This window comes from Mucilaginibacter terrenus, from assembly GCF_003432065.1.
In the GTDB taxonomy this organism is placed as follows: domain Bacteria; phylum Bacteroidota; class Bacteroidia; order Sphingobacteriales; family Sphingobacteriaceae; genus Mucilaginibacter; species Mucilaginibacter terrenus.
This window is the reverse complement of sequence record NZ_QWDE01000001.1, coordinates 461,371-576,713: the sequence shown is the minus strand read 5'-3', so window position 1 is coordinate 576,713 and position 115,343 is coordinate 461,371. Positions and strand designations below refer to the sequence as shown.

84 protein-coding genes and 3 tRNA genes (2 of these 87 only partly in view) are annotated in these 115,343 nt (G+C 43.7%); 39 read left to right on the top strand and 48 right to left on the bottom strand.

All coding sequences use genetic code 11. The features are described from left to right. The 12 genes from DYU05_RS02355 to DYU05_RS02300 form a co-directional block, all read right to left on the bottom strand. Nucleotides 1-942: the beginning of an ABC transporter permease gene (locus tag DYU05_RS02355; protein WP_117381369.1), read on the bottom strand. It extends 1,467 nt beyond the left edge of the window; 942 of the gene's 2,409 nt are visible here — the first part of the coding sequence; it begins with the start codon at nt 940-942; its stop codon lies off the left edge, out of view. A gap of 270 nt (nt 943-1,212) precedes the next feature. Further along, nucleotides 1,213-3,582, bottom strand: coding sequence for an ABC transporter permease (locus tag DYU05_RS02350; RefSeq protein WP_117381368.1), 2,370 nt, complete (start codon nt 3,580-3,582; stop codon nt 1,213-1,215). A gap of 147 nt (nt 3,583-3,729) precedes the next feature. Next, nucleotides 3,730-4,755, bottom strand: coding sequence for a DUF4097 family beta strand repeat-containing protein (locus tag DYU05_RS02345; protein ID WP_117382925.1), 1,026 nt, complete (start codon nt 4,753-4,755; stop codon nt 3,730-3,732). 68 nt (nt 4,756-4,823) lie between these two features. Beyond that, entirely contained in the window at nt 4,824-7,211 is a 2,388-nt protein-coding gene (locus DYU05_RS02340) for an ABC transporter permease (protein ID WP_117381367.1), read from the bottom strand. Nucleotides 7,212-7,404: 193 nt separating this feature from the next. Further along, on the bottom strand, nt 7,405-9,810 hold the full coding sequence (locus tag DYU05_RS02335; protein WP_117381366.1) for an ABC transporter permease: 2,406 nt from the start codon (nt 9,808-9,810) through the stop codon (nt 7,405-7,407). A gap of 64 nt (nt 9,811-9,874) precedes the next feature. Then, a complete protein-coding gene (locus DYU05_RS02330; RefSeq protein WP_117381365.1) occupies nt 9,875-12,268 on the bottom strand; it encodes an ABC transporter permease in 2,394 nt (797 codons plus the stop codon). 52 nt (nt 12,269-12,320) lie between these two features. Beyond that, the gene (locus DYU05_RS02325; protein ID WP_117381364.1) at nt 12,321-14,678 is read right to left on the bottom strand and encodes an ABC transporter permease; all 2,358 of its coding nucleotides are present in this window, start codon (nt 14,676-14,678) and stop codon (nt 12,321-12,323) included. 62 nt (nt 14,679-14,740) lie between these two features. Further along, entirely contained in the window at nt 14,741-17,134 is a 2,394-nt protein-coding gene (locus tag DYU05_RS02320) for an ABC transporter permease (protein WP_117381363.1), read from the bottom strand. Between the two features lie 33 nt (nt 17,135-17,167). Then, nucleotides 17,168-19,534 (bottom strand): ABC transporter permease, encoded by a 2,367-nt coding sequence (locus tag DYU05_RS02315; protein ID WP_117381362.1) that lies wholly within the window; start codon nt 19,532-19,534, stop codon nt 17,168-17,170. 74 nt (nt 19,535-19,608) lie between these two features. Next, nucleotides 19,609-21,969 (bottom strand): ABC transporter permease, encoded by a 2,361-nt coding sequence (locus tag DYU05_RS02310; RefSeq protein ID WP_117382924.1) that lies wholly within the window; start codon nt 21,967-21,969, stop codon nt 19,609-19,611. Between the two features lie 128 nt (nt 21,970-22,097). Then, nucleotides 22,098-22,775 (bottom strand): ABC transporter ATP-binding protein, encoded by a 678-nt coding sequence (locus DYU05_RS02305; RefSeq protein WP_117381361.1) that lies wholly within the window; start codon nt 22,773-22,775, stop codon nt 22,098-22,100. A 159-nt stretch (nt 22,776-22,934) separates the two neighbouring features. Further along, complete coding sequence (locus DYU05_RS02300; protein ID WP_117381360.1) at nt 22,935-24,188, bottom strand: efflux RND transporter periplasmic adaptor subunit; 1,254 nt, start codon at nt 24,186-24,188, stop codon at nt 22,935-22,937. 285 nt (nt 24,189-24,473) lie between these two features. On the opposite strand from DYU05_RS02300, the gene DYU05_RS02295 reads away from it, so the two are divergent. The 8 genes from DYU05_RS02295 (at nt 24,474) to DYU05_RS02260 (ending at nt 32,575) form a co-directional block, all read left to right on the top strand. Then, nucleotides 24,474-25,835, top strand: a complete 1,362-nt coding sequence (locus tag DYU05_RS02295) for a sigma-54-dependent transcriptional regulator (RefSeq protein ID WP_117381359.1) — start codon at nt 24,474-24,476, stop codon at nt 25,833-25,835. Then, entirely contained in the window at nt 25,825-27,234 is a 1,410-nt protein-coding gene (locus DYU05_RS02290; protein WP_117381358.1) for a sensor histidine kinase, read from the top strand. The genes DYU05_RS02295 and DYU05_RS02290 overlap by 11 nt, the downstream gene beginning before the upstream one ends. A 163-nt stretch (nt 27,235-27,397) precedes the next feature. Further along, the gene (gene arr, locus DYU05_RS02285; protein WP_117381357.1) at nt 27,398-27,826 is read left to right on the top strand and encodes an NAD(+)--rifampin ADP-ribosyltransferase; all 429 of its coding nucleotides are present in this window, start codon (nt 27,398-27,400) and stop codon (nt 27,824-27,826) included. A gap of 113 nt (nt 27,827-27,939) precedes the next feature. After that, on the top strand, nt 27,940-28,545 hold the full coding sequence (locus tag DYU05_RS02280; RefSeq protein ID WP_117381356.1) for a thioredoxin family protein: 606 nt from the start codon (nt 27,940-27,942) through the stop codon (nt 28,543-28,545). Nucleotides 28,546-28,656: 111 nt separating this feature from the next. Further along, entirely contained in the window at nt 28,657-29,412 is a 756-nt protein-coding gene (locus tag DYU05_RS02275) for a DUF6882 domain-containing protein (RefSeq protein WP_117381355.1), read from the top strand. A gap of 251 nt (nt 29,413-29,663) precedes the next feature. Beyond that, on the top strand, nt 29,664-31,547 hold the full coding sequence (gene htpG, locus DYU05_RS02270) for a molecular chaperone HtpG (protein ID WP_117381354.1): 1,884 nt from the start codon (nt 29,664-29,666) through the stop codon (nt 31,545-31,547). Nucleotides 31,548-31,793: 246 nt separating this feature from the next. After that, nucleotides 31,794-32,312, top strand: a complete 519-nt coding sequence (locus tag DYU05_RS02265; RefSeq protein WP_165851981.1) for a DUF4251 domain-containing protein — start codon at nt 31,794-31,796, stop codon at nt 32,310-32,312. Between the two features lie 2 nt (nt 32,313-32,314). Continuing rightward, entirely contained in the window at nt 32,315-32,575 is a 261-nt protein-coding gene (locus DYU05_RS02260; protein WP_117381352.1) for a hypothetical protein, read from the top strand. A 27-nt stretch (nt 32,576-32,602) separates the two neighbouring features. Here DYU05_RS02260 and DYU05_RS02255 read toward each other — a convergent pair whose 3' ends face one another. The 13 genes from DYU05_RS02255 to DYU05_RS02195 all read right to left on the bottom strand — a co-directional run bounded on the left by DYU05_RS02255 (nt 32,603) and on the right by DYU05_RS02195 (nt 46,929). Beyond that, complete coding sequence (locus tag DYU05_RS02255; RefSeq protein WP_117381351.1) at nt 32,603-33,532, bottom strand: sugar phosphate isomerase/epimerase family protein; 930 nt, start codon at nt 33,530-33,532, stop codon at nt 32,603-32,605. A 260-nt stretch (nt 33,533-33,792) separates the two neighbouring features. Continuing rightward, nucleotides 33,793-36,390 carry an MGH1-like glycoside hydrolase domain-containing protein gene (locus tag DYU05_RS02250; protein ID WP_117381350.1) on the bottom strand — a complete coding sequence of 866 codons (2,598 nt, stop codon included), beginning with the start codon at nt 36,388-36,390 and terminating at the stop codon, nt 33,793-33,795. A 2-nt stretch (nt 36,391-36,392) separates the two neighbouring features. Continuing rightward, nucleotides 36,393-37,469, bottom strand: a complete 1,077-nt coding sequence (locus DYU05_RS02245; RefSeq protein ID WP_117381349.1) for a dipeptidase — start codon at nt 37,467-37,469, stop codon at nt 36,393-36,395. A 45-nt stretch (nt 37,470-37,514) separates the two neighbouring features. Next, nucleotides 37,515-38,624 carry a D-TA family PLP-dependent enzyme gene (locus DYU05_RS02240; protein WP_117381348.1) on the bottom strand — a complete coding sequence of 370 codons (1,110 nt, stop codon included), beginning with the start codon at nt 38,622-38,624 and terminating at the stop codon, nt 37,515-37,517. 5 nt (nt 38,625-38,629) lie between these two features. Further along, the gene (locus tag DYU05_RS02235) at nt 38,630-39,097 is read right to left on the bottom strand and encodes a RidA family protein (RefSeq protein ID WP_117381347.1); all 468 of its coding nucleotides are present in this window, start codon (nt 39,095-39,097) and stop codon (nt 38,630-38,632) included. A gap of 109 nt (nt 39,098-39,206) precedes the next feature. Beyond that, nucleotides 39,207-40,307, bottom strand: a complete 1,101-nt coding sequence (locus DYU05_RS02230) for a transporter family protein (protein WP_205771772.1) — start codon at nt 40,305-40,307, stop codon at nt 39,207-39,209. Nucleotides 40,308-40,374: 67 nt separating this feature from the next. After that, nucleotides 40,375-41,175 (bottom strand): hypothetical protein, encoded by an 801-nt coding sequence (locus tag DYU05_RS02225; protein ID WP_117381346.1) that lies wholly within the window; start codon nt 41,173-41,175, stop codon nt 40,375-40,377. Nucleotides 41,176-41,200: 25 nt separating this feature from the next. Further along, nucleotides 41,201-42,745 carry a phosphatase PAP2 family protein gene (locus DYU05_RS02220; RefSeq protein ID WP_117381345.1) on the bottom strand — a complete coding sequence of 515 codons (1,545 nt, stop codon included), beginning with the start codon at nt 42,743-42,745 and terminating at the stop codon, nt 41,201-41,203. Nucleotides 42,746-42,756: 11 nt separating this feature from the next. After that, nucleotides 42,757-43,695 carry a hypothetical protein gene (locus tag DYU05_RS02215; protein ID WP_117381344.1) on the bottom strand — a complete coding sequence of 313 codons (939 nt, stop codon included), beginning with the start codon at nt 43,693-43,695 and terminating at the stop codon, nt 42,757-42,759. Nucleotides 43,696-43,871: 176 nt separating this feature from the next. Then, nucleotides 43,872-44,426 (bottom strand): hypothetical protein, encoded by a 555-nt coding sequence (locus DYU05_RS02210; RefSeq protein WP_133300148.1) that lies wholly within the window; start codon nt 44,424-44,426, stop codon nt 43,872-43,874. A 107-nt stretch (nt 44,427-44,533) separates the two neighbouring features. After that, complete coding sequence (locus DYU05_RS02205; RefSeq protein WP_235853938.1) at nt 44,534-45,670, bottom strand: glycoside hydrolase family 130 protein; 1,137 nt, start codon at nt 45,668-45,670, stop codon at nt 44,534-44,536. A gap of 8 nt (nt 45,671-45,678) precedes the next feature. Beyond that, nucleotides 45,679-46,383 (bottom strand): class I SAM-dependent methyltransferase, encoded by a 705-nt coding sequence (locus DYU05_RS02200; RefSeq protein ID WP_117381341.1) that lies wholly within the window; start codon nt 46,381-46,383, stop codon nt 45,679-45,681. Between the two features lie 60 nt (nt 46,384-46,443). Next, nucleotides 46,444-46,929: a DUF421 domain-containing protein gene (locus DYU05_RS02195; RefSeq protein ID WP_117381340.1), complete on the bottom strand. Its 486-nt coding sequence runs from the start codon at nt 46,927-46,929 to the stop codon at nt 46,444-46,446. A gap of 247 nt (nt 46,930-47,176) precedes the next feature. Here DYU05_RS02195 and DYU05_RS02190 point away from each other — a divergent pair, with 247 nt between their 5' ends. The 3 genes from DYU05_RS02190 to DYU05_RS02180 are packed head-to-tail and all read left to right on the top strand — an operon-like array spanning nt 47,177 to nt 50,191. Continuing rightward, the gene (locus DYU05_RS02190) at nt 47,177-48,397 is read left to right on the top strand and encodes a glycosyltransferase family 87 protein (protein WP_165851980.1); all 1,221 of its coding nucleotides are present in this window, start codon (nt 47,177-47,179) and stop codon (nt 48,395-48,397) included. Beyond that, nucleotides 48,397-49,401 carry a glycosyltransferase family 2 protein gene (locus DYU05_RS02185; RefSeq protein ID WP_117381338.1) on the top strand — a complete coding sequence of 335 codons (1,005 nt, stop codon included), beginning with the start codon at nt 48,397-48,399 and terminating at the stop codon, nt 49,399-49,401. The genes DYU05_RS02190 and DYU05_RS02185 overlap by 1 nt, the downstream gene beginning before the upstream one ends. Then, the gene (locus DYU05_RS02180; RefSeq protein WP_117381337.1) at nt 49,382-50,191 is read left to right on the top strand and encodes a polysaccharide deacetylase family protein; all 810 of its coding nucleotides are present in this window, start codon (nt 49,382-49,384) and stop codon (nt 50,189-50,191) included. The genes DYU05_RS02185 and DYU05_RS02180 overlap by 20 nt, the downstream gene beginning before the upstream one ends. A gap of 28 nt (nt 50,192-50,219) precedes the next feature. On the opposite strand, the gene DYU05_RS02175 is transcribed toward DYU05_RS02180, so the two are convergent. The 3 genes from DYU05_RS02175 to DYU05_RS02165 are packed head-to-tail and all read right to left on the bottom strand — an operon-like array spanning nt 50,220 to nt 53,109. Further along, nucleotides 50,220-51,014 (bottom strand): SDR family NAD(P)-dependent oxidoreductase, encoded by a 795-nt coding sequence (locus DYU05_RS02175; RefSeq protein WP_117381336.1) that lies wholly within the window; start codon nt 51,012-51,014, stop codon nt 50,220-50,222. A gap of 25 nt (nt 51,015-51,039) precedes the next feature. Then, complete coding sequence (locus tag DYU05_RS02170) at nt 51,040-51,951, bottom strand: SDR family oxidoreductase (RefSeq protein ID WP_317127847.1); 912 nt, start codon at nt 51,949-51,951, stop codon at nt 51,040-51,042. Then, a complete protein-coding gene (locus tag DYU05_RS02165) occupies nt 51,952-53,109 on the bottom strand; it encodes a zinc-dependent alcohol dehydrogenase (RefSeq protein ID WP_117381335.1) in 1,158 nt (385 codons plus the stop codon). It abuts the gene before it with no gap. Nucleotides 53,110-53,482: 373 nt separating this feature from the next. Between DYU05_RS02165 and DYU05_RS02160 the strand changes: the two genes are divergently transcribed. From DYU05_RS02160 to smc, 6 genes are all read left to right on the top strand, one after another. Further along, nucleotides 53,483-54,322, top strand: a complete 840-nt coding sequence (locus DYU05_RS02160; RefSeq protein WP_117381334.1) for an MBL fold metallo-hydrolase — start codon at nt 53,483-53,485, stop codon at nt 54,320-54,322. A gap of 261 nt (nt 54,323-54,583) precedes the next feature. After that, complete coding sequence (locus DYU05_RS02155) at nt 54,584-55,444, top strand: sigma-70 family RNA polymerase sigma factor (protein ID WP_090466905.1); 861 nt, start codon at nt 54,584-54,586, stop codon at nt 55,442-55,444. A 157-nt stretch (nt 55,445-55,601) separates the two neighbouring features. Continuing rightward, nucleotides 55,602-55,862, top strand: a complete 261-nt coding sequence (locus tag DYU05_RS02150) for a hypothetical protein (protein ID WP_165851979.1) — start codon at nt 55,602-55,604, stop codon at nt 55,860-55,862. After that, on the top strand, nt 55,859-56,515 hold the full coding sequence (locus tag DYU05_RS02145) for an ATP-binding cassette domain-containing protein (protein WP_117381332.1): 657 nt from the start codon (nt 55,859-55,861) through the stop codon (nt 56,513-56,515). The genes DYU05_RS02150 and DYU05_RS02145 overlap by 4 nt, the downstream gene beginning before the upstream one ends. A gap of 9 nt (nt 56,516-56,524) precedes the next feature. Next, entirely contained in the window at nt 56,525-57,370 is an 846-nt protein-coding gene (locus tag DYU05_RS02140) for a PhzF family phenazine biosynthesis protein (RefSeq protein ID WP_117381331.1), read from the top strand. A 45-nt stretch (nt 57,371-57,415) separates the two neighbouring features. Beyond that, complete coding sequence (gene smc / locus DYU05_RS02135) at nt 57,416-60,961, top strand: chromosome segregation protein SMC (protein WP_117381330.1); 3,546 nt, start codon at nt 57,416-57,418, stop codon at nt 60,959-60,961. 53 nt (nt 60,962-61,014) lie between these two features. Here smc and DYU05_RS02130 read toward each other — a convergent pair whose 3' ends face one another. The 4 genes from DYU05_RS02130 to DYU05_RS02115 are packed head-to-tail and all read right to left on the bottom strand — an operon-like array spanning nt 61,015 to nt 64,154. Continuing rightward, nucleotides 61,015-62,544 (bottom strand): S41 family peptidase, encoded by a 1,530-nt coding sequence (locus DYU05_RS02130; protein WP_117381329.1) that lies wholly within the window; start codon nt 62,542-62,544, stop codon nt 61,015-61,017. Between the two features lie 52 nt (nt 62,545-62,596). Next, the gene (locus tag DYU05_RS02125; protein WP_235853937.1) at nt 62,597-63,214 is read right to left on the bottom strand and encodes an HAD family hydrolase; all 618 of its coding nucleotides are present in this window, start codon (nt 63,212-63,214) and stop codon (nt 62,597-62,599) included. Then, the gene (locus tag DYU05_RS02120; RefSeq protein WP_117381328.1) at nt 63,195-63,494 is read right to left on the bottom strand and encodes a hypothetical protein; all 300 of its coding nucleotides are present in this window, start codon (nt 63,492-63,494) and stop codon (nt 63,195-63,197) included. Before DYU05_RS02120 ends, DYU05_RS02125 begins: the two co-directional genes overlap by 20 nt. After that, nucleotides 63,495-64,154, bottom strand: a complete 660-nt coding sequence (locus DYU05_RS02115; RefSeq protein WP_117381327.1) for an ABC transporter ATP-binding protein — start codon at nt 64,152-64,154, stop codon at nt 63,495-63,497. A gap of 157 nt (nt 64,155-64,311) precedes the next feature. On the opposite strand from DYU05_RS02115, the gene sucC reads away from it, so the two are divergent. The 3 genes from sucC (at nt 64,312) to DYU05_RS02100 (ending at nt 67,251) form a co-directional block, all read left to right on the top strand. Beyond that, the gene (gene sucC, locus DYU05_RS02110) at nt 64,312-65,505 is read left to right on the top strand and encodes an ADP-forming succinate--CoA ligase subunit beta (RefSeq protein ID WP_117381326.1); all 1,194 of its coding nucleotides are present in this window, start codon (nt 64,312-64,314) and stop codon (nt 65,503-65,505) included. Nucleotides 65,506-65,946: 441 nt separating this feature from the next. Beyond that, a complete protein-coding gene (locus tag DYU05_RS02105) occupies nt 65,947-66,483 on the top strand; it encodes a YceI family protein (protein ID WP_117381325.1) in 537 nt (178 codons plus the stop codon). 147 nt (nt 66,484-66,630) lie between these two features. Next, entirely contained in the window at nt 66,631-67,251 is a 621-nt protein-coding gene (locus tag DYU05_RS02100; RefSeq protein WP_117381324.1) for an L-threonylcarbamoyladenylate synthase, read from the top strand. 1 nt (nt 67,252) lies between these two features. Here DYU05_RS02100 and trpA read toward each other — a convergent pair whose 3' ends face one another. Continuing rightward, nucleotides 67,253-68,023: a tryptophan synthase subunit alpha gene (gene trpA, locus DYU05_RS02095; RefSeq protein ID WP_117382920.1), complete on the bottom strand. Its 771-nt coding sequence runs from the start codon at nt 68,021-68,023 to the stop codon at nt 67,253-67,255. Between the two features lie 182 nt (nt 68,024-68,205). On the opposite strand from trpA, the gene DYU05_RS02090 reads away from it, so the two are divergent. The 4 genes from DYU05_RS02090 (at nt 68,206) to DYU05_RS02075 (ending at nt 73,437) form a co-directional block, all read left to right on the top strand. Next, a complete protein-coding gene (locus DYU05_RS02090) occupies nt 68,206-69,693 on the top strand; it encodes a sodium:solute symporter (RefSeq protein ID WP_117381323.1) in 1,488 nt (495 codons plus the stop codon). Nucleotides 69,694-69,962: 269 nt separating this feature from the next. Next, a complete protein-coding gene (locus DYU05_RS02085) occupies nt 69,963-70,670 on the top strand; it encodes an LOG family protein (protein WP_117381322.1) in 708 nt (235 codons plus the stop codon). A gap of 178 nt (nt 70,671-70,848) precedes the next feature. After that, nucleotides 70,849-72,111, top strand: a complete 1,263-nt coding sequence (locus tag DYU05_RS02080) for a TCR/Tet family MFS transporter (RefSeq protein WP_117381321.1) — start codon at nt 70,849-70,851, stop codon at nt 72,109-72,111. A 57-nt stretch (nt 72,112-72,168) separates the two neighbouring features. Beyond that, complete coding sequence (locus tag DYU05_RS02075) at nt 72,169-73,437, top strand: TCR/Tet family MFS transporter (protein WP_117381320.1); 1,269 nt, start codon at nt 72,169-72,171, stop codon at nt 73,435-73,437. Here the strand turns inward: DYU05_RS02075 and DYU05_RS02070 are convergent. Further along, nucleotides 73,421-74,014 (bottom strand): DUF502 domain-containing protein, encoded by a 594-nt coding sequence (locus tag DYU05_RS02070; RefSeq protein WP_117381319.1) that lies wholly within the window; start codon nt 74,012-74,014, stop codon nt 73,421-73,423. The two genes, DYU05_RS02075 and DYU05_RS02070, sit on opposite strands and share 17 nt — an antisense overlap. A 14-nt stretch (nt 74,015-74,028) precedes the next feature. Beyond that, on the bottom strand, nt 74,029-76,494 hold the full coding sequence (locus DYU05_RS02065; RefSeq protein ID WP_117381318.1) for a bifunctional UDP-N-acetylmuramoyl-tripeptide:D-alanyl-D-alanine ligase/alanine racemase: 2,466 nt from the start codon (nt 76,492-76,494) through the stop codon (nt 74,029-74,031). A 57-nt stretch (nt 76,495-76,551) separates the two neighbouring features. On the opposite strand from DYU05_RS02065, the gene DYU05_RS02060 reads away from it, so the two are divergent. From DYU05_RS02060 to DYU05_RS02045, 4 genes are all read left to right on the top strand, one after another. Beyond that, the gene (locus tag DYU05_RS02060; RefSeq protein WP_117381317.1) at nt 76,552-77,034 is read left to right on the top strand and encodes a regulatory protein RecX; all 483 of its coding nucleotides are present in this window, start codon (nt 76,552-76,554) and stop codon (nt 77,032-77,034) included. Nucleotides 77,035-77,147: 113 nt separating this feature from the next. Then, nucleotides 77,148-77,223, top strand: a tRNA-Gly gene (locus DYU05_RS02055). A 57-nt stretch (nt 77,224-77,280) separates the two neighbouring features. Further along, nucleotides 77,281-77,365 (top strand) — tRNA-Leu (locus DYU05_RS02050). 283 nt (nt 77,366-77,648) lie between these two features. Further along, nucleotides 77,649-78,734 carry a GAF domain-containing protein gene (locus tag DYU05_RS02045; protein WP_117381316.1) on the top strand — a complete coding sequence of 362 codons (1,086 nt, stop codon included), beginning with the start codon at nt 77,649-77,651 and terminating at the stop codon, nt 78,732-78,734. A gap of 76 nt (nt 78,735-78,810) precedes the next feature. On the opposite strand, the gene DYU05_RS02040 is transcribed toward DYU05_RS02045, so the two are convergent. Then, nucleotides 78,811-79,017, bottom strand: coding sequence for a hypothetical protein (locus tag DYU05_RS02040; RefSeq protein ID WP_133300147.1), 207 nt, complete (start codon nt 79,015-79,017; stop codon nt 78,811-78,813). A 42-nt stretch (nt 79,018-79,059) separates the two neighbouring features. Further along, nucleotides 79,060-79,314: a hypothetical protein gene (locus DYU05_RS02035; protein WP_117381314.1), complete on the bottom strand. Its 255-nt coding sequence runs from the start codon at nt 79,312-79,314 to the stop codon at nt 79,060-79,062. 122 nt (nt 79,315-79,436) lie between these two features. Here DYU05_RS02035 and DYU05_RS02030 point away from each other — a divergent pair, with 122 nt between their 5' ends. Next, nucleotides 79,437-80,447: a hypothetical protein gene (locus DYU05_RS02030; RefSeq protein WP_117381313.1), complete on the top strand. Its 1,011-nt coding sequence runs from the start codon at nt 79,437-79,439 to the stop codon at nt 80,445-80,447. Between the two features lie 345 nt (nt 80,448-80,792). Here the strand turns inward: DYU05_RS02030 and DYU05_RS02025 are convergent, their stop codons facing one another. From DYU05_RS02025 to DYU05_RS02015, 3 genes are all read right to left on the bottom strand, one after another. After that, nucleotides 80,793-81,029, bottom strand: a complete 237-nt coding sequence (locus tag DYU05_RS02025) for a hypothetical protein (RefSeq protein ID WP_117381312.1) — start codon at nt 81,027-81,029, stop codon at nt 80,793-80,795. A 942-nt stretch (nt 81,030-81,971) separates the two neighbouring features. Continuing rightward, complete coding sequence (locus DYU05_RS02020) at nt 81,972-82,736, bottom strand: TIGR03915 family putative DNA repair protein (protein WP_117381311.1); 765 nt, start codon at nt 82,734-82,736, stop codon at nt 81,972-81,974. 2 nt (nt 82,737-82,738) lie between these two features. Then, entirely contained in the window at nt 82,739-83,995 is a 1,257-nt protein-coding gene (locus DYU05_RS02015; protein ID WP_117381310.1) for a putative DNA modification/repair radical SAM protein, read from the bottom strand. Nucleotides 83,996-84,154: 159 nt separating this feature from the next. On the opposite strand from DYU05_RS02015, the gene DYU05_RS02010 reads away from it, so the two are divergent. Beyond that, nucleotides 84,155-84,427 (top strand): UBP-type zinc finger domain-containing protein, encoded by a 273-nt coding sequence (locus DYU05_RS02010; RefSeq protein WP_117381309.1) that lies wholly within the window; start codon nt 84,155-84,157, stop codon nt 84,425-84,427. A gap of 91 nt (nt 84,428-84,518) precedes the next feature. On the opposite strand, the gene DYU05_RS02005 is transcribed toward DYU05_RS02010, so the two are convergent. Next, a complete protein-coding gene (locus DYU05_RS02005) occupies nt 84,519-87,377 on the bottom strand; it encodes a M16 family metallopeptidase (protein WP_235853936.1) in 2,859 nt (952 codons plus the stop codon). A 163-nt stretch (nt 87,378-87,540) separates the two neighbouring features. Continuing rightward, nucleotides 87,541-87,966 carry a DUF1801 domain-containing protein gene (locus DYU05_RS02000; protein ID WP_117381308.1) on the bottom strand — a complete coding sequence of 142 codons (426 nt, stop codon included), beginning with the start codon at nt 87,964-87,966 and terminating at the stop codon, nt 87,541-87,543. A 197-nt stretch (nt 87,967-88,163) separates the two neighbouring features. On the opposite strand from DYU05_RS02000, the gene DYU05_RS01995 reads away from it, so the two are divergent. Beyond that, nucleotides 88,164-89,651 carry a TonB-dependent receptor gene (locus DYU05_RS01995; protein ID WP_205771771.1) on the top strand — a complete coding sequence of 496 codons (1,488 nt, stop codon included), beginning with the start codon at nt 88,164-88,166 and terminating at the stop codon, nt 89,649-89,651. A gap of 150 nt (nt 89,652-89,801) precedes the next feature. After that, nucleotides 89,802-93,470 (top strand): ABC transporter permease, encoded by a 3,669-nt coding sequence (locus DYU05_RS01990; RefSeq protein ID WP_117381307.1) that lies wholly within the window; start codon nt 89,802-89,804, stop codon nt 93,468-93,470. A 553-nt stretch (nt 93,471-94,023) separates the two neighbouring features. Here the strand turns inward: DYU05_RS01990 and DYU05_RS01985 are convergent. Both DYU05_RS01985 and DYU05_RS21485 read right to left on the bottom strand, forming a co-directional pair. Then, nucleotides 94,024-95,121 (bottom strand): S41 family peptidase, encoded by a 1,098-nt coding sequence (locus tag DYU05_RS01985; protein WP_117381306.1) that lies wholly within the window; start codon nt 95,119-95,121, stop codon nt 94,024-94,026. A gap of 525 nt (nt 95,122-95,646) precedes the next feature. Continuing rightward, complete coding sequence (locus DYU05_RS21485) at nt 95,647-95,883, bottom strand: site-specific integrase (protein WP_205771770.1); 237 nt, start codon at nt 95,881-95,883, stop codon at nt 95,647-95,649. A 231-nt stretch (nt 95,884-96,114) separates the two neighbouring features. On the opposite strand from DYU05_RS21485, the gene DYU05_RS21390 reads away from it, so the two are divergent. After that, nucleotides 96,115-96,240 carry a hypothetical protein gene (locus tag DYU05_RS21390; RefSeq protein WP_262511245.1) on the top strand — a complete coding sequence of 42 codons (126 nt, stop codon included), beginning with the start codon at nt 96,115-96,117 and terminating at the stop codon, nt 96,238-96,240. Between the two features lie 488 nt (nt 96,241-96,728). Here the strand turns inward: DYU05_RS21390 and DYU05_RS01975 are convergent. Both DYU05_RS01975 and DYU05_RS01970 read right to left on the bottom strand, forming a co-directional pair. Beyond that, a tRNA-Pro gene (locus tag DYU05_RS01975) sits at nt 96,729-96,802 on the bottom strand. Between the two features lie 99 nt (nt 96,803-96,901). After that, entirely contained in the window at nt 96,902-99,607 is a 2,706-nt protein-coding gene (locus DYU05_RS01970; RefSeq protein ID WP_117381305.1) for a TonB-dependent receptor plug domain-containing protein, read from the bottom strand. Between the two features lie 155 nt (nt 99,608-99,762). Between DYU05_RS01970 and DYU05_RS01965 the strand changes: the two genes are divergently transcribed. From DYU05_RS01965 to DYU05_RS01945, 5 genes are all read left to right on the top strand, one after another. Next, complete coding sequence (locus DYU05_RS01965; protein WP_117381304.1) at nt 99,763-103,884, top strand: hybrid sensor histidine kinase/response regulator transcription factor; 4,122 nt, start codon at nt 99,763-99,765, stop codon at nt 103,882-103,884. Nucleotides 103,885-104,757: 873 nt separating this feature from the next. Continuing rightward, on the top strand, nt 104,758-107,925 hold the full coding sequence (locus DYU05_RS01960; protein WP_117381303.1) for a SusC/RagA family TonB-linked outer membrane protein: 3,168 nt from the start codon (nt 104,758-104,760) through the stop codon (nt 107,923-107,925). 18 nt (nt 107,926-107,943) lie between these two features. Further along, nucleotides 107,944-109,533 (top strand): RagB/SusD family nutrient uptake outer membrane protein, encoded by a 1,590-nt coding sequence (locus tag DYU05_RS01955; RefSeq protein ID WP_117381302.1) that lies wholly within the window; start codon nt 107,944-107,946, stop codon nt 109,531-109,533. 20 nt (nt 109,534-109,553) lie between these two features. Beyond that, the gene (locus DYU05_RS01950; RefSeq protein ID WP_117381301.1) at nt 109,554-110,699 is read left to right on the top strand and encodes an IPT/TIG domain-containing protein; all 1,146 of its coding nucleotides are present in this window, start codon (nt 109,554-109,556) and stop codon (nt 110,697-110,699) included. Nucleotides 110,700-110,775: 76 nt separating this feature from the next. Next, the gene (locus DYU05_RS01945; RefSeq protein ID WP_117381300.1) at nt 110,776-111,651 is read left to right on the top strand and encodes an AraC family transcriptional regulator; all 876 of its coding nucleotides are present in this window, start codon (nt 110,776-110,778) and stop codon (nt 111,649-111,651) included. Between the two features lie 87 nt (nt 111,652-111,738). Here DYU05_RS01945 and DYU05_RS01940 read toward each other — a convergent pair whose 3' ends face one another. After that, nucleotides 111,739-112,296: a GNAT family N-acetyltransferase gene (locus DYU05_RS01940; protein WP_117381299.1), complete on the bottom strand. Its 558-nt coding sequence runs from the start codon at nt 112,294-112,296 to the stop codon at nt 111,739-111,741. Nucleotides 112,297-112,450: 154 nt separating this feature from the next. Then, nucleotides 112,451-114,646, bottom strand: a complete 2,196-nt coding sequence (locus DYU05_RS01935; RefSeq protein ID WP_117381298.1) for a family 1 glycosylhydrolase — start codon at nt 114,644-114,646, stop codon at nt 112,451-112,453. Nucleotides 114,647-115,022: 376 nt separating this feature from the next. Between DYU05_RS01935 and DYU05_RS01930 the strand changes: the two genes are divergently transcribed. Continuing rightward, nucleotides 115,023-115,343: the start of a glycosyltransferase family 1 protein gene (locus DYU05_RS01930; protein WP_117381297.1), read on the top strand. It continues 864 nt past the right edge of the window; the window shows 321 of its 1,185 coding nt (coding positions 1-321); it begins with the start codon at nt 115,023-115,025; its stop codon lies beyond the right edge, outside the window.

Sequence of the window (115,343 nt, the reverse complement as noted above, 5' to 3'; positions counted from 1 at the left end):
AGACAGATTGGTAAAGTTTATACCAGCCAGTACCAGTATAAAGGCAGCCAACGCACCAAATATGTAAACGTATGCTATATCGCCGTTGCCCTCACGTTCGAATTTGGTGTGCGAATGCAGGTGGATATCAGTAACCGGCTCCAGGCTGAACAGGAAGGTATTCACCGCCTTCTGTGCTTCCGCAAGGCTTACGCCCATGTCATGCTGTGTTTCGGGTACTACATATTTAGCTACCAGTTGTGGAAATTTCGCTTCCAGAGATTTAACGTTGGTGCCGGGGCGCAACAATAGGTAAGTGTAGTATCCAATATTGCTCCAGGTTTGCCGCCGCCCTGCGGTGTAGGTGATGTTACTAATAATTGCATCCGCGTGGAAGTGTGTATTATCCGGAATTTTGTTAATGATTCCGGTTACCCTGGTTGGTTTTTTACTAACGAGCAGGGTTTTTCCCAATGCCGGTTCATCTCCAAAATACTTTTTAGCCATTTCCTTTGTCAGCACAATGCTGTTTGGCTCGGAAAGGGCGCGTTTGCTATCGCCCTCTGTTAATGGCAGACCAAACAACTCTGCAAAGTTTGCATCGGCCATAATTAAGCCGCCCTCTTTAAATTGCTTGTTGTTGTATTCAACAAACATGGACGGAAGGCCAGCCATACGGGTAAAATCTTTAACGTCGCCAAAAGCATTTTTCATCCCCTCGCCTACAGCAATATCAACCATGGGGTATTCGTCTGAACCGCCGTTAGACAGGGTTGTGAGGTTTACACGATAGAGCTGTTTGGCGTTGGGCGAATAAGTATCGTAAGTAAGCTCCTGGTAGAGATACCCGGCAATAAGCATGCAGGAGGCCAAACCTACCGCAAGGCCGAAAGTGTTTATAAAAGAGAAAACCTTGTTTTTGGTCAGGCTTCTCCAGGCAATAACTATATAATTTTTTATCATGGTAGTATAGGGTCTCACTTCAACATGTAAAAGCAATACCAAACTTATAAGTTACTGATTTACAATTTTTTATGATAAATATATTACATAGCAGTGTTCGCAAGTGTAACAGCCTATGTACGGTTATGATACAGTGCAAAGGAGGTGGCGCATGCCTATGTTTGTGGGCTGAAACAGTTTCAATTCCACGTACAAAAAAGTCCCGTACAAAACTGCACGGGACCCCTGTTGACATGAACTTTAGAATTTATTTTCCTTACCGAAGGAAAGCTACTCCGAACGTAAGCTCTTCACCGGGTTAGCAAGCGCGGCCTTCACCGCCTGGAAGCTCACGGTACTTATAGCAATAAACACCGTGATAATGCCGGATAGTGCCACCATCCACCAGCTAAGGGTTATGCGGTATTCAAACTTTTGCAGCCAGCCGTGCATTGCCCATACCGATATAGGGCCGGCTAATACTATAGCTATCGCAACCAGTATCATGAAATCTTTAGACAGCAATGTTGTTAAATTAAACACTGATGCACCAAGAACTTTCCTCACTCCTATTTCTTTTACGCGCTGTTCTGCTGCGTAAGCAGCCAGGCCGAAAAGGCCAAGGCAGGAAATAACAATTGCCAAGCCGCCAAACAAGTTAGCTAGTGTGGCCAGCAGTTTCTCATCTGCAAATTTCTTTTCAAAATCTGCATCAACAAAGCGGATATCAGCAGGATAATTAGGGTTCACGGCTTTAAGTCCTTTTGTAACCGCTTCTATATTAGCGGTAATACTCCGAGCCGGGTTCAACCGCAGGTTTATAAAGTTGCCATTGTCTCCCGAGTACTGGGTGATCATCGGTCGGCGTTTATCATAAGGCGAACCCCATACAAAGTCTTTATATACCCCAACTACCGTCATTGGGCTATCTCCCCATTTGATGATAGTCCCTACAGGATTTTTTATATTCATTACAGCAACGGCGCTTTCGTTAATAAGCACTGTTTTACGTGCAGTATCCAGCTGGTTTCCTTCAGAAAACTCCCTACCCTGCAGCAACTTTACCCCGGCTGTTTTTGTAAAATCGTTCCCGGCTGCAAACACATCAAACAAAATGGTTTGGTCGTCGCGTTTGCCCGGCCAGCTTATTCCCCAAGTATTATTTCCGGATTCGGTGATACCGGCTGAAAAAACTGTACCTGCCGTTATTGCTCCGGAATTTTTTAACTGTGTAATAAAAACCCCTGCATTCTTCTTCAGGTCGCCCTCAATAGGTATTTCTACCAGGTTGTTCTTATCAAAACCTGTGGGATTGTTCTGTACATACTTTAATTGCGTATAAATAACTATAGTAGCAGTTATCAGGAACACGGCAAAGCCAAACTGTACCACCACTAAAACTTTACGCAATGGCAGTGCAGCGCTGCCACCTTTAAATATCCCCTTCAATACCTTTATAGGCTCAAAAGAGGAAAGATAAAAAGCAGGGTAACTGCCGGCTAAAAGCCCTGTAACAAGCGCTATACCTAACAGCACAGCCCAGGCAAGCGGCTGCCCGTAAGGTAACTGAAGCTTTATCCCCAAAACATCGTTAAAGAATGGCAAACAAGCGAGCACGATAATAAGCGCCCCAACTGTTGATACAAATGATAGTATGACGGACTCGGTGATGAACTGGCTGATAAGTGAGCCCCTGCCGGAGCCGATTGCTTTGCGGATGCCTACTTCTTTAGCACGTTCTTCAGAACGCGCGGTAGACAAGTTCATGAAATTAACACAGGCAACCAGCAGTATGCAAATGGCCAGGGTAATAAACAGGCGGATGTTCTCTATCATGCCGCCAACTACCTTGCCATCTTCAAATTTTGAATACAAGTGCATTTTAGAGAATGGATACAGGAACAGCTGATTTTTATTGCCATCATTATGACGGCCAACCATACCTGCCATTACGCGGTTAGCGCGATCAGGTGCAACACCATCTTTTAATTGCACAATGGTACGGGCAAAGTTGCTTCCCCAACCGGAGTTTTTTGCCCAGGCATTCGCGTCTTCAAACATAGCCCATGGCAAAACAAACTCAAATTGAAAAGATGCGTTTGCGGGTACATCTTCAATAACGCCGGTAACTTTAAGCGGCAGTTGTCCGTTGCGTTTTACCACCTTGTTCATCGGGTCCTCGTTGCCAAACAGCGTTTTGGCCAGCGATCGTGTAACTATTATAGAATTGGGAAGCTTAAGCGCCTCTCCCGCATTACCCTCGATAAAGTGATAAGTAAATATATTAAAGAAGCCATCATCAGCAAACATGCCTTTCTTTTTAAAGCTGTTGTCTTTGTAAGTGAGCAGTCCTTCGGCCGTATACGTTATCGTCCTTACAGAACGTACAGCATCAGGTACCTCAGACTTTATAGCTGCAGAAAGCTCACCAGGCGTTGAAGCAAAGGTGTATATTTTACCATCGCCTGGCTGGTTGTTCTCAACTATGTAAATGTTATCCAGGTTGTCAAACTGCTTATCATAGTTGAGATGGTAAGTTACATACAGGGTAAGCAGCAAACAGCTGGCAATACCAAGCGCAAGCCCGCCTGCGTTCAACAGTGAAAAACCTTTGTGCTTAACAATGCTTCTCCACGAAATCTTGAGGTAATTTTTTAACATATTGATGAGGGTTGATGTTTATGCCAAAACCGCAGGGCGGTTGCCCTGCGGTGGTTAATATTTTCACGCGAAGCCGAATCGGGGCGCAAAGAACCTGTCATAATGCCTTACGCTTTAGCTTACTTCGCGCGAAAATATTTTAAAGTTTTATTGTGTTACGCTTACGCTGCCGTTACCGCGCACTTCTACAAGTGAGCCGCCACCGTTAACCTTACCTACTACGCGTTCTTTGTCTTTTTCTCCCTGGAAACCGCTGCCATTGTAGCTTACACGATCGCCGCGGACGTCAAGGTCAACACCTTGCGAAGATGGCAAACGCAGGTCTACATGGCCCGAGCTGGCATCTATCTTTACGTATTTGCCCACTTTTACCATGGAAGCATGTATGCTGCCCGCGCTGGTAGACGCATCTAAACTGCCGGACATGTTGTTGATGTTCACACTGCCACCGCTGGTGCCGGTAACCAGTTCACCATCAATGTCGCTGGCGCTTATACTGCCACCGCTGGTACTTGCATTTATGGTTCCCTTAAGGTCGTTAAGCTTTAAAGATCCGCCACTGGTTACCAGTCTTATCCTGCCATCGCAGTTACTTGCGCTGATGCTTCCGCCGCTGGTTACCAATTCAATGTCCTGCTTGGAATTGCTCACGTGAATGCTGCCACCGCTTGTAGTACCTTTTATTGAGCCAACCACGTTATCTACATGCAGGCTGCCACCGCTTGTAGTGAAGTTCTGGCTTCCGCTTAGGTTATCCAGGTGGATACTGCCGCCGCTGGTGGTCAAATTAGTTGCCGACTGCCTGTTAACGTATATGCGGAAGCCGATGCTTAATGATTTACGCCAGTCAATATTGTTGCGCTTGTTTCTGGCAGTTGCATGCAGTTCTCCGTCGTGAACATCTATATCCAGTGTGTAGTTTTCCTCAAGGCGTTTTTGTATTTCGTCTTTACTCAGGTCGTTGTTGCCGTTGTTGCCATTAATATAAACTTCTATCCGGGGTTCTTGCCCGGTAGCACCGCTAACCGTGATGCTGCCGCCGCTTGTGCGTACAAATACATCCTTTACAGCCGAAGCTGATAATGACTTAGTTAAGAATGGTGTTTTATTATCCTGTGCTGAGGCCAGGAAAGCAGGTGTTGCAAGTAACAACAGCAATAAGGTCTTTTTCATAATGTTTAAGTTTATATCTATGAGACGTTCTGATTTTTTAAATAGTTGCATGCCAATGCAATTTCTTTTTATTCGCTTTTGAGGCTTTTTGCAGGGTTTGCCAGCGCTGCTTTGATTGATTGGATGCTAATAGTTGCCAGTGCAATAAGCGCTGCAACAACACCTGCAAGCAGGAATACCCACCAGCTTACGTTTATGCGGTATTCAAAGTCCTGCAGCCATTTGTTCATAGCAAACCACGCCATTGGGATAGCAATAATAGTTGCTATTACAACCAGCTTTATCAGATCTGCCGATAGCAGGCGCACAATGCTGGCCACACTTGCTCCTAAAACCTTGCGGATGCCTATCTCTTTCACCCGCTGCTCGGCTGTGAACGTTACGAGGCCAAACAGGCCCAGGCAAGCTATGCTAATTGCAAGTATGGTGAATATCAGCAATATAGAACCTTGCTTTTCCTCGGTTTGATATTGTGCAGCGAAATTCTGATCAAGAAAATGGAACTCAGGTTTGTCTTCTATATCAAATTTCCGGTAAGTGCGGGCAATAAAATCGAGCGAGGAATTTACGTTGTTCTTGCCAATACGCACATACAGATTATCCTTATCGTTAACGTCTGAAGGCATGGTCATGATCATAGGCATAATCTTATGCTGCAGCGAATAGGTATTAAAATCTTTAACCACACCTATAATAGTGCGCCTTATAGGTTCGCCATTATCGTTTTTACCTATGTAAACGCGACGGCCAACAGCATCCTTCCACCCCATTTTATCTGCCAGAGTTTGGTTTATTACGAGCGCGTCGTTTACGTCGTTGGTTATCTGCTTAGAAAAATTACGACCCTTGTTCATCTTTACTTCCAGCGTAGGCAACAGGTCTTCATCCACCATTAACGACTGAACCAAAATCCCATCCTGTGTTTCGGAACCATCAGGAGCGGTATTGAAACCTCTGCTGCCCATATTATTATTACCGATGGGATTACCTGCGGCGCCAACTGCTTCAATATTCCTGTTCTGCAGCAATTGCTGTTTTAAAGCGTCTATCTTAGGTCTTGCAGATTGGCTTAAGTGGAACGTTAAGGTTTGTTCTTTATTAAATCCGAGGTCGCGTGTCATGGCGTAGCGCAGCTGTTGGTAAATGATGCATGAACCAACTATCATAACAACCGTAACCACAAATTGAAACACCACAAGCGACTTTCGAAACAATATCGTAGAAATCTGATTGCCGAGTTGACCTTTCATAGCACTGATGGTACCAAAGCCAGAGAGGAAGAATGCCGGGTAGGCACCGCTAAGCAGGCCTACCACCAGACCAAATGCTGCAAAAAGCAGAACGGTGGTGACCTTACCGAATTGCAGCAACACCAGTGACTTGCCCGATAACTGATTAAAGTATGGCAAAGCAAATTGTATAATTACGGCAGCCATTAACATGGCTATAAAAGCAAGCAGTACAGATTCCGCAAAGAACATGATCATTAGCTGAGCCCTGTCACTACCGATTACGCGGCGTACCCCTATTTCCTTGAGCCTGATAGACGAGCGGGCTGTTGCCAGGTTTACGTAGTTGATAGCCGCAATTACCAGAATGAGTAGAGCTGTAATACCAAATACATAAATGTAGGTGATATTACCATTGGCCCCCAGCTCGTAACCCAAATTAGAGTGCAGGTGTATAGATGTTACAGGCTGTAACTCCATACTGAATGCCACATTGCTGAAATCTTTTTTGAGGTATTTATTGTAGAATTTGCCCGAAGATGCTTCAATGCCTTTGTTGTCGCCGGCATGTTTTAGCAAAACGTACGTGTATAGGAATGAATTACTCCACGGACCGTTAAAGTCAGCAGGCATTGACCGCAGTGCTTTAAACGAAAAGTGCGTATTCTCAGGAACATCCGCAATTACGCCGGTTACCGCAGTAGCAGTACCGTCAATGTCAATGTTTTGACCCACTGCGTTGCCGGCATTGCCAAAAACAGCCTCGGCTAACGTTTTGGTGAGCACAATGCTTTGCGGCTTGGTTAAAGCGCTCTCAGGATTTCCATAAAGAAAATGATGTGTAAAGATCTTGAAGAAACCAGCATCAGTAAACAACATGCTGCCTTCGTTTACCTGTTTGCTGCCAAACGTTATCTTTCCGCCGCCCTCAGCATCAATCCGCACGGCCTCTTCTACATTGGCAAAGTCGTTCTTTAATGCACCGGCATAGGGGGGCGCTGTAATTACCAGGTCAAACTGGCCGCCGTTCCATTTACCGTGCTGTACCACTCTATAAATGCGGTCGGCCTTGGTGTTGTAGCGGTCGTAACTTAATTCGTTTGTTACGTAGAGAGTTATCAACCAGAAAGCGGCCATGCCCACTGCAAGGCCAAATATATTGATGAAAGAAAAGACCCTGTGTTTCCGGACATTTCTCCAGGCTATTTTGAAGTAGTTTCTCAACATGGTAGTGTAATTTAGTACTTACTATCTAAATTACATACCAAACACACAAAATACTGTTTACAAGCAAGTTATCTATTAAAACAAAGCACCCCGCTGTACGCCTGTGTTACAGCGGGGTGTTCGGTTGCGATACATTTAGTAAGCGGTAGATAACGTCAACAAATATCAAGTGATTATCTGACTACTCCTACTTCTACTCGCTTCTTAAACTCTTTACCGGGTTTATCATGGCAGCCTTGACTGCCTGGAAGCTGATAGTCACAAATGCTATTATTACGGCTATTACGCCGGCTCCAAGGTACATCCACCATTGTATGCTGATGCGGTAGGCAAAATTTTCCAGCCATTTACCCATGAGCCATCCGCCTAGCGGTGCTGCAATCACAAGTGCAACAAGCACCAGCAAAATAAAGTCGCGTGAAAGCAGTGTAACAATGCCCGACACAGATGCACCCAACACCTTGCGGATGCCGATCTCTTTTCCTCTCTGCTCGGCAGTAAATGCTGCCAGGCCAAATAGCCCGAGTGATGAAATAATGATGGCTACAATGGCAAATACCGTCATCAAGCCGGATGTTTTTGCATCGTCATGGTATAACTTGTCGAACTCCTGATCCAGGAAGGTGTATTCAAGCGGCTCTGCGGGAAAATATTGGTCCCAAACTATTTTAAGCTGGGCAGCAATGTCGTTTTGCCGGCCGGGCGAAACTCCCACCAAAAAGGTGCTCGCGTAATCAGAGCGATTCTTGAAGATGGCAGGCCCAATCTTATCATGCATGCTCCGGAAGTTGAAGTCTTTAACTATCCCTATCACCTTACCCGTATCATCTTGTGATATAAAGCGCTGCCCTATGTATGGCTTGTGCAGGCCTAGTTCTTTAGCTGCCGTCTCGTTCAGTATAGAATTGTGTTGATCAGACGGATCATCTTTCCTGAACCATCTTCCCTGCACCAGATTAACTTTAACTATCCTTGCGTAATCTGGGTCGATGTTAAAGTAAGCCAGGGCGGGATCAAAATCCTTTTCGCGGCCATCCCAGTCTGCACCGCCTGATGATTGGTTTTGGTTATCCTGTATAGAACGCGCACCAAGAAGTGATACCGCGTTTATTGCTGGCCTGGTTAGCAGCGATTGTTTAATACTGGCAGCCAGCGCGTCACGTTCCTTATCTTTATACTTATAATACACCTTGATAGGCATGCTGAATGTAAGCACCTGATCGCGCTTGTAACCGGGGTCTTGCGAGTTTATAAAATTAAGCTGCCTGTAAATGGTGATAACACCAATGATGAGGAATATGGAGAAGGTGAACTGAACCACCACCAGGCCTTTTCTTAATGAACTATCCTTTACAAACAACACACTGCTGCCCCTGAAAATGTTCATCGGCTTAAAGGATGATAGCAGCATGGCCGGGTAAATGCTATTCAGAACAACGGCAACCAGCAAAGTGCCAAACAGTATAGACCAGACGTAAAATGATCCCAAAGATAGGACGAAGTTACGGCCGGTGAAGTCATTAAATGCCGGCAAACTTACCCAAATGACGAATACGGTGAGGATAAGCGAGAACAAGCTGATCAGCCCCGATTCGGCAATAAACTGAGCAAATAGCTGGCTGCGCCCTGCTCCTACTATTTTCTTTACGCTTACCTCTTTAGCGCGCAGGCTGGCGCGCGCGGTGGTAAGGTTGACATAGTTTATGCAGGCAATAAGCAGCAGCAGAATACCTAAAGCGACAAATATGTAAGTAACACGCTGGTTTCCATGTGTTAGAGAGGAACTTTGCAGATCATTTTCAAAGTGTAGTGCGGCAAGGTTAGTAAGCCCTATCTGCAGGTCGTCTTTATCTCTGTTCTTACGGATGATGGCTTTTATCTTTTTAGATACTGCCTTAAGGTTAGCACCCGGATTCAGCTTGACAAAAGTTAGGTAGTTAAAGTTTCCCCACTTAAGGTCATTATCCTTTTCGCGTTTGTTGGCTTGTTTTGCAGCAACGGGCATCAGTATGTCAAACGTAAAGCTGCTGCTTGCGGGTATGTCTTTTATAACGCCTTGTACCTGATAATTAAGGGTGTCTACCTTAATCATTTTACCAACGGCGTTGGTTGTATTGAAATATTTTTTGGCCTTGCTTTCTGTAAGAATGATGCTGTAGGGGTTGGCGTTGAAGGCATTTGCATTTCCGCTCACAAACTTATAGTCAAATACTTTAAACCAGTCGCCATCAACGTAAGCAGTTGTTTTTTCGGGAAAGAATTCGCCGTTTACGTTAAAGTAAATTGGCCGCCAGATGTTAGGTGCCATACGCGCAAGCGCAACAATCTCCGGCACATCCTTTTTTGCGTGTTCACCAAGCACATAAGGTGTATGCTCCCATACCCACGTCGTTTTTTTATCAACCGCGAGGTAGCTTTTTATACGAAAAATATTCGCATGGTCAGGCTGCTCTTTGTCGAAGTTAAACTCATTTTGCACCCAGATAAATATCAGCACTGCAGCAGCCATGCCTACTGCCAGCCCGCCAACGTTGATAATAGTTGTTGCCTTGTGGCTGCGCATATTACGCCAAGCGATTTTGAAATAGTTTTTTATCATCCGGACACGTATTATGAAGTTTATTAAATCACTAAATAGTCTTCTCAAATATGCTAATAAGGCACTACTCGCTTCTTAAACTTTTAACCGGGTTTGCGATGGCGGCTTTTATAGCGTGATAACTAATAGTTGCCACAGCAGTAATTACTGCAATCGTTCCCGCGGTAACAAACATCCACCAGGAGATATCTATTCTGTAAGCAAAGTTTTGTAGCCAGCTATGCATGGCCCACCAGGCCACAGGTGAAGCTAAAACTACCGATAGGATAACAAGCTTTACCAGGTCTGCTGAAAGCAGCGATGTAATAGTACTTACACTTGCACCGAGCACCTTACGTATGCTGATCTCTTTGCTACGCTGCTGTATGGTGAATGCCGTAAGACCAAATAAGCCCATTGCTGCAAGTGCAACAGTTATGTAGGTAAAAATGCTGAATATAGATGCCAGCCTGTCTTCTGCCTTGTATTGCTCGTTAAAGGCATCGTCCATGAAAGTGTAGCTAAACGGGGTTTCGCTGTCATATTTTTTATAGATGGACTGCAGACGTTCTAAAAGTGTGGGTAAATTGGTATTGGGTGTAATTTTTGCGAACAACTCACACCTTACCTTTGCCCAAACTTTTGTGGTATCAGGTGCTATGAATAATCCCAAAGGTTGAATAGCAGATTGCATGGAACTGAAGTTGAAGTTCTTCAGTACGCCGGTGACCTCAAATCTTTCCTCGCCTGACTCAATAAAGCTACCAACAGGGTTAGCCTTTAAATGCAACTCATTAATTGCTTGTTCATTTATTACCACCTTGTTTTTTCCCTTAAGCGCAGCTGGTGATATGGGTGGTATTTTCCACTTCAGGTTGAGGGTATTAACGTAATTCTCGTCGACTGTTAAATTTGCCAATGCTACACTCTCCTCCTTAGTCTTTCCGCTTATAAAAAGCATATCATACCCTTTAAACATAGCGTAGTGAGAAGTTGCAGTATTTGCAATTCCTGCTAATGATTGCACATCACGTTTAAATGCCGGGTAATTGCTGCCAAAACTATTAGTTACGGGTATCATCAGTACATTCTCGCGGTCCACACCGGTATCAGTATGCCTGAAAAAGTAAAGCTGCCGGTCGATTATTATTCCACATACAATTAAACCTACTGAAATAGCAAACTGAAAAGTAGTAAACACCTTGCGAACGGTTGCACCGCCGGTTTTCAGGCTCATTTTTCCTTTTAATGTATCAGCCGGTTTAAAGGCAGAAAGCACAAGCGAAGGGTATCCACCCGCTATTACAACAGTAACTACAAACAAAGCTGCTAGTAACGAAAGCACAAGGGGGCTGTACAGGAAACTGCTATCTATCTGTAGTTGCAAAACATTGGTGAACCAGGGCCTTAGGGCATAGCAGAGCACATAACCCAATATGAATGCTATAAGCGTAAATATTGCCGATTCTATATAAAATTGTATCGCAATGGTTTTTCTGCCAGCTCCGGATACCTTGCGTACCCCAACTTCTTTGGCACGCAGTGTAGAACGTGCTGTAGATAAACTCATGTAATTTACCAGTGCAAGCAACAAAATCAGCAGAGCTACCAGCGGGAATATCTTTAGGTATTTAGTATTTGATGAGTCTCCGAAATTACTTTTCAGGTGCATGTCCGGCAGTGCAGTCAAACTAAAGGTTAAGCCTTCAAAAACCTTGTTATTTTTGGCAAGTGTTTCAAGGCCTCTTTTTACACCGGCAGTATCACTAACATTTTTCAGCTTTAGATATACACCGTGAGATCCTGGTCCAACTGCCGAACCCTGAACCGCATTTTTGCCTTCTTTGATTATAGGCAGCGTTTGATTAGACACAATAAAGTTGTACTTAATAGAGGAGTTTGAGGGGCTGTTCTCCGCCACTCCTGTCACCTGGTAAGTGTAAGTGCTATCCGTCTTAATAGTGATGGTTTTACCTACCGGGTTCTCCTTTCCGAAATACTTGTTTGCCATATTCTTTGAGATCACCACAGAAAACGGCTTGATAAGCACATCCTTTTTGCTGCCCGCAAGAAGTTTGTAGGAGAAGAAATCAAAAAATCCGGCATCGGCAAACAGTAAATCCTGCTCAATTATCTTTTGTTGCGGTGACTGCGGCATAGTTACCACAAGCGGCTTATAGTAGAGCATCGTGCGCAGGTAACTTTCCACCCCAGGCTGAGTTTGTTGGGCAACAGGGCCGGTAGCATAGCTCATATAAGCTACGTTCATCTTATTACCACCCATATTAAGCGCGGCCTGCAAACCAAATATACGCTCGCCATCTTTCTGGAACCTGTCATAGGTCATTTCATGCGATACATACATCATTATGGTAATGCAAACACCCAGGCCAATAGCTAGTCCGCCGATATTAATAGCGCTGTACATTTTCTGCCTGATAATGTTTCTGAACGCGATTTTTATATAATTCTTTATCATGTTGTACTATTGACCGGGTTTACTTATTATGACAACTGGGGCACACCTGAGCTTACTCGCTTCTTAAACTTTTCACCGGGTTTGCTAATGCTGCCTTCATGGTGTTGAGGCTCACTACAACAAGTGTTAGCAACAGTATCAGTGCACCTACAGCGGCAAACAGCCAAATGCTGATGCTGATGTGGTAACTATACTTATCCAGCCAATCGCTCATGAACCACCAGGTAAGCGGCACGGCAATAAAAAACGCAATCGCTACCAGCTTCAGGAACTCTGTTGATATCAGCATCAGCAACTGCTGCACGGATGCGCCAAGAACCTTCCGTACCCCAATTTCGCGGAAACGTTTTTCTATGGTGAACGATGCCAACCCTGCCAGGCCAATACAGCAGATGAATATGGCGAGGCCAGCAAAAATGTTGGTGATACGACTAATCAGTTCTTCGGTTACGAACTTTTTGCCAAATTCCTGATCCATGAACTGGTACTCGAATATGCTCTGGGGGTCAAACTTTTTGAAGATACCTTCCATAGCCTCTACAGCCAGCTGAGGCTGAGCAGTGCCCTTGAGGCGTATATTAATCACGTTTGTATTTTGCGGGTTGTAGTATACCATTAGCGGGTCAACCGGATCGAATGGAGATGCCATTACTATATTGTCTATTACCCCCGCAACAGTGTATTTTTTTGGACCGTAACGCATTACCATGCCTACAGGGTTCTTCAGATGCATGGCATCTACAGCCGCCTTATTGAGTAACATTACAGCCGAGTCGCCCGGCATTGCATTAAAGTCGCGGCCCTGTAGTACTTTAGTTCCCACCGTTTTGGTAAAGTCCGCATCTACAGACATCCCGGCGAATATTATACTGGCATCGGCCGGTTTTCCATCGTAATCGGGTGATGGGGATTTCCACCAGATCTCCGTCATTGGTGAGAACGTACGGGTTACTGAACTGATCATGCCTGTATTTAACAGCTCTTGTTTAATAGCAGCGTAGTTTTTGCTCACATCGCCCGAAGAAGGTACCGTAATAAGATTATTAGGATCGTATCCTATTTTGCGGTCTTTAATGTGCTGAATTTGCTGGTAAACGATAATGGTTGCGGAAATTAGCAGTATAGACATCACGAATTGCCCAACCACCAGTATACGCCGTGGCAGCACAGCGCTTTTACCCGCAGCGAACGTTCCTTTCAATACTTTAACAGGATTAAACGACGACAGGTATAAGGCCGGATAACTGCCTGCAACAACACCGGTGAACAGGATGATCAGCAGTGCACCGATAAGGAAGTAAGGCTCGAACAAACTTAAATGAAGCTGTTTATTAACCAACGTATTAAACGACGGCATAAGCAGGAACACGAAACCTATAGCCAACACAAATGCAATAAGCGCTAATATAATAGACTCGAAAAAGAATTGCGTGATAAGCTGCTTTTTGTCGGACCCCAGGGTTTTCCTTATACCAACTTCCTTAGCACGTTTTTCTGAACGCGCGGTGCTCAGGTTCATAAAGTTGACGCAAGCGATCAGCAATATAATAATAGCTATAACAGTAAATAACCGCACATACTCTATCATCCCCCCTACGTTTTTGCCATCTTTAAACTCGCTGTACAAATGCCACTTGCTCATCGGGAATGTGAAGTAGGTACTAATCTGATCGTGTACGTCGTGTTGATGTTTAACGTCATTAATATATTTGTCAACCGCAGATATGTCAGCACCTGGGGTGGTTTGTACAAAAACACTCCATGATGAGTTTGTCCATTCCTTCATTTGATCTTGTGCCTGTTTTGATGAAAAATCATAAGGCAGGATGAAATCAAACTTGAAAGTGGAGTTTGTGGGCATATCTGCTACAACAGCAACTACTGTGTGATTTTCCTGGTTATCCAGTTTAATCACCTTACCTATAGGATCATCGCTCCCAAAAAATGCTTTTGCTGCAGCTTCGGTTATCACCATTGCTTTAGGGTCGCTTAACGAAGTTGCCTTGTTACCTTTAATGAATTTGTAGGTGAATACATTAAAGAATTGATCGCTTACCTGGTATAAATCTTTTTTAAGCTTGGTGTTGTTGTATTGTGCCAGGTGTGATTCCTGGTGTGAGGTTACCACCGTTTTTAAGATCTGCGGATTACCGTTCTCCAGCGCTTTAGCCAGCGGGAACACCATGTTAGGATCTGTAAAAACATTGTTCTTAAAATCCCGTGTGGCCATCACCTGATGAATGTTGTTGTAGTTCTCGTTCGCTTTGTCAAACGAAAGTTCATCCTTTACCCATAAGAAGATGAAGATGGTGCACACCATGCCAATGGTTAAGCCCAAAATGTTGGTGGCGGAGAAACCTTTGTTCCTGATGAGGTTCCTCCAGGCTATTTTAAAATAGTTTTTAATCATGGTTAATTGCGATTTATGATGGTTGGTTTTTTTATTTGTGACGTCGAACGTTTAAATCAGGGTTACTCTTCCTTTAAACTCTTCACCGGGTTTGCCAATGCAGCTTTTACCGATTGTATGCTAATTGTTGTTAAAGCGATTGCTGTTGCTCCAAAGCCGGCTATCAGGAAAGCGCTCCAGCCAATGCTTATCTTATAAGCAAAGTCTTGCAGCCAGTGATTCATCGCGTACCATGCTATTGGTACGGCAATAAGTATGGCGATAGTGATAAGTACCATAAACTCTGTGGCCAGCAAGGCTATAATCCGGCTGATGCTAGCACCCAAAACCTTACGTATACCAATCTCGCGGGTTTTAACTTGCGCCGAGTACGTAGCTAAACCAAATAATCCGAGGCAGGAGATAACAATAGCTATAGCAGAAAATATGTTGAAGAGTTCGCTCTGCCGCTCATCATCGCTATATAGTTTTTTAACGCTATCATCAAGAAATGCGTAGTTAAAAGGTATACCGTTGCTGTGGTAAGTAGTCCACTGTTTTTGTGTGGCCTGCACGGCGCGTTGCGCATTTTTGTTGGTGGTTTTGATGTAAATTCTCCAGCAGCTTTCGGGCTTGTATTGAAAAACCATTGGCTCGATAGTTTGATGCAGGCTGGCGAAATGAAAATCTTTCACAACACCAATTATGGTTCCGTTAACTGTTTGGATACGCAGGCGTTTGCCAACTACAGGCTCGTGTAGGCCCATTTCTTTAACTGCGGTTTCGTTTACAAGGAAATGAGATGAATCTGCTACGGTACCTGTGAAACCAGCACCCTCTTTTATTTTAAGGTTAAAGAATTTAATAAAGTTCTCGTCTGCATGTAACTGGTTAAACCAAAGGTTGTCGCCCTTTGGTTTACCGTCCCAATCATTATCTCCTGTAGAGGGGCCACCGGTAAGTACGCTGCGGCTTGCGCGTGTTACTGCCGTAATGCTTGCATCTTTAAGCAACTCATTTTTGATGCTGTTAAAGTTACTGTGCATATCATCATTCATATTGAAGGTGAGCGTGTTTTCGCGGTTGTAGCCGAGATCTTTATTCAGCATAAAATTTAGCTGCCGCCCAATGATAATTGTGCCGATAATTAGTATTACCGATACGGAAAACTGTATCACCACCAGCACGCGGCGAAAAGCTACATTACCGATACTTGCTGAAATTTTGCCCTTAAGCGCCTTTAGCGGCTCAAATGACGACAGCAGCAAGGCGGGATATATACTGGAAGCCGCCAGTGTACCCGCCAGTGTGGCCGCAATACACAGCCAAACATTATAGTTTGATAAACTGAAGGTAATTTGCTTACCGCTAAAGCTGTTGAACTGCGGCAGCAGTAAATACATCAGGGCAAAGGCAAATACAGCGGCTATAATAAACAGCAAAGCTGTTTCGGCCATAAACTGCATGAATAACTGAAATTTGTTTGCGCCGATGATCTTACGCATGCTTACTTCCTTAGCACGCAGCATAGAACGAGCTGTTGACAGGTTCACGTAGTTGATACAAGCGATGACCAGTATCATTAAAGCTACAATAGCAAACGTGCGTACGGTAGAAAAACCGGCATCGCTGCCATCGGCTTTATACAGGTGCATGGCGGGCAGCTGCTGTGCAAGGTATGGCACCGGAGCATCTTCAGGCTTTTGGCGTTCATGTACTGCCTGCAGCCTCTTTTTTAGAAGTTCAACATTTGTATTAGGCTTTACAAGCAGGTAGGTCTGAAAAGCAAACTGGCTCCAGTCAGCATCCATAGTTGCTACCCGTGTTTTTCCATCGTAACTGGTGCTGTTCTTTATATAGGCGAAGTAATTATACCTTGCCATAGGTAATAACACATCAAATTTAAAGCTGGAGTTTTCAGGATAATCAGGAATGACACCGGTAACTTTTAAAAGTTCATCTTTACCGGCCGTTATCGTCTTCCCTACCGCATCCTCATCACCAAATAGTTTACGGGCCGTTTTTTGGGAGATCACCACTGAGTTGATATCCGGGAAAGGATTATTTTTATTTCCTTGGAGCAACGGAAAATCTAGCATACTGAAATATGATGGATCAGTAAAACATGCATTGTCTTCAACAAAAACCTTGTCCTTGTAGCTTAGGGGAGCCCCACCAAACGTACTAATGCGCATGGCGTCCTTTACCTCAGGTATCTCGTTTTTAGCAAATGGTGCTACCGGTGCTATGATGTTATTGAATATCTGTTTGCTTAAGCCTGTACCGGCTTCGATAGCCACTTTGTAAATGTTATCAGACTGCTTATTGAACCTGTCAAAGCTCAGCTCATCCTGCACCCACAGCAGCATAAACAAGCCGACTACCAACCCTACAGTTAGGCCGGTAACATTAATTGCGGCGTAGAACTTATTGCTAAGAATGTTGCGCCATGCTGTTTTGAAATAGTTACGTATCATAATACTTTGACTTTACAGGTTATTAATATCTTATTACTCACTCCTTAAACTTTTAACCGGGTTGCTGATGGCAGCCTTCACCGACTGGAAGCTTACTGTTATTACAGCTATCAAGATGGATGCCGCGCCAGCCAGCACAAATAGCCACCAGCTTATGGCTATTTTATAGGTATACCCTTGCAACCACCTGCTCATGCCATACCAGGCAAGCGGGGAGGCAATAGCAATGGAAATAATTACAAGCTTTAGGAAGTCTTTTGATAACAGCGCAGCTATACTGGCCGATGACGCGCCGAGCACCTTGCGTACACCAATCTCCTTAATACGGCTTTCGGCCATGTAGGCAGAAAGGCCAAATAAACCCATACACGAAATGATGATAGTTAGCGAGGAGAACAAACCGGCCAGTGTGCGGGTACGCTGCTCGTTAAAGAATTTGTCTTTGTACTCGGCATCTGTAAAGTAATATTCGTATGGATAATCAGGATTGTATTTCTTAAACACAGCTTCAGCCCTTTTTATTGCTTCGGCTGTACTGATGCTTGGGTTTAGCTTAAAATTGATAACGTTGAACCATCCCTTTGGCCCTTGTATAACCATTGGCTGTATGGGCTCATACGGTGATTCCATTATAAAATCTTTCACCACACCTACTACATGCCATACTTGGGGCTTAGCGGGGTCCGGCAGTGTGATGTTCTGACCAATCGCATCCTTAAAGCCCATTGCTTTTGCCGCGGTTTCGTTAATTAGCGCAGCAGTCGAGTCTGACGGGTAGCGGCTTACATCAATATCCCTGCCTTCTGCTATCTTTAGGCCCATGGTTTTTGTAAAGTCGCCTTCGGTGTTAAACATGCGCACTTCCAGCTTGGCCGATGGGTCTTTGCCCTGCCAGGTATAATCGTTGGTGCTGCTCCAGCTTTGTGTCATAGGGGCGCTGGTTTTTGTAACAGCCACAGCCGCGCCGCTGCTTATCAGCTCGGTTTTTATCGGCCCGTAGTTTTTGTCGGTTGTGCCGGTCATACTGGTATACACCAGGTTAGTATTACTGTAACCTAAATTGCGGCTTTGCGCAAAGTTTATCTGCCGTTGCACTATAATGGTGCAAATCACCATTACAATGGCAAAGGTAAACTGGACCACAACCAGTGCTTTACGCGGCGTGATCAAGGCGTTTGCCGATTTAAGTGAGCCCTTCAAAACGCTGACCGGTTTGAAAGAAGACAAAAAGAATGCAGGATAGCTGCCGGCCAAAACACCTGTAAAAACAACGAACGCCGTACAGGCGAGCCAGAACGCTGGTGCGCTGTAAGGTATAAACAGCTGCTTATTGGTTAGCACGTTAAATCCTGGAAGGCTGTAGTTAACTATACAGAGCGCAATGATGCCCGCTCCTGCTGAAATAAGTATCGATTCTATCAGGAACTGCAGCACGAGTGAACCCTTTAACGCGCCGGATACCTTGCGAATGCCAACCTCTTTGGCCCGTTTTTCACTGCGGGCGGTACTCAGGTTCATGAAATTAATACATGCAATAAGCAGTATAAAGCCGGCTATTATAGCAAAAAGTTTTACTGAATCAATGTTGCCGCCGCTTGGTACGCCGTTCTCAAACTTGGCATACAAGTGCCACTGCGATGCCGGGTAAAGGAAGGTTTCGGTATCCTTTCTTTCGACATGTGGGTTTACAATGTTTTTAATTTTGTTGTTGGCTGTTTGCAGCGAAACGCCCGGTTTCAGGAGTACATACGTAAAGCACGAGTTGTTGCCCCAGTTGTTATCATCCTTATTTATCTGTTTCAGGTAACTCCAGGGTAATAGATACTCAAAGCTAAACTTGGTATTGTTTGGCAGATCCTGCAGCACAGCGGTAACCTTAAAGCGGTCTACACTATCAATCCTTACTTCTTGACCTATTGCATTCTCTTTACCAAAAAGCTTTATAGCAAGTTTACGCGTGATAACGATGGTGTGCGGTTCTGTCAACGCGTTATTGCTGTTGCCATACAATGCCGGAAACGTAAATATATTAAGGAAGCCGTTATCGGTAAAGTTACCGTGTACGTTAAGGTGTTTTTCGCCCGAGCTAAGCAAAAAGTTGGCGTCATACGTTCGGGCGCTTTGTTCTATCTCCGGATGCTCGGCACGCAATTCTTCCGCCAGTGGTTTTGATGTTAGTGCCCAGGTATCAATCCTGCCGCCAAATGCCGACCGGTTGTAAACCTCGTATATGCGGTCGGCATTAACATGAAAACGATCAAAGCTTACCTCGTTCTGTATCCACAGCAATATCGACACGGCACTGGCCATACCCACCGCTAAACCGGTGATGTTGATCAAAGAAAAAGTCTTGTTCTTGATCAGATTACGAAAGCCGATCTTAAGGTAGTTGCGTAACATTTATCCTCCTAACTTCCTGTATCTACAGGATTGTTAATATTTAACTGGTAGCTGTCTTTAACTGTACAGGTTCACTATTCACTGCGTAAACTTTTCACTGGGTTGGCCAACGCGGCTTTAACTGCCTGGAAACTAACTGTAATTATAGATAGCAACGTTGTAACGAATGCCGCAGTTGCAAATACCCAGAAACTGATATTGACCCGGTAAGAATAACCTTGTAACCAGGTGTGCATGCCATACCAGGCTAATGGTGTCGCAATTATGAACGCTATGCCAACCAGCTTTAAGAAGTCTTGCGACAGCATAGAGGTTATGCCCGTAACCGTTGCCCCAAGTACTTTACGCACCCCAATTTCTTTAATGCGGTTTTGTGCCATATAAGTGGCGAGGCCAAACAAACCAAGGCAAGATATAAAGATGGTAAGGCCGGCAAAAAGCGTTGCTAAAACGCCGGTACGCTGCTCATCCTGGAACTTTTTGCTGTATTCTTCGTCAACAAAATGGTAATCGAACGGATATTCTGAATTGTATTTCTTGAATATGCCTTCTGCAAGTTTCAGGTTCTGGGCAGTGGTGTTCTTATCGTTAAGCTTGTAATGAACTACGTTAAACCAGGCTTTAGGTCCCTGTATCACCATTGCTTTTACCGGCTCGTAAGGAGATTGCAGGATGAAGTCTTTAACCACCCCAACTACAGTAAGCTTTGCGTTATTACTATTACGCACAATTTGTCCAACCGGGTTCTTGAATCCCATTACTTTAACAGCTGCCTGGTTAAGCATAATGGCCGATGAGTCTGAAGGATATTTATTGATGTCGATATCCCGGCCATCAACAATCTTGAGGCCCATGGTTTTGGTGAATTCACCGTCGGTGTTAAAAACGTTAAAATCAATCTTAGCGCCCTCTTGCTTACCGTCCCAGGTATAATCCCAGGTATCGCTCCAGCCCTCCGTCATGGGCGCGCTGGTTTTAGACACTGCAGAAGCTGCACCACTTGTTAGCAGTTCATTCTTAATGAGTGAGTAATTCTTCTCAATATTACCTGACATAAAGCTGTAAACAAGATTGTTCTTTTTGTAACCTGTATCGCGGTTCTGCGCATATTCCAGTTGCTCCCGAACAATTATAGTGGAGATGATAAGTACAATAGCAAAAGTGAATTGCGTAACAACCAATACTTTTCTCGGAGATAGCGCGGCATTGGCAGCTTTAAAGGTTCCTTTTAAAACCTTTACCGGTGCAAAGGAAGAAAGGTACAAGGCCGGGTAACTGCCCGATAATACACCTGTGAATACTATAAAAGCAATAAATATTAACCAAAATGTACCGCTCTGATAAGGTATAAACAATTGCTTTTCTGTAAGGTGATTAAAGCCCGACATGGAAAGCTGGATGACGATCAGCGCTAGTATGCCCGCGAAAAACGCGATCATGATAGACTCACCCAAAAACTGCGCGATAAGGCTGCTCTTACCTGCGCCGACTACCTTGCGGATACCCACCTCTTTAGCGCGCTTTTCGCTGCGAGCGGTGCTCAGGTTCATGAAGTTTATACAGGCTATTAACAATATAAAACCTGCTATAATGCTAAACAGGTTTACGGTCTCTATCCTGCCGCCCACTATTTTGCCGTTCTCAAATTTGGAATACAACCGCCATTTAAGGGCCGGGTGCATAAACACGTCAATATCTTTTATTTCGGAGTGTGAGCGGGTAATATTCTTTACAAGTTTGTTGGCGTAAGCTTCTGTTACACCTGGTTTAAGCATAGCCCATGTTTGTACAGAGTTATTCCCCCAGTTCTTATCTACAAACTTGTTGGTCTTCTCCAGGTATGACCACGGCATCAGGTACTCAAAATCAAAACGTGTGTTGTTGGGCAGGTCTTTCATTACGCCTGTTACCGTAAAGTAATCAACGCTGTCTATTTTGATGGTTTTGCCCATGGCGTCTTCATCACCAAACAACTTTTTTGCTGTTTTCTCGGTGATAACAACACTTTTCATATCGTTAAGCGCGGTTTTAGGATTACCCTTAACTAATGGAAAGCTGAACATGGTCAGGAAGTCCGGATCAGTAAAGTTACCGGGGAGATTCAGGTGCTTATTGCCGATAGTGAAAAGAAAATTGGCATTAGTGGTGCGCGCAGCTTGTTCTACCTGCGGATACTCCTGTTTCAAGGTTTTCATCATCACTTTAGGCGTAGTACCCCAGCACCAAAGTTTACCATCAAAAACCGACCTGTTGTACATCTGGTAAAGGCGATCTTTATTATCGTGGAAACGATCGTAACTCACCTCGTTTTGTACCCAGAACAATATTAGTGCAGCGCTGGCCATGCCAACTGCCAGTCCGGCAATATTAATTGCTGTAAAACCTTTGCTCTTTAACAGGTTACGCCAGGTTATTTTCAAGTAATTCTTAAACATATTCGCTGTTTTTTTCAATAAGCAGGCTAATCTCAAGCCAACCCTGCCGCCAATTAGGTTGGCGGCAGGTATAGCCGGAGGCACACACTAAACTATATATTAACTGAAGGTCTTTGTCTTGTATATACTTACACCATAATGTTCTCCATTACGGTTTGGCCGTCTAACAGCCTGATAATGCGGTGGCTGTAACGGGCGTCATGCTCAGAGTGGGTTACCATTATAATGGTTGTACCCTGTTCGTTAAGGTCGGTCAGTAACTCCATTACATCGTTACCATTGCTGCTATCCAGGTTACCGGTAGGCTCATCCGCAAGTATTAATTTGGGCTTGTTTACAACGGCACGCGCAATTGCAACACGCTGCTGCTGACCGCCCGATAATTGCTGCGGGTAGTGGTTGCGGCGGTGCATGATCTGCATTTTATCTAACACTTCTTCCACCCTTTTTACGCGGTCGGCACTGCTTACACCGGTGTATATCAGCGGGAGCTCAACGTTCTCAAATACGGTAAGCTCGTCAATAAGGTTAAAGCTTTGGAATACAAATCCAATATTGTGCTTGCGCAGGTCGGCACGTTTGCGCTCATTAAAGTGGGCTATCTCGGTACCGTTGAACACGTAGCTGCCCGCATCCGGATCATCAAGCATGCCTAAAATGTTCAGCAGGGTTGATTTGCCGCAGCCCGAAGGCCCCATTATAGCAACAAACTCCCCGGTGTTAACTTCCATCGACAGCTTGTTTAACGCGATGGTCTCTACCTCTTCAGTACGGTAGAACTTCTCAAGATTAGTAATTTTTATCATTTGGCCTCCTTTAAAGCTCCCAGCCTTTCGGCTTAGGAGCTTGTTTTGATTTAATTGTGATTTGTATATTTTAATTTTTAACTATCTATTTACTGCGCCCATCTCCTGTTCCCCCTTTAGGGGCTAGGGGTTGTCCCCCCCTTCAGGGGGTTAGGGGGACTACTTCTTTAGCACCAGTTCCTGTATGTCCCCGTAGTTCTCGTAGCTGGATGTAATAACCTTGTCGCCGGGTTGCAAACCATTTGTCAGCTCATAATAGTCGGGGCTTTGGCGGTTTATCTGTATGTCTACCCTGTAGGCTGTTTTACCATCTTCACTTACTTTAAATATCCAGTTACCGCCGGTTTGCTGGTAAAAGCCACCTTTTGGTAATAGCAATGCTTTGGTTGGGTCGCTCAGAGCAAGTCTAATCTGTAAGGTTTGCCCTTTGCGGATGCCCTTTGGCACCTGGCCAACAAACTGCATATCTACCTGGAAACGGCCGTTAGTAACCTGCGTATACACCTTTTTGATAACAAGATTATACGTCTTATCAGCAAATTGAAAGTCTCCTTTTAGGCCTGTGTAAATACGTGATAAGTAATGCTCTTCTACATCTACCCTTACCTTAAATCCGCTTTGCGCGTCAATCTGGCCCAGGTGCTCGCCCTTATTCTTGTTCTGGCCAACTTCGGCATCCATTGATGTTAACTGCCCGTCTATAGGTGCACGCACGGTAAGGTCGGCTACTTTTTTGCGCATTAACTCCAGTGTGCTTTTCATGTGCGCGTATTGCTCACGGGCCTGCACACCCTCCTGCTTAGTAAGACTGGTGTCTTGTTTTAATATTTGGGTGGTAAGCTTTTTACGCCTAACCTGGTAATTGTAGTTGTTTTCGGCAGCCTTAAATTCCTGCAGGCCTATGGCTTTCTGATCTAATAGTTTTTTGTCCAGCATGTACACGCGTTCGGCTTCTTTAAAAGCGTTGTCTACATCGGCCATTTGGTTAAGCTTGGTAACTGTATTTTGCTGTGCAGCGTTGTGCGATATCTGCATTTGTGTTTGTGCCGCGTAAACTGCTGTCTCTTGGTTAGCCAGGTTCAGTTCAAGATCGGTGTTTGCCAGCTTTATAATCGGATCACCTTTTTTCAGGTTGGCGCCGTCTTCAACATACTTTTCCTCAACACGGCCACCTTCAACAGCATCAAGGTAAATAGTGGTTAGCGGCATAACTACACCATTAACCGGTATATTCTCCTGAAAATCGCCCTTCTTTATTTCACTAATAGTAATGCGCTCCAGATCAACGTTTAGCTTGCTTTTTCCGGAGGTGAACATCACGCTGCCGGCAACCAGTAATACCACACCTGCTACACCTGCTATGGTCATCAGGCGCTTATTACTCCATTTCTTTTTTTGTATAACTCTGTCCACTGTATTTATCTATGTTTGGTATACCTATACAAAATCACATGCCACAAATTAAATTGCTGTATTTCAGTTAATTAAACCATATTATCGTATTTTCACCGTACGCTATTGTTACATCATGTGTTCGGTATTGATACAATGGTAAAAACGTGTGTAGATAAGGCTATTTATGATGTACAACTGATTATCAAACACATAGCTATTATAATATAAATGGTATGATATTTAGCGATCAAATATTAAATTGCAGGGTATTTTTATACACTAAACCACGACCCATTACACCAGATGATATTAAAGAAAGCTACCGTTTTAATTGTTGATGACGATCCGGATGTGTTAACGGCTGTTAAATTACTGCTGAAACCGGAAACACAGGAAATAATTACCGAAAAAAATCCTGAAAACCTGAACTGGCTGCTGCAACGTAATCAGGTAGATTTGGTGTTGCTGGACATGAACTTTAATAGCGCCATTAACACCGGCAATGAAGGCATTTACTGGCTGCGCAAAATAAAAGAATGGAAGCCGAATGTCTGCGTGATCATGATAACCGCTTACGGTGATATTGACCTGGCGGTGCGTTCGCTAAAAGAAGGTGCTAACGATTTTGTAGTAAAGCCATGGCACAACGAGAAACTGATAGAAACCATTAAAGACCTACTTGATAAAAAAGAAGGCAGCAGCAAAAGCAGCAGGCCATCTGCAAAAGGTGGTGCCGGGCAAACCAATATTCTCGGCGAATCTGAAGTGATGGAAGATATCTTTCATAAAGTGAACAAGATTGCTCCTACAGATGCTAATATTTTGATACTAGGCGAAAACGGCACCGGTAAGGACCTGATGGCAAAAGCTATACACGAGCGGTCATTACGCGCAGATAAGCCATTTGTAAAGGTGGACGTAGGCGCACTTACAGACAGCTTATTCGAGAGTGAGCTGTTTGGTCATAAGAAAGGTGCTTATACCGATGCCCGTGAAGACCGCATGGGCCGCTTTGAGGAAGCGCACGGCGGCACCCTGTTCCTGGACGAAATTGGCAACATCAGCCTGCAGCAGCAAGCCAAACTGCTCACCATATTACAAAACCGGCAAGTGACCCGTCTGGGTACCAACAAAGCAGTAGATGTAGACATCCGGCTGATATGCGCTACCAACGTTCCGCTGAGCGAACTGGCGAATGAAAACCGTTTCCGTAAGGATTTGATCTATCGTATAAACACCGTAGAAATTAACATGCCGCCATTGCGTTGCCGCGCCGAAGACATTGTGTTGCTGGCAAGGCACTTTGCAAAGATGTACGCGGGTAAGTACCTAAAGCCGAGTATGGATTTTGATAATACCGCGGTACAAAAGCTAAAATCATACAACTTCCCGGGTAACGTGCGCGAGCTGCAGTACACCATAGAACGTGCTGTGATTATGGCCGACGATCATGTACTCCGTGCCGATGACCTCATCTTCTCTATACTGGAAGCACCCGGAGAGCAAACTACGGAGAACGACAGCAATATCCCGCTGAGCGCTATGGAAAAAAATGCCATTCTCCGCGTGATAGAAAAACATAACGGCAACATCACCCGTGCCGCTAAAGAACTTGGTTTAACACGTACGGCACTTTACCGCCGCCTGAGCAAGTATGACATTTAACCGTTACGAATGGCGGCTGCTGCTGCGCATATTTCTGCTGTTTATTGCGATAACTGCCACATCTATTGTGGTAGTAGAGGAACGTTACATGTACGGTGTTATTACCGTTCCGCTGGTGATTTATTCTGTGTTGGACCTTATCCGATTTCAGAGGAAGGCCATGGACGAGGTAGACCAGTTTGTTGAATCTATCCACTACCGCGACTTCAGCCGGCACTTTGATGTCCGCCGCGCGCCAAATGAATTGAAGCCGCTGCGAAAAGGTTTTAACGAGATCAACAGCACCTTTAAGCTCATCAGCCGCGAACGCGAAACCCAATACCACTACCTGCAAAAGATACTGGAGCTGGTGGATACCGGCCTGCTCTCCTTCGAACTGGAAACCGGCGAAACCGGCTGGATAAACGAGGCCTTTAAGAACCTCATCGGCGTACCGTATCTGAAAACCATCCATTCGCTCGAAAAACGCGAACCTTTACTTTATGCCGACCTTATGCAACTAAAGCCGGGTGAAGCAAAGGTTATGGCCATCACCCGCAACCAGCAGCAGGTAAAAATGCTGGTAAGTGCCAGCATCATGCGCAGCGACGGCAAAATGTACAAGCTGGTCGCTTTCCAGAACGTAAGCGAGGCGCTGGATGAAACGGAATCAAAAGCGTGGTCGAAACTGCTGAACGTAATGACGCATGAGATCATGAACTCTGTTGCACCGATATCATCTCTTGCAGATACACTGAAGAACCGCCTGAAAAGCCCGGACATTACCGAAAACCTGCACAATGTAGACCTGGAGGATATTGAGCTTGGCGTTGACACTATTAAACGCCGGAGCGAAGGTCTACTCAAATTTACTGAAAGCTACCGCAGCCTCAACAAGATCACAAAGCTTGACCTTGATAAGATGCTGGTGCGCGATATGTTCGAGAACCTGAACAGCCTCATGACACCAACGCTCGAAAAGAAGAACATCGAGCTGGACATCATCCTGCGCGACCCGGCTCTTGCCATTGAGGCCGACGTTAATCTGCTTGACCAGGTAATGATAAACCTGCTGGTGAACGCCATTGAAGCAGTAAAGGACCGCCCCGAACCGCAGATAACTCTGTCTGCTGAGTTGGCCAACAATAAACTGGTGGTAAAAGTAATAGATAACGGTGTGGGCATGCCGCCCGAGTTGCTGGACAAGATCTTTATCCCATTCTTCAGTACGCGTAAAACCGGCAGCGGTATCGGCCTTAGCCTCTGTAAGCAAATTATGCTGCTGCATAAGGGCAATATACAGGTGCAGTCTACCGAGGGTAAAGGCTCTGCATTTATCCTTACACTCAACCCGCCTGCGCCCAAGGCTGATGCAGCTGTTGTTAATGAGGCAAAACAAGCAGTAAGCCAGGCAACTTAGAATTCAACTTTTACTTGCCTTAACCAGAAAATAAGTGCAGTGCTTTTTGTAAGATAACGCCGATTTAAAAACGGTATTGTGTTTAAAAATTTATAGTTAAAAACTTCATTATTATTGCTTTGCTGAACATATTTTTGGTTTTAAACCAATTAAATAATCACGTATGAGCAAGTCTATTGAAACGCAACATGACTCAAAACCACAACAATTTTTCCATGGCACTAAGGCCCAGCTGAAGAAGGGCGATCTTATTTCAGCAGGCTTTAATTCCAATTACGGCAAGCAGAAGAAGGCTCTATTTGTCTACCTGTCTGCTACTTTAGATGCTGCTATCTGGGGAGCCGAACTTGCATTAGGCGACGCACCGGAAAGGATTTACGTAGTAGAGCCAACGGGACCTATTGAGGATGATCCCAACCTTACAGACAAGAAATTTCCGGGAAACCCAACCAAGTCTTACCGTACCCGGGAGCCGCTTTTGATCGTTGACGAAATAAAGCATTGGCAAGGGCACTCCCATGAACAGCTTACAACAATGAAACAGAATATTGCGCGCCTTAAGGAACTCGGCATCGAGGCCATTGAGGATTGATAATATTATAACATCAATAACGAGTCCCAGGTGTCAAAGTAAAGTACTCAAGCCGGCCCTGAACTTGTCTTGGTTGATTAATATTCTTACCTTACAGTATCAAATGCATCATCATGAAAAAAGCGATCTTCATTTTCACCGCTATTATTTTCACAGGCATAACCAACAGTTTCGCGCAGACTACACCCGCAATGCCCGCATCAGAAACCGTATTAAAAGAAGCTTATACCAAAGCTGCTAAAGAGAATAAGAAGGTGATGCTGATATTTCACGCCTCATGGTGCGGGTGGTGCAAAAAGATGGAAGCATCGCTGGCTGATCCAACTGTTAAAAAGAGCATAGACGACAATTATGTGATAGCAACGCTGGATGTACAGGAGCAACCCGCCAAAAAGAACCTGGAGAACCCGGGGGCCATGGAGGTTATGACCAAACTTAAAGGTGATAAAGCCGGCTTGCCATTCTGGGTTGTACTTGACCCGAAAGGAACCGTACTGGCTGACAGTCAGGTGAGGCCTGCCGGCGCATCATTAAACACCTATGGCGAAAACGTTGGCTGCCCGGCCAGTGACAGCGAAGTAGCCTTTTTCACCAATATACTTAAAGCCACCTCAAAAATAAACGATGAGCAGCTCGCCCTTATCAGCAAGCGCTTCGCTATGAACAGGCCTGCTCCCGCCCCGGCGAAAACGGCTGCAGTTCCGGCAGGTACCAATTAACAGGTTTTTATATGTTGCAAATTGTTAGTTTGGAGAGCACCTAAGCCTATCCAGCCAGTCTATGCGTGCTCGAACGCCGGATTTTATTATGATTGTAGAAATTGTTTATAAATGCATTCACAACACCAAAATTTCGAAGAGTTTAAAGACCAATGTCTAGACGATCTAATGTCTTTACAGCCCGAATTTATGAAGTTGTATGACATAGATACTTATGAAGAATGGTTTTATGACCACAGCATTGGTGCTTTCCATTTTAAATCAAGCGACGGTAGAAATTTGTTTTTCAAATATGTTGATGTTGGTTCGTTTTCTACAAAAACGGACACATGGAATTGGGGTTGGGCGAACACGAGTACGCCAAAACACGTTAGCAGGCCTCTTGAGAAAGTAAGACAAATCGGATCAATAAATAATTTTGAAGAATTAACATCCGGTTTATACAAGGGAGATGAATTTACCGGGTGGGCAATGACGGCAATTTCAGCTAATTTATTAAACGCTATAGGCTCTTACCGCATCCCTCACAAACATCTTTTTGTTTACTTTATTTTCACTAACGAACTTACGCTGGAAGAGTATAACCAATTGAAAGATAAATATGTGGATTGCGCCAGTCATATAGCAGACCGTACTGCTTTTGTTTGTCAGCATTTACTTAATGAAAAATCCATTGGTTTTAACGAGCCTTTCGAAACAGACCCTTCAATTGAAAATAATGACGATTGCCAAGCATGGTGCGACGAATGTGAAAAGGTTAGACTTAAGGAGGGCGAATGGACAGATAATGCGGTTGTTTTTGCAAATATTAAGGTAGTTTGCAATCAGTGCTATTTCGATATTAAGGAAAAGAAGTTGAAGGCATAAGAATGAACAAGCTAGATATAAGATCTCTTACAGTACTCCGTTTAATACAGAATTATTTGCATGCAAAGCTTAATTCAATCATAAGATTTGCTAATCACATACAAGCCTAGCCTAATTCTGTTCATTTTTAAATTCTGAAAATCTTGATTCAGACACATATCCTCTGCCAATTTGTCAACGCATTGTTGTTTGGAACGGGCATTGTTCATTGCCCTATTAACGATCACAAAAACTTATAAACTACTATAACAATGCAAGAAAAAGGCACCATCTCGATACACACCGAGAACATTTTTCCGATCATTAAAAAATTCTTATATTCTGATAATGAGATATTTCTGCGCGAGCTGGTATCCAACGCGGTAGATGCTACACAGAAGATAAAGCGCCTTGCCTCTCTTGGCCAGTACAACGGCGAACTGGGCGACCTGCGTGTTGAAGTGGCATTTGATGCCGACAAAAAGACCATTACCATTTCTGATAACGGTATTGGTATGACCGCCGACGAAATAAAGAAATACATCAACCAAATAGCTTTCTCCGGCGCTACCGAGTTTATGGAGAAATTTAAGGAAGCTAAGGATGCAAATGAGATCATTGGCCGCTTTGGTTTGGGCTTCTATTCTGCGTTTATGGTTGCCGACCGTGTTGAAATTGAAACCTTAAGCTACCAGGACGGCGCCGAGCCTGCGCACTGGACCTGCGACGGCAGCACCGAGTTTGAGATCACCGAAGGGTCGCTTGCAGAGCGCGGTACCGAAATTACCCTGCACATTAATGCCGAAAGCGAAGAATTCCTGAGCGAACATAAACTACGCGAGATACTTGATAAGTATTGCAAGTTCCTGCCGGTTCCTATCAAATTCGGTACAAAAACCGAGAGTGAAGAAGATGGGGTTGACGAAGAAGGTAAAACCAAGTATACTTCTTTTGAAGTTGACAACATCATTAACGATACTACCCCTATCTGGACAAAGTCGCCAAATGAACTTACTGATGAGGATTACCTAAAGTTCTACAAAGAGCTTTATCCGTTCAGCGAAGATCCTTTGTTCTGGATCCACCTCAATGTAGATTATCCTTTTAACCTTACGGGTGTATTGTACTTCCCTAAGGTGAAGAACGATTTCGAGTTCCAGAAAAACAAGATCAAGCTTTTCTCGCGCCAGGTATTCATCACCGATGAAGTTAAAGATATTGTTCCCGAGTTCCTGATGTTGCTGCATGGTGTGATTGACTCACCGGATATTCCGTTGAACGTTTCGAGGAGCTTCCTGCAGGCCGACAGCAACGTTAAAAAGATAAACAGCTACATTACCAAAAAAGTGGCTGATAAACTTGCCGAGCTGTTTAAGAACGACCGCAAAGCATATGAAGACAAATGGACAGATATTGGCCTGTTTGTGAAGTACGGTATGATCAGCGAAGATAAGTTCTATGACAAGGCTAAAGACTTTGTTTTGGTGACCAACACCAAAAAGGAGAACTTCACCCTGCCGGAATACAAAGAGAAGATAGAATCTACCCAAACTGACAAGGACGGCCAGCTGGTATACATTTACACCAACAATGCCGAAAAGCAGGACGCTTTCATCCAGTCGGCCAACAAAAAGGGCTATGATGTATTGGTGATGGACTCTCCTATTGATACGCACTTTATCAGCCAGTTAGAGCAGAAGCTGGAGAAAACCTCCCTTAAACGCGTGGATGCGGATGTGGCTGATAAACTGATAAAGAAGGACGACGCCCCGGAACACGTATTGACCGAAGAGCAGTCGACCAAAATAAAAGAGATATTTGATAAGGCCATTAACAAGCCTGCCTACAAAGTGGAGCTGGAAAGCCTTAGCCCGGATGAGTTGCCGGTAACCGTTACCATGGATGAGTTTATGCGCCGTATGAAAGATATGGCCGCTATGGGCGGTGGCATGAGCTTTTATGGCAGCATGCCAGACAACTACAAGGTAATTGTAAATGGCAACCATAAATTAATAAGCCGTATACTGGAGAACGACAATACCGACGCGCAGGCACAGCTTGCCAAACAAGCGTTCGACCTGGCATTGCTGTCGCAAGGCTTGTTAACCGGTGCGGAACTTACCGAATTTGTTAACCGCAGCGTTAGCCTGATATAAGCTTCTAAATATTTGTTATGAAAGCCGCCCTCAAAATGGGCGGCTTTTATGTTTTTGGAGGATTTTTTGCTACTGTTTATGGAAAATTGCTGATGCCGACATCATAGTTGCGAGATAAAAAATAAAGGAGATAAACAAGCCATGAAAACATCAGCAAACGGCAACGTAAATGCACGTTGCATTAAACCATCAGGTAGTTATTTAAGTCTAATAACTACAACAAATGATTTAAACAGTACACTAAAAATGAAAGCTTTAATAAAGTATTTACTCATAATGCTATTTGTTGCCGCGAGTTGGCAAACAACACTGGCACAGAGTTCCAAAGCTGCAAAAAAGGCTGCTAAGGAAGCAGCTGTAAAACAAATGATAGAAGCTAAGGACTTTGTTTTTACCGCACGTTTTATGTACCCCATGGGTGGCGGACAAAGGTATATTGATCCGTATTATGATCTGCGCGTGAATAAAGATACAGTTACATCCTTTTTGCCGTACTGGGGTGTGGCCTACTCAGGCGCTGGTTATAATAACCCGGACGATAACGGCATAAAATTTACCTCTACCAAGTTTAACTATCGCACGGAAGGCGATAAAAAAGGTGGTTGGAAAATTTATTTTAAACCAACTGATGTACGTACCGTTAATCAAATGATACTAACTGTAGCCAGCAATGGCAACGCGGATTTAAGCGTGATCAGCAATAACAGGCAGCAGATACGGTTTGACGGCTATGTAGATGAAAAACCGAAACCAAAACAAAAGTAACCATGCTAAAGATAAGCTTACCTGCTGAGGCAGATGGATCGATATTCGACAGGAATGATATTCCAAAACCGCTTAACGGTACAGACATCGAAGTGAACGGTGACGTAATACTGTTGTTTGATGACGAAGAGCAGGCGGTAAGCTACCTGGACACGCTGGAAGATTTTGCCACTGCTACGGACAACGACGCAGGCAAAAACGCGATAAACCTTATTGTAAGCGCCATAAGCAACGATGAGTTTGTGCAGGCGTACTTACAATAAGGCTTATTACTATTAGTAAGAACGTTATTATACGTTCAAGTTTTTGTTGATAAAAGCAATGCTGCTTGCCATGCTGGCAAAAGCATCTTTAGGCATATCGTGCTCTACAAAAAAGTGCTTCATACCGGAAGACTTAGCAGCCGCGAAGATTGGTTTAAAGTCGATAGTTCCGCTACCTACTGGCAGGATGGTCTCACGTGCCGCGTCAAGGTCTTTAACATGCCATAGCGGGAAACGGCCGGGGTTTTCTTTAAACATCTTCACCGGGTCCTTACCCGCTTTGATGGACCAGGCCAGGTCAAGTTCCATTTTAACATTCTGTGCATCTGTTTCGGTAAGCATTAGGTCGTAAGGCACCTTGCCGTCTATGGCTTTAAATTCCATATCGTGGTTGTGGTAGCAAAACTGCATCCCAGCCTTTTTAGCCGCCTCGCCGGTTTTATTCAGTATAGCAATAGTAGACTTTACTTCGTCCAACGTACCTGTAGGCGCATTGGCACATACCAAGTACTGCACACCGCCTTCGGCAGCTTCGTCTACCAGTTGCTGCATATTGTCGGTAAGGTTAGCCATTGGCGGTATCACCATTGGTTTACCATCAGGTGTAGTTGGCATTTTAGCGCCGGCAGGCAGCTTAAATGGTGCACCCAAAACGTGGTGCGATCTCCAGGTTAAGCCCTCGCCATTCGCTATGGCTTTAAACTCTTTCGGCTTCATGCCATAGTACCCGCCTTTTTTGCTGAAAGCGGATTCGATCTCCTTGTAGCCGGCAGCAGATATTTTAGAAAGGGTGCCTTTTACATCGGCATCAATGGTGTTAAAAAAGGTGAACAGCTGTATCCCTACTGGGTGCTGCGCCATCCCCTCAAATAATGATGCTGCCTTACCCGATAGTGCAACGGCACCAAGCGCCAGCGTACCTGTAGTTCTTAAGAACCCACGTCTGTTTGTATTCATATTCAAATGCTTTAGTTTTAATTGGTTGTAGTAAAGCTAAAATATTGATTTGAATAAACAAACTTTATTGTGTCTTTTAAACGCATTGATGCGACTTTACACTGTAACATGCCACCAAAAGTGTAACATGGTTTTGAAAACTGTAACATGTTGCAACATGTAAAAACCGTAACAAGCTATAATTGAATACCTTAACAAAATTCACCTTAAAAAAAGTGTATCAGGTGTAACACCTTCTCCTGATACAGTGCGTAAGGGTACTAGTGATACAGGCAATTGGCAATGAGCCCGGTCCACCCGGTTTGATGGGAAGCACCCAAACCTTGTCCGGTATCACCATTAAAGTACTCGTAAAATAGGATGTGGTCTTTAAACTCTGTATCGGTCTGCTGCTTTTCGTGATTGCCGAACACGGCACGGCGACCATTCTCATCCTTCAGGAACAGCTTTGATACCCGGCGATATATCTCGTTAGCTACCTCTTTTAGCGTCAGCATATTACCAGACCCTGTGGGGCATTCTACCTTGTAGTCTTCGCCATAGTAGTCGTGGTACATGTTAAGGCTTTCGATAATAAGGTAATTCATTGGGATCCAAACCGGGCCGCGCCAGTTACTGTTGCCCCCAAACAACCCGCTGTCGCTCTCCGCGGGGATGTACTTAATGCTAAAATCGACGCCGTCAACCTTTACGCTGTACGGGTTGTGGAGATGGTATTTGGATAGCGACCGGATGCCGTATTCGCTTAGGAACTCATTCTCATCCAGCATATACTTTAGCAAGGTATTCATGCGGAAACCACGCAATAGGCTTATCAAGTGTGTACCATTGGAGCGCGTTTGATTCCAGCGGGAAACAAGAGCTGCAAGATCTGGCCGGTTGGCCGTAAACCAGTCCATCCGGCCTTTAAAGATGGGGTTCTCTGTAATGGCGCTATCGGCAAGTACCTGTACAGCAAACAGCGGCACTAAGCCAACCATGCTGCGCACCCGCATTTTCTGTATGCTGCCGTCTGCCATTCTCAGCTGGTCGTAGAAGAAACCATCGGCATCGTCCCACAGCCCGGTGTTGTTCTCCCCTCCTGACCCTATCGCGTTGGCTATGTAAATAAAGTGCTCAAAGAATTTACCGGCGATATCGCGGTAAGATTTGTTGGTAACCGCCAGTTCTGTAGCAATCTGTAGCAAGTTAAGCGAGTACATAGCCATCCAACTCGTGCCGTCCACCTGCTCCAGGTGCGTGCCGTTGCTAAAGTGTGTGTTACGATCGAACACACCTATGTTATCTAACCCCAGGAAGCCACCTTCGAATATGTTGTTACCCGCTTCGTCTTTCCGATTAACCCACCAGGTAAAATTGAGCATCAACTTATGGAACACCCTCTCAAGGAAAACAGTGTCACCTTTACCACCGTTTTTATCCTTGTCAAGCGAATATATCTTCCATGTAGCCATGGCATGCACCGGCGGGTTGGCATCACCAAGGTCCCACTCATAAGCTGGGAGCTGGCCATTAGGGTGCATATACCAGTCATGGGTAAGCAGGAGCAGCTGCCGCTTGGCAAAGTCCATATCTAAACTAGCTAAGGGGATGCAGTGAAATGCAAGGTCCCACGCGGCAAACCATGGAAACTCCCACTTATCAGGCATGGAAATGATATCTCCCCTATTGTTGAAATGTTGCCATTTGCTGTTACGCGCAGTTAGCCGCGACGATGGAGGCTGTGGCTCTCCGGGGTCACCGTTTAACCACTGGTGAATATCATAATAATAAAACTGCTTGTTCCATAACATGCCGGCAAATGCCTGCCGCTGAATTAAAGCTTTGTCCTTATTGTCTTTGACGAGCAGATCGCTGTAAAAATCATCAGCCTCGGTTATCCTGGCAGCGCAAACATCGTCAAAATCATCAAAGGAAGCGTTGCTGTTTGGAGACAACCTCAATCTGATCTCGCGGCTGCCATTTGCTGGTATACTGATGTCGTAGTTTACAGCTGCTTTTGTGCCTGTTTTAGCTGGGTTTACCGTGTTGGCTTTATTAACGATATAATCGTTTATACCGTCTTTGTAAAAAGCGCCATCCTTTACTGCACCCGTAAAACGCGTAAGATTAGTTTCATTGTCACAAAACAGCATCTCTGCATTCCCTTCTGCTTTCAGATAAAGCTCGCCGAGCTCGTGATGTTTTATTGAAATTTCCTTTTCAGCTATTGCCGAGAGTGAAGGCTTTGTATTATCATATCCCCAGCTCCAGGTATTTCTAAACCAAAGTGTAGGTAGCACATTTAATTGTGCATCCACGTCGCTTCTGTTGTGAATGGTAATCTTTATGGCAACGTCCTCCTGCCCGGCTTTTGCATACTCTACGCATACATCGAAGTACTCATTGTTATTGAAGATACCTGTATCAAGCAGTTCATACTCCGAGTCGTTGCGGCCCCTGCGCCGGTTTTCAGCTGTTAGCTGATCGTATGGATAAGGCTGCTGGGTATATTTATACAGCATTTTCATATAGCTGTGGGTGGGTGTATTATCCAGATAATAATACAGCTCTTTCACATCCTCGCCATGGTTGCCTTCACTGTTGCTAAGTCCGAAGTACCGTTCTTTAATGATAGGATCGCGCTTGTTCCAAAGGGCTATAGCAAAGCACAAATATTGATTAACATCACATATGCCAGCGATTCCCTCCTCTCCCCATCGGTATGTTTTACTACGGGCAATATCATGTGTGATATAGCCCCAGGCATTTCCATTTGCACTATAATCTTCACGTACCGTACCCCACTGGCGGTCGCTAACATAAGGGCCCCATTTTTTCCAACCTGCTTCCCGGAGGCGTTCCTGTTCTTTACTCATAATTATTGCTTCCAGGCATTCTTTAAAAACCGCAGCCAATTACCATGCATCATATTTTCGATATCCGTTTCACTATACCCACGCTTTTCTAAAAGCTGCGGGACCTTCCGGAGGTCTGCAATAGTTTCCAAGTCATATGGGCACTGCTCTTTACCAAATGCGCCATCAAGGTCTGTTCCTATTCCCACGTGCAGTGTATTGCCGGCAATCTGGCAAATATGATCAATATGATCCACCATTACCTCCAAACTGCAATTCATCCCTCGTGGTGTAGACTTACCCCTTACCCAACCGGGAACCATCATCCAGGCGTCTAAAGCTGCGCCAATCACCGCACCTCGTTCAACAAGCGCCTTTATCATTTCATCGGTGAACTGGCGGTTATGATCAACCAGGGCCCGGCAGTTGTTGTGACTGGCCCAAACATGGCCTCCAAAATTGTCTAACGCTTGCCAAAAGGCATCATCACATAAATGGGTGGCATCCAGGATAATGTTCAGCCGCTCCATCTCTTTAAGCAGTTCCAAACCGTTATCACCCATCTTACCCGTTGCGTCTGTACCGTTGGCATACCTGCCAGGGCCATAATGAGCCGGACCTAAAGCACGCAAGCCGTAGTTATAAGCATGTTCAAGGTAACTTACGTTGACTATAGAATCTGCACCTTCCAGGCTTAAGATATACCCAACCGGTTTTGCCAAGTTGTCGATGTCGTCATTCAGCCAGAGCGCCAAATGTTTATCAAGCGAGGTAAGATCCGTCACTTGCGTCATTTCGCCGGCTGCCTCCACAGCATTATACCAGGCTACCTGCCCTTGCGTTTGCGCCCAAGCCTGTTCCGGTGAATGCCAGCCGGGTAGCTTATTACCCGGTGCTACATAGCGTCCTATTTGGGTTGCCACTACCAAGCCGATGTTTCCTTTACGAAGTTCCGGAAGTGACACCGTACCTAAACCACGATCCGGCTTGTCGGTTAGGCCTTCTTCACGGGCATTTATTTCTGCAACAGGTCGCCGAAGATCTCGGTTCCATTCCAAAGCATTCATGCTAAGATCCAAATGGGCATCTATGGTAAACATACTTCGCTATTGTTTAACTATTTACATTAATGTAAACAGTCGATATTATATGTTGATCTTTCTATCACGGGCGGTATTAAGCCACTCTCCCTTCAATTGCCTGTTCTCTATAATATAAGCTCGTTCATAAACCGCTACTGTAGGGCAGATGTGATAAGGTAATCCGTATAGAACATCACCAACCTGATAGGTGTGCCCGTTGCCCGCTTCTGCTACAAGGTGCTCTTCACTTTGGCTTACAAACGACAGTGTGGGTGCATTTAGAAAATAGATGCGCTTGCTCAATTCGTTTTCAGCCGATACAGATTTATGACCTATATCTATGCATATCTTTGTTTCGTCAGGCAGCGATATTATCCTGCCAACTACAAGTGCTGCTGTTTGGAAATGCTGCTCCTTAAAAGCACTCTCGTAACCCTTGTCCCAGTATGCGAACGTACCCGGACTACACTCAATATCTTCCAAGTGAACGGCAATTGGCAACGTGGGTGATGATCCGCCAATGATAATAGGTGGGGCATATCCCGCCCCCAGAATGATTTCTTTCAGGTTCAGAACCGGCGTAATTGCTTCATGAAAACGCTGCTCACGCAAGGAAAAATCCTCATCATGTATATGCCCATCATAAGCATGTAAGCCTAGCAGCTTTATACCGCGTGTATTCATCAATAACTGGTACAGCTCGAACGCGCGCCGTGGTACAATCCCGGTGCGGTTCATGCCAACATTCAGATCAATAAATACCGATACATTAATACCCGCGCTTAAAGCCGCTGTTGATATAGCTTGTGCAGTTGCAGCGTTATCAACAAGACATGAATAGCTGGTTGAGGGATATGTCTGCAAAAGTTTAACAAACCGCGCTAACTTTGGTCCGTTTGGCTGATAAGCGAATAAAACATCAGGTGCACCGATAATACCTAACATCTCGGCTTCTGCTATGGTTGCACACTTGAACTTACTGATACCTGCGTTAAGCATCATGGCCGTAACGTTCGGGCTTTTATGTGTCTTTATATGCGGACGCAGCCTACTCACGTCGCTTACCATGCCTTTTACCTGGTCAATGTTGTATTGAACACGTTCCGGGTATACCACCAGAGCCGGGGTATCCAGTTCAGCCACATTATTAATAGTATACCAATCGGTTGCCATAATAATTACTCTGCTAATTCAAACAGTGCCTCTATTTCAACAGGAATATTGTCTGGCAATGATCCCATTCCAACAGCGCTGCGTACGCCTATTCCGTTCTCTTCGCCCCAAACCTTTGCAAACAGTTCGCTTGCGCCATTGATGATGAACGGATGCTTCTCAAAATCAGGTGTGCAATTGACCATGCCCAGTACTTTAATCACGCGTTTTACCTTATTCAGGCTGCCTAGGTTAGCTTTAATAGTAGCCAGCATGGCCAGGCCTACTTGCCTTGCGGCTACCTTTCCTTCTTCAGGTGACATATCGGCTCCAATACGGCCTATTATAAGGGAGCCATCGTCCTGAACGGTACCATGGCCAGATAAATAGATATATTTCCCATCAACAAGGCAAGGTTTATAAACGCCCAGTGGTTTTGGCGCGGGCGGCAAATTAAGGCCAAGCGCTGCAAAGTTTTGTTCGGCAGTATTCATTTGGTAAACATATCAATTTTGACTGTGCTCAGCAATTTGGTTAGTCATTTCAAACCAATAAAAAAGCCGGGTGCGTTACGCCCGGCTCCTAATTTAAAATAAACCGACACTATAATTTAAACGAAAAACCAATGTTTACGGCGTAATCTGCAAATGCTGCATCGCCTTGGGTATATATTCCAGTTAGCTGGGTTGTAATTTTATCCGGTACGCTCTGTGTACGGTTACGCACCAGTGCAACAGGAACAAAAGTGTAAACCGAGAACTTGTGCAGGCGGTAGGTTATACCCGGTTCGGCAGAAATGATAAAACCAGGCCTGCGGAAACCATTGCTTCCGCCTACTAAATCTTTGGCAGTAAGGCATTCGTACCGTGCCCCGGCAGAGAAATTCCATTTACCTGCCATGTAATTTGCACCAATCCTCGCGCTTAGCTGGTCTGGAACGCTCATGATATCACTACCGTTGGCTACAGCCTTAGCGCTTGGCGCGCTGCCACGTGCAGAAGAAACACCGTTTTCCTCACGAGGACTCATCAGGTAGTAAAAAGTGCCGTACAGGCCGAAATTATGTGAGAAGTTGTAAAATGCATTAACATCTGCAGTGATGCCTGTACCACCGTCACCCAATTGAATTGACTGATCTACAGGCCCTAAAGTACGGGCGCCATTTGCGCCTGTGTTGTAGAAATAATCGGTATAAGTGTAAGAGCCTGTAGGCAGTTTTAAACCCAAACCTACTTGGATGTTGGCCTTTGTTGATTTATGCGGATCAAGCAACCAGGCAAATGCCTTAATAGTGATATCACCTACGCCAAAAGAGTGCGTTGTACGGCGTTCTTTACCACCATGCTCGTACAAAGATGAACGGCTGTTAGATATTACAGGCACATCTAAAGACACCGACCACCTGTTGTTAAAGACGCGGGTAAGCGTAAGGTCCTGAGCGTATGTATGATTAATTACGTTTGTGCCAAGTTCTATACGCTGCTTTTGCTCTTCTCTGCCAACGAAGTGCTTGTAAGAGCGGTAATAACGGCTGTTGCTGTTAAACAACCATGCTCCTTCAGAACCTAAGCTATCCGGGTGATCGGCCATAGTACAAAGGCCACCGGTCCCGCGAATAGCTACGCAGCCCTGAGCTTTTGCACCGGTATTATTTAGAAATAAGGCTATAGCAGTACCTGCAATTAATTTGTATGTAAGTTTCATGATTTAAGATTAAAGGTAAATGCGAGTATGAACTCACTGTGTACCGGTGATTAACCGGTGTAATTGATTAATAAATTTTGTTAATTAGATTATTAAAAGGCGTCGGACTGAATTTCTCAGACGTTTGCTTTAGTGTAAACCAAAGCGCCAGTATTGACCCGTAACTCCCTCCCCTTTCTATCCACTCAAACAGTTCGTAATGAGGATAGAAAAGTTCCGTTGAGGCTTTCCAGACAAATAGCACAAGCAACATCCAACGTACGGGCTTTATAAGCACGATAAAGGCCGCGGCGACTTCAAATGCGCCAACGATTAATGCGACCTTAGCGGGATTAGCAAATCCGAGAGAAGCATATTGATTAAGAAGTCCTTTTTTCTCCAGGAGGTTCAGCCAGCCATGGCCCATCAGCAACATAAAAACCACAACCTTTAAACAATAGCTTACAGTTTCTAAAGTACCAGGTGAGGTCTGGGCATTGGGATCTAGCTTTGTAAATAACTGGCTACGGGGGTTGAAATTTCCTGAAAGAATTATTAGTGCTAAAGGCGCTCCAAAATTTCCTGCACGTTCTATAAACTCGGCAAAAGGCTCACCAGACATAGGCCTCAAAAAGGCGGTAATTGCGCCCCAGCCAATCAGCCAGAAACAAACCGCCCTGTTTGGGTGAAAAAGCATTATAATGCCCAACAGTATATCTATACTGCCTACCCAAGGCATAAACATGTATGCAGTTGCCTTGTCTATACCAAATACGGCGAAATAGTTACACCAAATTTCTTTGGTAATAACACCAAACGCTCCATGGCCAATAAAGCACATGGCTATAGCTATACGCAATACGTAGTGTACAATTACTTCCGTTTTCATTTTAATTCGCTCTCTATTTCGACCACTAGTTTGCTCCGTCAGCTTTGGCTCGCGCTACGGCGTATTCCCCTACTTTAATACCGGTTGTTAAACCCACTTCACAGTCGTTACGATAGTGTATAGCGCCCCAAAGCCTTGACTTTGCCGCCTCTTGGGCCATTACCATAAAGTCGTTAGCGCGTTCCGGCACCAAATAGCCTAACACCGTAGCAGCGGCGCCACTGAAATTAGAGTGACCGGAGGTATACGAAGGGAAGTTTGGAATGCCGGTTAACGTTTTAATACCGGCTATCATCTGTGTAGGACGTGGATTGAAGTAATAGTACTTCGCATCCCAGCAAACTATAGCAGCGTCCATTTCTGCCATATTCAATAATGCCAGGTTACGCGCCCACCGTACTTCGCTGTAGTTATGCTTTACAAACTCTTCAGCGGCTATAGTATTCCAATGCCCCGGAGGGGTTGCGGTACCTACTCCATCAGCCCAAAAAGCAACAACACGTTCGTGTTCGCGGCTCTTGTCCTGGCTCATAGCCATCACTTCTTTGAGATCTTTTTCGTATTCAGGAGAGCCTTCTTTGTAAGGCGCCGGCGGGCGTATTGCCGCAACTGTAGTTGTAGAGAACAGGAACGGCGTTACTTTTGTAAATAACGGCAACATTGGCGGACGATGCGGTGTTTCAAGACTTATCCATGGCGTATTACCAGCTGCCTTAGCTACAGTTTCAAAGTTTGTCCAGTCGGCTTGTGTACCAATTGCAGCGCCGGCTTTATCGCCCCTGGCGCGAGCCAGAAAAACATCGGCAACCTGCCTGCCCAGATTCTCTCCCGCGTCTATGTCTGACCGTGTGTTTGCTCCGGCCATAATGCGGTAAAGCTTTTCTTCAGCCACTTTCTGACGAATATAATCCAGGTCACCAGGGAATAATAACTCCATCATTTTGGAGGTTACCCCTGCTACCACCGCGTCTTCGCTTGGGTACGAAGGCAGATCAGACTTTGGTACAAGTGCCTGTACGTTTACGTCGTTTTTGTAAGGCGCCGCACGATTAAATTGCTTTTTGAATTTCCAAGCCTGCACCAACGCATCGTATTGCGCTGCACTTACATAGGCGTAAGCACGGGCAGCATACGGCGGATTAGAGAACGGAAACAGCGGATAAGCTAAGGGGTTAGCCGCACTTGGGAACGGGTACGATCCGTCATCATTTTGGTAAGGAGGTAGGTTATGTTTTGCAACCAGCTCACGCAATATTTCGTTCCAACGCAACACCGATCCTGCGCTCCAGTACTTTATTATTGCGCGCTGATCATCTGTCAGGTTTTTCTGATAGCTTTTAATCTCATTTAGGTCCGCGATGTAATTTGGTGCGGTTATCGCATCAGGAGTAGCCACGGTAAACGTGGACGATGCAGTAAGTATTGGCGACCAGGTATCGGCATTCAGATCAATGTTTGCTGGCGATAATGCCGGAAACGTTTCATTCCGTTCTGTAATGTCCTTCTTGCACGCTCCTGTAAATATTGTAGCGGCTGTTAGTATTGATATATATAGTATTCTTGTTCTCATAACTGTTCTTCTTAATTGCTTTTTTCCTTTTTCACCGCAAACACGTAGTACACTCCGCCAAAAGCCGATAAGTTCTGACCTACATTACGACCAGCAACCACATAATTACCACCGGCGGTAAACTCCAGTCCCTGTATGTTCTGGAACATGTATTTAAATATTGCACCGGCAGCAGTAGCGTTCATTTTATTGCTTGGGAACGGCATGTTATTGCGGGTAATATCAAAGCCGCTAAGAGAAGTATACCTGGTAAGCGTTGCCTCTGCATTAAATTTTAGACTGCGGAAACCTGCACTCAGCAAGAAATTTGTTGCATTAGGCATAGCCACCTGGTTGGTGTAATGCATCTCGGTAGTATAATAAGCATCACGGTCAATAGTAATGTTATCCTTACGGATGTATTGACCACCACCGGCAACAAACAAGCGACCAACCTGGTAGTTAAGCAACCCGCGTAAAGCAATGCTTTTGGTTTGCATACCGATGGCTAGCGGCTGGAAGTCTGCCTGGTACTTACGCACCGGTATAACACCAGATAATATAGCGTGGAAGCTTAACAGCCCGCTGCCAAGTTGCTCGCGAACAGCCATCCATTTTACGGCAAGGTTAATATCCTGCAAACCATCCTCTCCGCGCAGTGTCCCGGCAGATGCGTTAGACTTTACAAACGGCAGCATAGCAAGCAGGTTGATGCGATTACTTAGGCCGTAATTACCGCCAACGGCATAAACGTTGCTGCTGACAGTGCCCATATTAAGGTTCTCGCGTTTAAGTGTACCTTCCCAGTACTGATCCCAACTGTTGTGGGTGTAGATACCTGCCGCGCAGAAGTAGTTTTTAGGTATCATTAAAGCGTCGCTTTCTGTTTGCGCATTTGCTGCTTGGAAAGCGCTCAGGAATAAGATTATAGCAATACAATACCTGTAAGTATATTGTAGAAAGTGTTTCATAAAAGTTCATTAAAAAGGGTAAGAGCAATAGGACAGATATACCGTCATATTATATATCTAATGCACTTTTCACCAGCATGCTTAATGGCAATGCAAGATGAAAATAACTATGCCTTTAAGCTGTGAAGCAAAAAATGCATTAGATAAATACTTATAAAATCAAATATATTGGAGAGTTAGCAAGCGGCGTTTGGCGGCTTACCGGGAGATTCGATATACGGATCGGTTAGAGAGGTAGATATAGGGTTCTCATGTTCCTTCAAGGTTTCGAAGAACGCAAGGTAGTTATATTCAAAAGCGACTGGCTGGTATTCAAAACCGCCGGTTGCCTTCTTGGCATTTGGTGCTTCAGTACCTTTTTTGCTTAATGGCACATCTGTAATATCTTTAGCTACGATGAGATTAGAATTAGCCAACCTTGTTTTTACAGCATTTGCAATACAAACAAGGTACATAGTGTCCCTTGTCATTTTAACGCCAAGATAATTGTAGTAGTTATCTTTAAATTGAATTTGCCCCTGCACTTTTTCATAATCGGGCCAATCCTGTATTTCAGGCATGTGTACCGGTAGCTTTATCTGGATAAGCTGTGTGGCATCTACTTTATTTTCGTAGATCTGTTTTACCATCTGATCTTCGGAACGATTGATGAAATATTGGACGATAAGCAAGCAGCCGCCTGTATAGAACAGGTGCACACAAAGGATGCATATCGAGAAAATCCGTTTCACCAGATCAGGTCTATTAGGGGTATAACTGGTTGTAAATATATGCAGATAATTTATAATTCCAAATTTATCTGCTGGTAAGTAGCATATTATCCGAATATTATCTAAATCTATTTCTGTGTTTTTTGTAATGGATTATATACCGCAACCGCAACCCTCGAATCTGCACAACCATAATACAGGAACCATTTACTCTTAAAGAATACCAGCCCTTCCATAAATACTGTACCTGCAGGATATTGGCCGCTTTTTTCAAAGGATTCCTGTGGTACAAAGAAAGGCTTATCCAATCTTGCAAGGGGCTTTGTAGGGTCACTTGCCGAAAAAATAACCTGCCCACCGCAATAACTGTTAGCAGTGTAGGCTTTATCGCCATATACAGGGTTATTTTTGCCGTTGTATAATAGCAGGATACCCTTAGACGTAATTATGGCCGGAGGACCACACTCAGTAAGGTCGCTATCGAAATAATGTCTGCGTGGTGATATAAAGGGTCGCAAAGTACTATCGGCGTTTATAACAGGAGACCAGTTCACCAGATCTGTAGACGTGGCGCCATACACACCGGTTTCGCCCCAATACATCCAATATTTTCCATTTATTTTAGCGATTACCTGTTTTCCGTTCACCATCTTAGTAATTATAGATGCCGATTTGCTTGCTATTTTATGGAACTTACCATTGTAAGCTTTACGGAATATAGGACCATGCTTCGTCCATTTTTTCAGGTCTTTTGAGGTTGCTACGCCAAGTCGTGGCAGGTCATGGTTCCACTGTGTGTAAAATACCACGTATGTACCGTTAGCGGTCACGGCTACTCTGGGGTCCTCGCAACCGCCTGTCCATTCAAACTCTTTCTGGCTATCGTTAGCGGGATAAAAAACAGGTACCGGCGACCTTTTAACATGCAAGCCGTCCTTACTTTCGGCTAACCCGAGCCGTGATGTGCGCCCCCCTATGCCAACACCCGATTTATCTTCCGCCCGATAAAGTATAAATATCTTTCCATCCTTGATTGTTGCCGCCGGGTTAAAGGTGTCGTTTGACTCCCAGTCCATCATGCGCTTGCGCATAGGATCGTAAAACTTGGTTGTTGTGTCAGGACTTATCAAAGGGTTCACCCCCGCCGGCCTCACGAATGGTCCGAAAGCCCATAAAGGCAACTTGCTTGTTTGTGCAACTAGAGCTGTCGCCGAAATAATGATCAGCGAAAAAGAAAATAGCGCTTTATACAGGTGTTTCATCATCTAAATTGTTATTCGGCTACCATCAGCCGTGCCAGGTAGCCATCAAAATCGTCTTCAAACAATATTTCTATTGCCCAGCCTTCTTCTGAGGATATACCCATCAGCGTATCCTTGTCGATATATAACCATTGGAACCACTCTGTTCTTTTGCCTTTATAAGCATATTGGTACCAGAGTTCGCCATAATAGTTATCTACCGGCACATTGCCGTTGTATAAATAAGAAATATCAGAAGAATCAAATAATAATTGGCCACTCGGCTTAAGCAGGGTTTTGGTATTCCGTAAAAATAAGCGTAAATTTCTGATATTGCCACAAAGGCCGATACCGTTCATAAGCAATAATAAGGTATCAAAACGTTCATCGTTATATAAGAAGATATTCTGATTGATTGCTTTTGTGACACCGCGCTCCTTCATTAGGCTTACCGCACCCGAAGATACATCCAAAGCAGTTACATCTTTACCGCTATTTTGCAGTATAAGAGTATGGCTTCCTGCACCAGCACCTATATCCAAAATCTTGCCCTTGCATGCATCGAGCGCAACTAATTCCAGCTCGGGCATGTCGACCGCATCTCTAAAGTATATGTTCACCGGCATCTCTTCCTTAGGGCCGTATTTATTGTTTATCCAGAGTTTTGCGGGCTTATTGCCTTTAAAATGATCGTATAACGCATGGCCGAAGATGTCAGCACCTGATGTACCTTCCATTGCGTAAAAGTAATATTATTAAAGCAGGCTTAAAAGATGAACGATTTGTTCTTGTGCCGATTACTTAGTAACGAAACTTAGTTCACCGGTATTTTCCATGTAAATGGTTTTTACGTCGTCAAGCGACTTGCTGTTTGTTTTAATACGTAGATCAGTCATGATATCGTCGCGGGTCAGGAGGCACTTGCGTAAGTTATTTTCGTTAAACTTACCATTTTCATAAAGCATTCGGCCTTCACCTTTTACCAGCTGACCCATTATTTTACTGTGCCATATAGCCATCGCTATTAACCTGTGCAGCAACACGAGAGCGAAACTTGCAATTACGGTAGAGATAAAGGGCGAAGCACCAACTATCGCCCTGCTGAGTACTGCTCCTAAGATTATGGATATGGTGATATCAAAGGACGACTTTTTACCGAAGGTGCGCCTGCCAGACACACGTATTAGTATCATTGCTACAAAGTAAATTACTATAGCACGGGCAGACATCTGGAACAAACTTAAGTCTTTCCCTTCGCCAAAAATGCTAATGAAGACGTTCATTGATGTTAAGAAATTATTAAATTAAATACCTTCTTTACATTGTTTTTGTTTGCTTTAGCTTTTAAAGCAAACCCTAATTATCAAAAGCAAAAAAATATTTATCAGGATTGTTGCACTATGTGTAAAAAACACGTTACATAAATTACATTTGTAAAGAATTGCAATCCTTAAGGCGGTTCAAAACTATTGTTAAACCCTGCGGTGCAGCAGCATGGCTTGCCATATACCGCAAATATTATCGGAACTAATGGCCGCAAATGGCACCAGGAATGTGTTTTATAAGCTTATTGACAACAAACACTTTGTTTTATCAATTTGGATAATCATCGCGGCATTTTATACGTACAAATGCATTGGCTACCACGGTGTAAACAACTATCTTATTTTTAAATACACCTACTTCAACGCGTTGCACGGGCAAAACCTTTACGCTCAATACCCTCAATACTATTTCGACAGCAATCACTACGGGCCGGTATTCTCATTGATAATGGCGCCATTTGCAGTCCTCCCTGGCGACTTAGGACTGTATTTCTGGCAAATATTTAATGTATCAGTGCTTTTTTGGGCAATACACAAACTACCGCTGGACACCACCAAAAAGAATATTATCTGCATCATCTGCACACAGGAGCTCATCGTGATGTTAAGGGAGTTTCAAACTAATGGCGCCATTGCTGCCCTGGTAATACTTGCCTGGGTAATGGTAGATAACAAGAAGGACTTTTGGGCCGGGCTGTTTATCATGCTCGGGTTTTTTATTAAGCTCTATGGCGTTATAGGCGTGGTGTTCTTTTTAATATCTAAGCAGAAGAAGCAATTTGTGGCCGGCTTGTTTGTTTGGGCGGTGGTGCTCTTTGTTCTGCCTATGTTAGTCTTTACACCACAGTTTATATTACAATCGTATGGAGACTGGTACCACTCACTTGTGGAAAAGAATGCTCAAAATGTAAGCATGGATACCCAATACCAGGATATCTCTGTAATGGGTATGACACGCCGAATAATCGGCCATTCTATAGCTATACTGCCTGTCTTGTTAACCGCCGCAGCAACATTCTGCATTTCCAGCCTTAAAGTTTTAAACACGAGTGTTCACCGTCAAAAGTTTCTGTTGCTATGCTCCAGTTTGCTGTTTATTGTTCTATTCAGCACCGGTTCGGAATACGTTACCTATATCATAGCCTATCCAGGAATAGCAATTTGGTTTGTTACTGCACCAAGGCCGTTTACAGCACTTCAAATCACCTTATTTGTCTTTGCAGTCTATTTTGGAAGCCTTTACCGTACCGATATATTTCCATCTTACATCAAATTACATTTCATCAATCGCTATGCCCTTAAAGCACTACCATGCTTGCTCATATGGCTTGCGTTGATAGCCGAAATGCTTACAAGAAAAGATGGCGAGGAAATTGTTTCCGATTACCCAACTCAGCCCAATATAGCCCCTACCCTAAAAAATTAATGAGACACATCGCAGCACGATCAAACTCACACCGGTCAACGAAAAAAATATCGGTGGTTATACCAGCATTTAACGAACAGGAGAACATCCCGGTACTTGTACAAGCATTGAGAAAGGTGCTTGATAAGCTGACATACGATTACAACGTAATATTTGTAGATGATGGCAGTAAAGACGGAACCATATCTGTACTAAGGACCCTGAATAATCTTGATGGCAGGATTGAGTATATAAAATTGAGCAGGAACTTTGGCCATCAGAATGCACTTAAAGCAGGATTGGACCATGCCGATGGAGATTGTGTAATTTGTATGGATGGCGATATGCAGCACCCGCCAGAACTTATCCCTGCCTTTTTATCAAAATGGGAAGAAGGGTTTGATATTGTCTACAGCCGCCGTATCTCCACAGAAAATATATCGTGGTTTAAACGCGCCACATCTAACATGTTCTACGCGCTGGTGAATAGGCTGTCCGAAATACATATGGAGCCCGGTACCGCCGATTTTCGGTTGATTGACCGCAAGGTAGCGGATGCACTGCTTCAGTTTAATGAGATTGATCCGTTTTTACGGGGCATTATCAAGTGGCTTGGATTTTCGCAGCATGGTATCAATTATTCTGCAGATATTAGGTACTCCGGTAAAAGCAAGTATTCTTTGTCGCGCATGATAAAGTTTGCCTTTCAGGGGATAACTTCATTTAGCATACGGCCGTTATACTTTGCAGTATACCTTGGCTTTGCATTTTCGGCAATAACTGGTGTTTGCCTGCCTTATGTACTTTATAGCTATTACACTGGTAACACCAATATAGGCTATGCTTCTGCGGGCTGGGCATCAATTCTAATGTCTATTTTCTTTTTAGGCGGACTACAACTCATTATAATGGGCATAATAGGCATTTATGTAGGCAAGATATTCCTGCAAAGCAAATTGCGGCCAAATTACATCATACAAAGCACCAGCATAAAGCAGCCACAATATGATCTTGTTGAGTTTTGATATAGAGGAGTTTGACATGCCATTGGAATATGGCAAGGAAATCTCTTTCGACGACCAGATAAATATTTCTGCAACAGGCACAAGGCGTATTTTAGATCTTCTGACCAAACATGAAATAAAAGCCACTTTCTTTTGTACTGCGACCTTTGCGTTAAGCAAACCTGAGCTAATTAAAGAAATGGTTGCTGCAGGCCATGAACTGGCATCCCATGGGCATTACCATTCTAAATTCGAGCCTGCTGATTTATACAGCTCGAAGAAAGTTCTGGAAGAAATTAGCGAGACTACCGTAAAAGGCTACCGTATGGCAAGAATGATGCCCGTGGACGGTGCAGAAATCAAGAAAGCCGGCTACCTGTACAATAGTTCGATCAACCCTACTTGGCTTCCCGGCAGATATAACAACCTTAAAGTCTCAAGAAACATGTTCTGGCAGGATGGTGTGCTACAGCTACCTGCTTCGGTTACTCCCGGGTTTAGGTTTCCGCTGTTTTGGTTATCTATACATAACCTGCCACTCGCATTATACCAACGCATGTGCCTAAGAACTTACAAAGCCGATGGATATCTTAATTTGTACTTCCATCCATGGGAATTTACTGATTTGAATGATAGAAAACGTTTCGGTTTCCCTGGTTATGTAAGTAAAAACTCTGGTGATTCAATGGTGAGCCGGATGAACCGTCTTATATCAACATTCAAACAAAACGGTCTGCTTTTCGGCACCATAGCAGATTCCGTGTTTGAAAAGAACATAAATTTCTCAGTCAAAGAAAAAGCCGCCTTGTAGGCGGCTTTTTCTTTGACACAGTTACAGATTATTCTTCTACTGGTTTCTGCATTTCATTCATCATATGTGCGACGGTAGTGTCTGGTGTTATGTTGCTCATTGCCACAGTAACTTTGTTTTTAAACCCTGACACAATCTTGTCTGTACCGGACATCAACGCGTCATAGCCGTCTTTGGCAACATCAGCGGGATCAGACAACGAACTCTTATCCTGCACAATCCTGCTGCTCTGCATATCTGCTTTGTTGAAAAAGTCAGTATCTACCGGGCCAGGCAGCAAGGCTGTAATTGTAACCTCAGTATCTTTAATCTCCTCACGTATTGCTTCTGTAATGGACAATACATAAGCTTTAGTACCATGATACACTGCCTGCCACGGGCCTGGGGTCGTACTAGCTATAGACGCCAAATTGAGTATCTTACCCTGGTTGCGGCTTACCATTTCTTTCAGGAAATGTTTGGTGAGAATGGTGAGGGCGCCGATATTCAGGTCAATGATCTTCAGTTCACGCTTTATATCATTATCTTTAAATAAGCCGTAAACGCCCTGCCCTGCATCATTCACCAATACATCTACCAGTAAATTGCGGCTGCTTACTTCTTCGCAAAGTTGAAATACTTCTTCGCGGTTGAACAGATCCTTTTCAATGCTGATCACATCCACACCATTCTGCCTGAACTCTGCTGCTTTGCTCTCAAGTTCGGCCTGGTTGCGGCCCACAATTATTAAATTATATTGGTCTTTGGCAAATAACTTTGCCAATTCGTAGCCTATACCGCTGCTTGCACCGGTAATTAAGGCGTATCCTTTTGTGTTTTCCATGGTTTTATTTTCTAGTTGATGTTTGTTATCCGTTAACTACTTCGCCACCGTTGACGTGGATTACTTGCCCGGTGATGTACGATGAATCGTCTGAAGCGAGAAACACGTATGCCGGCCCCAATTCTGATGGCTGACCCGCACGTTTCATCGCCGTTTCACTACCAAACTCCTTTATCTTTTCTTCCTCAAAGGTGGATACAATCAAGGGCGTCCAAATAGGTCCTGGCGCAACAGCATTTACACGAATCTTCTTTTCTACCAGGTTAGTAGCCAGCGACCGTGTAAAAGTTGTTATGGCCCCCTTTGTTGACGAATAGTCTACCAAATTGGGCGAGGAACGATACGCTGTTACAGAGGTAGTGTTGATGATTGTGTCGCCTTCATTCAGGTGATCAATAGCTGCATTCACAAAGTGGAAATAAGCGAAAATATTGGTCTTGAAAGTAGTTTCAAGCTGTTCTTCGCTGATATCTTTAAACTCCTTTTGCGGAAATTGCACACCCGCATTGTTAACTAAGATGTTCAGTTTACCTAATTCAGCAACTGTTTGTTCTACAGCTTGCTTACAAAACGCACGATCTTTAACATCGCCTGGTATCAACAGGCAACGCTTTCCTGCAGCTTCTACTGCTTCTTTGGTCTCTTGTGCGTCTGCATCCTCTTCAAGGTAAACTATAGCAACATCTGCACCTTCATGTGCATAATGCACCGCTACAGCCCTGCCAATGCCGCTATCTCCGCCTGTAATTAACGCTACCTTACCTTCCAGCTTTCCGGCCGCTTTGTAGGTTGATTTGATATACTCTGGTTTCGGATCCATCTCCGCCTCTACTCCCGGCTGATGTTCTTGTTTATCCGCTATTTTTACTCCTGCGTCATTTTCCATTGTAAGTTTTATTTTGGGGTCAGTTGATGATGTTGGTTCTGTATGTTTCAATTATGGTTTTAATACCACCTTCACACAATCCTCTTCTTTATCGTCAAATATTTTGTATCCGTGGGCTACTTCGCTTAGCGGCAAGGTGTGGGTGATAATGTCGTCCAGCACTACCTTTTCCTGAGTAACAAGATCTATCAGGTGGTCTATATAGTTCAGCACAGGCGCTTGTCCCATCTTCAGAACTATTCCTTTGTCAAACAGGCGGTGCAAAGGGAAATTGTCATAAGTAGAACCATAAACACCCATGATAGTAACCGTTCCCATACGCCTTACCGCTTTAAAAGCCATATCAAGTACTTTCATGCTGCCTACCTCAAAATTCACGGCGGCTTTAGCTTTGTCCAGAAAACTCCGCTCCGGTTCAAAACCTACGGCATCTACACATACATCGGCACCGCGGCCACCCGTCATTTCGCGAATTGCTTCCACAACATCTACTTCGTGAGGATTAAGGGTTTCTACTTTATTTACCGCCCTCGCTTTTTCCAACCGGTAATTCAGCGGATCAATTGCAATAACCCTGCTGGCGCCATTTATCCAGGCTGCCTTCTGTGCCATAAGCCCAACCGGGCCTGAACCGAATATGGCTACTACTTCCCCGCCTTTAAGTTGTGCCCAGTCTATTGCAGACCAACCAGTAGGAAAAATATCTGTAAGGAAAAGTACCTGTTCGTCGGTCATATCATCCGGCACTTTACGCGGACTTATATCAGCATAAGGCACACGCACGTACTCCGCCTGTCCGCCGGAGTAACCTCCATATAAATCAGTATAACCAAACAATGCCGCTCCTTTTTGATCGAGCATGTCACCATTAGGGCCATAATGCTTATAGTTAGAGTTTTCGCAGGCAGGAGATGCGTCATGCTGGCAAAAAAAACAATGGCCGCAGGCTATCGGAAACGGTACCACTACGCGGTCGCCTTTTTTCAGGTTTGTAATTTCAGAGCCAACCTCTTCAACTATCCCCATGAATTCATGGCCCATTATCATGTCTTCTTTTTGCGGAACTCCCCCGCTTAATATATGCAGGTCTGATCCGCATATGGCAGTTGATGTAACTTTTAAAATAACATCGCGGGAATTTTCTATTCTAGGATCAGCAACGGTGTCGTAGCTGATGTCGCCTGGCTTGTGGAATACGGCTGCTTTCATTTGTGTTTATTTAGCTTTGTTTATCAAGATAACACAACAACCTCAATTATAGTTTTACGAAAAAAAATTACCTTAAGAATAATCCAATAAAAGAGTCGAGTCGACAAATGGCTTTTGATAAGCGCTGAAAGTGTTTCGCTTGTAAGTGAAACACCCGGAACAGCAATTTACGGTAAAGATTTAAATACCAACTACTTAACACATCAGAGCGAAACAAACCGAAACAGTACAAAAACTTCACATGATTTAGCTATATCGTTAATTAATAACCTATTATGTAACTGAAAGCAGATTGACAATTTAGAATTGAATGCATCATAAAGCTTAATAGCGAAACAACCATTTTCGATCAAATACCTTAACTTTCCGCCAAATGAAACTTCATACTATAGATACAGGCTTTTTCAAACTGGATGGGGGAGCCATGTTTGGTGTTGTGCCAAAGTCCATCTGGCAGAAGACCAACCCGGCCGACTCAAACAACCTTTGTACCTGGGCAATGCGCTGCCTTCTTATCGAAGAGGGCGACCGGCTGATACTGGTTGACACTGGCATAGGCAATAAGCAAAGTGAAAAATTCTTCAGTCACTATTACCTCCATGGAGATGCGAGCCTTGATAAATGTTTGCTTGCAAAAGGCTTTCACCGAAACGATATAACAGATGTATTTTTGACTCACCTGCATTTTGATCACGTTGGCGGAGCTGTAGAGCGCAATGGCGATAATCTGCATCCTGCATTTAAAAATGCTATTTACTGGAGCAACCCACAACATTGGGATTGGGCAGTTAACCCCAATGAGCGAGAAAAGGCCTCTTTTTTAAAAGAAAATATACTTCCTATACAGGAAAGCGGACAACTGCAGTTTATCGACGCTGAGGACGGCATCAGTTTTTCTTCAGAGATGAAAATACGGTTTGCGTATGGCCATACCGACGCGATGATGCTGCCGCAGATTAATTACAAGGGGAGGCAATTGCTGTACATGGCCGATCTGCTGCCTTCCGTTGGACACCTGCCCCTGCCTTATGTAATGGCGTATGATATGTTCCCGATGAAAACGCTGGAGGAACGTAACCAATACTGGCAGGAAGCCGTAGACAACGAATATGTGCTCTACCTGGAACACGATCCGGTTAACGAGTGCTGTACTGTCCAGGCTACAGATAAGGGCATCAGAGTAAAAGACACCTTCCGGCTGGACGAGTTATAAGTATAAGAGTATTTCTTTCGCAGGTGTAGGTACTTAACAATGTAAAAAAGCTAACTTGTGCTAAGTACTTCTTTTACTTGAAACCGTGTTTTCAGATTAAAAGAATTGCCACTAAAAAGTTGCATGATTAACCACACTGGGCATCATTTTTGCTATAGCAAAATATTGCAATTAATCAATATTCTAGTACAAAAATGTGTAAACAAATGTTTACCTTTGCACGTTCATTCCAGATAACAGAATCGAGGTTATAAAACATAAATGAGACAACTCAAAATAACTCAATCCATTACCAATCGTGAGTCGCAATCCCTCGACAAATACTTACACGAAATTGGTAAAGTTGACTTAATTACTGCCGAAGAAGAAGTAATATTAGCCCAAAAAATCCGCGAAGGAGACCAGGCTGCGTTAGAAAGGTTAACAAAAACCAACTTGCGCTTTGTGGTTTCCGTAGCAAAACAATACCAAAATCAGGGACTTACACTTGGTGACCTTATTAACGAAGGTAACTTAGGTCTTATTAAAGCTGCCAAGCGTTTCGACGAAACAAAAGGTTTCAAGTTTATCTCATACGCCGTTTGGTGGATCCGTCAATCTATCTTGCAGGCTATTGCCGAACAAAGCCGTATAGTACGTTTGCCGCTTAACCAGGTAGGTTCGTTAAGTAAAATCAGCAAAGCATTTAGCAAGCTGGAGCAGGAATACGAACGCGAGCCGTCACCGGAAGAACTTGCTGATATACTTGAAACTACAGTTGATAAAATATCTGACACGCTGAGCAACAGCGGCCGCCATGTATCTATGGATGCTCCTTTTGTTCAGGGTGAAGAAAATACGTTGCTGGATGTATTAGAAAACCAGGAACCAAATACCGACTCTATCCTGATAAATGAATCGTTGTCAGAAGAGATTAAACGTTCATTGTCTACCCTTACCGAACGTGAACGCGAGATCATCGTGTTGTTCTTTGGATTAGGTACCAATCACCCATTATCACTTGAAGAGATTGGTGAGAAATTTAACCTTACCCGCGAACGTGTACGCCAGATAAAAGACAAGGCTCTACAACGTTTACGCCATACATCACGTAGCAAAATATTGAAGTCCTACCTGGGCTAATTATATCAAGTTTTTTTAAAGCCCTTGCTTAGCAGCAAGGGCTTTTTTTATGCATTTGCAATAATGCCGCAGGTAACTACGTTCATCACTAAACTTTATCTGAACGCAGTAGATGTCTAATTTACCTAAGCTTATCTGGTACTTTTATAAACCATTAATGCTTTGGAACATTGCGTTCAGTATCACCTGCCTTTTTTTGGTGTCCGTCTATGGTGTAAAGGTTGCCGGCTTTGTACTCTTCTTTAAGCTCCTGGGCTATGCAGCCACCATTTTCCTGCAAAGTTATACTGCAAAAAACGTGTATATGTATTACCGTAATGCCGGTATAAGCGTGCGCAGAATGTATTTTTACGTATTTTCCCTGGATCTTCTTACTTATCTGTTTGCGCTTGCTATCCTCATTACCTTAACAGCATGAAGGAGCTTAAAGCCGACAGCATACAACTGGAATTTGACGGGCGTAAGATTTTGCAGAGCATATTCTTAAGCTGTAAACAAGGCGAAGTGCTTGGCCTGCTGGGCCGCAATGGCTGTGGTAAATCATCTATGCTGAAGATAATCTTTGGCACTTTAACAGCAACGCATAAGTACGTGAGTATTGATGGTGAGTTCATCCATAAAGGTTATTTAAATAACCGTATTGCTTACCTGCCACAGCACAATTATCTTCCGGCAGGAATAAGAACAGAAAAGCTGGCACGTATCATAGTCGACCCGCAATCGTGGAAGGCGTTTACCAACCTGCCTGTATACCAAAAGAGCTACAATAAGGCGGTTGACGAACTATCCGGCGGACAGCTGCGGCAGCTTGAAACTATGATGATTATCCATAGCAAAGCCGAGTTTATATTACTGGACGAGCCGTTCACCCACATATCCCCTATACAAGCTGATGAATTTAAACCTGTAATCAGAGCTTGTGCTAAGCGCAAAGGCATTATTATTACAGATCATCAGTATTACAACATCCTCGACGTAAGCGACCGCATTGTTTTACTGCATAACGGAGAAACAAAACAGATCACCAATAAAGATGAATTAGTCACTTACGGTTATATTAGCGGCCTATAACATTGCTTTATGACTATACCTATGTACCAGGCCGATGCCTTTACCGACAAACTGTTTGGCGGTAATCCTGCTGCTGTTTGCCCGCTTACCGAATGGCTGCCAGACAACATTATGCAAAGGATTGCAATGGAAAACAACCTTGCAGAAACGGCCTTCTTTGTAGCAAACCCTGATGGTACCTACTTGCTGCGGTGGTTCACCCCGGAACTGGAGATAGACCTTTGCGGCCATGCCACGCTGGCGTCGGCCCATATCCTTTTTACAGAACTTGGCCACAATGGTGACACTATCCACTTTAATACAATGACAGCAGGAACCCTGGTGGTGACCCGTGATGGAGACAAGTACGCTATGAACTTTCCATCACGCCCTGCTAGCCCTGCTGAGTTGCCCGAGGGTTTGCTGGCAGCGTTAGGCGGTAGACAACCTATTGAGGTACTCCGCTCACGGGATTACATGCTGGTGTACAAAACTGAAGATGATATAACATCTATGATTCCTGATCATTCTGCTCTGGCAAAGATAGACACACTTGGTGTTATCGTTACCGCTCCCGGCAAAGATGTAGATTTTGTATCCCGGTTTTTTGCACCTGCAGCCGGCGTGCCCGAAGACCCGGTAACCGGATCGGCTCACTGTAACCTGATACCTTACTGGGCAGGTAAGCTAGGCAAAAATGAGCTACACGCTTACCAGGTATCGGCACGCAAGGGCGAGCTTTGGTGCGAACTGCAAGGCGACCGTGTATTGATGGCCGGCAAGGCGGTAACTTTCCTAAGAGGTTCTATAACAGTTTACCTCGCCAGAAAAGTCTTTTATAAGCTTCTATTTAGCACTTTTTGCTTTAAGGTATAAACCGTAAATTTAAGACCTTAATTAAATTAGTCCGCTACCGCGTTAATGCAGCTTACACAATTAGAGATAAAGGGATTCAAAAGCTTTGGCGATAAGATCACCATTAATTTTAATGAGGGTGTTACCGCTATTGTAGGCCCTAATGGCTGTGGGAAATCTAACGTGGTGGATTCGATACGTTGGGTTTTGGGGGAGCAAAGTACCCGCATGCTCCGGTCCGAAAAGATGGACAACGTCATCTTTAATGGCACCAAAAGCCGCAAGGCAGCCAACCTTGCTGAAGTATCCCTCACGTTCGACAATACCAAAAACATCCTGCCTACCGATTTTTCGCAGGTAACCCTCACCAGAAGGCTTTACCGCAGCGGAGAAAGCGAGTACCGCCTTAACGATGTGCAGTGCCGCCTAAAGGATATAACGGACCTTTTCATGGACACCGGCGTTGGTGCCGACTCCTACTCTATCATCGAGCTGCGCATGATAGACGAGATCATTAATAACAAGGAAGGCTCCCGAAGGAACTTATTTGAGGAAGCGTCCGGCATATCCAAATACAAGCTGCGAAAAAAGCAAACCTTCAGCAAACTTAAAGATACCGAGGCTGACCTGGAGCGTGTAGACGATCTTCTTTTCGAAATAGAAAAGAACCTGAAAACGCTGGAAAACCAGGCGAAAAAAGCTGAACGGTATTACAGGATCCGCGATCAGTACAAGGTGCTCAGCATACAGCTTGCATCCTTTCGGATAGCTGGTTTCAGCAAGACACTGGCAGAGATAGAAGAAAAAGAACAAAAACAACGTGCGGAAAAGACAGCAATTGTTGCGCAGATAGATACCTTGGAAGCAGCCTTGCAGCAGCAAAAGTTGGAAAGCATAACACGCGAGAAAAACCTTGCTGCCCAACAAAAGACAACAAATGAGTTTGTCTCTAAGATCCGTGCTTACGAAAGCGAAAAGCGTGTAAAAAACGAGCAGCTAAAGCATCAGCAGGATAAAGAAGCCCGGCTAAAGGATGAGCTTGAACGCGACACTAATCAGCATAAACACGTTCAGTATAACATTAAACGCCTCAACGAGGAAAAGATGCAGGAGGATGAGAATCTTGCCCGCATTACATCAAGCCTGGCCGATCTTAAAGAAGCCGTAGAGGAACTGCGTGCCGAGCAAGCGGAAGCCCGTGGTGAGTTAAATGAACTGAACTCGGTAAGTAACCGCCTGCAAAGCCAGGTTTATAAAACAGAAAAGGATATTGATATCCTGAATATACAGCAGCAGGCCCTGGAACAGGAAAGCCTGCGCAACATGGAGGATGCCAGTAACAAGGAGGTGGAACTTTCGCACTTTAACCAGGTAGTTGCAGAACTTGCTTCGCGCGCAGACACTTTAAAGAGCGAATATGATAGTGCCGTTGACATCGAGACCAAGTTACAGGAACAGATTGCTGATACAGAAACCCAGATAAAAGCCATCACAGCGGACATTGCTGCTGATGTGCGCAAACTGGACGCGAAGCAGAACGAATATAATCTTACCAAAAGCCTGGTAGATAATCTTGAAGGCTTCCCGGAGTCTATACGCTTTTTGAAAAAGAACACAAGCTGGGCAAAAAACATTACCCTTTTCAGCGATATACTTTTTTGTAAAGAAGAATACCGCATTGCTATTGAGAATTACCTGGAGCCGTTAATGAACTACTATGTAGTGAACAGCTACGACGAAGCCATAGCAGCTATCAACCTGCTGGGTAATTCTTCAAAGGGCCGGGCGCAGTTCTTTATACTCGACAATTTTGGTGGGGAAAATGAAGCTGCTGATCACAAAAGTTTAGAGGTTGCCGCTGTGCCAGCGTTGTCGGTTATTGAAGTGGATGAGCGTTACAAGCTGTTGTGCGTACACCTGTTAAAAAACGTATACCTGATAAATGACACTACCGAACAGGATATCAACAACGCTGTTCTGCCGGACGATGTTGTACTTATCGGCAAGAGCGGCAAGTTCAATAAATCTAAATTTACCATGGCCGGCGGATCGGTAGGCTTGTTTGAAGGTAAGCGTATAGGGCGGGCTAAAAACCTGGATAATCTGCTTAAAGAGATAAAGCAGGCAGAAGCACGTATCAACAGCCTTAAAAATAAAAATGAGGAACTGCAAAGCACGTTAACGGCCCTGAAAGCCGCGGGTAAAGCAGCAGAAATACGCCAGAAGCAGGTAGAACTTAACCAGTTGAATACAGAGCTGGTAACTGTAAGAACCAAACAGGAGCAATACCAAGCGTTTATAGAAAACAGCTTAAATCGTAAGCAGGATATAGCTAATCGCATTGCAGGCATCAAGAACGATATCATCACTTTACAACCGCAGCTTTTAGACTTGAAAGCTCAAAAGCAGGAACAAAGCGAACTGCTGCTGGAAAAACAACAGGTCTTCAACGAGTTGAATGAGATGTTATCGGTACGCTCCAACGCTTACAACCAGGAGAATATACGCTTTCACCAGCAGCAAAATAAAGTATCAGGATTAGTAAAGGACCTGGAGTACCGGGAGTCGCAACTGGAGAACCTGGACAGCCGCATAATGCAAAACAGCAGCGAACTGGAAAAGGTTAAAGCCTTGATTAAGGAAAACCTGCAGCATACTGAAAACAGCGACGACAGTTTGCTGGAGATGTACGAGCAAAAGGAGAACCTGGAGAAAGCCACGCAAGAGGCAGAACGAGAATACTACCAATGGCGTGGTACTATTACCGAAAATGAAAACGAGGTAAGCAACCTTCGCCGTAAAAAAGACAACTCGGAAACAATAGAGAACGAGCTTAAAGATGCCCGCAACAACCTCAAAATAGAACTGAATGCATTAAAAGAGCGACTTTCCGTAGAGTTCAACGTAGATATAACAGATCTTCCCGAAAAAGAGGACACGCAAACTGGATCTGAAGCCGACATACGGGATAAAACTGAAAAGATGAAGCGCCAATTGGACGATTTTGGCGCTATAAACCCGATGGCTGTTGAGGCGTATAACGAAATGAACGAGCGCCACACCTTTATACAGGCACAAAAGAAAGACCTTGCGGAAGCTAAAGCCTCTCTCCTCTCTACCATTCAGGAGATTGATGATACCGCGCGGGAAAAATTCATGACGGCCTTTACATTGGTACGAGAGAACTTCATCAAAGTGTTCCGTTCCTTGTTTAACGAAGAGGATTCATGCGATCTGATACTTTCAGACCCTGACCGCCCGCTGGAATCGGATATTGACATCATTGCACGCCCAAAAGGCAAGCGGCCGCTGTCCATCAACCAGCTCTCAGGCGGAGAAAAAACACTCACGGCTACAGCCATCCTTTTCTCGCTTTACCTGCTTAAACCGGCACCCTTCTGTATTTTTGATGAGGTTGATGCCCCACTTGATGATACCAATATCGACAAGTTCAATAATATCATCCGTAAATTCTCAAAAGAATCGCAGTTCATCATCATATCGCATAACAAGCGCACAATTGCTTGTACAGACATAATTTATGGTGTTACGATGGTAGAACAGGGCATATCGCGTGTAGTGCCTGTAGACCTGCGCCAATTAGCCGACTAACAAAAAAGGTGCACCAAACAGGCGCACCTTCAATCAATCATATGTCAGCAAAACTACTTTTTAAATGCCGGCCTGCTTAAAACCATGCTCCTGAATTTCGGCGCATCAAGTTGAATGGCTGCTTCGCGGGCCTGGTCTATCGTCATTGTCCGCTGCCGTTGTGTACTTTGTATCTGCGGCGTATTAATAGTGTAAGTACCGGTTTCCACAAACTTTAATGCATGAGCCAAAAGCGTTTCTGTTGGATCGCCAAAGTCGTGGGTCACGTCATCAAAATCTTTAAAACCCGGATAGTCCGGACTAGCTGGTAGCATACCGGTGAAATATCCACCCTGGTTAACCGAGTTCTTGGTTTCAAACATCGGTGTGTACATCTGGTATTTATTTATTTGCAGGTAGCTAAAACCAACAGGTTTGCCGTAAGTTGTTGTACCTATCAGCTTGACGTCCATAACAGGTTTAAGGTTATTTATCAGTAACTCACTGGCCGATGCAGTTGAACCAGTCACAATAAAGAAAACGTGATTAAGAGCAAGTGCAGGTACGCTCACATCTTCACGGCTAAACATTGAAATATTCCTTTCTTCAGAGTAGTCAAAATCAGCATAAGTATAGCTCTTTCCGGTCTCTTCATCTTTGCGTGTCTGCTTTCTTAACAAATCATCTGCTTTACCGCTCTGCATCAAGCTATTATAATAAGTAGTGTACATTTTAGAGCCTACCTTGGCTGCAGGTGCTATTACATTAGCCAGGTACTCAGATGTTTCTACCCTGCCACCACCGTTGTACCGCAAGTCAACTACCAGTTCTGTAATGCCTTGTGCAGCAAATTCGTTAAATGCCTGGTTTATATTTGCTTTGGAGTTGTCAAGAGATGTAAATTCATTAAATACAAAGTATCCAACTTTCTTGCCCCCCTGAGTAATAACCTTATAGTTATAAACCGGGTTAATGGTATAAGTGGCAGTATTTAGTGTTACATCAAAAGTTGATGCATCAGGCCTTTTAAGCGTCATCGAAATAGTAGTACTGTTGGCGTAGGCATTAATAACAAAATTAAGGTTCGCTCCACCTCCACCGTCACCATCGTAGGTAAGGTTGGTTCTATTATTTATCTTGGTAATCTGATATCCCCGCTTAATTCCCGCTGTGGCTGCCGGCGAATTAGGTGCAACATATCTTATACGCAAATCGTCCAGATCGTTCCATATCGGCGCGAAACCAAAATCTCCGGTAACTCCGTTAAGTTCCTGCGATATACTACCATCGTCTATAAAAGAATATTTTGGGTGTGTGGGGTCAGCAGCATAATACTCGTAAGCCTTGCCCGTAGCAGGGTTTATCTTATACTGAGAAAGCGCAAACAGCTCCTTGTTCAGCGCGTCAAGGTCGTTGCTGCCGGTATATCTCCGCGGTTGAAACGTAGCGTATTCGGGGATCGCGTCATTCCAGTAATAAAGCTGTTTTTCATAGTAAAATACCGAGTCGCGCATAAGATCAAGCTCGCTTGAAGCAACTTTCTCTTTCTTACACGAGGTCAGCATTGCTGCCGATGCTATAATAAGGTATATAAATTTACGCATATAGTTTTTATGTTGAATAACGATGTATTACTAATAATAGTACAGCGACACACTAAAGCAACTTACTGACATTCAGGTAGTCTATCCCGGTAGCTTCAGCACAAAGGGAGTCTGCTTTGCTATTCCCTATCATTATTAGGTCTCTTCTTTCCAACCCATGCTGTTTCATCAGCAAATGAAAAATATCCGGTTCCGGTTTAGCTGCTACCTCCTCCGCAAAATAGCAGATTAGGTAAGGTTCCAGCCCATGCCACTCCACCTGTTTAATCTTGTTAAGCTGCCGTTCCGGTTTACCATTGGTCACTATAAAAAGCTTCTTTCGGTCGGTCACCACTTCCTGCATTAAAGTTAACATGTTTTGATATAAAAGCAACTTCAACGGCAGCCGGGCAGTATCCAGCAAAACATCAAGATTTGGCCTATATTTTTCATCAACCTTTAATTGTTCAACCAACTCGTCGAAAACTTTTTCAGGTCCTTTAGTTGTATACGCATCAACCATAAAGTTGGTTGTCTTCGTAGCGTCAGTAAGATCGGTATATTCCAGTAATCCAGCAAAAAGGTAATACACCTGGTATAAATAGTCCTTCTCGGGATATAATACATTATCCAGCTCAAATATAAATGCCTTCTTACGTGCATCTATATCGCTATATTGCATTGCTGCCATCTAAAATCTCTATATTATATTCATTAAACAACAGTTCCGATTCCTTCAGCAGCAGCAATTCCTCGGTTGTCATAACAAAAACTTTTTCTACTGCTGCATCCAGGCATAGCGTTAGCATTTCATGCTGATAGCTTGCTGATGTTGGATTTGGAAGTTTTACGGTGTTACCAAGGAACAAGGGCAGTTCCTGGTGATCGCCCAACAACACGTGGTCGCCAGGGTACTTATTCTTTAACTTGTAAGCTGCCGCGGAAGTGGCATTGGTTATTAATATCTTCAACTACAGCTCCTCCACTATTAACCCATCTTTCATCAGTATGGTGCGGTTTGCCATTGCGGCCAGATCCTCGTTGTGGGTTACAATCACAAAGGTTTGGTTAAACTCCTGCCGCAGGCGCACAAAAAGCTCGTGTAATTCCAACGCGTTCTTTGAATCGAGGTTGCCGGATGGTTCATCCGCGAATATCAACGCGGGCCGATTGATCAGCGCCCTTGCAACTGCGACACGCTGCTGCTCGCCGCCCGACAACTGAGCTGGTTTATGCGTCATCCGCTCGCCCAAACCTAACATGTCCAGCAACTCTTTGGCCCGTTTTTCCGCTTCGGCCTTTGGCTTGCCTGCTATAAACGCAGGCATACACACATTCTCCAGGGCGTTAAATTCTACCAGTAAATGATGAAACTGGAATATGAAACCTATTTTGTGATTACGGAAATCGCTCAGGTCTTTGTTGTTAAGCTTGCTAACCTCAACATTATCAATAAATATTTGTCCAGAGTCGGGCTTGTCAAGCGTACCCAGGATATTAAGCAGCGAACTTTTACCCGCACCGGACGCACCAACAATTGTAACAATCTCCCCGCGGTCAACCTCCAAGTTTACGCCCTTTAAAATGTTAAGCTGCCCGTAGGATTTGTTTATAGATAGTGCTTTAAGCATGAGCCAAAGATAACGATTAGCGGTTTTAGATTAGGTAATGAGTTATTGTAAAGTAAAAATTGGGTTACCATGTCATTTTGCGCTGCAACAAATCTCTTACGGCTATCCGCTATTCTCTAAACAAAATTGTAGCTTTACCGCAAATCTTTCAAAAAACATGAATATCCACGAATATCAGGGCAAAGCGATCTTAAAAAGCTTTGGCGTTAGAGTACAGGAAGGCATTGTTGCCGATACGCCCGAAGAGGCAGTAGCAGCCGCTCAGAAACTGAAGGAAGACTACGCTTCGGACTGGGTTGTTATAAAAGCACAAATACATGCTGGTGGCCGCGGTAAAGGCGGTGGCGTTAAACTGGCTAAAAACCACGACCAGGTAAAAGATATTACAGGCCAGATAATAGGCATGCAGCTGGTTACCCCACAAACCGGCCCTGAGGGTAAGAAAGTAAAGAAAGTTTTAGTAGCACAGGACGTTTACTACCCTGGCGAAAGCGAAACTAAAGAGTTTTACATGAGTGTATTGCTTGACCGTGCTAAAGGCCGCAACATAATCATGTATTCTACAGAAGGTGGTATGGACATTGAAGAAGTGGCCCACTCTACACCTGATAAAATATTTAAAGAAGAAATTGACCCTAAGGTTGGGCTGCAAGGCTTCCAGGCACGTAAAATTGCTTTTAACCTTGGTGTAAGCGGCGACGCCTTTAAAGATATGGTGAAATTTATCACCGCTTTATATAAAGCTTACGAAGCAACAGATTCTTCACAATTTGAAATAAACCCGGTTCTTAAAACCTCCGATAATAAAATATTAGCTGTTGATGCCAAGGTAAACCTTGACGACAATGCTTTATACCGTCACCCGGATTACGCAGCAATGCGCGACACCGACGAAGAGGATCCTACAGAAGTTGAGGCAAGCAAGAGCAACCTTAACTATGTAAAGCTTGACGGAAACGTGGGCTGTATGGTTAACGGTGCAGGTTTGGCAATGGCCACTATGGACATTATTAAGATTGCAGGTGGCGAGCCGGCTAACTTCCTGGACGTAGGTGGTACTGCAAACGCCCAAACCGTTAAAGCTGGTTTCAACATCATCCTGTCTGATCCTAATGTAAAGGCAATCCTGATCAACATTTTTGGCGGTATAGTACGTTGCGACCGTGTTGCACAAGGTGTTATTGATGCTTACAAAGAAATCGGCGATATCCCGGTTCCTATTATTGTACGCCTGCAAGGCACTAACGCGGAAGAAGCAAAAGAGCTGATAGACAACTCGGGCTTAAAGGTGTACTCTGCTATCCTGCTTAAGGAAGCCGCACAATTGGTTACCGAAGTATTAAACAAATAATTTCTTTTTAGAAAGATAAAGCCAAGGGCTGCCCAACAAGGCAGCCCTTCTTTTTTTGCACTTTTGAGTCGATCATAGCACCTATAATTTATGCTATTACTTCCAAATAAACTTGAAAACAGCGTGCAAAAACAGTGTGGTTTTTAAAGGCTGAACAAGGTAATTTGATCCAAAAATGCGATTAGACATCTAATCAGCCACTTTATTGAAGGCGGATGCGGCCGTATAAAAAAGTGTTCAAATGCTTTATCTTCAAAAAAGCTGAACACTTGAACAGTTTTCTTAGCTGTTTATTTATAAAACATATTAGCAAGAAGTGCCTTAGTAGAACAGGAATGTCTACCAATTGTAATATGTATCAAACAATAATAGATGTTTAAACATATAATATTACCTTTGTTGTGTAAACAAATGAGAAACAATATTTAAACAAATAAAACAATGGCAACAGCAACAAAATGGGTTTTAGACCCAATGCACTCAGAAGTACAATTTAAAGTTAAACACCTGGTAATTTCTACAGTTACCGGCTTTTTCAAAACATTTGAAGGCGAGTTGGAAACAACTGATGACAATTTTGAAGATGCACAGGTTAACTTCTCTCTTGATGTGAACAGCATTGACACTACTCAAACACAGCGCGATGAGCACCTGAAATCGGCAGAGTTTTTTGACGCTGCAACTTATCCGAAGATCACTTTTAAATCTACTTCAATAAAGGCTAGCGGTGATGATGAGTACGCTATCACAGGCGACCTTACTATAAAAGATGTTACTAAACCAGTTACTCTTAAAGCAGAATTCGGTGGTTCTGCCGATGACTTTTACGGTAACACCAAAGCAGGCTTCGAAGTTAGTGGTAAAATAAACCGTAAAGAATTTGGCCTTACCTGGGATGGCGTAACAGAAGCAGGTTCAATAGTAGTTGGTGAAGACATCAAGCTTATCATCAACGTACAATTTGCAAAACAGAAATAATTTAAGTTATAAATGCGGGTGGAGGTGATATTTTGAGTGAGTTTTGATGTTGTGTCCATAGCCTCCACCAGCATTTAAAAAAGAAAGCCACCTGATTAGGTGGCTTTCTTTTTTAAACCTATCTGTGTGTATCTTTGTTAACGTTATATGCTGATAAAGATCTATCCTGAAAATCCTAACCCTAAAGCTATAGAGCAAGTTGCAGAAGTGCTGCGAAAGGGCGGGCTCATCATCTACCCTACTGACACGGTTTACGGCCTCGGCTGCGATATCACCAATCAAAAAGCGATCGAAAAAATCTGCCGCATCAAGAACATCAAACCTGAAAAGGCTAACTTCTCGTTCATCTGCTATGACCTTAGCCACATATCAGACTACATAAAACCTATTGATAACGCCACATTCAGAGTATTAAAGAAGGCGCTGCCAGGCCCATTTACATTTATATTCAACGCCAGTCATGCAGTGCCAAAGCTGCTCAGCAGCAACAAAAAGACGGTGGGAATACGCGTCCCGGACAATAACATAGCAAGGGAGATCGTACGTGTGTTAGGCAACCCTATAGTCTCCACATCTATTCATGATGATGATGACATTATCGAGTATTCCACCGATCCAGAACTTATATACGAAAAATACCAGGAACAAGTAGATATAGTAATAGACGGTGGTTATGGCGACAACACCCCTTCTACCATAATAGATTGCACATCAGGCGAGTTCGAGGTTATACGTGAAGGTAAGGGTATCCTGGAGGATTATCTATAACTCAACCTTTTATATTGTTGATGAAGGTGGGTATCTTACTCATATAATCATCTTCACCTAACAACTTAACAAACGCGCTGCCCACTATTGCACCGTTAGCGTATTCGCATGCTTTGCTAAAGGATGCGTTATCTGAAATACCAAAGCCTATAATAGCTGGATTATTTAGTTCCATTGCCTTAACACGCTTGTAGTACTCTTCTATGCTTTCGGTTAGCTTAAGGCTCCCGCCTGTTATGCTTGATGAAGATAAAAGGTAAATAAAGCTATTGCTCAAACCATCTATTTTACGGATGCGGTCCTCTGATGTTTGCGGTGTAACCAGGAAAATGTTACTTAAGTTATTCTCTCCGAAGTAGTTGCTATACAGCATTTCATACTCGTACATAGGCAGATCCGGCACGATAATACCATCTACCCCTACAGCGGCTGCCTGCTTGCAAAAGCGTTCTACACCGTATTGCACTATAGGGTTCACGTATCCCATCAGCAACACGGGAATACTTACCCGGGTGCGCAGTTCTTTAAGCTGTTCAAACAACACGCTTAGCGTCATCCCGTTCTGCAGCGCAACTTCTGAACTATGCTGAATGGTTGGCCCGTCTGCTACAGGATCTGAGTACGGAAAACCAATCTCCAGGAAGTCGGCACCGGCCTGTTCAAGGGCTGCTGCAATATCAAGGGTGGTGTTTAGTTCCGGATAGCCCGCAGTAAAATATATAGATAGTAAATTCTCTTTTTTTGTCGAAAAAAGTTGGTTCAACCTGTTCATCGGTGCAATTGTATCAACCATTGAAATTAGCTTGTATTCGCATTAATTGGACAAAAATACCGTTAAAAATCTTCACTTTCCACACTTTTTGGGAGTATTTAAAACGGCTTCATACGTCGATTTGGTTGATACGCCGCAAACCGCTACTTTAGGGCTTACATCTGCACTGATAAAACTAAATTATGGCTCCGGGAATACTGCTCACTTTTATCATTGGTTATTTTTTGGTATTGCTGGTAATCTCTTACCTCACATCAAAGAACTCTGCCAATAACGATACCTTCTTTGTTGCCAACCGCAATTCCAAGTGGTACCTGGTTGCCTTCGGGATGATAGGCACTGCGCTTAGCGGCGTCACTTTCATTTCAGTGCCGGGAAAGGTGGGTGCACCAAGCGGCGATCAGTTCGCCTACTTCCAGTTTGTGCTGGGCAATGCGGCGGGCTTTATCATCATTGCTACAGTTTTGCTGCCGTTGTACTACCGCATGAAGCTGACCTCTATTTACAGTTATATAGAGCATGCCTTAGGCACATGGAGCTATAAAACGGCCGCGGGCATATTCCTCATTAGCCGCACTATTGGTTCATCATTCCGTTTGTACCTGGTGGTAATTGTTTTACAACGTTTTATCTTCGACAGTTATGGTGTGCCTTTTGCCGTAACGGTGCTGATCTCTTTAGTGCTTATCTGGTCGTACACGTTTAAAGGCGGTTTAAAAACCATTATCATTACCGATAGCCTTCAAACTTTCTTCCTGGTGGCATCGGTGTTCTTGTCCATCTATTTCATTTGCCGCAGCCTCAACTACAATGTTTTTGAAGCCGCAGAAGCCATTAAGAACAGCAGCTATTCTAAAGTCTTTTTCTTTGAGGATTTCATGACCAGCAAGTTCCACATCAGCAAGCAATTTCTTGGCGGATTGTTCATTACTGTTGGCATGACCGGGCTGGATCAGGATCTTATGCAAAAGAACCTCAGCCTTAAAAATATAAAGGAAGCACAAAAGAACATGTTCAGCTTTACAGCGGTGTTTGTTGTGATCAACATCTTCTTTCTTAGCGTAGGCGCACTGCTGTATATGTACGCTGCCAAAAACGGCATCAAAGTAGAAAAAACCGACTACCTCTACCCTACCATAGCGCTGCAGTACCTTGGCGTAATACCTGCCATGGTGTTTATGCTGGGGTTAACGGCAGCCACCTTTGCCACTACAGACTCGGCACTTACCGCGCTTACCACCTCGTTCTGTGTAGATTTCCTCGGCTTTAACAAGCGCGACGATGTAAACAGCAAAAAAAATGTGAACACCCGCCACTATGTGCATATTGCCTTTTCGGGGCTGATGTTTATAACCATTATCATCTTTAATGCGATTAACAACGATGCTGTGGTCGGCGCGATATTCAAGGTGGCGTCATATACCTATGGCCCACTTCTCGGCTTATACTCGTTTGGATTGTTTGTAAAGAACCGGCAAGTTGCAGATAAGCTGGTGCCGTTTATCTGTCTGATTTCGCCGGCAGTTTGCTTTTTCCTGAGCACGGAATCCAAAACTTTGCTGAACGGCTACGTCTTCGATAATGAACTGATTATTGTAAATGGCCTGATCACATTCCTGGGGTTATTGGCAACATCTTCAAGAAAAAAGACTGCCGTGGCAATAGTTTAGAAGGCTCATCTACAATATACGGAATTTTCATGATGTTTCAAAGTTATGTCATCCCGCTGGGCCAAGGGGCTTGTATATTTGACATTGAAGCGCAAGCTCTATCCCCTAATAAAAAACTTAAACGTGCAACTATTGTACTATCAAAATCGTTTATTAACTTTCGAACTTTCCGAAATTTTGGAAAGGTATTTATAACATCAATTAATATTTAACTAATTATACTTTCCGGGACTTTACCGGTTTTCGGCTATCCGGATTTAACAACTACTATGACTGGCGACGATAAAATAAGACAAGCATTTGAGAACAAAAACTGGCAGGAGATTAAGGTTACCGACTCCTGGCAGATATTTAAGATAATGGCCGAGTTTGTAGACGGCTTTGAGAAACTGGCCAAGATTGGCCCTTGCGTATCCATCTTCGGTTCTGCACGAACTAAAACCGACAACAAATACTATCAACTGGCTGAAAAAACTGCCGCCCTGCTAACAGAGCGTGGCTATGGTGTAATATCTGGCGGCGGGCCAGGTATCATGGAGGCGGCCAACAAAGGTGCTTACGAAGCAGGCGGTAAATCTGTAGGTTTAAACATTGAGTTGCCATTTGAGCAGTTCCATAACAAATACATCGACAGGGATAAAGTACTTGAGTTCGACTACTTCTTTATCCGCAAGGTTATGTTTATGAAGTATTCGCAAGGCTTTATTATCCTGCCGGGTGGCTTTGGTACTATGGATGAATCTTTTGAAGCGATAACACTTATCCAAACCGGTAAGATAGCGCGCTTCCCAATTATATTCGTCGGAAAAGATTATTGGAAAGGCTTATTTGATTGGGTAGAAAGCAATATGCTGAATGAAGAACATAACATTAGCCCGGACGATTTGAACCTTTACCGTGTTGTAGATACTGCCGAAGAAGCCGTTGAACACATTTTCCGTTTCTACGATAAATATGTGCTGAAACCAAACTTCTAAATATCTTGTTTGAACTTGAATTTTAAGAATTGTTGGGTTGGCAGAATGCTGCTAATTACAGGTAATCCTTAAAATTCAAGTTCAGACTACGCAACTAAAATCCAGTATCCGAGGTGCGGATCCTGGTTAATTCGGATGCCACCATCCGGTTTTCAATTTTTTATCACATCTTTACGGTATGGACTCTACAGCCCAAACCAAAAAACCTGCAGCCCTCGGCTTTATCTTTGTCACACTGCTAATTGATATTACCGGCTTTGGTATTATCATACCTGTGTTCCCCAAGCTTATTGAAAAATTAATACACGGCGACCTTAGCTCTGCTGCGCAATGGAGCGGCTGGCTGCTGTTTTCTTATTCGGTAATGCAGTTTTTGTTTGCACCGGTACTTGGTAACCTGAGCGACAAGTACGGCCGAAGGCCGGTATTACTTGGCTCACTGCTCGGCTTTGCTATTGACTATTGCTTCCTGGCTTTTGCACCTACTATATGGTGGCTTTTCGTAGGCCGTATAATAGCCGGGATAACAGGTGCCAGTTTCACAACCGCGTCAGCTTATATTGCAGACGTTAGTCCGCCGGAGAAAAGGGCGCAAAACTTCGGCATCATTGGTGCGGCTTTTGGGCTTGGCTTTATTGTAGGGCCGGTGTTAGGCGGTATACTTGGCCAGTATAGTACCAAGCTTCCGTTTTTAGCGGCAGCAGGATTAGCACTGATCAACGCGTTGTACGGGTATTTTGTATTACCCGAATCACTCGACAAATCACTTCGCCGCCCTTTCGAGTGGCGCAGGGCAAATCCGGTAGGTTCGCTAATGCAGCTGAAAAAATATCCTGCGGTAAGCGGCCTTATCGCCTCACTTATATTGATTTACCTTGCTGCACATGCCGTACAAAGCACGTGGACATTTTTCACCATGCAGCGGTTTCATTGGACCGAATCGCTGGTGGGTTACTCACTCGGCTTTGTTGGTGTGCTTTCCGGCTTGGTGCAAGGACTGCTCATCAGGGTAACTATACCCAAGCTGGGGCAAAAAAAGAGCATCATTTACGGCCTGTTACTTTATACAATAGGGTTATTTCTGTTCGCTTTTGCCAGCCAAAGCTGGATGATGTATGCCATACTGGTGGTTTACTGCCTGGGCGGTATTGCAGGCCCAGCATTACAAGGCCTCATCAGCGGGCAAATACCGCCAAACGAACAAGGTGAACTACAAGGCGGACTGACCAGCCTAATGAGTGTAACTTCTATCGTTGGGCCTGTTATGATGACCAACTTGTTTGCCTTATTCACAGGAAAAAGCGCGCCGGTGCATTTTCCCGGTGCTCCGTTTTTTGCTGGTGCTATATTAATGCTGTTAAGCACCATATTGGCTATGCTGAGCTTTAAACGCGCGAGAGAAACCAAAAACGTGGCGCCCATTGATCCCGCTGCACACTAAAAATCGTACTTTAATGAAACTTTCACTCTCTTATCTGTTCTAAGCAATATATTATACATGGCAGATAATCAGGAGAAGCCGCAAAAGCGGCACGGTGCGCTGGGATTTATTTTTGTAACGGTACTTATTGATACCATGGGGCTTGGCATTATCATCCCCATCCTCCCTACCCTTTTAGAGCAATTAGGGCATGTTGGCGTGAGTATGGCGAGCCAGTACAGCGGCTACCTTACATTTACGTATGCCACCATGCAGTTTGTTTGCGCGCCTATATTAGGCAACTTAAGCGACAGATACGGAAGGCGGCCGGTATTGCTTATTTCCCTGCTGGGCTTTGGTATAGATTACCTTTTCATGGGGTTTGCCCCATCTATACTCTGGCTGTTTGTAGGCCGCTTTATAGCCGGTGTAGCAGGTGCAAGTACTACCACTGCTACCGCCTATATATCTGATGTGAGCAGCGGTGATAAACGAGCCGCTAATTTTGGACTTGTTGGTGCAGCCACCGGCTTGGGCTTTATATTAGGCATTGGCCTGGGTGGTTTCCTTGGTGGAGTTTTCATCAGGCTGCCATTCTTCGTAGCGGCCGGCCTGGCGTTTATTAACGCCATTTACGGCTTTTTTGTACTCCCGGAATCACTTGATAAAGAGAACCGCCGTAAGTTTGATATAAAGCGCGCCAACCCTATCGGATCATTAGCGCGGTTACGTCATTATTCAACAGCAGTAAGCACACTTATTACAGCTTATACCATTGTTTACATTGGCCAAAAAGCAGTAGAAAGCGTACTGCCTTTTTACGTTGTAGAGAAGTTTAAATGGTCTGAAACCAGCATTGGCGCGCTTGGTATTTTCCTGGGATTGCTCATTGTCGGCGTACAGGGGGGCTTGGTGCGCTGGACCATACCCAAATTTGGCCTGCGCAAAAACATCATGGCGGGTATCGCATTTTACGGCATAGGGTTGATATTGATATCATTTAACAATACCGCATGGCTCATGTATGTGTTTATGATTCCTTATTGTATAGGCGGTATTGGCGGCACAGCTTTGCAGGGCTTTATATCAGAACATGTTTCTAATAAGGAGCAAGGTGAGCTGCAAGGAGCGTTAACAAGCCTGGTAAGTGTCACTACAATTGTAGGTCCTTTAATGATGACTTCTATATTCCACCACTTTACAGCTAAAAGTTCGCCCTATTACTTTCCGGGTGCACCTTTCCTGTTGGGTGCTGTTATGATGGCGGTAAGCATATTGCTCACCATCCGAAGTTTTAAAAAGAAAGAAGCTATTCTGCTGCCTAAAGAAGTTAATCAAGCCCGCTAACACCACCGGAAATTACAAATTTCATTACATCAGCGGCACTTTGATTGATGTGTTTTACCTTGTCGGCAGATATAATAACCACTTGCCCGGCAAAAGAATACGAGTACGGGAAGTACACAGCTACCTCGCCCGGTAAACCTATTTTGGCCATATCTTTCCGCACCAGGAAGCCTATCTTCTTCAGGCCGAATTCGTTCACCTCTACCAGCACAGGTTCGTTAAATTTCTTTTCTTCGCCAACAAATGCTTCGGTAAGGTCCTTAATGGAGGAATACAAGAACTTGAACAAAGGCAAGCGGTTAAGCCAGCGGTTGAACCATGCCTTAATGGGATCGGTAATTACATTGGTAACCAGTACACCCGCTATAAGGATTATCACCAATACATTAACAATACCCAAACCGGGTATGTACATTGGCTTACCATCTTTACCCACCCAAAGGTAGTCGCTCAGGTTAAGACTTTTATCCACTGTAGAGATTGCCCAGTAGATCAAAAAGAAAGCCGCGCCCAGGGGCACAACTATAAGCAGCCCCTTAACAAAGTAATTGAGCAGTATGCGTGCGAACCTTTTCATTTCGCAAATATATACTATTCGTAAAAGTACACCCGTTTAACCCGGTGCGAAATATTGGTGAGTATCTCATACGGAATGGTGCCGATCTGACGGGCAAGCTCCTCAATACGTTGCTGCTCGTTAAACACAATCACCTCATCTCCTTCTTTTATATTAGGGACTTCGGTGATATCTATCATACACATATCCATAGAGATGTTGCCAACGGTTGGGGCAAGCACACCATTTACCAGCATAGTGCCTACGCCATTGCCAAAAGCCCGTAAATAGCCGTCGGCATACCCTATACGAACGGTTGCAATAACGCCGTCGTTCTTCAAGCTGCCATTACGATTGTAGCCCACAGTTTCATTAGCAAGCAGCTTTTTCACCTGCGAAACGGTGGTCTTTAAGGTGGCAATCGGTTTTAAACCTGCTTCATCAGGTGATACTGCTGCATCTACACCGTACAAGCCTATGCCCAACCGTACCATGTCGTACTGCGCGTTTGGCCAGCGGGTAATACCTGATGTATTGCTAATGTGCCTCATAAAATGATAGCCGAGCGCCTCCTCTATTTGCGCACAAGCCTTATCAAATATGCCAATCTGTTTTAAGGTAAAAAGGTCATGCTGTTCGGCATCGCTGGCTACCAGGTGCGAGAAAACCGACCGTACATTCACATATTTGTTAATTTCCAGCAGGTCGCATAATGTCTCTATTTCTAAATCTTCAAAGCCCAGCCGGTGCATTCCCGTATCTATTTTTATATGGATGGGGTAATTGGTAATCTCTGCTTCCTGAGCGTACTTAACAAACTCATCAAGCAATGTAAAGCTGTATATCTCCGGCTCCAGCTTGTAGGCTGTGAGCTTATCGTAAGCAAGCGGCTCAGGATTTAGCACTACAATGGGCAAGGTAATGCCACCTTCGCGCAAGTCTATTCCTTCGTCGGTGTACGCAACGGCAAGGTAATCTACCTTGTTATATTGCAGCATATTGGCCAGCTCGAACGTGCCGCTGCCGTAAGAAAAAGCTTTTACCATGGCCATCACCTTTACACCGGGGTTCAGCTTTGACCTATAAAAGTTGAGGTTGCCCAAAAGGCTGTTAAGATTTATCTCCAGTACTGTTTCGTGGGCTTTTTGCACGAGTGCTCTGCTAACCTTTTCAAACTCAAAGCTCCGTGATCCTTTTATGAGGATGGTTTCGCTTCGCAAGTGCAGTTTAGCCATATCGCGCAACAAAGCTGATGTATCTGCATAAAAATGCATTTTGGGCACGTTGAACAAGGCTTTATGCTCGTTTATAGATGGCCCCACACCTATAAAGCGTTCTACCTGCTTGTCTTTTACAAGGTGAGCTACCTGTGTATACAGCTCCTGCTGCGATAAGCCCGACTGAAAGATATCTGAAAGGATCAGCGTTTTCTTTTGATGCTGGTTTTGCTGACTAAGGAAATTAAGCGCAATTTCCAGCGATTGTATATCTGAATTGTAGGAGTCGTCTATAATAGAACAATCATTTATGCCGTTCTTCAGCTCCAATCGCATGCTTACTGCGGTAAGGCGTTCTATACGCTCGTCGGCATCGGCAGGGCTGTAATCCATGGCCAGCATGGTTGCCCAGCATACAATAGCATTCTCCACCGCTGCCTGGTTGCGGAACGGGATCAGGCATTCTATTTCACTGTCTTTATACATTGCCCTCAGGTAGTATTTACCTGATATAACTGTTTCGCTAAATACATACAGATCTGCCTGCTTAAACTTGCGGCTCCATGTAAAGCATCGCGTTTCGGTTTTCAGATCAGTTTTAACATTAACCAGTACATCGTAATTATGTACAAGCAAGCTGCAGTTTGTAAAAAGCTTCAATTTCTCTGCAAGTTTATCTTCGGCAGACTTAAAGCCTTCGTCATGCGCGGTGCCCATGTGCGTAAGCACACCTATAGAAGGCTGTATGACCGCTTCCAGCAGGTCCATTTCATTATAAGTAGAGATACCCGCTTCAAAGATACCCAGCGTATGTGTTTCGTTTATCTGCCATACAGAAAGCGGTACACCTATTTGAGAATTATAACTTTTAGGATTACGAACAATGTTGCCGTCAGGGCACATAAGCTGATACAGCCACTCTTTCACTATGGTTTTACCATTGCTGCCGGTAACGCCTATCACGGGAATATTAAACTGCGACCGGTGATGAGCGGCAAGTTTTTGTAGTGCCGCAAGCACATTATCCACCATCAGGAAGTTTGCGTCAGGCATCATAAAGGCTTGCTGCTGCTTTACCACAAAGTTTCGCACGCCGGAAGCATAAGCATCCGCTATGAACTCATGACCATTACGCCGGTCACTCAAAGCAAAAAACAACGAAGCGGCAGGGTTGGTAATTCTGCGGCTATCCGTGAGCAACACGCTTATCGAGTTGTGGTTGATGATGTCTCCCGAAGCATTGATAATGCTTTTAACCTCACTTACCGGGTAAGAATTCTGCATAGGACGAATTTGCTTATATTTATGTGAATAGAAGAATTTTTAGCTTATTTTGGTTTGATGGACGAACCTAAAAAGCAAAAAATAACAGACGAAAAAGTTGCTTTAGCTAAAGCTGAACACTATTGTGCCTACCAGGAGCGTTCGCAACAGGAAGTGCGAGACAAGCTTTATGAATGGGGCTTGTGGACCGCCGCTGTAGAAAACATCATCACCAAGCTTATTGAAGGCAACTACCTCAACGAAGAGCGGTTTGCCAAAGCTTATGCCTTGGGTAAGTTTAATCAAAAGGCGTGGGGTAAAATCAAGATAAAACAAGGGCTGCAATTGAAGAGAGTATCTCCTCCGCTTATAAAAAAAGCGTTGTCCACTATAGATGCAAGCGACTATATGGTTACATTAACTAATATACTGGAGAAAAAGGCACCCGCTATAAAAGAGATAACCCCTTACAAACGCCGGTATAAACTGCAACAGTATGCCATAAGCCGGGGTTTTGAGAGCGAGCTAATTTTAGAAGTTTTGAAAGACAGCGACTTATAAAATAATTTAAAAAAGTTTTAAATTTTCCTTGCAGAGTATCGTTTTCTGCCTATATTTGCACTCCCGCAAACGCAGTAAGGCATACGTCAAAAAGCTAAGCAGGAAATACCAATGCGAAAGTAGCTCAGTTGGTAGAGCACGACCTTGCCAAGGTCGGGGTCGCGAGTTCGAATCTCGTCTTTCGCTCCAATCCCTTCCCGCCCGAAGGGATTTATTGTTAGAGGGTGAATATACCTTATAACATATGCTCAGATGGTGGAACTGGTAGACACGCAGGACTTAAAATCCTGTTCCCGTAAACGGAGTGCGGGTTCGATTCCCGCTCTGAGTACTTGAAGCTGATCTAAATCGCTTTATAAAGCCTTTAAATCTATGATTTAAGGGCTTTTTTATTTAGAAGCCCTTCATCTATAGAATTAGCGACCGTTACTTAATTTAGTATCTCATATATATATATATATATATATAGCTATTTTATAGCAATACAGTTCTTAACAGCGGCAAGGTCAGTGGTCAAATCTTCTACATAAGTATTCCTGAAATTTAAGGCCTGATAAATAAAGGTGTATTAAAACCCTGAATCGCTTTAATCCGTATCAAGGATATATAGAATTATGCCTTTAAGAGAACTGGAACGGCTTGCGGCGGTAAATCGCTTTCTAAACTTAAATTTCAGCAAAGAAAATGAAGTTCAGGAACTAGTAAATCTTGCAGCAGAGGTTTGTAATACACCTATTGCCTTAGTCACGCTGCTTTCCGAAGACACTCAACATATTCGTTTTAAGGTCGGTCTCGACAAAAAAACGACCGCGAGGGAAGATGCTTTTTGTAATCACGTGATAACGCAGGATGATTTCATGATGGTTGGAGATGCCAGCCTGGATAACAGGTTTGTTGACAATCCATTGGTAACAGGCGATCCAAATATCCGGTTTTATGCAGGAGCACCTTTAACTACTCAGGATGGTTATACGCTGGGGAGCCTATGTGTAATAGACAAAGTGCCAAACCAATTAAGCGACCTGCAACAAAAAACTTTGAAAGCGCTATCCAAACAGGTGATTCACCTGCTTGAATTTGACGTAAGTATAAAGTTACTTAAAGAACAGTTTATAGAAGCTAAGCGCTCCGAAATAGAGCTGCGCTCCTTCTTCGAAAGTTCAATTGACTGTCATTGGTTGCTTGGAAAAGAATTTGAGTTGCTGGCTTTCAACAAATCTTTGGAGCGTCACATGTTCTCACAATATAATAAAGTGTTGGAGCGTGGCAGATCAATGGCAGATTACCTTACACCGGAGATACTTAAAGAATTTTATCTTAATTATCAGCGCGCGTTAAAAGGCACTGCGGCATTTGAACAACGACGAATCGATTATTCCAGCCGTACAGTTTGGTGGCTTATTAAATATGAACCCGCCTTTGATCCTGACGGTTTCATTATAGGTGTTTCTATCAATGCAACTGACGTGACAACAAGAGTCGAACATGAACATACGGTTAACCTACAGAACCAATCGCTTCGGGAAATTGCATTTATTCAATCACATGAACTCAGACGTCCTGTAGCTTCTATCCTTGGCTTAATGAACCTTTTAAAAAACGATGAACGCCTGAAAGACATTGAAGAAATAACGCTAATGGAAAAAGCAGCGCTTGAGTTGGACGAGAAGATACACCTGGTTGTGGGTTATACGGCCTAATTCATTCAGCTATCGTTTTGAGTACTTAGCGTGTTCAAGTTACAAGGGTGGCTTATATCAATAATTAGGAAATATATTAATTGCACACTGCTGCTGCAAAATCTTTGGTAGTATATGCTTTTAAAATCCGGCGGGAGGTGCCCAGCATTTCTGCGGCTTTGCTACCAGAAGGTATAATTTTCGCGTCCTCCATAACGCGAATCGGCCGGCCGTCTTTTATGTAATAGCGATATTGCGTTTTAGTTACCTTACCAATTGCAGGGCCTCCAATGATGGTTTCCAAACCAAAAAACATTTTACCTTTCTCATAATAATACTCGTTAACCTAGCTACCATCTCCTATCGAGCCCGATTCAATTATTTTAACTATTTCCTTCCCATTAAAATAGAAGTCCACTACCCCATCTTCCACACACCCGGGAGATTCGTAGGTAAAGTGCCGGGCGGATAGCTTAAGCTCAGATATGGCCTTATAATGTTGTCTGATAGCGCTTATGTCGGCCGAACTTGCAGCTGATTGCGCAAAAGTTTTACCGTAAATGAATAAGATAAAAATGATTAGAGCACTGGTTTTGATCATATTTTTTCCAGCTTATCAAGCACCTTTAACGTTAGGTTCGAGTGTTACATATACTTCAGGGCATCAAACATAACGATTAGTTAATTTCTTTCGTTTAACTTGCGGCACTTAAAATTGCCTCTATGAAAAAACACCTTATTATTACTTACTTTTCGCTGGCGTTATGCCTGTTCTTTAACTTAAGCGCCGACGCGCAGTTTGGCGGACTTGGCAAGAAACTGTTAGATAAAGGTACTGATGCATTATCCGGCGGCGGATTAAACAAGATATTAAAACAGCCACAGGCTATTACTACAAGCTTTCAGGACGTTGATAAAAAAGGTTCTAAACCGCCGTCGTTTACCGAGGGGCAGCAGCCACAGCCGCTTTACCTTTTACCTAAAGCACCAACCGGCGGCTACAAACTTTGCGAAGGCTTTTACGAAATGACCAATAAAAGCTATTGCCTGCACGCGGGTACTCGCGGACCAAGCAGCGGCGACGGTTATATGCTGGCACCTGTGCTGGGACCAAAAAAGGATGTAGTAATACTAATCCTGAAGAACGGCGAAAAGCACCCCGAAGTAAGTCAGCACAGCATACAAGTACTGCTTTGGGCTATTATTGCCCGCACCCGTTTTGTAGATATGGGTAACGACATTAAACTTACCGCAAGTACACTGTTAACACCACAGCAATTACTTATGCTGGAAGGTGGCGCTCTTGGCGTGTTACCGGCAAACCTCATGGCGAAAGCTAAGGACCAATTGCCGCCGGCTGTACAAAGCGTTTTTGAAGCAGAGAACAATATCCGCAGGCTTGCGGCTTCGGGTTCCTCGTCTTATGAAGAAATGGAGAGATACGCTATACTGGCGGGACTTGCTCCGCAACCCGACCCTGAAGTACCATCAGGTATCTGGTCCTTACATCCCGATGGTTATTATATACGTTTTATTCCAAGTGGTTACTCTATCACTAAAACACAGATCTATGCGCCTAAAGAGTTGATCGCAGTTAAACCAGACCTTATTTACGATGCTCCGAATGGAATTGCGTGTCCGGCAAATGTGGGGTCGCAACGCCTTGCACAAACAAATGAGCCTTTACACCCGGACTATACTCTTAAGCTGAAAACCGTATGCTTTTCTAAATAGCACTTAAGTAGATATCTTAATAAAAAGCGGCTACGAACATTAGTTCATAGTCGCTTTTGTATTATAAAGTGTCCCGCTTGGAAAGCGGGACACCCGGGACACCTAAAAAATTCATATAATTGATTCACAATAAGTTACCAACTCATAGCGGGACACCCCGGGACAGTACAAATACTTTATATAACAAACACAATTATATGATATACAGCTTCATACATCCATTTCACGTATTTTACAATAGCATGGTGGGACACTTGTAAACAGTTAGCTTGGGACAGCAAATTTATTTGCAACAGCCTGCGTATTACGCGGTAATTAGCAACATTTGGTTTACTGATTAAAGGCTCAACCTGGAAGGTAAAATCCCCATACCAAGTTAGAAAACTCACCGGCTGCAAAGGTGATGGTCGTTTCTCCGGCAGTAATGGTATATATATTCATGGTACGGTCCTGTTGGTAAATCGGATCTTTAACAGTAGTCCATAACCGGGTGTTATTCCATTCGTGATCCCAAATGTTCAAGCCACTAATACGTAGTTCTTCTCCGTCAATAACCGATCGATAATATACCCAATTCTCCATCTAATAATATGTAGTTACATCCAGCAAGATGTGCACCGGCTTAACTACCGCCAGTGTTATCCTATTTGCGGAGACTAAAAAAACCCTAAAACAGGAAAACGGAAGCCTGTTCTTGCGAATGGACTTCCGTTTCCTAACTCTTGTGTTGGCCTTAGCCGCTTCAAAAGCATCAAGTTTTGTGTAAGTTAACCGACCCGATCTCATCATTGTTACCTGCAACACTGGCTAACCCTACTCTCTTGAAAATACTGATGACTCAAATGCTGACACATTGTGCGGACTAAATCTGTCTCCTTGCGAAGTTGACTGCATCTGTATCACAAGCTACTTTAACTGCACCAATCTCCTTGCGGACGCCGGTGAGCTACTGTCTCTGTGCGAATACCGATCATGCCATCTTCCGAGGGGAAGTCGACTCTGTCGTTACTTGTGCAACGCTGATGTACCGTATGTTTCTAAGAAACGCCGAGTTATCATTGATTGCAAACGCTGATTGCTTCAAGGTCATTATTTCCGATGCCGTTCTCCGTAAAGTTTTGCAACATCTATAATACCTTTTTAACCATTTTAAGGGATAATTTACTTTCGTATCCCATTCCCTTTAATTGGCTCAGGCACTTCCCTGATCTTTAGTTCCCCCGGAGGTTCACCCGATTCAGTTTCTGTAATCCTGTAAGGCTGTCAAAGTACGTCGTTCTTGATATTTGCAATATCGGGACTTTACCCTATACGTGTCAAGTCTTTTTTGAAAAAAAATTAATTTTGTTGTTAACAGGTTTTCCACACCTTACATCCACATCTTAACATTTAGTTAATACTGAGGATCAACACACTAGCTGCGTAATCCACAAATAAGCTGCAACAAACTTATTCACAGAATATAATAGAAGTCAAGAAAAAAGAAAAAATATATTTTAAAGAAAACGCGTAAAAACCCACAATTCAGATTTTTTCTGTCAAATGTTTCCAATACCTTTTGGGAATATGACGCAGGTGAAGCTTAGTATTTTTGCGTGATTTGATGTTTACATTAGTAAAATACGTTTTCCAAAGGTCCTGATATAAGGTCTCATCTTCTGTGAACGCTGCTGAAACATTGGCCGGATAATTTGCCTCCGAAAAATCCATGGTTATAAATTCGGTATCGTGCAGATCATAATAGATTCCATAACGGCGCTTAAGGTCGTAAATCATCCATTTCTGATCGGCGTAGCGGCTTTTAAAATGCCTGATGAGCAGCGGCAGCACATTAAAATCCGGCTCGATGGCACTGTAGAACGTCCCGTCCTGCAACTTCTGAAAACGAACAAAAGCTTCCATCCTGTGCTTTTCGCGCCTTATCATTCGTACCAGTCCTGACACGCGCATCACATACCGATTTCCGTAATCTTCCTCAATATTATCCTTTGTATCGAAGGCATATCGTATAAACCCTAATAATGTAGTGTCCTCTCCCTCCATATCGGCCAAATGCGCTGCGTAAAGCCGCTGCACACCAATAGACGACAGGCGTTGTTTAAGCCCTTTTAATACCCTTTGCGCCCTTGCCTGGTCTGTAATTACCTCTTTAACCTCCTCAAACAAAGCGCCGGCTTCAAGGGGCCCTTTTTGCAGCTTCACCTTATCTAACTTATGTTCGTAAACTTCAAACACTGCGGTGAGCAAACCTTCAAACGTTCCGTCGTAAACTAAATTGGTTAAAGGCATGGTTAAAATAAGCTAAGCTGCGACTGGTTATTTTTAAGATACTTGCTTTGCGATGAGGCCAAAATAAACTGCCTGATGTTGTTTCCGGTGAGGTCGCGCCGCTCAAATTGGCTGCTGTTACAGGTAATAAAGTATTTGGCTCTGTTTACGCTCACCCCTATCTTGCTCAGCTGCTCCCAATTTAACTTACCAAACTTACGCGCGCTTACAATTTTTTGAGCAGACAACAGCCCTATACCAGGTACCCGGAGTATTAACTGAAGGTCGGCCTTGTTTACGTCTATTGGGAAAGCCTGCATGTTGCGGATGGCCCAGCTCAGTTTAGGGTCTATCTCCAGATCAAGGTGGGGCGAAGTATTATCAACAATTTCATCTACCCGGAAGCCGTAAAAGCGCATTAGCCAGTCCGCCTGGTATAAACGATTTTCCCGCACCATCGGCACCGACGTATTTAGCGCAGGCAAGCGATTATCTGCCAAAACCGGTACATAGCCGGAGTAATAAACCCTTTTGAGGTTAAAATTCCTGTAAAAGTAATTGGCAGATCTTAGCACCTCGCTGTCATTCTCGGGAGTTGCACCAATAATCATCTGCGTACTTTGGCCTGCGGGCGCAAACATGGGTGCTTTTTTAAATAGCTTTTTTTCATCCTTGTTCTGTATAATAGCATGTTTAAGATAAGCCATAGGCTTTATCATGTCCTTTTGGTCCTTATCCGGTGCAAGTAGTTTTAGCCCGGCTACAGTAGGCATCTCCAGGTTTACGCTTAATCTGTCGGCGTATAAACCGGCCTCCTGCATTAACTCATCGCTGGCGCCGGGAATTGATTTAAGGTGTATATAGCCATTGAAGTTATGTTCGGTACGGAGTTTCTTTGCCACACGAACCAGGCGTTCCATAGTAAAATCAGCATTTTTGAATATTCCCGAACTCAGGAACAAACCTTCTATATAGTTTCTCCGGTAAAAATTTATGGTGAGGTCTACCACTTCCTGCACGGTAAAAGCGGCGCGTTCTATATCATTACTCTTGCGCGATACGCAATAAGCACAATCGAAAATACAATGGTTGGTCAGCAATATTTTCAGCAGCGACACACAACGGCCATCCTCGGTATAAGAGTGACATATGCCGTTACTGGCATTGCCCAAGCCTTTATCTTTATTTTGCCGCTTACTCCCGCTGCTGGCACACGATACATCGTATTTAGCAGCATCAGCTAAAATGCCCAGCTTCCGGGTAATTCTATCCATATTCATATCAAATCAAAATTACTAATATTTTTAGTAATTAATTTCTGTTTACTCGTATTTACTTAATCACTTATAAGAATACTAAGAAGAGTATACATGAAGTTTTCTTGATAGACGCCTGTTGTATTACGCCCTTTGATTATATTAGGACTATATTTTACCCTTATGAACAACCCCGAACTTTGCCAGCATTTGCAGGCTATTAACAAAGTAAAAATTGGCGATGAACCCGTTTGCGAAGAGTGCATAAAACACGGCACCACGTGGTTTCACCTGCGTACCTGCCAAACCTGCGGACAAACGTTGTGCTGCGACCAATCGCCACAACAACACATGACCAAGCACTACCACGCCGACGGGCATCCTGTAATTGCATCAGCACAGCCCGGCGAGCGCTGGCTTTGGTGCTATCCTGATGAGGAGTTTACAGAGTACTAGAGTGCTACGTACTTATTTGTTGCCTGATATTTAACAAAAAAGCCGCCTTCGAATTACTTGAAGGCGGCTTGCGTTTTCATAGGGTTAAGTTTTACTGCTTAGGCTTGCCATCGGCATCAAGCTCAACAATTGGGTAACCCAGTTTTTGCAATCCGGGTAATATTCTTGCTTTATCGCCAACTACCAAAATCACCATGTTATCGGTGTTCAGGTATTTAGCTGCCAATCGGTTTATTTCGGCCGGCGTAATGGTCGATAATATTTTGCTCTGCTCGTCTACGTAGGTAGGCTTAAGATCATAATCCTGTATACGTTGCAGGAATGCTGCCTTTTGTCCGTTAGTTTCATAACGGCGCGCGTCAGACTGGCCAATTGAAGTTTGAGTGAACTTTAACTCGTCGGCAGTAATGCCGCTTGCCTGGTAGTTGCGGATCTCTTTTATAAACTCCACTACGGAGCTGTCTGTAGCGGTAGCAAGTACACCTGCAGAAGCGGTGAAATCGCCGCCATATTTACCTGAGCTAAAGCCGGAACGTGCACCATAGGTCCAGCCGCGTTTTTCCCTTAAATTAAGGTTGATATGGCTGTTGAACGCTCCGCCAAGAATGTAGTTGGCAATACCTAATTTATAGTAATCACCAGTAGCATCGTAATTCAACTTATCAAGGTAACCAATGCGGATCTCTGATTGTGCAGCACCCGGGATATCAACAATGTAAAGGGTTGTTTTATCAAAAGTTTTGCCTTCAGCAGGTGTTGGTAAAGTTACTTTCTTGTCAGCCCAGTTATTCAGGAAAGCAAGGTTGCCGCGGGCGGTACCCTGATTTACATCACCTACCACCACAATCTTAGTTTGAGATGGAGTGAAGTACTTGTCGTAATAATCCTGTACATCCTGCAATGTTATACCGGCAACGGTTTCTTCGTTTCCGCCTGTTGCATAAGTACGCACGTTATCAGTACCGTATAGTATTTTGCTGTAAACAGTAGAGGCTACACCAGCAGGCTGCGTTTTAGCTTGCTTAAAGCCTTCCAGCGTTTGTTTCTTGATGCGGTCTAGTGCGTCCTGGGTAAACTTAGGGTTCAGCAGGCGCTCCTGTAAAAGCGTCATTGTTTTAGCCAGGTTTTTGGTAAGTGATGATACGACGATGGCTATTTCTTCATTACCGGCAAACACACTGATGTTGCTGCCCAACTTGTCAAGTTCTGATGTAAACTGTTCCGCAGTGTAGTTTTTGGTATCCTCGTTCATCATACGGGCCACAATACCTGCAACGCCAGCCTTAGAAGGATTTTGAACTGCATACAATCCGCCACCTTTAATAGAGATGTTCATAGATACAGATGGTATTTCGCTATTTTGCGTACCTATGATATCTATACCGTTTGGCGTTTTGGCTGTCCATATAGCCGGTACCTTTATAGCCGGGTTTGGCCCTACGCCAGGCTTTGCAGCACGATCGAAATTATCAGTAGCCTTTTTGTAAGTTAAGCCATTGTAGCCATAATCAGGTGCCTTGTACCCAGCGGTGTTTACGGTGTAGTTATCCGGAGCAACTGCCTGTACAGTACCGCCTTTTGGCAGAACGCTGAGGATAACGGCAGGCTTTCCTTTAATATACTTGTTGTATACCCGCATTACATCTTCTTTGGTCACCGCACGGATATCCGCTAATTCGCGACCTATCTGGTTAGGCTCACCGGTAAGATATTGGGCTTGTGCCAGCTCAGATACTTTTCCGCTTACACTTGCCAAACCATTGATGTAGTTGGCCTCTGCACTTGCTTTGAAACGGACAAGCGCTTCATCAGAAACACCTGTTTTCTCAAACTCAGCAAAAGACTCTTCGATCAGCTTCTTGCTGTCAGCCAAGGTTTGTCCCGGGAATGGTACTACACGCAGCGTGATCTCGCCTGCAAGCTCTGTGTTAGACGAGCTCATTGAGGCTTGTGCCGCTTTGCGGGTCTTAACAAAGTTCTTATAGAATATGGAATTACGGCCCTGCCCTATTATCTCAGATAATGCATCAAGAGGCGACATGTCCTTGTCGTAAATCTTTACACCGGGATAAGTAATGGACAGTAACGGCAGCTTGGCATAGTTGTCGGTGTAAGACACATAACGGTCTGCTGTAAGTACCGGTGCAGGGAAAGAAGCGCTCTTCACTACAGGACCACGCGGGATGCTGCCGAAATACTTAGTTACCCATGCAAGTGTTTGCTTTGGGTTAAGATCGCCGCCAATTGTAATAGTAGCATTGTTAGGCCCGTACCAGCGCAGGAAGAAATTTTTCAGGTCGTTTACACCAACTTTATTCAGTTCTTCGATGTACCCGATGGTTAACCATGAATATGGGTGACCATAAGGATAAAGATTTTTAGAGGTGTATTCGCTGGCTAAACCGTACGGGCGGTTATCATAGTTCTGGCCACGCTCGTTCTTTACTGTTGCGCGCTGTACCTCAAATTTTTGCTGAGTAACAGCATCAAGCAGGAAACCCATGCGGTCAGATTCCAGCCACAGCATTTTCTCCAACTGGTTAGCCGGAACAGTTTCGTAATAGTTTGTACGGTCGCGGTTGGTTGAACCATTAAGCGTACCGCCCGCTTCTGTGATGATCTTGAAGTGATCGCCGTTAGCAACGTGATCGCTACCCTGGAACATCATGTGTTCAAAAAAGTGCGCGAAACCCGACTTACCAATTTCTTCGCGTGCGGAACCTACGTGGTAAGTTACGTCTACATGCACCAGCGGATCGGAATGATCTTCGGCAAGTATAACTGTTAGCCCATTAGGTAAAACATATTTTTCAAAAGGGATCACCAGTTCGGTTCCCTTTTTTACCACCTTCTCTACCAGCTTTGGCTGGCCGGCGGTTTGCGCGGTTGCAGATAGCGCCATAATTGCTACTGTAGGGGTAAGCAGCGCTATTTTCAAAGATTTAATCATATAAGTCAGTTAATTGAGTGCTTTTTGTGCAACTAAATACTTAGTGCATTACAGATGCTAATATTGAGAAAAATTGCCTGAGCACAAATTTATTTAACTGTGAATACTTATGTGTAACAGCTTTGTGACGACTATATCTAAAACATAGGTTAGCAAGTAAATACTAACGCTCTAGTACCTCCAGCCATTGTGCGATCAATTGTTGCAGTTGCTGTTTCTTAGCGCTCACTTCCGCAAGATTATGAAACATTGCAATACGCCGTCCATCAGTGTAATTCCCGGTTAATAGTTGTCCGGGGTCATTTAATTTTGCACCAGAAAGGAAAACCAATCGTACGCATTCCTTTTGCAACATATTAGAAACAATGATGTACCTTTTGTATTCTTTCGGATCAAACGGAGACATTTCACCTGTAAACAGAAAACTTGGTGAATTCCATTTGATGTGTTCGCCAATTTCGTTACTACTCTCCAAGATAACTTGGCGCAGCGCTTGCAGAACATCTTTCAAAGGATGATCAAGCTTTTGCATATAAATATCTACTTCCGCAGTATCTGCGAATTTTTCTTTTATTTTTTTTGCTGTCATGAATAAGGTCGGTTTAAAGCAATTACAGGAGATTTCAATTGATCATCTGTGTTCAGTTGTGATACAATTATGATGTAAATTTTGCGATAAACTCGTAATTTCGTGTATATTTTTAAAACGCGGGTACAAATTCTCTTCTGTTACGCGTTTTAACGGAAGCCCCGTTCATTTATTCAGGCAATACTTAAACAGCTATTATGGCAGCCATTCACAATAAAGATATTGGAACCAAGCAAAAGGCCCTGGCCATTAACCTCGACCCAAGTATCTACGGCTCCTTTGCAGAGATCGGCGCAGGTCAGGACGTGGCAGCAAACTTTTTTAAAGCCGGCGCATCATCAGGTACTATTGCTAAAACCATGTCGGCTTATGATATGGTCTTTTCAGATGCAATCTATGGTGCACAGCCGGGTCGGCGTTACGTAAGTGAAAACCGGCTCATGGCCATGCTGGAGCGCGAATATGATCTGTTAATTGAGCGCCTTGCTACGCAACGCGGAGATAACACTACATTTTTCGCTTTCTCGGATACTGCTTCGGCACTTAATTACCATAAAACCAACGAAGGCCACGGCTGGATGGGCGTACGTTTTCAGCTAAAGCCTAACGGTCCGTTCAACGATGTTGTGCTGCATGTAAAGATGCTGGATAATGACAATATACTACAGCAGCAGGCAGTGGGTATATTGGGCGTAAACCTGATCTATGCGTGCTTCCACTATAATGATAATCCACCTGTGTTCCTGCTCTCGTTGATGGACGATCTGTCACGCGACCGGATACAAATAGACATGATCCGCTTTGAAGGACCGGACTTTACCCACGTAGATAACCGTTTAGTGAGCCTTCACCTGGTTAAATACGGCTTTACTGACGCAGCCGTTTTTGGCCCGGACGGTAAAAACCAGCAACCATCAGAAGTATTATACAAAAAGCATATTGTAGTGGTACGCGGCAGGTTCAGGCCGCTCATCAACGTTCATCTGGACATGCTGAATACCGGCGTGAAGCAATTTATGCAGGAGGCTGATGTTGATAGTTCGAACGTGGTGGTAATCAGCGAGCTTACGTTGCAAGCCTTGAAGGAGCGCGACGCTGATCCGCTTGCGGAAATAGATGAAAAGGACTTCCTTGATCGCGTTGATATACTTTGTTCATTAGGTCAAACAGTATTGATCTCCAATTTCCACGAGTACTATAAATTAGTAGCCTATCTTTCTAAGATCACCAAGCTTAAGATGGGTGTGGTGTTAGGCTATCCTAACCTGGAATACATATTCTCGGAAGTACATTACCAAGATCTGCCGGGTGGTATTCTGGAATCGTTTGCCACTTTGTTTAGCCGCAAGGTTAAGCTTTTTATCTACCCTACCCTGCGCGATGGCATTATATGGAACTGCCTCAGGTTTTACCCGCCGCCACACCTTATAGACCTATACAGATACCTGATCGCTAATAACAAAATAGAAGACATCAGGCATTATAACGAAAGCAATCTTAGTGTAGAAACCGATAAGGTACTACAGTTAATAAAACAAGGTGCTGAAGGGTGGGAAGAACTGGTACCTACCGAAGTTGCTGCTGTTATAAAGGAAAGATTGTTATTTGGTTACAATCGTCCTGCGACTTTGAAAGATAATAACGAAGCAGCCGCACAACAGGATAATGTTGCTACTGTAGTCTAAGGTTAAAAGCTTTCTCTTTAGAAGAACTCCTGTACAGGTGTATTAATAGCTTTACGAACTCAAGATTGCTGTTCAATTCATAGCCATTCTACTTATTTTCTGCTACATTAGTAGTTGACTGTTAGTAACCTGGATTGAAGAAAAACCAACTTGAATACATATACTTTCCATATAAACCTATTTGGCCTTGTTTACTTAGCCACGGTATTTACCGGATTCATTTTCTTCCTGCTGCTGTGGTTTATTAAAAATGCAAATACTACTGCAAACCGCTTTCTTGCATTTGCATTACTTACCATTATAGGTTGGATAGCCGGTATTTTAGGCGATGATCTCCGTTTAGAGACTTACCTTCCACATTGGAATTGGATTCCACTACAATTATTACCTGCACTGGGTCCGTCAGTTTACTTCTACGTACTTAAACTAACCCAACCAAGTTGTCAGCTACGCCAAAAAGACATCCTATGTCTTATTCCTCTGCTGCTACAATTATTATTCCTAGCAATGCAGATAAGGGAGAGCTTAATTACTGGTGCAGCTATCTACAACACTTTAGTATTCAAGCAACTAAACCCGTCTATACAACTAATTACCGCTGCGTTAATAATAGCCTATGTTTACCGCTCATTGATAAAAATCAGGCTATTCTATCAAAATCTTGGCTTTAATGCTGCAAACGACCGCCAACTATATGAATTTAAATGGCTGCAACGCTTGTTAATCGCATTTGCACTGCAATGGCTATTGTATATACTTCTTTTAACAGCGTACCATTTCTATCACCCCTATAAATCACTAGTGTACGTTTACAATTCTCTATGTGTTACGTTGGGGATTACAATGATATGGATGGCTGTATCCGCATTTTTAAAGCAGCAAAGCGCCATTCACACCAAGGCAGCTCCAGGATCAAAGCCATTGCTTCCGTTAGACCTTAAGCAAAAAGGCTTACAGCTGAAGAAAGCAATGAAAACAAGCCTATATTATCAAGACCCGGACCTGAACCTTAATACACTTGCTGGCAAAGTTGGGCTCAGCACACATGACCTATCCCGAGTTATTAACACGGTTTTTAAGAAAAGTTTCAACGATTTTGTTAACGATTATCGCGTTAGCGATGTGATAAAAAAAATGCAGAGCCCCGTTCATAGCCATATAACACTCCTGGGTATTGCATATGAGTCGGGGTTCAGTTCTCAAAGCACCTTTAATCGTATTTTTAAGCAAGCAACAGGAAAAAGCCCGCTCGACTTTAAAAACAGCCTAAAAAAAGAACTCCCATCTTATAACATGGGCAGTAATTCACAGTTTGGGTCTATAATTTCAACCCCTGAAACAACCCCAAGTTGGTCTCAGAAGAAATTAAACCGCAGCTATATGTACAAAAATTATTTAAAAATCGCGTGGCGTAATCTAACCCGCAATAAGAGTTATACCGCCATTAATATAACAGGGCTGGCCGTCGGCATTGCTGTTTGTACAATCATATTCACGGTTATACAATATCAAAAAAGCTTTGACGGCTTTCACACACATAAAGACAGGATTTATAGAGTGTTGACAGAATACCATCACACAGAATCTTCAACTGTTACCTATGGCAAAGATGTCCCCTTTCCGCTGCCGGCAGCACTGAAAACTGCTTTTCCACAGGCAGAACAGATTGTTCCGGTTTTTGCGAGCCAGAATGATGAGCTAATGGTTGGGAATAACGACGCAAGTAGCCAAAAGTTATTTAACGAACAGCAAGGAGTATTTTACACCACTCCCGAATTTTTCAAGGTGTTTGACTTTCCGCTGTTAGCAGGCACATACACCTCACTTAAAGACCCTAACAATGTATTACTTACGAAAGAGATAGCCGAAAAATACTTTGGCAACTGGAGAACAGCAATTGGTAAAACAATTAAGCTGCAAGCAGGAGGGTTTATGTTTGAACACGGTACAGATGTGCTAAAAGTATCGGGTATTTTATCTTCTATACCAGCAAACACAGACTTACAGTTGAAAATTGTGGTTTCTTACGGAACAGGATTTACCGGAAATTACCTGGCTCAGTCTACCGATTGGAATACAACCGTATCAAATTTTGGTTGCTATGTCTTACTCCCGCGTAATGCAACAATTAATGATTTTAACAGGGAACTAGGCACTTTTTCTAAAAGGGTTAAGTCGCCGGCTAATAGAGATAGTCATATTTTACAACCTTTAAATTTGGTGCATTATGACGCAGAAGCAGGTAATTACAGTAATAAAACAGTTAGTAATAATCTTTTGAATGTGTTGTGGTTAATTGCTGCTTTTATCCTGGCAATTGCCTGCGTTAACTTTATCAACCTATCAACGGCGCAAGCGGTAAATCGTGCCAAGGAAGTGGGTGTACGAAAGGTTTTAGGAAGTAGTAAAGTCCAGTTGCAAATACAATTTTTAACCGAAACATTTTTAATAGTTATTTGCGCGGTGATTTTAGCGATCGTAATAACCCTGATTGCACTACCTTATCTCAGCCACTTATTAGAGCTATCCCTTTCACTAAGCCTATTTAGCGATCCACAGTTGCCCCTGTTCCTTTTATTTGTGACCATAGTTGTTACGGCTCTTGCGGGGTTTTATCCCGCAATTGTCTTGTCCAGGTTCAATCCCATTAATGCTTTAAAACGTAAAATATCATTTAACAATGGAATTACTTTTAGAAGAGGTTTAGTTGCTTTTCAGTTTATAGTTGCACAGGTACTTATCATCGCCACCTTTATCATTGTAAAGCAGATGCATTATTTCATGAATCAGCCTCTTGGGTTTGATAAAGAAGCAATTATAAATATTCCTTTCCGGGTAGACAGCCTTCGCATTAGCAGGCTTGATTATTTAAAGAATCAATTATTGGAATTAAATGGTGTAAAAACAGTAAGCTACAGTTCTAATGCTCCGGTTGAGAATGGAGGTGACACATGGAACACAATCCGGTTTAATCATTCCATCAAAGAAACAGACTTTAAGGTGATAACCAAATTTGCCGACGACGATTACGTTTCTGCTTACAAATTACAAATCATTGCAGGCAGGAACCTTCGGCCGTCTAATCTTACAAGAGAGTTTTTGGTAAATGAATCATTAGTAAAAAACTTGGGCCTTAAAAACGCCAATGACATACTTAATAAAGAAATAAGTATTTGGAGCGACCAAATTAAGTGTGTTGTAGTTGGTGTAGTTAAAGATTTTAATAACCGGTCGTTTCGTCATGGTCTTGCACCATTGCTCATATCCACAAACAATACCATGTACAACCAGGCAGGAATAAAGCTTTCAACAACAAATATGCCTGCTACAATACTGGGTATAAAGAAAGTATTTGATGAATCCTTTCCTGACTTTGTGTATGAGTATAAGTTTTTAGACGAAAAGATAGCAAGCTTTTATAAACAGGAGAGTCAATTGGCAGCTTTATACAAGCTTTTTGCTGCAATAGCCATATTCCTAAGTTGCCTGGGGTTGTACGGATTGGCCTCCTTCATGGCTGTACAGCGAGTTAAAGAAGTTGGTATCAGGAAAGTACTTGGAGCTACAGCCGGCAGCATTGTTTATTTATTTTCAAAAGAATTTATTACACTTATAAGTATTGCATTTATGGTTGCAGCACCAATTGCGTGGTATTACATGAACCAATGGCTGCATAATTACGTTTACCGTATTGATATAAGCTGGTGGTTGTTTGCGGTAGGCGGAATAACTGCGTTAGTTATTGCACTTGCTACCATAAGTTTTCAGGCAATTAACGCAGCAACTGCAAACCCTATCAAAAGCTTACGAGACGACTGATCACTCCGCGTGTAAAAGCACCCATTATTTTAAAAGTACGACAGTCGTAAGCCGGTCTACGCGCATTTATACTAAAAATAAAAAAAGAAAATCTTATAAAGCAAAAAGACTGTTGTCGGGATGGCAGGACGATAACCAATGCTTGTAAATTATTAATTATCAACGTATTAATCAAAACTAATCAAAGCAGGTGTTCACTTAGGTAACTCCCTGTTTTCAGGATTAAAGATACAAATTCAGCTGAAATAAAACAAGAGCCTCGACTCATTCGATAAGCGTTTCTTTATGACTAAATGTGAAAAGATTATTGGTCAAATAGCCCTTACCAACTAAGCTTTAACGAAATACAAAATCCCTTTTTATTTCTGGGAAGCGGGAAGCCTTCTTGAAGTTTGAACTTATTATTGATTAAAAAGATGTTAGCAGCGGGCAGGCGGTTGGGTTTCTCAGGCCGTTATGCCTTGCTGTTTACTTTTAATTGTTGGCCTTGCTATTAACAATCCTGCTTTTCGCAGCGTTCGCTCACCTAAATAGCAATTTCTAAATTAAACGTCTATTTATCCAATAGCCCCTTTATGAAACTGATCTTATCAGGATGTGCTTCATCTATTCGAATGTTTGGTCTAACGCCGATGTTATCGATTGGATTTTTAGGCAGTCGTTTAGAACGTCCGATAGGAATAACTAGATTAAAGTCCTTGCACGGTATATCAAAAAATTGCGTGTTATTATAATCCAAGGTTCCGGCTGAATTTTCCCCATATATTTTTACTTTCTTGCTCTGCACAGCACTCAATAAAAAAGATTCTGCGGAACTAGCCGTGTTTCTATCGATCAGAATGGCTACATTGGCCGGATATTGATAAACCGTATCTAATCTGATATCGAAGTTATCCTTCCCTGAAGGATTGACAAATTGGTTCGGATGTTGCTTCATTAATCCAATCAAGTTGGTTATGAAGTCCTTGCCTGCCTGTGAAAGGTCACTATCTTTGAGATTTTCAGCCAGAATTTGGATATTGTCTATTGAAGAAAGAAACTCATCAGGTTTTATGTGTATTGGGTCAGTGTAGATGAATGGCATTAATCCACTAAAGGCATAATCAGTGCCACCGACGTTCCCTCTAAGATCTATGATCCAGTTTGGTGTTCTCTTTAATTGCTGATCATATGCTTTCAGTAAGCTATCAATCATCTTCTTTTCGCCCCACTCGAAGGACGGAAGCCTTAATAGAACTGTCTTTTCATCAAGTATCCGGATATTAGTCAATGCCTCTAATTTTTCAGTTGACACATTAATGTTCTTTGGTTTTGCAAAACGTTTATTCAATAATTTTACTGATTCCGGGTATTTCTGCCTATAACGCCAATCCAATTGAACACGGAGGTGGTTGTCCCGGAAATAATTCGTCCATGTCCTCAAAATAATATAGCATGAGTCCACACGATCTGCGGTCATTGCTTTCTTTCTCAGTAAACTTGTGAAGTTATCAAACCCCTTTCTATTTCTCGCTTTGATTTTATCCTTATACCCGGCATAATCTTCTCTGACATGGTTGACCGTATAATCAAAATTTTGCAGACAGTCGCACTGTTGGGCTGATGATACAAATGGAATTAATAACATCAAGATAAGGAAAAGGATTTTCATGAGTAAATCAGGTATATAGTAATGACGCACCAAAGCAAAATTCCGTTACACAATAATAGCTAAATCCTAATTTAAGTAATTCAATGAATCGTATGTATAGCTTGTTCACTATTTAAACACTTGACAGCATCATATGCCATGTTCTGTACACTTTGGGGAGCTTCTTCTGCCTCGCCAACTTCAAGTCATCCCATCCCTATGTCGTATGTTTAAACATAAAATCAGCGGGGAGATGTTTTATGTACCCTGGACTGCCTGGTTCAATACTTTCGTTTCAACCTGATAGCGTTCTGCAAGTGCGTTTAAATATATCTGGCTGATGACCAATTCCCTGGCGGCATTGGATCCTCTTTAATCTCTTTCATAATTTAGCATTTATCGCGTTACAAATTTAAGTTGACTGCTTTTGTAATTTGCGCTTATTCTCTTAAGCTTTTCCTTAAGAGAATTCATATCCTGGCTCACTTCGACATCGAGTATTTTGGCATAATGCTGGGTCGTCTTCAATCCAGTGTGCTCAAGCATTTAGCTCACTGTTTCGATAGGAACACCATTGGATAGCGTGACCGTGGTAGCGAAAGTATGTCTGGCCAGGTGGAAGGTCAAATGCTTGCGAACGTAACAAAGGTCGGCGATCTCTTTTAAATAGGCGTTCATTTTCTGATTGCTTAACATCGGCAGCACAATATCTTTGTTTTCGCACCGCGGATGATCTTTATACTTTGATAAGACTTTCAGCGCTTCGGGAAGATAACTGAACATTATCAGTACTGTATGAGATTAAAACTAGCCTATCTTTTGATATAACCTATGACTTTACGGTATCAGCTTTAAATCCTTAATAAAATCAAATCCGACTCGGATACCCTCGGATTAAATCTCCATTCCCTTCACTCAATTTTGTATCAGAGCAACGCATATTAGATTCAGACAAATTAACTCTTGTCTCATCTAATGCCTTTAAGCTTGAAATTCATTACAAAATTAATAAAAATGGCAACAGAAATCATCACCCGAGAAGACTTGGAAGCGTTCGGCGAGAAGCTGATTGCACAGTTCAAAGCGTTAATCGGCGGCGATTCGCCGGAAGGCACACGCCCCAAATGGTTGAAGAGTTAAGCTCCCTGCCTTCAGCGGTCGTCGTTTTCCCCATACCTTTCCGAACGTCCCAGCACCTTGTAGCAACGCTCTGCTTGAGTGCCAGCATGGCTTTCTCTCCATTAACTTTAATTGCCGCATAAACCGGCGCTTTCCCTTCTTCCTTTTTCTGTCCGCAGATTGAAGTGGACACTGAATGTGTTGATCGCTTTCATAACATTGATCTAATTAAACCATTTACATTTATTTGGTGTTAAATCATACCTAATGGTATCAAAAGATCGGCTCAAATCAGCGAAAAAAAACGCAAGTTCATTGCCATTTAACCTATTGTATTACAGTTGTTTAAACAACTTTTGAATATCTCAAAAGTATGAAACGAAAAGAGGTGTTCAGTTAGGTGACGGATAACTTGCGATGATTTGATATAATTTGCGTTGGCAGGAAAACAAAAAAGCCTGTAAATAATTGATTTACAGGCTTTCCATATCGTTTGATATGTGGTATCGTCGGGATGGCAGGATTCGAACCTGCGGCCTCCACATCCCAAATGTGGCGCGATACCGGGCTACGCTACATCCCGAAAGGGAATGCAAAGGTAGCTTTTTTAGTTAGAGGTGCAAATTTTTTATTCATATTTTCACCCAGTCACATTAAACACGCTGATTAGCAGAAATATAATTTATTTTTCTTTAACATCAACATAAAACTCTTGCCTCAACAACTTGCCATTAATGTTTATTCCCTCGGCCACTATCCGGTAAGTGGCAGGTTCATCAGCTGTATAAAACGAAAGCTTGGCGTTGCCAGCGGCGTTAGTTACTAAATTAGGTTGCCAAAATATAGTTGAACGTTGGCCATTGTAATTGTTGTCGGCTTTTTGCTTGTCATATAAAGGGGTATAAAATTCTTTATCTTCAGCATATCCCGGTAATTTAATTCTTGCTAGTCCGGTCTGCTGCATGCGCTGCAAATCACCCCCTCCCTTTTTTAAAGTGACCACCACTACCCCCCAGTAACCTTCGGTACCATAAATAGCAGCACCAACGCCTGGCTTTAGTATCTCTATACCTTCAACATCATAAGGTGAAATTTGCATTAACACATCAAAGCCAACCTGCACACCATCAAGAACTATTAGCATTGGACTACCCCCTGCTTTAGTAAGCGATATTGTTCTTCCTATAGAATATATGCCATTTCCTTTTACCTGTATACCCGGCAAACCGTAAAAAGCATGTACCAGCTGCGGGTACATTGCAATTCTATCCTTTTTAATAACTATGTCCGCATACGCATTACCTAGTTTGCTGGAACCTGCAACAGAGTTTTTTTGCAGATATGACCGGTCTTTAACCTTTACCTCGTTTAGTACTATTACCTTATTACTAAGCACACTACTGGTCTTTTGAGTTTTTTCGATATTTTGCAAAAAACTTACTAAGCCACTATTTGATAATAAGGTAGCGTCGTAATCCACCGGGACTATTAAATTACCTGGCCTATCTAAAGTTATTTTCACATTATCAGTATTCTTCGCATTTTTAGCCCGTATCACTAATGATGAGGTCCCTACAAAGTCAAGGTTCTCAAAAATGAATTTTCCGTCAGCGTCAGTAGTGGTATCCAGCAAAACAATCCCGTCGGAGGTATTACCATACAATGTTACCTTACCATTAGCTATAGGCTTGTCATTTATCGTGGTCATTTTACCGGTGATATCTAAGCTTTGCTGCGGCTGGTAAATTAGCGGCTTTGAATTATAGGCAGTTAAATCCGTCCACTTAAACCTTCGCCAGCCTTGTGTAAGCAGCAAATTATCAAGATGACGAGTTTTGTCCTCAGACCCTTCAGCAAAGTAATAATTAGGGTTTTCTACGTATCCCTTAATGTCAGAAGTAAGTAGAAGACTGGCGTATATGCTTGCTTCTGTGCTATCAACAGCAACCTTTGCCACATTTGTAACAGCGATAGATAAATTAGACTCAGTAGGACGTCCTGCTGCATCCTCAACCGAAACCACCATATTCACTTGTTCTCGTTTACCATAAAATGGCTTATCGAAGTTAACCTTCATTCTGAGATGATCATGATGATTAACAAAAATCAACCGCTCGGCAAGTGGCTGAGCATTTGTTGATAACAATGTAAATACCACCAAGCCGGTACTAAACTTACTTTCAGGTATATGTGCGTTAATAACGGGCTGATTTAGATTGATTTTAGTTGCATACTTAACTACCCCATTTTGCTGTGCTATTAAGGCTACCTCTTTGCCTATCAACAAATTGCTTGATGCAACCTGTACACCAACACTATCAGTTAAATGATTAATGCTAAGCACGTATCCTTGTGCATCTACCGAAGGTAAGGGGTAACGGGTCACTCCGCCGCTTCTATCATCTATTACCGCAGTATATGCATCAGCTGCTACTGGTTGCAATGCAAATACGCCCATTCCGGCGTGAGCCGTTGTAAATTCAGCTACAATCTTATTATGATTATTAACAACCTTCCCTTTTATTTCCGCACTTAATCCTCCGGAAGAAAGTACTTTAAAAGCAACTTTTGATCGCAACCCGGCTACTAACCGGCCACCTTCCGGAAAAAACTGCACATCCAACTTCCCCTTTAAGGTTTTGATAGGGAAAGACTGGGTAATGGTATTTCCATTTGCCAGCTTAATGCTGGTGCGCAATATCAAGCCGTTAGTTGTTTCCCAATTCTTAACTTTTATATTAAAAAAAGCATCACCTGTACCGCTGGTAATTACTTTCCCGTTCGATAGTGTTCCATTCTGGTTCACCAAAGAGTAGGTAAACGGTTTACCTGCTAATGGCGATTTGTTTTCAGATCCGGAAAACTTGATGTTGACGCGAAAACCGTCATCTGAAATGGAATCTAATCTAGCATCGGCGATAACATTTAGTTGTTCACGTGCATTGCCAATCCAGATGTTTTTTGAGAAGATAAACTTAGTATCAAAGTTCTGCATCCAGCGTGTGTACGCGTTGATACGATATCTTCCTGTATTAAAAGTTGAGTCAGACAGGTTTATTACACCATTACTTAAGCCATTTGCCAATTGTAAAGCAACTGTTTTCCGAATCGAATCACTATCATCAACAATGTCAATGTATAATACTTTACTTAAAGCCGAAAGCTCATTGTTTTCTGCATTAACAACGTACGCTTTTATCCAGACATCGTCGCCGATGGCGTAATAAGGTTTATCTGTATGTAAATGCACCTTTTCCTGAGGATAACTAGTCCTGATAACATCCAGTTTGTATAATAATGCGGTTAGCCAATCCTCATCCGACGCAGCGGAAGCAAGTAGTATAAAACAGATAGCAGAGAGTAAATAAGTAGATATCTTTCTTATCATAGCGTGGTGTCAAGTTAACCAAAAATTTCGTCATCGTTAAAACTAGTTGCTGAAATTAAATTATCGTAACTGCATTTTTGCAAAAGCGGGTATAAATTGTTGGCTTATTACCGCATCTTTGTGTCACTATTAAAAACCTGGCTTTCCGCCGTTTGATGAAGACACCTTTACTACTGCTTCTGCTCATTTTGTCGGCTAAATTGTTCGGACAAAATAACGAGTATCAGTTCTCAAAACTGGATATAAGCAGCGGGCTGTCTCATAATCAGGTAAACAGTATATTAAAGGACAGCAAAGGCTTTATGTGGTTTGGTACTGTTTCTGGCTTAAACCGTTACGATGGCTACAAGTTCAGGACCTTCAAACACATACAGGGAGACAGCACAAGCCTGAACGATGATTTTATTGAATCGATATCTGAAGGACCAAATAACACCTTATGGATAGGAACACGCACGGGCTACAACATTTACGATCCGCGCACAGAAAAGTTTAGCCATGACATAGGCAAAGCTTTAAGATTGTTAAAAATCCCGCCCCAAAATATAACCAGGATCAAAAAAGACCGGGCGGGTAATTATTGGTTTTTAAATTCGGTTACCGGTATTTACAAGTACAATCCCGCTACGGCGAAGACCATACACATAGCCGCGGGTAGCAATGCTATCTACAGCAATACCGTTTCTGATCTGTCGGTAGACTCTAAAGGGCATATATGGCTGGTTTATAACCAGGGAGTATTGGAGCGGCTCAACGGCTTTAATCACAAAGTAGATTACCGCAGGAAGTTGCCCGAGCTGCCGATTGGGTTAAACAGCGGCTATAAAGTTTTTATTGATAAACAAGATGATGTATGGGCCTTTGTGCCGTCATACTCCAACGGGGTATATTATTTAAGCAGGGATCAGAAAACGTTCAAACACCTGGATAAAGGAATAACCCCTGAAAGCTTAAATACAAACGTTGTGGCTAATGTTGTTCAGGACAATAAAAACAACATCTGGATAGCTACAGATCATGGCGGAATAAACCTGCTGAACAAACAGGATTTCAGCATCAAATACCTGTTAAATAGGGAAGACGACAATAAAACTGTTGGCCAAAATAGCATAGTACTGCTTTATAAAGATGATACAGGCATTATTTGGGTAGGCACCTACAAGAGAGGAGTTAGCTATTATCATGAAAGTATTATCAAGTTCCCGCTTTATACGCATCACTTGTCAGACCCCGGAAGCTTAAGCTTTAGCGATGTAAACAAATTTGTGGAAGACAAAAATGGAAACCTGTGGCTAGGGACAAACGGCGGCGGCCTGATGTACTTCGATCGTAAAAAAAATAAGTTCAAAAAATACCTCCACAATGCGGCTGATCCAAACAGCTTAACCAACAATGTAATTGCTAGCATGTACCTGGATCATGAGCAAAAGCTATGGATCGGGACCTACTTTGGCGGTTTGGACTGTTTTGATGGAAAAGTATTTAAACACTACCGCCACAGCCAGTCGGATAAAACTAGTTTATCTGACGATAGAATATGGTCGATATTGGAAGACACTGACCACAACTTGTGGGTAGGCACGCTATCCGGCGGATTGAACATGCTGAATCGGAAGACAGGTAAGTTTACACATTACATTCCTACGCCAGGCTCCTCTAATTCTATCCATTCCAATTACATTCCGGCATTACTAGAAGACAAGCACAACAACATATGGATAGTAACCTCCTATGGTATCGATGTATTGAATAGAAAAACGGGGCAATTTTCTCATTATATACATGACGATAAAGATCCATCGAGCATTATAAATAACTGGACCAACAACATCCTGGCCGATGGCCGAGGTTTAATTTGGGTGAGCACACGTGAAGGATTAAGCATATTTGATCCTGCCTCCGGTAAGTTTACTAACCTCACCAGAAAGGACGGGCTGCCTGATAATACCGTTTTGGATATTCTGGAAGACAAGGCGCACAACATTTGGGTAAGCACCCCTAATGGCTTGTCTAACATCATTGTAAACAGGCAATCTGCTGCGCTGAAGTTCCAGTTCATCAATTACAACGAGAAAGATGGTTTACAAGGACGTGAGTTTACGCCTTACTCCTCTTACAAAACCCGTAGCGGGGAGCTAATATTTGGAGGCGGAAATGGTTTCAACATTTTTCGTCCGGAAGATTTACGCACTAGCAAACGCGTACCTCAGCTGGTGTTTACGGATCTACAAGTGTTTAATAAAAGCCTTGCAGTTGGAGAAAAGATTAACGGAACTGCTATACTGACCAGCTCAATTACGGACGCTAAGCAGATAGAACTAAAATATAACGAAAACGTGTTTTCTGTAGAGTTTGCTGCACTTTATTACTTTGATCCGGATAAGGTTAAGTTTGAGTACACCATGGATGGCTTTAACAAGGATTGGATTGCCGCAGATAACCTCACCCGTAAGGCAACCTACACAAATCTTGATGCCGGCGACTATGCCTTTAAAGTACGTGCTTCTAACCCTGGCTTTTGGACAAGTAAAGAGATTACACTACATGTTACCATATTACCTCCATTTTGGAAAACAACCTGGGCTTATATACTATACGCGCTGGCTTTTACCGTGGTTTTGTTATATATAAGGCGGCGTGGCATAGCTAAACTACGTACGCAATTCTTACTGGAGAAAGAACGCGAAGAAACCCAGCGCCTGCATGAACTTGACCTGATGAAAATCAAGTTCTTTACAAACGTAAGCCATGAGTTTCGTACACCTTTGTCGCTGATTATGGCACCGGTTGACAGGATAGTGAAACAAGCAAAAGATCCAGAGGTAAAAAGCCAGCTTTTGCTTGTTAACCGCAATGCCAAGCGGTTGCTTAACCTTGTAAATCAGCTACTCGATTTCAGAAAGATGGAGCACCAGGAGCTTAAACTCCATAAACGCTCCGGAGATATCGTGAGCTTTATAAGAGACCTCTCCTGTTCTTTTACAGACGTCGCGGAGCAAAAAAGCATCGACTTTGTGTTCGATACAGAGATAGAGGAGTTCTACATCAACTTCGATCATGACAAGATTGAGCGTATACTGTTTAACCTTTTGTCAAACGCTTATAAGTTCACCCACTCGGGTGGGCAGGTAAGTGTGCTGCTTAGCCTGGTTGAACAAGAAGACGACACCGCTTTGGAAATCAGAATAATGGATACCGGCATTGGCATTCAATTCGACAAAATAGATAAGATATTTGAGCCATTCTTCCAGAATGATCTGCCAGGGAGTATGCTGAACCAGGGCAGCGGCATAGGCCTATCCATCACCAAAGAGTTCGTGCGGCTTCATGGCGGGGAGATAACGGTGGAAAGCGAACCTGGCCAGGGCAGCTGCTTCACCGTGATACTTCCTATGCAACAGTTAGACGATATTCTGTTCACAGACACTACGCACACTATTGAACACGAAAAGGATGAACTACCTAATGCTAACCCTAAAACAACAGCTCGCCTAAAAGATACCAGAGACACCCGGATGCCAACCGTTTTATTGGTTGAGGACAACGACGACTTCCGCTTTTATATAAAGGATAACCTTAAAGACGCTTTTAATATTATTGAAGCTGATAACGGCAAAAAGGGCTGGCAAAAGGCTTTGGCTCAGCACCCTAACCTCGTGGTAAGCGATATAACCATGCCAGAGATGAACGGCATTGACCTCTGCCGCAAGATTAAGACCGATCCGCGTACCAGCCATATACCCGTTATATTGCTAACGGCTATGGCAGGCGAAGAGCAGCAATTGAAAGGATTGGAAACCGGCGCCAGCGATTACATGACCAAACCCTTTAACTTTGAGATACTCGTATCCAAAATAAAGAACATCCTGAGCCAGCAGGAAAGCATGCGCAAAACCTATCAAAAACAGGTTGAGGTTACTCCTACTGAAATGCATGTAGATTCGCCCGACGAGCTGTTCATCAAAAAGGTGTTACTACTGATAGATAACAACATCTCCAATCCGGGCTTTTCGGTAGAAGAGTTGAGCGGCGAGATGTTTGTGAGCCGCTATACCCTGTACAAGAAGATACTACAGATGACCGGCAAAACCCCTAACGAACTGGTGCGCCAGATGCGTCTTAAACGTGCTGCGCAGCTTTTAGAGACCGGTCACCTTACTATATCGCAGATTTGTAATAAGGTTGGCTTTAAAAGCCAGAAGTACTTTGTAAAAACCTTTAAAGCGGAGTTCAACACTATACCCTCCAGGTATGCTGAGCAATTTAACGAATCTTAAACCCCGGCAAACTGTAACACAATGATGTGTTACACCTGATACACTTTTCCGGCTCTAAAAACACCTTAATTATTGTTAATCAAGATGTTAACGAAATCTCATGTTACAGTTTTTGGAAGCATGATACAGTTTGGTAAAATTATCATTTATACAAATAACTCGTTTTCAACCACTTACATGATTGTTGCTTTTCCGGTGTTACACCCTGTTACACTTGTTGTGCTGACAAGATCATGTCAATTGGTAGCTGACATTCAGCTATAATACTCCTCGCAAAATGGAACTTCTTCCAAGTTTCAGCAAGCATCTGTATTCTTAAACCTTCAAAAACCACATATTAATCACAGCCGTTTAAGCAATGGTGATTAAGCCGATGTGTCATATCCTTTTCATCAGTAACTGTGCCGTTTAAGCACAGCACTATTTACCTTGGGCAAAAGAATGTTCCCGGCAGCTGTTTACTCGTCAGTACTCCCATATTGTTTGATACTATTTCTTCACTTTATAAGGTATTCATCAATAGAAATAGGTACACAATTGTAACAAAAGGCGGCACATTAAAGCTTAAACATAGTTTTACGTATTGACAATCAGTAATTTATGATGGGTTGACATTTGTACCCCTATTTAGCCACAACCGGTTAAAAATTGAGATATAATTTTAACCTCTATATAATCCTTATCGCATCAGTTAATTACCCTGAGCAGTAAGTTATAAACCAATTACACCAGTTAACAATTTTTGAATAATGCTGAAAGGCCGCTTTGCTGTCTCAATGCTTGCACCTGCTGAAGTGCTTTAAGGAACCAGGCAGGTAACCATTTATGCTGTAAAATCAATATAACAATCAATCAATAACCAATTAAACCATTATGAGGAAAATTCTACGAATAGCACTGCTGTTTGCCTTCTTTTTTGTTTGCGCCAAGGGCATGGCACAAACCGGCAGCACAGTGGTCACAGGAACCGTGTCCGACGACAAGGGCGTTACCCTTCCCGGGGTAACCGTTGCCGTTAAAGATGCGCAGGCTAACGCCATTACCGACATCAACGGTAAGTACAGCATTAATGTACCGGCAACCGGCAGGGTGCTGGTTTATTCATTTATCGGTATGGAGCGCCAGGAGATTACTATCGGCGGCCGTACATCAATTAACGTTACTTTAAAATCGGGAACAACTTCCCTCTCAGATGTTAACGTGGTAGCTATCGGTTATGGCACGCAAAGGCGCCAGGATGTAAACGGCGCGGTATCATCGGTAAAAGCTTCTGATATTGCCAACATCCCGCAGTCCAGTGTAGATCAGTTACTGCAGGGTAAAGCGGCAGGTGTTACCGTAACGCAAAATACCGGCGCGCCGGGCAGTCAAACATCGGTACACATCCGAGGTATCTCGTCGTTTGGCGCTGCAGAACCACTTTACGTTATAGATGGTGTGCCGATTTCGGGTTCGGCCGGTGCTAACGGTGGTGTTGCACTTAACGCTAATAACGGCCAAAATTCTCCAAGCCCGCTGGCATTGCTTAACCCAAGCGATATAGAGAGCATCGACATCCTTAAGGATGCATCAGCCGCTGCTATTTACGGTAACCGCGCATCAAACGGTGTTATCATCATCACCACTAAAAAAGGCCGCAGCGGAACGTCGCGCATTAGCTACGATGGCTATGCAGGTTTCCAACAGCCGCAAAAGTATTTGGATTTAATGAAGCTGCCTCAATACGCATCTCTGCAAAATTCTCTGGCAGATGTATACGGCACAGGCCGCCGCGGCGAATTTGCCGACCCTACCCTGCTTGGGCCAGGTACCGACTGGCAGCGTGCTATCTTTCGTACTGCTTACCAGCAAAGCCATCAATTATCTTTATCAGGTGGTAAAGAAGGTATCAATTATTACGTTTCAGGCGGATATTTTGATCAGGATGGTATCGCTATCGGTTCAAACTTTAAACGTTACTCTTTCCGTTCAAATATCGATGCCCAGATCAAGGACTGGTTTCGTGCAGGTTTGACACTTTCCGGTAGCCGATCTACCGAGAACATTGTTTACAGCGATAACGGCGGTATTATTTACAATGCCTTGCTGCAAGCGCCAGACGTTGCAGTTTACAATGCTGATGGTACCTTCGCAGGTCCGCCAAACACGCCTGACGCAGTGGGCGGTATCCTTAACCCTGTACAGCAGGCGCTAAGCATTTCTAACCTGCTTAACCGTAACAACCTTAACGGTAACTTTTATGCAGAGATACGCTTTGCACCGGGCCTTACAGCTCGTACAGAAGCCGGCGGCGATTTTGGTTTCTCTAACAACAACCTGTTTAATCCAAGCTACTCATACGGCCGCTTTAGCAACCCTACAGCAACCCTGCAGGAGCAGCAGAACACCAATAGCTTTTATAACGTTAAGGAATACATCACTTATAACCACACTTTCGCGCAAAAACACGCGCTTACCGCTTTATTGGGTTATGAGCTTTCTTCTTCGCGCTGGGGTTACACCCGCGGTACCATATCAGGCTTCCTGACGAACGATTTGGGCGGCAACGTACCAACCCTTAACCTGGGTACTGCAACAACCGCCGTGGTAGACGAGCGCAAGAGTGCGCCACACAACCTGGAATCGCAGTTTGCGCGTGGTATCTACACCTTCAACAACAAATACAGCGTAACGGCCACCATCCGTACAGACGTTTCTTCAAACTTTGCGCCAGGCCATCAAAGGGGCTATTTCCCATCGTTCGCTGCATCCTGGAGACTGTCTGACGAATCGTTCATGGCACCTATTAAATCCGTTGCCGATAATATCAAGATCCGGTTAGGTTATGGCCAATTGGGTAACGAAGGTATTGCCCCTTACTCTTTTGGTTCGCAGTTAAATCCAACCATCACGGGTTTGGGTACAGGCTTCCTGGTGGCACGTATCGCCAATCCCGATCTTACCTGGCAACACCAAATAGAATATAACGCCGGTATAGATTTTAGCTTGTTTAACTACCGTATAGATGGCTCTTTTGATTACTTCCATCGTAAAGCCAGCAAATTCCTGTTCCAGTTGCCGCTACCATCATACCTGGTAGGCGGGCCGGATTACCTGGGCGGTATAGCGCCGCCGTATGTTAACGCAGGTGGTATAGTAAACAAAGGTTTTGATCTTTCTTTAAACTCACACAACATCACCGGTAAAGATTTTAAGTGGAACACCACTTTAATTGTATCCCGCTACAAAAACGAGGTTATCTCTCTGGCTAACGGCTTGCCTCAGCTTATTCAAAGCGTTACCAATGGTTTCCTGAGCTTGCCTATTACCCGAACCGTTGTTGGCGGCCCGCTCGGCGAGTTTTATGGCTACCGTGTTAAAGGCGTATTTAAAACCGATGAGCAGCTGCGCAATGCCCCTATCCAGTTCGGCTACCCGGTATCTAACGACCCCAACCTGGGCAACAAACGTACCTGGCTGGGCGATGTGCAGTATGAAGACATTAACGGTGATGGCAAGGTGGACGCTAATGACCAGGAATCACTGGGCAGCCCGCAGCCAAACTTCACCTTTGGTTTTACCAACACGTTCAACTATAAAGCTTTTGACGTAAGCATATTCCTGCAAGGCCAGCAAGGTGGCAAGATCCTGAGCCTGCTTGACCGTACGCTGGGCGGCCTGGCTAACCTTTACCAGAACCAGTACGCTGCCGAAGCAAACTTCTGGAGCCCGACAAACCCTACGTCAGACATTCCGGCACCAAGGGGTGGTACAGATAATGCCAACCTGCAGATCTCTGACAGGTTTATACACAGCGCTACTTACCTGAGGGTACAAAACGTGCAGTTGGGTTATAACTTCCCGTCAAAAATCATTCGTAAGGTTAAGCTTAACCGCTTAAGGATGTATGTAAGCGGCCAAAACCTGTACACCTTCACTGGTTACAAAGGTTACGACCCGGAAATTGGCTTACAAAATCAAAACCCGCTGCTATCCAACGTAGATATAGGCAGGTACCCATCTGCCCGCACCGTTACATTTGGTATCAATGCTGAGTTTTAATCAATTAATAAGCAAACAATGAAAAAATATATAAAATATTTAGGTGGTTTAGCTGTGATGACCTGCATTACCGCTACCAGCTGCAAAAAGGAATTCTTTAATAAAGCACCAGAGGATGCCATAACGCTTGATAACTTTTATCAAACTGCAGACCAGGTACAATCAAGCACCAACGGCCTGTATAATAACGTATGGTTTAGCTGGAACAATAAGGCCGCGTGGGCAATTACCGAGCTTTCCAGCGGAAACGCGCGCACCTATTCCAGCGACGTGGTTGCTTTTGGCAACTTCTCGGTAACGGGTGATAATACCGAGCTTAATAACGCCTGGGTATCGCTATTTACTGTGATAGCGCAGTCTAACGCGCTTATTAACAACCTGCCTTCAAAGGTATCTGCATCAGTCCCTTCTTCAGTAGTTAACAACGCGCTTGGCGAAGCGCACTTCATGCGTGGCCTGGCATACTTTTACCTGGTGAGGTTATTTGGCAATGTGCCAATTATTGAGAATAGCCTTGATTACGTAAACAACTTCCAGATAAATACCAACCCCGTTGCTGATGTGTACAAGTTTATTGAGCGCGACCTGCAGTTTGCAGAAGCCAATTGCAACAAGATGGTACGCAGCGGCAGTTCTGTAGCGCAGGGGCATGTATCAAGCGGCTCGGCAACGGCAATGCTTTCTAAAGTATACCTGTACCAGCAAAAATATGCCGAAGCGCGCGCTGCTGCAGAAAAGGTCATAAACAGCGGCGAGTTTAAACTCTACGGTGTTGACGTAGCGGGTAAAACCTATACCGACCTGTTTGAGACAGCCAGCAACAACAACGAGGAATCTGTAGCTGCTTTACAATGGGCTGCAGGTGCGCCTTACGGCCATGGTAACTCCATGCAGGCATCATTCGCCATTAACTCTATCATTACGGGTACCGGCGACGGCTACTCGGTTATTGGCCCCACAATTGACCTGCAAACAGCTTACGAACCGGGCGACAAACGCCTGCACGGTACTATAATGCTTGCCGGCGATAAATACCCTGAACTGAACCAGGCAGGCGGCGGCTTTACCGTACCTACCGATGTGAACTCGCAAAATACGCGGGCCGGAATTAAAAAATATGTGACAGGTACCCCTGCTGATAACGGTGGTAAAGGTGGCGCCCAATCAACCGGTAACAACACCTACCTGATGCGTTATGCAGAGGTACTGCTGATAGAGGCCGAAGCTGTATTAGGCAGTAACTCCAGCACTGCAGACCCTGCCGCGCTGGTACCGTTTAACAAAGTAAGGCAACGCGCAGGCCTAAACCCGCTGCCGAGCATCACGAAAAACGACATCTTCCACGAGCGCCGCATAGAACTGGCTATTGAAGGAGATTACTGGTTTGACCTTGGCCGCCTGGATGGCTTTAACGTTGCCAGCCACCCGCTTGCCAAAGCAATTATTGATAACCAGGAGCGTGGCACCTACAGTAATGACACGCCGCCGGTGGTGTATTCACAAAAGATACCAATTCCTGCTGATGGGTTCCTGTTTCCTTACCCTACCACGGAAGTAGCAGCAAATCCTAAGCTGAAAGAAGCGCCGGTAGCCTATGTATTTAAATAATTTTTAAGAATCATTATAAAATGAAAAATATAAAAACATACTTCTGGGTACTATCGGCATTGATGGTATTCGGATTTGCGGCCTGCAAAAAAGACCAGCCTGAAGGCGGCAAGGGCGCGCCAACCATAAGCCGTGTGCGCACGGTTAGTAAGGCCGACACCATTGTGGGCGTAGTACACCGCATTACCTTAGACTCTAGCAGCGTTTATGACGACCGCACGGTTGTGGCATTTGACTCTACAGTTGCAGAAGGTAAGCTGAACAACCAATACGCAATTATTGGCGAGAACCTGTTAACAACCACTTCGGTATCTTTCAACGGCTCGTCGGTATACTTTAACCCTGCGCTGGTTACAGACAAGGTGATTATTATTACCATACCTAACGGTACGCCTTTCGGGCCCAGCCAGGCTAACAAGTTAACGGTAGTAACTAAATACGGCACGGTAGACTTCAACTTCTCTATAGCGCAGCCACCGCCGACTATCACCAGCTTTGATCCGCTGGCAGCCAGCACGGGCGACATTATTACCATCAAGGGAACCGTGTTCGATGGTGTTACCGCAGTTAAGTTTGATGATACCCCTGCCGAAATCGTAGGTACACCTACCCCAACGCAAATTCAGGTAAAAGTACCAGCTGGCATTGTACAAAGCTACATTTATGTAACCACACCGGGCGGCACTACAAAGTCGGCAGCATCATACGGCTTTAAATATGTTATTTACGGCGATGCACTTTCTGCCGGCTGGGGCGGCCAGGGTAACGGAGGTTACGACGGCTATGGCAGTACACGTAATTACGCCAGTACCGAACACCCTAAACGCGGCCCTAACGCAATTGCCGTAACAGTTGATAACGGCTATGGCGCTTTGCAGCTGGGTTACGGAGGTGCTACCTTAAGCGTTACCGAAAAGGGGCTTACAAGCCTTAAGGTATCTGTTTACGGCGGCAACGCGATCAAGGCGGGCGACCGTGTGCAACTGGTGATAAACGGTAACTATGGCGCGGCCTACCCTATTGAGTTAAAGCCGGGCGCATATACCGATTACACCATCCCGCTTAGCGCTGTAGGCAGCCCTGCTACTATAAGCGAGATTACCTTCCAAACACTTGGTGTAGCTGCACCAAGCACCTTCTATGTAGATGACCTTGGTTTTATATAAGAATTCATTGCTGCGGCGCCGGTATTTGCCGGCGCGGCGGCTTTGATTTTTAAGCACGTAAACACTTCCAGCAGATATGCCTAACAATGTAATGCATGAGATAACTCCGCTTACCCCAAACGACTGTTTTACCATATTCAACAGGGTAAAAACAAAGTTTGATTTCCCGTTGCATTATCATGATGAATATGAGCTTAACCTGCTTATTAATGCAAGCGGCGCCAAACGTGTTGTAGGCGGTAATATAGAAACTATCGGAGATGTGGACCTTGTACTTATCGGGCCAAACCTTTACCATGCCTGGTTTGATCATGATTGCACCAGTACAGAAATAATTGAGGTGACCATACAGTTTCACCGCGATTTATTTGACGAGAAATTTCTGAGCCGCAACCAGATGAACTTTGTGAAAAGCATGCTTGACAAGTCGCTCAGGGGTATAACGTTCACGCCTGAGGTGATTAATACGGTAAAGGACCGGCTATTGGAACTTGACAAGAAGAACGGATTTTTATCGGTACTGGAGCTGCTTACCATATTGCACCACCTATCTGTGGCGCCGGATACCCGCACACTCTCTGAATGGAGCTTTAGCAGCGACAGGCTGAACAGCAACAGCAGGCGCGTACAAAAAGTGTTTGATTATCTTAACAGCAACTACACCCGCCCGGTAACCCTTGCGGAAGTGTCGCGGATAGCGAATATGCCCGAAGCAAGTTTCAGCAGGTTTATAAAAAGGCGTACCGGTAAAACGTTCATAGACAGCCTAAACGAGATAAGGCTTGGCCATGCGTCGCGATTACTGATAGACAGCACGGCAACCGTTGCCGAAATCGCTTACAAATGCGGCTTCAACAACATATCTAACTTTAACCGGATATTTAAAAGAAAGAAAAGCTGCAACCCAAAAGTGTTCAGAGAAACCTATACCGACAATCGCGTTTTTGTGTAGACAGGACATCAAATAAAAGCCCCGCTGCATAATGCAGCGGGGCTTTTTAGTTATCGAAAGCTATTTATTGTTTTGGAAAGGACTTAGTTACAAAGTTGTTATTTCTTCATGTTGATTGAGCTCGCGCCATTCGTTTTCGAGTATGCTCATTTCCATCAGGCTCCAAAACGTATCACCCTGCCGGCTGATGTCGCGCAGCACGCCATCCACCTGAAAGCCGCATTTTTTATAGCAACGTATAGCAGGCTGGTTGAAATCGTAAACGCCAAGGCTCATCCGGTGGAGATGGAAATCTTCAAATCCGATTTTCATAACAGCCCGGGTAATCTGTTCGCCCAGGCCTCTCCCCCGCTCTCCGGTATTGCCTACAAGCACCCTGGTAATACGTGCAGACCTGTTGCGGCGGTTCAAGGCAGTTAATGAGACATGGCCTACCGTCTTGCCGCTCTCTTCATCAACAGCTTTATAGATCATAACGTCAGAATCATTGAAATCATTAGCGTCCTCTATGTACCAGTTCAGTTTATCAGGCGTAAGCGGAAAACGAAACTGTGTACCCGCCCAGTTCATCAGCAAATCTTCGTTGTTTATCCAGTCTATCAGCAACTGAAAATCATTCGGTGTGAAGTATTCTAATTTAATCATGTTGCTTTAAGATCAAGCGGGTTGAAATCCTTTAACATCTATAGTATCTTCTTTGTTCAGTGTTTAAGGCACGGCAAGCATCACTAAACTAATTATATTACGCCAAAAATAACAAAAGTGCTTAAGGCGGAGAAATCCGCCATTGTGTTGAATCTTAAACAGCCATTATATTGCCCAGGTAGCTGTTTCCGGTGACATCTACATAATGCCGCAAGGCACTTTCAAGAGTAGGTAGTTTTACGCCTTTTTCACTCTGCAATACGTTGCTTTTCGGCATTCTTACCTTCAAGTTCATCTGTTTAAGTGGGGTTGGTTTTATCAGGCTAGCATCCAGGCCGGTCATCTCTGCTATTTTAAAAGCGAGTTCGGCCCAGGTAATACGTCCGGTGCTGGCAACATGGTATACGCCATTCTCGTTATCAAGCATCAAATCCAGGCTGATATGTATAAGATCGGGCACGTAAGTAGGCGATACAAAAACATCGCTTGCGGCCACAACGGTCCTGCCTTCTTTAAGGTCGGTAATTGTTTTTGCAACAAAGCTGCTATCATCCCATGGGCCAAAAAAGTTACAGGTGCGCACAACTAAGGAATTTGGGTTGTTAGCTAATACAACCTCTTCGCCCCTGGCTTTACTTTCGCCGTAAACATTCAACGGAGAAACAGCGTCGCTCTCTACATAAGGTAATTGTTTAGCACCGTCAAAAACAAGCCCGGAAGAAAAAGTGAGCAGTTTTATAGCGTGCTTTGCACATTGCGCTGCTAATACCCCAGGGCCTTCGTAGTTAGATCTGAAACAAGCCTCACGATCATCTTCTGCAGCAGCAACGTCTACGTAGCCTGTCGCGTTTATAATTGCCCATGGGTTATAATCTTCAATAATCTGCTCTACAGTTTCAGAGTCTGTAATATCAACATCTTCCCTGCTTAACAAGAAATGGTGTATGTTCCTTTCATCGCAAACTATACTGAAAGCATTGCCCAGTGTGCCCGATTTGCCTATGATAAGTACAGGCTGACACTTTGGGATATGTTTAATATTCTTTAAAGGTAGAATATTGTCAAAGCTATATTGCAACCTGTCTCCGCGTTTCCACCAACCCTCTGTTTCCAAAACAGGGTGATAATAAACTTTACGTTTTGTAAGCACTCTGATCAATCGCGCGAGTGCCGTCGGTCTTGGATAGCCCGAACTTAAGTTGAAAACGCCGGGCTCATAATCGCCGTAAGGTTCGGTAACCAGTTGGTTCCATCCGTGCAGGCCAAATATCGCCCAAACAGTAATCGCTCTTATGTCCAGCCCCTCTGCTTTAAGTCTGTTAACGGTTTCCCACATTTCATGAAACCAGCGCATCTGCTCCTCGCGCGTACTATGTAAATGGCACTCTGTAATTGCCATTGGTAAACCAAGCCGTCCCCATGCCTCGTTCAGCAGTTTATCTGGTCCCCATTCAAGTTCGGTGGCTGCCTTCACTATTTCAATATCTGCATACGCATGTATCCCATTTCCCCCATGGTACTGGTTGGGGTAAGTGTTCAACTTTTCATCGAGGTACCTTTCCGAGGTAATGTAGTAATTAAACCCGGCAACATGCGGCCGGCAATTATTCGCAAGGAAGTACTGTAATTCGCTTTCTGGTATGCCAACCGCCAACATCTGCCGATACATAACTTTGTCAGGTGTTAAGGTACCGCATAGAAGTTCATATGATGCCCAACGGCGCTCGTTTTCAAAGTCTGCCTGGTATTGCAGCAATGGTGTGCTATAAGTTTTGCCCAGGTCTTCTGTTTGTACTAATTTAGCATCAGGGTTAATTTTCCGTATGGCTGCCATAGCCATTACGGTTGCTTTACATTCGCTCAGCAGTATCTTATAAAAGCTAAGCTCATCTGCCATATGCGGGTACCAATGCCCATAAAGCCCGCAAAACCTTGCGGTAGTTAAAGGCTCATTAACTGGTGTGTAATATTCCAGCCAAGGGAAGCGCTCAGCCACTGCCTTAGCATACTTAGCGACACCCTCCTCAAAGCTTCCATCAAAAAAGTTAACGTGCAGCGGACCACTCCCGTGGTGTACCAATCCGGCTATCGGTTCTATATTAAGTTCCTTTAAACGGGTTAGTTTCCTGTCAGTAAAGCCCCAATCTATAGCACCACTCTTAACAGGTTGGTGTTTCTCCCAAAGAACAGGGTACCGGAGCATTTTTATACCCAAAGACCCAATCAAATCAATATCATTCTCCCTTTTATAATGCCCCCCAAATTCAAACTGATCGTGATATGCGTCTTTAACGCGGTTTATAGTACATTCTAAACCGCCCCATATATCAACCGGGTTTTCTAAAGCCATAATTCTACTCTTTCCTAAACTATAGCAAGACAATTGCCAAATCGATTATTAATTTAAATTATTATCTAATAGTTAAGCATCACATCGCATTTTAGTGCTGCAGCCACTTAATTGTTAAAAAAATACCCTTATTGATCTTCTAAATAGCTTAAAGTGTCTGGAATGTTGGATGGTGTGTAGTTAATTCATTCACTTTTATTTAGGATACAAACGAGCTGTAAACCAGAAGTAAAAAGCCATTACCTATTTAATACATTGAAAATGAACACGATGCTATATTAATTTATAACTTTTATTATCGTATTAATTTAAATTGTTTCCAATAAGACACATTTCGGTATCTGCTTTGCTAATCTTCTATAAACACAAAACGAATATGAAGATTATAAACAGTAACACTGAGAAAGACCAGGTAAGGAGCATTTACAATACCTTACCAGCCAACCTTATCTGTTTCTCTCACCTGCGCTGGGATTTTGTTTATCAGCGACCACAACACCTGCTAACACGCCTGTCAAAGGTTTTTAACATATTTTTTATTGAAGAACCAATTTGCGATGCCACTGACAATGAATACTATGAATACCTCACAAGGGGTAACAACCTTGTTTTAATGGTTCCGCATATTAAGGCTGGCCTTAATGCCGAAGAAACTAAAACGATATTAAAATCAATGTTCGACGGGTTTATGAAAAAC

Excerpts from the sequence above, each read along its gene's own strand:
- DYU05_RS02350 (WP_117381368.1), bottom strand. The coding sequence starts at position 3,582 with ATGTTAAAAAATTACCTCAAGATTTCGTGGAGAAGCATTGTTAAGCAC.
- DYU05_RS02345 (WP_117382925.1), bottom strand. The coding sequence starts at position 4,755 with ATGAAAAAGACCTTATTGCTGTTGTTACTTGCAACACCTGCTTTCCTG.
- DYU05_RS02340 (WP_117381367.1), bottom strand. The coding sequence starts at position 7,211 with ATGTTGAGAAACTACTTCAAAATAGCCTGGAGAAATGTCCGGAAACAC.
- DYU05_RS02335 (WP_117381366.1), bottom strand. The coding sequence starts at position 9,810 with ATGATAAAAAACTATTTCAAAATCGCTTGGCGTAATATGCGCAGCCAC.
- DYU05_RS02330 (WP_117381365.1), bottom strand. The coding sequence starts at position 12,268 with ATGATAAAGAATTATATAAAAATCGCGTTCAGAAACATTATCAGGCAG.
- DYU05_RS02325 (WP_117381364.1), bottom strand. The coding sequence starts at position 14,678 with ATGATTAAAAACTATTTTAAAATAGCCTGGAGGAACCTCATCAGGAAC.
- DYU05_RS02320 (WP_117381363.1), bottom strand. The coding sequence starts at position 17,134 with ATGATACGTAACTATTTCAAAACAGCATGGCGCAACATTCTTAGCAAT.
- DYU05_RS02315 (WP_117381362.1), bottom strand. The coding sequence starts at position 19,534 with ATGTTACGCAACTACCTTAAGATCGGCTTTCGTAATCTGATCAAGAAC.
- DYU05_RS02310 (WP_117382924.1), bottom strand. The coding sequence starts at position 21,969 with ATGTTTAAGAATTACTTGAAAATAACCTGGCGTAACCTGTTAAAGAGC.
- DYU05_RS02305 (WP_117381361.1), bottom strand. The coding sequence starts at position 22,775 with ATGATAAAAATTACTAATCTTGAGAAGTTCTACCGTACTGAAGAGGTA.
- DYU05_RS02295 (WP_117381359.1), top strand. The coding sequence starts at position 24,474 with ATGATATTAAAGAAAGCTACCGTTTTAATTGTTGATGACGATCCGGAT.
- DYU05_RS02290 (WP_117381358.1), top strand. The coding sequence starts at position 25,825 with ATGACATTTAACCGTTACGAATGGCGGCTGCTGCTGCGCATATTTCTG.
- arr (WP_117381357.1), top strand. The coding sequence starts at position 27,398 with ATGAGCAAGTCTATTGAAACGCAACATGACTCAAAACCACAACAATTT.
- DYU05_RS02280 (WP_117381356.1), top strand. The coding sequence starts at position 27,940 with ATGAAAAAAGCGATCTTCATTTTCACCGCTATTATTTTCACAGGCATA.
- DYU05_RS02275 (WP_117381355.1), top strand. The coding sequence starts at position 28,657 with ATGCATTCACAACACCAAAATTTCGAAGAGTTTAAAGACCAATGTCTA.
- htpG (WP_117381354.1), top strand. The coding sequence starts at position 29,664 with ATGCAAGAAAAAGGCACCATCTCGATACACACCGAGAACATTTTTCCG.
- DYU05_RS02265 (WP_165851981.1), top strand. The coding sequence starts at position 31,794 with ATGAAAGCTTTAATAAAGTATTTACTCATAATGCTATTTGTTGCCGCG.
- DYU05_RS02260 (WP_117381352.1), top strand. The coding sequence starts at position 32,315 with ATGCTAAAGATAAGCTTACCTGCTGAGGCAGATGGATCGATATTCGAC.
- DYU05_RS02255 (WP_117381351.1), bottom strand. The coding sequence starts at position 33,532 with ATGAATACAAACAGACGTGGGTTCTTAAGAACTACAGGTACGCTGGCG.
- DYU05_RS02250 (WP_117381350.1), bottom strand. The coding sequence starts at position 36,390 with ATGAGTAAAGAACAGGAACGCCTCCGGGAAGCAGGTTGGAAAAAATGG.
- DYU05_RS02245 (WP_117381349.1), bottom strand. The coding sequence starts at position 37,469 with ATGTTTACCATAGATGCCCATTTGGATCTTAGCATGAATGCTTTGGAA.
- DYU05_RS02240 (WP_117381348.1), bottom strand. The coding sequence starts at position 38,624 with ATGGCAACCGATTGGTATACTATTAATAATGTGGCTGAACTGGATACC.
- DYU05_RS02235 (WP_117381347.1), bottom strand. The coding sequence starts at position 39,097 with ATGAATACTGCCGAACAAAACTTTGCAGCGCTTGGCCTTAATTTGCCG.
- DYU05_RS02230 (WP_205771772.1), bottom strand. The coding sequence starts at position 40,307 with ATGAAACTTACATACAAATTAATTGCAGGTACTGCTATAGCCTTATTT.
- DYU05_RS02225 (WP_117381346.1), bottom strand. The coding sequence starts at position 41,175 with ATGAAAACGGAAGTAATTGTACACTACGTATTGCGTATAGCTATAGCC.
- DYU05_RS02220 (WP_117381345.1), bottom strand. The coding sequence starts at position 42,745 with ATGAGAACAAGAATACTATATATATCAATACTAACAGCCGCTACAATA.
- DYU05_RS02215 (WP_117381344.1), bottom strand. The coding sequence starts at position 43,695 with ATGAAACACTTTCTACAATATACTTACAGGTATTGTATTGCTATAATC.
- DYU05_RS02205 (WP_235853938.1), bottom strand. The coding sequence starts at position 45,670 with ATGATGAAACACCTGTATAAAGCGCTATTTTCTTTTTCGCTGATCATT.
- DYU05_RS02200 (WP_117381341.1), bottom strand. The coding sequence starts at position 46,383 with ATGGAAGGTACATCAGGTGCTGACATCTTCGGCCATGCGTTATACGAT.
- DYU05_RS02195 (WP_117381340.1), bottom strand. The coding sequence starts at position 46,929 with ATGAACGTCTTCATTAGCATTTTTGGCGAAGGGAAAGACTTAAGTTTG.
- DYU05_RS02190 (WP_165851980.1), top strand. The coding sequence starts at position 47,177 with ATGGCCGCAAATGGCACCAGGAATGTGTTTTATAAGCTTATTGACAAC.
- DYU05_RS02185 (WP_117381338.1), top strand. The coding sequence starts at position 48,397 with ATGAGACACATCGCAGCACGATCAAACTCACACCGGTCAACGAAAAAA.
- DYU05_RS02180 (WP_117381337.1), top strand. The coding sequence starts at position 49,382 with ATGATCTTGTTGAGTTTTGATATAGAGGAGTTTGACATGCCATTGGAA.
- DYU05_RS02175 (WP_117381336.1), bottom strand. The coding sequence starts at position 51,014 with ATGGAAAACACAAAAGGATACGCCTTAATTACCGGTGCAAGCAGCGGT.
- DYU05_RS02165 (WP_117381335.1), bottom strand. The coding sequence starts at position 53,109 with ATGAAAGCAGCCGTATTCCACAAGCCAGGCGACATCAGCTACGACACC.
- DYU05_RS02160 (WP_117381334.1), top strand. The coding sequence starts at position 53,483 with ATGAAACTTCATACTATAGATACAGGCTTTTTCAAACTGGATGGGGGA.
- DYU05_RS02155 (WP_090466905.1), top strand. The coding sequence starts at position 54,584 with ATGAGACAACTCAAAATAACTCAATCCATTACCAATCGTGAGTCGCAA.
- DYU05_RS02150 (WP_165851979.1), top strand. The coding sequence starts at position 55,602 with ATGCTTTGGAACATTGCGTTCAGTATCACCTGCCTTTTTTTGGTGTCC.
- DYU05_RS02145 (WP_117381332.1), top strand. The coding sequence starts at position 55,859 with ATGAAGGAGCTTAAAGCCGACAGCATACAACTGGAATTTGACGGGCGT.
- DYU05_RS02140 (WP_117381331.1), top strand. The coding sequence starts at position 56,525 with ATGACTATACCTATGTACCAGGCCGATGCCTTTACCGACAAACTGTTT.
- smc (WP_117381330.1), top strand. The coding sequence starts at position 57,416 with ATGCAGCTTACACAATTAGAGATAAAGGGATTCAAAAGCTTTGGCGAT.
- DYU05_RS02130 (WP_117381329.1), bottom strand. The coding sequence starts at position 62,544 with ATGCGTAAATTTATATACCTTATTATAGCATCGGCAGCAATGCTGACC.
- DYU05_RS02125 (WP_235853937.1), bottom strand. The coding sequence starts at position 63,214 with ATGGCAGCAATGCAATATAGCGATATAGATGCACGTAAGAAGGCATTT.
- DYU05_RS02115 (WP_117381327.1), bottom strand. The coding sequence starts at position 64,154 with ATGCTTAAAGCACTATCTATAAACAAATCCTACGGGCAGCTTAACATT.
- sucC (WP_117381326.1), top strand. The coding sequence starts at position 64,312 with ATGAATATCCACGAATATCAGGGCAAAGCGATCTTAAAAAGCTTTGGC.
- DYU05_RS02105 (WP_117381325.1), top strand. The coding sequence starts at position 65,947 with ATGGCAACAGCAACAAAATGGGTTTTAGACCCAATGCACTCAGAAGTA.
- DYU05_RS02100 (WP_117381324.1), top strand. The coding sequence starts at position 66,631 with ATGCTGATAAAGATCTATCCTGAAAATCCTAACCCTAAAGCTATAGAG.
- trpA (WP_117382920.1), bottom strand. The coding sequence starts at position 68,023 with ATGAACAGGTTGAACCAACTTTTTTCGACAAAAAAAGAGAATTTACTA.
- DYU05_RS02090 (WP_117381323.1), top strand. The coding sequence starts at position 68,206 with ATGGCTCCGGGAATACTGCTCACTTTTATCATTGGTTATTTTTTGGTA.
- DYU05_RS02085 (WP_117381322.1), top strand. The coding sequence starts at position 69,963 with ATGACTGGCGACGATAAAATAAGACAAGCATTTGAGAACAAAAACTGG.
- DYU05_RS02080 (WP_117381321.1), top strand. The coding sequence starts at position 70,849 with ATGGACTCTACAGCCCAAACCAAAAAACCTGCAGCCCTCGGCTTTATC.
- DYU05_RS02075 (WP_117381320.1), top strand. The coding sequence starts at position 72,169 with ATGGCAGATAATCAGGAGAAGCCGCAAAAGCGGCACGGTGCGCTGGGA.
- DYU05_RS02070 (WP_117381319.1), bottom strand. The coding sequence starts at position 74,014 with ATGAAAAGGTTCGCACGCATACTGCTCAATTACTTTGTTAAGGGGCTG.
- DYU05_RS02065 (WP_117381318.1), bottom strand. The coding sequence starts at position 76,494 with ATGCAGAATTCTTACCCGGTAAGTGAGGTTAAAAGCATTATCAATGCT.
- DYU05_RS02060 (WP_117381317.1), top strand. The coding sequence starts at position 76,552 with ATGGACGAACCTAAAAAGCAAAAAATAACAGACGAAAAAGTTGCTTTA.
- DYU05_RS02045 (WP_117381316.1), top strand. The coding sequence starts at position 77,649 with ATGCCTTTAAGAGAACTGGAACGGCTTGCGGCGGTAAATCGCTTTCTA.
- DYU05_RS02035 (WP_117381314.1), bottom strand. The coding sequence starts at position 79,314 with ATGATCAAAACCAGTGCTCTAATCATTTTTATCTTATTCATTTACGGT.
- DYU05_RS02030 (WP_117381313.1), top strand. The coding sequence starts at position 79,437 with ATGAAAAAACACCTTATTATTACTTACTTTTCGCTGGCGTTATGCCTG.
- DYU05_RS02025 (WP_117381312.1), bottom strand. The coding sequence starts at position 81,029 with ATGGAGAATTGGGTATATTATCGATCGGTTATTGACGGAGAAGAACTA.
- DYU05_RS02020 (WP_117381311.1), bottom strand. The coding sequence starts at position 82,736 with ATGCCTTTAACCAATTTAGTTTACGACGGAACGTTTGAAGGTTTGCTC.
- DYU05_RS02015 (WP_117381310.1), bottom strand. The coding sequence starts at position 83,995 with ATGAATATGGATAGAATTACCCGGAAGCTGGGCATTTTAGCTGATGCT.
- DYU05_RS02010 (WP_117381309.1), top strand. The coding sequence starts at position 84,155 with ATGAACAACCCCGAACTTTGCCAGCATTTGCAGGCTATTAACAAAGTA.
- DYU05_RS02005 (WP_235853936.1), bottom strand. The coding sequence starts at position 87,377 with ATGATTAAATCTTTGAAAATAGCGCTGCTTACCCCTACAGTAGCAATT.
- DYU05_RS02000 (WP_117381308.1), bottom strand. The coding sequence starts at position 87,966 with ATGACAGCAAAAAAAATAAAAGAAAAATTCGCAGATACTGCGGAAGTA.
- DYU05_RS01995 (WP_205771771.1), top strand. The coding sequence starts at position 88,164 with ATGGCAGCCATTCACAATAAAGATATTGGAACCAAGCAAAAGGCCCTG.
- DYU05_RS01985 (WP_117381306.1), bottom strand. The coding sequence starts at position 95,121 with ATGAAAATCCTTTTCCTTATCTTGATGTTATTAATTCCATTTGTATCA.
- DYU05_RS21485 (WP_205771770.1), bottom strand. The coding sequence starts at position 95,883 with ATGTTCAGTTATCTTCCCGAAGCGCTGAAAGTCTTATCAAAGTATAAA.
- DYU05_RS21390 (WP_262511245.1), top strand. The coding sequence starts at position 96,115 with ATGGCAACAGAAATCATCACCCGAGAAGACTTGGAAGCGTTCGGCGAG.
- DYU05_RS01970 (WP_117381305.1), bottom strand. The coding sequence starts at position 99,607 with ATGATAAGAAAGATATCTACTTATTTACTCTCTGCTATCTGTTTTATA.
- DYU05_RS01965 (WP_117381304.1), top strand. The coding sequence starts at position 99,763 with ATGAAGACACCTTTACTACTGCTTCTGCTCATTTTGTCGGCTAAATTG.
- DYU05_RS01960 (WP_117381303.1), top strand. The coding sequence starts at position 104,758 with ATGAGGAAAATTCTACGAATAGCACTGCTGTTTGCCTTCTTTTTTGTT.
- DYU05_RS01955 (WP_117381302.1), top strand. The coding sequence starts at position 107,944 with ATGAAAAAATATATAAAATATTTAGGTGGTTTAGCTGTGATGACCTGC.
- DYU05_RS01950 (WP_117381301.1), top strand. The coding sequence starts at position 109,554 with ATGAAAAATATAAAAACATACTTCTGGGTACTATCGGCATTGATGGTA.
- DYU05_RS01945 (WP_117381300.1), top strand. The coding sequence starts at position 110,776 with ATGCCTAACAATGTAATGCATGAGATAACTCCGCTTACCCCAAACGAC.
- DYU05_RS01940 (WP_117381299.1), bottom strand. The coding sequence starts at position 112,296 with ATGATTAAATTAGAATACTTCACACCGAATGATTTTCAGTTGCTGATA.
- DYU05_RS01935 (WP_117381298.1), bottom strand. The coding sequence starts at position 114,646 with ATGGCTTTAGAAAACCCGGTTGATATATGGGGCGGTTTAGAATGTACT.